The following is a 115,343-nucleotide window of genomic DNA, read 5'->3' on the forward strand; positions in this document are numbered from 1 at the left end:
CGTCTCGACATTCATGTTGCGTTGCTTTCCCTGGCTGCTGCCGTCATCTGCTCGCGCTTCGTTGATGACTTGTGTTAGCGACTCTAAGTCCGCGCTGACTTCCTGTTTTAAGCGCACGGTTAAGGCGCTCGGATATTCTAGGCCGACATTCTACGGTGCGTGCGCGTCTGACCCGCGACTGGCAGGAAACATTAGCGGACTCCCTCAATTTCGCAATTGCCGCTCATCGCGCGGCGCGGGCAGTATGGCTGTCACACAGATGGGCGCGTGCCGTTGCGCCGCAACATAACAGGAGACGCCATGTCGTACTTCGAACATGTCCCCGCGGTTCGCTACGAGGGCCCGCAGTCGGACAATCCTCTCGCTTTCCATCACTACGATCGCACGAAGAAGGTCCTCGGCAAGACGATCGAAGAACATTTGCGCGTTGCCGTGTGCTACTGGCACACCTTCGTGTGGCCCGGCATCGACATCTTCGGGCACGGGACGTTCCATCGTCCGTGGCAGCAGCCCGGTGACGCCATGGAGCGCGCGCGCCAGAAAGCCGATGCAGCATTCGAATTCTTCTCGAAGCTCGGCGCACCTTTCTATACCTTCCACGACACCGATGTCGCGCCCGAAGGCAAGGACCTGAAGGACTACACCGAGAATTTCGCGCGCATGGTCGACTATCTCGGCGAGCGCCAGCAGGCGAGCGGCGTGAAGTTGCTGTGGGGCACCGCGAATCTCTTCTCGAATCCGCGTTATGCGGCGGGCGCGGCGACGAACCCGAACCCCGAAGTGTTCGCCTATGCGGCGACCCAGGTGTGTCACGCGCTCGACGCGACGCACAAGCTCGGCGGCGAGAACTACGTGCTGTGGGGTGGCCGCGAAGGCTACGACACGCTGCTCAACACCGACCTCGTGCGCGAGCGCGAGCAGTTCGCGCGCTTTCTTTCGATGGTGGTGGAACACAAGCACCGCACCGGCTTCAAAGGCACGCTGCTGATCGAGCCGAAGCCGCAGGAGCCGACCAAGCACCAATACGACTACGATGTCGCGACGGTTTACGGTTTCCTCGCGCAATACGGACTGCAAAGCGAAATCCGCGTCAATATCGAGGCGAATCACGCGACGCTCGCGGGCCACTCGTTCCATCACGAGATTGCGACGGCGTTTGCGCTCGGCGTGTTCGGCAGCGTGGACGCGAATCGCGGCGATCAGCAAAACGGATGGGACACCGATCAGTTTCCGAATAGCGTCGAAGAACTCACGCTCGCGTTCTACGAGATCCTGCGTCACGGCGGATTCACGACGGGCGGCATGAACTTCGATGCGAAGGTGCGCCGCCAGAGCGTCGATGCCGAGGATCTCTTCTACGGCCACGTGGGGGCGATGGACGTGCTGGCGCTCGCGCTGGAGCGCGCTGCGGTGCTCGTCGAAAACGATCGCCTCGAACAACTGCGCAGCCAGCGTTACGCGGGCTGGGACACGGAGTTCGGCCGCAAGATCCTGGCGGGCGGTTATTCGCTCTCGTCGCTCGCGGCTGACGCCACCGCGCACGGCATGAATCCGCACCATGTGAGCGGCCAGCAAGAACGGCTCGAAAACATCGTCAATCAGGCGATTTACGGACTGCGATAAGCGCGTTGGCGGACGTGCAACCCCGCCAAAAATAAGGTGAACGCGCCGACGCCGATTCGGAATCGGCCCCGCGCGTTTCGATAAGGACGGAGACATGTTCATCGGGATCGACCTCGGGACGTCGGGCGTCAAGGCCGTGCTGCTGGATCGCGCGGGCGAGGTGCTCGGCAGCGCGAGCGCGGCGCTCACCGTGAGCCGTCCGCAGCCGCGCTGGTCCGAGCAGGCGCCGCAGGACTGGTGGCTCGCTACGCAGATGGTGCTGCGCGCACTGATCGCACAGGCTGCGGCGAGAGGCATCGACGCCGCTCGCATCGAGGCGCTTGGCCTGACCGGACAGATGCATGGCGCGACGCTTCTCGATGCAGGCGGCAACGTGTTGCGCCCCGCCATCCTGTGGAACGACGGTCGTTCCGATGTCGAATGTGTCGAACTCGAACACGCGGTGCCGCAACTGCATGACATCGCGGGCAATCTGGCGATGCCGGGATTTACGGCGCCCAAACTGCTCTGGGTGCGCAAACATGAGCCCGACGTGTTCGCACGCATCGCGCATGTTCTGTTGCCGAAAGATTACTTGCGTTATCTCCTGACCGGCGTATTCGCAACCGATGCGTCCGATGCCTCCGGCACGCTCTGGCTCGACATCGCGAAGCGCGACTACAACGATGCGTTGCTGGCCGCATGCGGACTCACGCGCGAACAGATGCCCGCGGTCTTCGAGGGCAATCAGATCACCGGTACGCTGCGCCCGGAACTGGCACGGGAATTCGGCCTGCGCGAGATTCCCGTGGTCGCGGGCGGTGGAGACAACGCGGCGGGCGCGGTCGGCGTGGGGATCGTGCGCCCCGGCGATGCGATGCTTTCGCTCGGGACGTCCGGCGTTTATTTCGCCGTATCGGACGGATTTCGCGCGAACCCGGATTCGGCGGTCCACAGTTTTTGCCACGCGCTGCCGCAGACCTGGCATTTGATGTCGGTGATGCTCAACGCTGCGGGCTGCATCGATTTCACGGCGCAACTCACGGGTTATGGGAGCGTGGCGGCCTTGCTCGCCGACGCCGAGGCGAATTCGAACGAACAAGTCGATGCGCGTCGCCCGTGGTTTCTCCCGTATCTGAGTGGCGAGCGCACGCCGCACAACGACGTCAATGCGAAGGGCGTCTTTTACGGCATGACTGGGCAGACCACGCGAGCCGATCTCGCGAACGCGACGCTGGAAGGGGTGGGCTTCGCGCTGCTGGACGGCATCGACGCCCTGCATGCAGCCGGTCTCATGCCCGATTCGATCACTGTGATCGGCGGCGGTTCGCGCAGCGCGTGGTGGACCCAGATGCTCGCCGATATCAGCGGCCGTGCGCTCACGTTGCGTGCGGGCGGCGAAGTGGGCCCGGCGCTCGGCGCCGCGCGTCTTGCACATCTCGCATCAGAGCCGGCCGCGACGCTGGACTCGGTGTGTCCGCAGCCACCCGTGCTGGCGGTCCGCGAGCCCGATGCGGCGCGCCACGCGTGGTATCGGGAGGCCCGCCGGCCAACGTTTCGCGCGCTCTATGGCGCGCTCAAACCGGTTTTTGCAACCGGCGCCTGAAGTGTGGCGTCGGTGAAGCAGAAAGCAGCACGGCCACGGTAGCCGTGCGGCAATAAAAGCAGTCCTGTGGTCACGTCGCCTCGCCCGTTCACGGGCGTGTGCGTCTCGCAACCATTGTCGCGTCGCTCCCGCGAATCAGCCGGGACGGCTATAGACCATCAAGAGGAGTTTGGAGACATGAAATTTGCTAAACGTCGTTCGGTTCTGAGTTCGCTCGTCTGCGGTGCGGTGCTCGCGAGCATCTCGCTTGCTGCGCCGCTTGCTCACGCAAGCAAGGACCATCCGGAAATCGGCTTCTGTATCGACGATCTGCGCGTTGAGCGCTGGTCGCGCGATCGCGACTACTTCGTCGCAGCCGCCCAGCAACTGGGTGCGAAGGTGTCGGTGCAGTCGGCCGATGCCAGCGAAGAGCGCCAGATTTCGCAGATCGAGAATCTCATCTCGCGCGGCGTGGATGTGATCGTGATCGTGCCGTTCAATTCGAAGACGCTCGGCAATGTGGTCGCCGAAGCGAAGAAGGCCGGCATCAAGGTCGTTTCGTATGACCGTCTGATCCTTGACGCCGACGTCGACGCGTACATCTCGTTCGACAACGAAAAGGTGGGTGAACTGCAGGCGCAGGGCGTCTTCAAGGCACAGCCGAAGGGCAACTACTTCCTGCTGGGCGGCGCGCCGACCGACAACAACGCCAAGATGCTGCGCGAAGGGCAGTTGAAGGTGCTCAAGCCCGCAATCGATCGTGGCGACATCAAGGTGGTCGGCCAGCAGTGGGTGCCGGAATGGAGCGCTTCGACGGCGCTGCGCATCATGGAAGACGCACTCACGGCGAACAACAACAAGATCGACGCGGTTGTCGCATCGAACGACGGCACGGCCGGCGGCGCGATCCAGGCGCTGGCCGCACAGCATCTCGCGGGCAAGGTGCCGGTGTCGGGCCAGGACGCCGATCTCGCGGCGGTCAAGCGCGTGATTTCGGGCACGCAGACCATGACGGTCTACAAGCCGCTCAAGCTGATCGCAAGCTCGGCGGCGAAGCTCGCCGTCGATCTCGCGAAGGGCGACAAGCCCGCGTATAACGCGCAGTACGACAACGGCAAGAAGAAGGTCGACACGGTCCTGCTGCAGCCGACGCTGCTCACGAAGAGCAATGTGGACGTCGTGGTCAAGGACGGCTTCTACACGCAAGCTCAACTGGCTAGCCAGTAACGGCGGGCGGCCCGCGAACGCGCCGCTTCCGGCGACGTCGTTCGCGGGCCTTTGCAGCGAGGCTGAACAAGTATGACCGAACCACTACTGACGATGCGCGGCATCGTCAAGTCCTTTGCGGGCGTGAAAGCGCTCGACGGCATCGACCTTACGGTGCAGCCCGGCGAATGCGTGGGCCTGTGCGGCGAAAACGGCGCCGGTAAATCGACGCTCATGAAGGTGCTCTCGGGCGTCTATCCGCACGGCACCTGGAGCGGCGAGATCCGCTGGGAAGGCGAGGTGCTGAAGGCCGCGAACGTGCGCGACACGGAGCGCGCGGGCATCGTCATCATCCATCAGGAATTGATGCTCGTGCCAGAGCTTTCGGTCGCCGAAAATATTTTCCTCGGCAACGAGATCACGTTGCCGGGCGGCCGCATGAACTACGCGGCCATGTATCAGCGCGCCGACGAATTGCTGCGCGAGCTGAACATCGACGCGATCAATGTCGCCGAGCCGGTGATGAACTACGGCGGCGGCCATCAGCAGCTCATCGAGATTGCCAAGGCGCTCAACAAGCGCGCGAAGCTGCTGATTCTCGACGAGCCGTCGTCGTCGCTCACCGCCGCCGAAACGAAGATTCTGCTCGACATCGTGCGCGATCTGAAACGGCGCGGCGTGGCATGTGTGTACATTTCGCACAAGCTCGAAGAAGTCGAGGCCGTGTGCGACACGGTGACGGTGATCCGCGACGGCAAGCACGTCGCGACTGAGCCGATGCAATCGCTCACCAAGGACCGCATCATTGCGATGATGGTGGGCCGCGAGATCCGCAACCTGTTTCCGCGCGAGCCGCACGAGATCGGAGACGTCGTCTTCGAGGCGCGCAACGTGACCTGCTACGACGTGGCGAATCCGCGCCGCAAGCGCGTCGACGACGTGTCGTTTTCGGTGCGGCGCGGCGAGATCGTCGGCGTGGCCGGACTCGTCGGAGCAGGGCGCACGGAAACGATGCAGGCGATCTTCGGCGCCTACCCGGGCGCGTGCACCGCAACCGTGTTGCTCGACGGCAAGCCGTTGAAGATCCGCGCACCGCTCGACGCGATTCGCGCCGGCATCGCGATGGTGCCCGAGGACCGCAAACGTCACGGCATCGTGCCGCAACTGGGCGTGGGCCACAACATCACGCTTTCGGTACTGCAGCGTTTCGCGAAACGCGGACGCATCGACGCAGCCGCCGAACTCGACACCATTCGCAACGAAATGCAGCGCCTCTCGGTGCGCGCGGCCAATCCGATGCTTTCGATCGCGAGTCTCTCGGGCGGAAACCAGCAAAAAGCAGTACTGACGAAGATGCTGCTCACCGACCCGGTCGTGCTGATCCTCGACGAACCCACGCGCGGCGTCGACGTCGGGGCGAAGTACGAAATCTACAAGCTCATGTTCCAGCTTGCCAAACGCGGCGTGGCGATCGTGATGGTGTCGTCCGAGTTGCCTGAGGTGCTGGGCGTCAGCGACCGCGTGCTCGTGATCGGCGAGGGCGAGTTGCGCGGCGATTTCGTCAACGAAGGCCTGACGCAGGAACACATTCTCAGTGCCGCGATCCACAGCGCGCGCCACCAACCCAACGTTGAAACTGAAAGAGCGAGTGCAGCATGACCCCCGACGTCACTTCACAACCCGCGCGCGATGACGCCGCAAATGGCGGCAGCAGCTTCGGCATGCGTGCTCAGCAGCTCTTTGCGCGCTACAAGATACTCGCGCTTCTGCTTGCCGTTGCCGCAATCTGGGTCTTTTTCTCGGCGCTGACGCACGGCGCGTTTGTCACGCCGCGCAACGTGTCGAATCTGCTGCGGCAGATGTCGATCACCGGCATGCTCGCGTGCGGCATGGTGTTCGTTATCATCGCGGGCGAAATCGATCTCTCGGTTGGCTCGCTGCTCGGTCTTCTCGGCGGCGTGGCTGCGATTCTCGACGTGAACCGCGGCTGGCCCATCGGCGTGACGGTGCCCGTCGTGCTTGCGCTTGGCGTGCTCGTTGGCGTCTTCAACGGGTGGTGGTCCACGTACCGGCGCGTGCCGTCGTTCATCGTCGGGCTTGGCGGCATGCTGGCCTATCGAGGCATCCTGCTCGGCATCACGGGCGGGTCCACGATAGCGCCCGTGTCGGACAACTTCGTGTTCATCGGCCAGGGTTATCTGCCGCGGCTCGCGGGCGACGCGCTCGCGGTCGTACTGTTCGCGCTGCTCGCGCTCCTCACCGTGCGCCAGCGCGCGAACCACCGGCGCTATCAGTTGCCGGTCGCGCCGATGTGGCAGGACGGTGTGAAGATCGTCGGTGCGGGCGTCATCGTGCTCGCGTTCGTGGTGATGCTGGACAGCTACGGCGGCATTCCCGTACCTGTGCTGCTCCTGCTCGCGCTGCTCGGAATCTTCACCTGGGTCGCGACGCAGACGGTGTTTGGCCGGCGCATCTATGCGGTCGGATCGAATCTCGAAGCGACGCGCCTTTCGGGCGTCAATACGAACCGCGTCAAGCTCGTGATTTTCGCGTTGATGGGGCTCATGTGCGCGTTCGGCGGCATCGTCAACACGGCGCGTCTCGCTGCGGGCTCGCCCTCGGCCGGCAACATGGGTGAACTCGATGCGATCGCGGCCTGCTTCATTGGCGGCACGTCGATGCGCGGCGGCTCGGGCACGGTGTACGGCGCGCTGATCGGCGCACTCGTGATGGCGAGCCTCGACAACGGAATGTCGATGCTCGACGTCGATGCGTACTGGCAGATGATCGTGAAGGGCGGCATTCTCGTGCTCGCCGTGTGGATCGACGTGGTGTCGGGATCGAATCGCCGTTGATGGGTGGCGGCTGAAAGCCTCGGCAACGACGGCACTGGTTGCTTCTCCAGGGTGCGCCTGAACGCGCATTTGGGCGAGACGGATGTCTCGCCCTTTTTTCTTTTTGATCGTGCGTTGGTCTTCCATTCCCTCCAGCATCGTTTTGGCCCGGGCGCCAACGCGAAGGTCATGCCGCGCGGAGCTTTCGCCGATACTGTCTGCGCTTTCCCAGGGATGCTTCGATTTCAGCGCTCGCACGTGTGACGAACGAAATCGAAGACTGCGTTCGGGCTTCGTGAATGCCCCGCGGGTTCGCACGTCAAGCGTGCCAACTGAGCGAGCCGCCGGGCGCGGAGCGCAAATCCGCCGCCGTCGCGCGAGGTCCCTCGGCCCTTGGGCTACAATTGCCGCAGCCTGGACACGGAACCGTAATGAATACACGGAAAGCATGCTTCGCCGGCCTCATGGCCGTTGCCGCTCTGCTTGCAGGATGCGCCGCGCAGTACCGCAATACCAGCGCGTGCGAGCAGGAAATGCGTCGCCGCCTCGTGGATGCGTCGCAGGGCGAGCTTTCTGTCACGAATCGCACGGCCGCTTATCGCGGCAGTCGCGTCGTTGTCGAAGGTCATCTCGACAAGACGCCCGATGCCGCCAAGGTCGCGGCTACGGCCACTGACACCGCAACGGCCACCGCAAAACCGAAGCCCGCTACGCCGGTCGATGCCGTTGCGCAGAAACTCGGCATCAAGAAGCCGGAGCGCACGCCCGCCGCCGCCGAATGCACGTTCGACGAGGCCGCTCTCAAGTCGTTCCGCTGGCTCGCACCGGCGGCGCTCGCGAAGACTACGCCCGAGCCGGGCGCGTCAACGAACTGACCGGACTGACGCTGCGCACGCCGCTCTATCGCAGCGGCGCGATGCTCACAGCGTCAATGCATAGCCACATCAATACGCGCGTGCCGCGTTCCCCAAAAACAGGCCGCCAAAACACGCCTCAAAACGCGAAGAACGGTCCGTTGCCGGCTGACGTCAGCTGTCCCTCGATCGCCGTGAACACGCTCTTTCCGAAGAAGAACGGCAAGCCCCATCCGAACGCGCTGCCGTTGTAGGCCGCGAGGTTGCTGTACGCCCAGTTGCCTGTGTTGAGGAGCGTCTGCGCGTTTGCGACAGTGAACGACGTGGAGGCTGCCACGCCGTCGGTGCCTTTGATTGTCGCCCCGAAGCTCAGCGGCGAACTCGGGCAGAACCACACGCCGCTGCATAGCGTGGTCGTCGAACTCGCGAAGAAGAAGGCGTTCGAGCCGCTGTCCAGATAGCTCCTCGCATAGACCGTGCCGTCCGAAGTGGTGGTGCTCACGTAGCCCGTCGACTTGTTCGCGTGCAGGACCGTCGCCGCGCCGAGCACGTTGTTGGCCTGTGTCCCGATGCCGAATGTCAGCGTGCCAGTGATGGAGGCCGCGCCGTTGTCTCCGACCGTGGGCAGGGTGATTTCGACGCCGTTGTTGTCCGTGGCGAATGCGGCGACGGGATTGGCGACCTGATGCGCCAGCGGCTGCGTACTCGGGTTGCAGGTGCCCGAGGCGCACGCGTAGTACCACGGCGTTATCGCCATGTTCGCGCAACTCGCCCCGCAATCGGCATTGAAGAGCCCCACGCCGATGATGCCGTTCACGTGCAGCGAGGACGCGTCGTTCATCGCTATGGCGCTGGCGTTCGAGCAGGAGCTGGGCGCGGTCGAGGGCACCGAAGGATCCGCGATCACCTGAATCGGCAGCGACGCCGCTGTTTCGCTCGCGAGCTTCACGTCCGCGAGACGCACGGCACCCCAGGTGTAGCCGGATCCGAACACGAGACATTCGCCGGCCACGTTCGTGCCCGAGCCCGCGTTCACCGCGGGCAGCGTGATGCTGGAAGGCAGCGCCGAAGCGAGCAGGCGAAGGCCTGCCGATCCCGTGTCGACCTGAACGTTGTCGATGGTCGCGCAGGTGGACGTGTTCGGCACGCAGACGGTGACGCTTGTCGTGAGCATGTTGGGTGTCCGCGTCGCCAGCGGTCCGACGCTCACCGTGACCTGGTTGGGCGTCGTGGATTGTACGACGGAGGACGTGGTCGGGTTGTTGGGCGACCCGCCGCCGCTCGTGGTGGCGGGGCCCGTCGAACTGTCGCCCGAGCCCCCGCCTCCGCAGGCGGCCAGCGTGACGCAGAGCAGAAGGGCGAGCCACAGCGCGCGCGCAGGGGAGCCACGGCGGCCGGTCATCGCAGGTCTCCTTCGTTCACGCCCGCGGGCAGCGCGGCCGGCAGCCACGCGCGGCCCACGTAGCTGCGCATCTGGCCACCCGTTTCGACGATGACGCCGGTCTGATTCACGCGAGCGTTGTGCAGATTGCCGGGCTGTGCCGCGAGCGCGGCGGCCGCGCCGCTGCGATACGACGCGTAGTGACGGCCGAGCAGCGTCTGCAGGTTCGGCATCGTCGGCCCTTCCCACGAATACGCGAAGATCTCGTCGTTCGTTGGGGCGATGTACTCGTTGATGGTCGTGCCGCCCGCGTCGACGTAACTGAGAACGCGTGCCGCACCGCTTGCGATCGTGCCCGTGGTCGCCCCGGTGATGGGCGTGGCGGTGTCGCCGAGCGCGGCGTGAGCGGGCGTCGCAAGCCACAGGCCCACCGACAGGCAGGCGCAGGCCGCCAGGTGGTCCGCCCGGCTGGATTTTCTGGTTGTCATGAAACGCTTCCGACTTGTTCTACTTGTTGGCTTATTTTTGAGATTTGCGCCGAACAATAGCATCGGAATGTTCCGCTCAAACGAGGATCACGGCTTGAGTCGCACCGCCGGGACGTTGGTCTGACGCGATATTTTTCTAATGCATTGATGTAAAAGGGTAAATCCGGTTTTCCCTCGTCGGCGCGCGCTGTCTCGAATTGTTGAATAACGTTAAATGGGCGCCTGCTGAGGCCTGTCAGACCGAGCCGCGGCCGCCGCGATGGCCCGCGGCGTCGTGGTTTTTGCACAGGGGCTTCCAGGACCGGTAGAATGTCTGGTTAATCCACGGAAACTGGCCGTGGCGTAGCCGAAGGTTCACCGCAAGGATTCCCCCAGGATCACCCCAAGGATTACCCGAACATGAGTGAGTTTCATCAACGTCTTGCCACCCGCGGTGTTGCGCTCCTGATGGCGGGCGGGCTGGTCGCCGGTTGCAGTTCGCCGTCGCCGACGAAGATCGATTACCGCAGCGACGCGAAGGCGAAGCAGTCGTCGCTGGCCGTTCCGCCGAACATGCTGGACGAAACGTCGGACCAGCGGTCGCTGCCGCCGCAGGGCGGCGAGACGTCGCTCTCGTCGCTCAAGCAGGTCCAGCAGGACGCGCCGCCGTCCGACGAGACGCAGGTGCTCCCGCAGGTGCCGGGCATGCATATCCAGCGTGAGGGCACGGAAAGCTGGCTCGTCGTCGACAACAAGACGCCGGACCAGGTCTGGCCGCAGGTGCGCCGCTTCTGGCAGGAGCAGGGTTTCCTGCTGGTGGTCGATCAGCGCGACAAGGGCGTCATGGAGACCGACTGGAACGAAACGCACCAGAAGATCAGCGACGGCCTCGTCCGCAACACGCTGTCGTGGGCCACGGGCAATTCGTATGTCTCGGCGGAGCGCAACAAGTACCGCACGCGTCTCGAAACTTCGCCGGCTGGCGGCACGTATATCTTCGTCAGCCAGAAGGGCCTGAGCGAGCAACTCAGCGGCACGAACAACGAAAACACCAAGTGGGTGCCGAAGCCCAACGATCCGGCGCTCGAGACCGAATATCTGAAGCGCCTCATGGTGACGCTCGCGCGTGCCAAGCCGGGCGTGCCCGATGCGCAGGTCGCGGCCGAAGAGGACGCAAAGGCCAACCCCACCGCCGCGAAGTCGAAGGGCACGGACGCGGCGGCTGCCGCCGTCGCGGCGCAGAACGTCGCCAACGCCGGTCAGCAGGCTGCGTCCGGCGACACGGGCGGCCAGTACTCGTCGACGGAACTCACGCTCAGCGAGCCGTATGACCGTGCGTGGCTGCGTGTGGGCGTCGCGCTCGACCGCGCGAACTTCACCGTGGACGACCGCGACCGCGCGAAGGGCATCTACTACGTGCGCTACGTCGACCCGAAGGACATGACCTCCGACGAGCAGGGCTTCTGGAACCAGATATTCCATGGCCGCAAGGAAAAGGCCGCGAAGCTGTACAAGGTGAACGTGCGCGCCGTGACCGAGAATCAGACGCGCGTGGCTGTCGTCGACGACAGCGGCCAGATCGACCAGTCGCGACCGGCTCGCGAGATCATGGGCCTCGTTGTCTCGGAACTGCACTAACGTTATTAGCGCCTGAAGCGTCTTAAACGCCTTCGGACCCCGAACAGTTTTTTTCGGGCCCGGCCTCAAAAGAAAAACCCGCCGGCGCATTGCGCCGGCGGGTTTTTTTACGCCTGCAGCGAGCCGCGATTAGTGCGGAGGAATCATCCAGGTGAACACGTTCTGCTGCAGCCACACGAGGATGCCGAGCAGCACGGTCAACAGGATCGAGTGCTTGAAGGTCTTTGCGAACACGTAACCTTCCTTGCCCTTGAGGTCCGTGGTGGCCACGCCCGTCGAGATGTTCTGCGGCGAGATCATCTTGCCCATCACGCCACCTGACGAATTGGTTGCCGCCATCAGGATCGGGTTCAGGTTCAACTGCTTGGCGGCCACCACCTGCAGGTTGCCGAAGAGCGCGTTGCCCGAGGTGTCGCTGCCCGAGAGGAACACGGCCACCCAGCCAAGGAACGCCGAGACGAGCGGGAAGAACGCCCCGACCGACGCGACCGCGAGACCGAGCGTATAGGTCAGCCCGGCGTAGTTCATCAGGAAGGCGAGGCCGACGATCGTTGCCACCGTGAGGATAGCGATGCGCGTCTGCACCCAGGTATCGCCGATCGCGGCGACGAATTCCGACGGCTTGATCCGCACGACGAACGCCGTAATGATCGCTGCGACGAGAATGGCCGTGCCGGTAGCGAGCGGCTGGAAGTCCCAGATCGCGCCGTAAGGTGCGTTGTAGAGCGTGATGAACACGGCCTTGTCGAGACCCGGCCACGGTATCTTCACTTCACCGATCGTGAACACCTTCAAGATGGTCCAGAGGATCACGACCACCGACACGATGATCCACGGATACCAGCCCTGGGCGTTCGTGACGTGATTGCGCACCTCCTTCGAGCGATCGACCTGGATCGCGAACTGCGGATCGTGGGCCGGTTTCCATGCGCGCAGGAACAGGATCGTGAGGATCAGCGAGACGAGCGACGAGAGCACGTCGGTGAGGCTGTAATTGATGAAGTTCGAGGTAACGAACTGCGTCAGCGCGAAGCTGCCGCCCGAGACGAGGAGCACCGGCCAGATGCGCAGCATGCCGCGCACGCCAGCGTAGACACCGATGACGTAGAACGGCAGCAGCAGTGCGAAGAACGGAAGCTGGCGGCCGACCATTTGTCCGAGAGCGTCGGAGGGCAGGTGCGTGACGGCGCCGAGCACGGTGATCGGCACGCCGAGCGCGCCGAACGCGACCGGTGCGGTGTTGAATATCAGCGTGAACGTAAGCGCTTCGAGTGCCGGGAAGCCGAGCATGATGAGCAGCGAGCTCGTGATCGCGATCGGCGTGCCGAAGCCCGAAATGCCTTCGAACAGCGCACCGAACGAGAAGCCGACCACGACGAGCACGATGCGCCGGTCATTGGGCAGGTTGTCGAGCAGCCACATGCGGAACGCCGCAAAGCGACTTGAACGTAGTGCGATGTTGTAGAGCAGGATCGCGGTGACGACGATCCACATGACGGGCCACAACGCGAACACGACGCCCGCGGCAACCGCGTTGAGCGCGAGTCCGACCGGGAACTGCCATGCGACGATGGCGACGATCAGGCCGACTACGAGGCCTGCGAGCGAGGCTTGCCACGCGGGTCGCCGCGCCCAGCCAAGCAGGGCGAGCACGGTGATGATCGGCAATGCGGCAACGACGAACGACAGAAATAGTGAATTGCCGACTGGTGTCAACAACTGGTGGAACATGGCCTCTCCTCTTTGTACTGGTTCGAATCAGCGTGCGAGATCCTGCCTGGCGCGCCGTAGGGGCTGTAAGTACGGAGGTGTAAGTAATATGGTGCTTCAATCCCCGATACCCCCTGGTAGCATATAAGGGGCGGCCCAGGCGTCAAGCAGGGAAAGTACGGTCGTACGCGAAACAGCACGCAGAACTGGCGGCTGCGCCAGCAAGGTGGCCGAGCGGAGGAAGCGTGCCGCTGTCAGTGATGCCAGTGTCCGCCGCCGCTTCGGTAACTAAAGCCGAAGGAGAAGGCCGGCGCACCCCAGCCCCAGCCCCAACCACCGCCCCAGCCCCATCCCCAACCCCAGGCGGGCCAGGGGTAGTACGCGGGCCAGGCAGACCAAACGGGGTACGCGGGCACGGCGATCGCGACGGGTGGTGACGAATAAAGCGGCCCCGGGTATTGGGCATCGGGCACTGCGCTGGGTGCAGTGTGCATCGTTCCGGCCGCGACGGGCATGCTGTCGGAATACGGTGGGGCGCTGAATCCAGCCGGGTAAAAATAGCAGCCCGATAGCGTCAGCCCGACACCGAGCGGGCAAGCCCATCCCACGCTTCGGACCAGCGTGAGCGCTGTGCTCAGGCGGTGCGCGAAAGCGGGGCGGGCGAAAACCACGAACGGGCCTGACATGGCGTACTCCGGGAACTGGCAGCGGTCGCCCCCAGTTGTGCGCGGGTTGAATGCCAGCAACGACGCTCGGTGCGAACGCTATCGAGCGAGCTTACGCTGTCCGTTCCGCCTTTGTGTTGCTCACCCGTTACTGCATGTTTCGTGCAATTGCATCGCCCAAAAGAAATGCGGCGCATCCCGTAATCCGGAAATGCGCCGCGAAGCCTCTCTGATGATGCTGTTATGGCCTGTCGTCGTGATGTTGCATCCGTCGTTGTGCGTAAGTCGTGCTTGCGATCACTTGCCGACCTGATTGCCGATGATGCCGCCCACCGCCGCGCCGCCGACCGTCGAGAGCGCACTGCCGCCGAGCAACGCGCCCGCCACGCCGCCTGCACCTGCACCGATGACCGTGTCGCGGTCGCGTCTCGACATGTTGTCGCAAGCGGACAAACTGGCGATCGCTGTAACGAGCACTGTGAGGGTAACGAGGGTGCGTGCGCGTGAGAGGGTTTTCATTTCCGGCTCCGGGATGGTTGCTAGTGGTACGCCCTGCGCAGAACGCAGGACGCACCTCCGATAGATCTATCGTATCGAGCGATCCCGTATCCGGATGTGCGCGTTTGTCAAAGAGCCGTTCGATTCGTAAAAGTGTGTTTCGCGCCTTGAAGAAGCAAAACGGCGGGTGCGACTTTCGTCGCGCCCGCCGTGAGTCTGTCACGCAAGTCGAGGGTTATTACTGACGATGGTAGATCTCGCCGCCCTGCTTGATGAACTCGACAGCCTTCACTTCCATGCCCTTTTTCAAGGCCTCGTCGTCGCTCACGCCCTGTTTTGCAGCGAAGTCGCGCACGTCCTGCGTGATTTTCATCGAGCAGAAATGCGGACCGCACATCGAGCAGAAGTGCGCGACCTTCGCCGAGTCCTTCGGCAGCGTCTCGTCGTGGAATTCGCGCGCCTTGTCCGGATCGAGGCCGAGGTTGAACTGATCTTCCCAGCGGAATTCGAAGCGCGCCTTCGAGAGCGCGTTGTCGCGCACCTGCGCACCCGGATGGCCCTTCGCGAGGTCGGCCGCGTGCGCAGCGAGCTTGTACGTGATGATGCCTTCCTTCACGTCGTTCTTGTTCGGCAAGCCGAGGTGCTCCTTCGGCGTGACGTAGCACAGCATTGCGGTGCCGAACCAGCCGATCATCGCGGCGCCGATGCCCGAGGTGATGTGGTCATAACCCGGCGCGATGTCGGTGGTGAGCGGCCCGAGCGTGTAGAAGGGCGCTTCCTTGCACCAGTCGAGCTGCAGATCCATGTTCTCCTTGATGAGCTGCATCGGCACATGGCCCGGGCCTTCGATCATCACCTGCACGTCGTGCTTCCACGCAATCTGCGTGAGTTCGCCGAGCGTCTTCAGTTCGCCGAGCTGGGCTTCGTCGTTGGCGTCGTAGATCGAGCCCGGACGCAGGCCGTCGCCGAGCGAGAAGCTCACGTCATACGCCTTCATGATCTCGCAGATGTCTTCGAAGTGCTCGTAAAGGAAGGACTCCTTGTGATGAGCAAGACACCACTTGGCCATGATCGAACCGCCGCGCGAGACGATACCCGTCATGCGGTTGGCCGTGAGCGGCACATATTGCAGACGCACGCCTGCGTGGATCGTGAAGTAATCGACGCCTTGCTCGGCCTGCTCAATCAGCGTGTCGCGGAAGATTTCCCACGTGAGGTCTTCGGCCTTGCCGTTGACCTTTTCGAGCGCCTGATAGATCGGCACCGTGCCGATCGGCACCGGCGAGTTGCGGATGATCCACTCGCGCGTTTCGTGGATGTGCTTGCCGGTCGACAGATCCATGACCGTATCGCCGCCCCAGCGGATCGCCCACGTCATCTTGTCGACTTCCTCGCCGATCGACGACGTCACCGCCGAGTTGCCGATATTCGCGTTGATCTTCACGAGGAAATTGCGGCCGATGATCATCGGCTCGCTTTCCGGGTGGTTGATGTTCGCGGGGATGATCGCGCGGCCGCATGCAATTTCATCGCGTACGAATTCGGGTGTGATCTCCTTGAGCGCGTTCGCGCCGAAGGCCGCTGCGCCGAACGCCTGGCCCGCGTGCTGGCGGCCCATCATCGCGGCGAGCTTTGCGCCGTTCGGGCCGCTCGATTTGAGGCTCTCCAGATACTCGGCACGGCGCTGGTTTTCGCGGATCGCGATAAATTCCATTTCCGGCGTGACGATGCCCTGACGCGCGTAGTGCATCTGCGTGACGTTCTTGCCGGACACTGCGCGGCGGGGCGTGCGATGCAGGCCCGGGAAGCGCATTTCGGCGGTGTCCGCATCGGCGGCGCGCTCGCGGCCGTATTGCGAAGTCAGACCCGGCAGCGCTTCGGTGTCGCCGCGCGACTCGATCCAGCGCTGGCGGAGGGCGGGCAAGCCCGCGCGAATGTCGATCTTCGCTTCGGGATCGGTGTACGGACCGGACGTGTCGTAGACGTAGATCGGCGGATTCTTTTCGCCGCCGAAGCTGTCGGGCGTGTCCGCCTGCGAGATTTCGCGCATCGGCACGCGGATATCGGGCTGCGAACCGGTCACGTAGATTTTGCGCGAATTGGGCAGCGGGGCCACCGCAGCTTCATCGACGTGCGCGTTGGCGGAAATGAATTTCGGGTTCGCGTTCATGCGACTTTCTCCTTAGTCGACCGGAGTAAGTGCTGTGAGATCTGAATCGATCCGGTCGCACTCGCTCGGGTCCCTTGCAAAGCTATGTGGGAACAGCGGCTTAGCAGGAGAAGAGACAGAACGTGGACGGAATTCGCAATGAAGAGGTGACGCCGGGGTGTTGCTGCGAAGTCCGGACGCATCCCTGCGCTGGCATTATCCAGATCAGGTTCAAAGGGTATTTCTCACCCGCGCGACGCGCAGCCCGGCTTTCGCTCGTAGCAGCGCATGACGCAGGACCCCCGCGTAAGCAGGCCAAACGATACACCGCACGGCGACGATCTGGCAAGGGCATCTTGATGTAGATCGTGTTCGCGGGGCGATGCCTTACAGCGTGAAATCGTCGGACGCTTCAGGCTGGAACAGGATCTGGTCGATCCGGAGCTTTTGCTGCGCACCGCTTGGTGGGATGAAGCGCACGGTGTCGCCGCGTTTTAGTCCGAGCAGTGCGAGACCTGCGGGCGAAAAAACGTTGAGGCGTCCGGCCTCGAAGTCGGCGTTGCGCGGGTAGACGACGGTCCACGTAATCGCTTCGCCGGTATCGTCGTTTCTGAGCGTGACTTGCGAATTCATCGTCACAATGTTCGCGGCGATTTCTCGCGACGTGACGATCTCCGAGCTTTCGAGCAACTCGTCGAGCATCGTTTGGCGCGTGTGCGGGGTGCCGGGCTCGGCGGCGCACTTTTCGAGACGGGCGACGTCGAGTTCGGTGAGGTAGCGGATTTTCCTGGTCATCGCGGTTCTCCTGTGTCGACCGGAGTTAGCGCTTTAGCGCTTACTCCGGTCCCATGCAAAGCGGTCGACCCGAGTCAGCGCTTTAGCGCTTACTCCGGTCCCATGCAAAGCGGTCGACCCGAGTTAGCGCTTTAGCGCTTACTCCGGTCCCATGCAAAGCGGTCGGCCCGAGTCAGCGCTTTAGCGCTTACTCCGGCCCCATGCAAAGCAGTCGACCCGAGTTAGCGCTTTAGCGCTTACTCTGATTCCATCGCGCATGGCGCTTTGGTCCTTGAGTGGGCGTGAGTGATCGGCCCGGAGCCTGACCAAACGGCTCCGCGTAGTGGGGAGCGTTTCAGGCCGGACGCCGGGCGGCGATGAGCGGGGTGGTGGTGCGGGGCGGGGACGCTCGCAACGCGACGGATGTGGCTTTCCGGACGTGCACGTTCGCGCCGCAGCGAGGGCGCGGCGGCAACGGCACAGCGGAGCACAATGTCGAGTAGGGCATGACCACTGAAAGCAAAAAGAAAGATTTGTGCATCGTAGCACGTATGCCACCTGTCCGGGAAAGTGGGCCGCCGGGATCGCTTTCGCTTCGCGGGAAGTACGAGCATCGACGGTGAGTGCAGTGGCGGAAACGGTGTTGTGGCGCGTTTGGCGGCGCCGTCGTTCCCCGGTTGGTCGCTATCGCGGCACCGATTTTTCATTGCGGCATCATGCCAACGAGATTCACACGTTCCGCTGCGCGCGTGCCGGGATGTCGTGAGTTTGCGTCGTCGCTCTGGGCCGTGCCATGATCCCGCCTCCCCATCCGGTTTTTGGTCTGGCCCAGTCCACGGCCCGCAAGCTGTGGACCTTCTGCCGCTCGCTCCGGCTGCCGCGCTCGCGCCGCGGCCGCGTTACGCTCTCGCTCGCGGTCGTCTATTTCGTCTGGGGTTCGACGTATCTGGGCGTGCACGTCGCGCTCGAGTCCTTTCCACCGCTGCTGCTTTCAGGCTCGCGCAACCTGCTTGCAGGCATCGGTCTCTTCGTATTCGCCATGCGCCGCAGGCCCGCGCGGCCGACCCTTCTCCAGGTGCGCAACGCAGGCGTGGTCGGGGCGGTGCTCGTCGGGTTTTCAGGCGGCATGCTCGCTTACGGCATGCGCACCGTCGGCACGGGCACAGCGGCGATAATCGTCGCGACCGTGCCGCTTTTCGCCATGGTGATTGCTGCCGCCACGGGGCATCACATCGCGCGGGCCGAATGGGGGGCGGTGGCGCTTGGGCTCGTCGGCATTGGCGTGCTGAGCCACGGTGGAACGACCGGAACGGCGGGCGGCTCACTCGCGGTCCTGTGCGGGGCGCTGTTCTGGGCGATCGGCGCGCATCTGGCCGGCAAGTTAGAACTGCCGTCCGATCTGTTCCTTGCCACTGCGGTGCAGATCGGTCTTGGCGGGGCGATCTCGACGCTTGTCGCCTGGGTCAGCGGCGAGCGCATGATGACGCTGCACTTCCTGCCCGTGCTCGCTTTTCTCTACCTCATGCTGGCGGGCACCATGGCTGGGTTCGTCGCGTATGGTTATCTGATCCGGCATACGAGTCCGCTCGTGGCGAGCAGTTGCATGTACGTGAATCCGGTCGTGGCCGTCGCGTTGGGGGCCCTGTTGTTGGGCGAGCCGGTGACGACGGGCACGATCATCGCGATGGTCCTGATTCTCGGCAGCGTCGCGCTTTCGTTCCTGTTCGACGATCGCCGTCGCGGGGTCTGACGCCTCGCGCCGGATGCGGCTCCTGCGGCTGAACTGTGCGGCCGCAACAATGCTTCGTGGGCAGCGCAGGCGCACGAGTGCGCCTGCACGCGCTGTCCGGTTAGCGAATGCGTTGGCCGATGGCGCTTAGGTTGCCTGCGCGCCTTGCCCGGCGCCGGGGCGCATGCCGAGGTGAACCCAGCCCGCGAGCGCGGTGAACGCAAGACCGGCTGCACAGACGCCGAGCCAGCCGAACGCATGCCACGTTGCCGCTCCGACCGCGGAGCCGATGGCGCCGCCGATGAAGTACGCGACCAGGTACACCGTATTGACGCGGCTGCGCGCCTCGGGGCGCAAGGCGTAGATGCGCGACTGGTTCGAAATCTGCGCGGCCTGCACGCCGACATCGAGCACGATCACGCCGATCGCGAGCCCGGCGAGGCTCTTGCCCGAAAACGAAAAGATGAGGAACGCGAGCACGACGAGCACGAGCGCGAACGTGATGATGGCGCGTGCGCCGCGCTTGTCGGCAGAGCGTCCCGCGAGCGGCGCGACGAGTGCGCCCGCCGCACCGACGATGCCAAAAAGCCCGGCCGCCTGCGGCCCCAGATGGAACGGCGCGCCGGCGAGCAGCAGTGTGAGCACGGTCCAGAACATGCTGAATGCGCCGAACAGGAAGGCGCCGGTGGCGGCGGCTTCGCGCAGGCCGCGCAATTCGACGGTGAGGTGCCACATTGAAACGAGCAGCTTGCCGTAGCTGAGCGTGGACGTGGGCCGGCTGCGCGGCAGCTTCAGAACGACGACCACCGCAAGCCCGAGCAGCACGACGATCGTCGAGCCGAACACGGCGCGCCAGCCGAAGTACTGACCGATGAAGCCGGCGGCCGTTCGCGCGAGCAGGATGCCGATCAGGAGGCCGCTCATGACGGTGCCCACGGCGTGGCCGCGCGCCTCGGGCGGCGCGAGTTCGGCGGCGAAGGGGACCGCCTGCTGCGCGATGGTCGAGAGGACGCCGATTGCGAGGCTCGCGCCGATCAGCACGGCGAGCGTCGGTGCCGTGGCCGCGACGAAGAGCGCGACGCAGACGCCTGCGATCTGCAGCAGGATCAGGCGGCGGCGGTCGAAGCGGTCGCCGAGCGGCGCGAGCAACAGCATCCCGGAGGCGTAGCCGAGCTGGGTCGCGGCGGGCACTGCGCCGATCCACGCGGCACCGGCGGGGAAGGTCTGGCGGAAGTCGTCGAGCAGCGGCTGGTTGTAGTAGATGCTCGCGACCGAAACGCCCGCGATGATCGCGAGCAGGATGAGGAGGCTGGAGAGCGACTGGCCGTCGCCGGCAGGTGCGGAATCGGGTACGGACATGGAGTCTGGATGGAGCGTGCGGCGCCCGGAGAGACGAAAGGCGGGAATCGAGGGAGCCGATCATACCGGAGCGAGCCCGATCGTGCTGGCGGGCTGCGGCGTTCGAGCTCGTCAGGGCTCCACTGGCGCTCGCCGCCCGCTCAGATGATCAGTTCGCCCGAAGGTTCGTGAAACGGGTACGGTCCATCGGATTCATCGACGTACGCATGGTGCGTGACGACACCGCTGCGCGAATCGTAGCGATGCAGCGCGAACGCGGGTGGTTCGAGTGTGAACGTGGACGGCGCGTCGGCCGAGAGATCGAGTGTCACCTGATGCGCGGGCGCCGGCACCGCCGAAGCGATCGTGCCGCCGAAGCGCACGAACATCGGCCGATGCACGTGGCCGCAGATCACGCGCTCGACGTTCGGGTGTCGCGCGATCAGCGCTTCCAGCGCCTTGGCGGCGTGCGCGTCGAGCCGGATCGCGTCCATGTGGCCAATGCCGCAGTCGAACGGCGGGTGATGCAGCGCGACGATCACGGGATGCGCGCGTGCGGCGTCGAGTTGTGTTTCGAGCCACGCGAGCCGCGCCTCGCATAGCGTGCCCGCGCTTTGCCCCGGCTGCATGGAATCGAGCGCAATCAGGCGCATGTCACCGATGTCGACGGTGTATTGCACGAACTCGCCGCCCGCACGCAATTCAGCGCGCTCCGGAAAAACTTCGCGCAACGCTTCACGGCCGTCGTGGTTTCCGATGAGAAACCAGTACGGAATTTCGAGCGTGGCGAGCAGCGTTTTGAGGTGACGGTATTCGTCGGCATTGCCGCAGTCGACGAGATCGCCGGTCATGACGACCGCGTCCGGGCGCGGCACGAGCGCGTTCAGCCGGGCGATCGTACGCGCGAGGCTCGCGGCGGTATCCACGCGCCGGTAGGCAAGCGCGCCGGGTTGCTTGATGTGCAGGTCGCTGATCTGGGCGAGCAGCATGGGCGTCCTCTCAAAGTAGCCGTCGATTACGGTGAAGATTCAGGCGAGGGCAATCAGCGCGTCGGCGGCGATCGACACTCCAACCGGCGTTCTGCGGGCCAGTTCGACACGGCCCGCCGCGTCGACGATGGGCGCATCGGGCGCGGCACCTAAGGCGTCACGGGAAATCGACGTCATCGCCATCGCGTGCCGTGTGCACGGCATGGACGAGCGGCGCGTTCGAGATCGCCGCGATCGTGCCGCCTTCGCGCAGCGTGTGCGGCAGCGTGAACCCGAGCGTCTCGCTCGCATGCTCGCCGCCGATGCGCGCCATCAGCCGCTGCCACGCGGACCGTCCGATCGCGCGGTTCGGCGTGCAGATGCTCGCGAGCGGCGGTGCGAGCAACTCGCCTACGGCAAGGCCGTCGAAGCCGAGGATCGACATGTCTTGCGGCACGCGCATGTGTACGCGGCGCAGGCCGCGCATCACCACCATCGCTAGCAGATCGTTGCTGCAGAAGAGGGCTGTGGGGCGCTGCGGACCGCTCGTCAGGTGCGCGAGCACCGAGGGCGCGAGTTCGTCTGCGTTGAAGTCGATTTCGAGCGCGGGTGCGGGAATGAGCCCAGACTGCCGCATCGCGTGCGAGTAACCCGCGTGGCGCTGGCGTGCCCGGTCGGATGCCGACAGGCTGCCGGCCAGCATCAGAATGCGGCGATGTCCGTGCGCGATCAGCATGCGCACGCCTTCGCTCGCGGCCTCATGGTTGTCGACCGATACCGACGGGCGCTGCTTCGTGTCGTTGTGCATCAGCACGTAGAGCGGGCCGTTGTCGTCGAGGTCGTCGAGCAGAGGATGCGTGTCGGCATCGGTGACGGTCAGGATCAGGCCTTCGACGCGTTGCGCGCGCAACGTTTCTATGGCGCGCCGTTCACGCTGCTCCTCATAGAGCGTGGTCATCAGCATGAGCCGGAAGCCTTGCGCGGCAGCGAGTTCGTCGATGCCCTGCAGGCACTCCGTGAACACGGGATTCGCCAGCGTGGGCAGCACCACGCCGATGAGCCGCGTGCGCTCACCTCGCAACTGGCGGCCGAAGGGGCTTGGGTGGAACTTGAGCGCGTCGATGGCCTCGCGCACCTTGGCGAGCGTGACAGGGTTGACGGTGTGAGGCGCGTTGATCGCCCGTGACACGGTGGCGATCGAAAATCCGGCGTGTGCAGCGACATCCTTGATGGTTGGTGTCATGCGTGCGTCCCCGGGTGTTGAAAACGTTTTCGATGGCCGGATTATGGAAACCGCATGTTACGGTTCGATGACGGCTCGAGTTTGGGGAGGGAGTGGGGCAATGGTAGAATCGCGTCCGCCCTTGCCGGGGTGATGAAATTGGTAAACATAGCGGACTTAAAAACGATTGAGTGCCCGACCGGAAACGGCCGGTGCAGAACCCCTCAAATTCGGCGAACCCCCTGGGTCCATGTGCGTGAGCGCATGCGGCACCGAGGCAACGCCGAGCCAAGCCGGCTGCTGCGCGTGCGCAGCGGCGCGGAAGGTGTAGAGACTAGACGGGGGGCGCCTAAGGCTGTACGTGGCGTGAAAGACGCGGCGTGCAGCTACGGCGAAGGCATAGTCCAGCGCACGAACGCGCGCGAAATGACGCGCGTGGCGTCGAAAGACGTAGTGTGACGAAAATCCGCCGCCTCACGGCTTGCCGGTTCGAGTCCGGTCCCCGGCACCATCATGCAATGTAGCGCGTACTGGCCAGGCGGTAGCAGGTCAAAGCCAGCTAGGGCTTTCGTCGCATCTCGGGCCCTTTAACGAAAGGAAGCCGGAGCGTAGCCAAAACCAGCGGCTTTTGCGCCTTACTGCGCCAAGGTTTGCACCGACTGGCTGACGATGAAGCCGCGGAACCCGGCACAGTCAGCGCGGCAAGCGTTCTGCGCGAAATCAATCTTCACTCGCACGTATTCGGAAATCCGTCTCGCCGGACGATGCGTTTCCACGCGTGCTGCTCGCTGCGACGCAGTTATGCCGTGAGTTCGGTCATTCGCCCCGTGAGTTCGGTGTAGTTCGGGGCAGTGTCAGCGGGGCGTACAGGTCGGCTAGCGTCGCGCCGGAATTCCAGTTGCGCGCATCCGGAACATTCTGTCCAGTTGCCTTAACGGCGCCGCGATGTTTGTCGTCCGCCCTCAGCCACGCGAAATTGCTGTGGACGATGCACGCGGCGTAGCGATAACGATTTTCAATCTCCTGCAAACCATTCGCATCCACGAGTTATGCGCCGTGATGGTCAGGATGACGAAATGGGAGGATGTTCCGTCATACGGTGGCGAGCGGTGTCGGTATCACCGTGCCGTCGCGCATGTCGTGACAGGGATGAAGTCGCACACAGGCGGCGTCGATTGCGGGCTGTTTCCCAACGTGCCGTTCGACGAACCTGTACCCGATCGCCTCGTGGTGCTCGTGTGGCGCAAGAGCATTCATGCGAATGTCGGTTGTCGAGGTGCCTGCCGAGGTGGCTTGACCGAGGGCGCGGCGTAATATGAATGCAAAGGCCGGACTTTTGTCTGGCCTTTGCGGTTAAGGGATTACTGGGCGTAGCCGGTCAGCGTGTAGTTGCTGTAACTGCCACCCGTAGCTGATGCCATCGGGAAGAAGTAGTACGTTTTTCCAGCGACCACCGTTCTTGTAATGGTATTAGCTGGCTCGGCGTACATGCCGCTGAAATCAGTCAGGGACTCGTTCACCACCAACTGGCCGCCACCATTACCTTCACTGAGCGTTGCGTTGAGCTGCGATGCGCCAGCTGGTACGTTGAACGTAAAGAACACATCAGTGGCGACCGGTCCGCTGAGTCCGGACATCGGTTCGCCGGTATTGAGCGGGATGACCTTGTTGGGCTGCGGACCGACATAGGTGTTCAGCGTGACGTTGCTATACGACGATCTTGTACCGACCTGGATGTAGACGGCTTTCGGCTGGGTGAGAGCGGGGAAAGCCCATTGGCAGGTCCGGGCGCTTACGCATTTGAACTCCAACGTCGAAGTCGAGAAATCGGCGTCCGGGCTCAACGTCAAAACCGGGCTGCCCGTGCCGCCTGCCGCTTCGATCTTTACGGCCGTTGATCCTACTGGAAGCGTGAGCGCGAAGCGTGGTTCCGTTTCGCCCGCGTTGAGCGTCAGGCTCGCTGCGGATTGCCCAGGCTGTATCGTTACATTGAAGGGGCTGTAGCTGGCCTTCGCTACCGATTGCGCCACTGAATCTACTGGATTTGAGCCGCCACAGGCAGTGACGGCTAAACACCCGCAAATCGCTGCCGTAAGCGCCGTCGCGCGGGTGCTGGCTAAAAACCTTTCTTTAGCGTACATCATTAATAATCCTTATTAATGTTTATTGACTCTCAGGTTCGTTTTCGCCTGCGAGGCGAGCACGTGGCCAAAGGAGTTGTAGAAAAAAATTTTACAAACCCATAAGGCTGGTTTTGAACTTACTGAGGTTTCCGAAGTGTGTCAATCGGAGTGCGAAGTTAAGAGGACGCAAGATAAAGAGAGGAAAAGAAGGTGTCAGATAAAGTGCGGTATGGATCGAAAAAATGTGTTGGCTTCAGGAAAAGCGGAATGCTACGTTATTCTTTCTGCATTCGAAATATGCATGCCGCATGCGCCTGATCCATTGTGTTGATTGGTCTTGAAGTGCAATGGGCGCTTTTGGGTACGTAATTGTGGGCTGCAAAATTGCATCGTTTCCGAAAGGCGTGCTGGCAATGCCAGTAATCCAGGAAAAATTCAATTTCGAGCTGGACGACGAATGCGCAAGGCGGACGGGTATGCAATGTTCAATTCAAGTGGGATTGTTAAATATTCGATAGATCAGCATGCCTAAGCTATGAAAATCCGTGAATGAGTTCGCGTCTAGCGGCGTTCGCGCGTGAAGTCGGATCCTTTTTGACATCTTGAACGGAGCGCAACCTCAGTCGAAAAGACCCGCGATGTTTCAACCGCCGTGCCACTTCGGGCGTGTAGCGCGACATGCCAGGTGAGGGAACGGGGCTGCCCGACGCGCTAGCATGAGGTTCATGTTCGAGACGGACGCGTTCGTGTGCCTGTTGCACGTACCACGAACGGGTAAATCTCGCGAAAGCGTCGATGCTAAGGCGCGCAGGCGGAATCAGTCACGCGAACGATTCACCTGCAATGCAGCGAGAGGGAATGATGATGGCGGATTGGCTGGCCGGGCCAGCCGAAGGTTCGGACTGCCAGTGTCCAATCGGCGAAACGGCAGGACTCAGCGGTCGCCGATCCGCCCGGTATGTGAATTGATGAGCCTTGCGAAACAGAAGAGTCCCACGATGCCAAACGGGCAAGCAATGAAAAACGCTGTCAGCATGATGGGAATGTGACGAAACGTAACGAAATGTATCGTCAGTTTAACTGCGTCTTGTTAATTGAGTACTGGGGGAAAACGACAACCAACTGGTAGGCAAACGCAATATTTGCGATTCTGAAATGGGTGCAGATCAACTGGAGCGCCCGGTTGGCGGGCCGGGCTGGTCCACAGGTCTGGTTCGTGCGGCGCCTGGAATCAGAAGCAGTCGAATACCACATCTACTGACTGCGTCGTCACGCCGCGAATGCCTTCGCTGTGCACCTCGACGGTGTGCATTTCCTGTTTATGTTTAAGGCAGTAGGTCCGTGCTTCGTCGATACCGGCGTTCTTCACGTGATTCCATGACACGATTTCCCAGCGCGCCCGGCTCGTCACCATCAGATGCCCATCCTGTCGCGAATTTACTTCGGTGACGGATGTGCATGCCGCCAACACGCCGACACCAGCCAACAGGATACGTCCCTTCATAGATTCCCCTGAATGCCGGACCATTGTCGCCGCGCGACTGCTGCGTTGGCAACCCGAAAACCCGGTGAACTGCCAAACGCACGGGCGGATGGTATCTGGTAGTCAAAAGGCATTTACGGGTGGGGAATTGGGGTGGCCGTGAAGATTGTGTTCGCCGATTGCGCGGGAGCCTCTGACAGCAGCCGTCGGCGGATATTGCGGGTTCGATACCGGCCATTCGGGAGCGGCGTCTGCGGCAGGGTGAGTGTCAGTACACCACTGCACGGGGCGGGCAAGTGCATCAGTCTGCTGCCCGCAGGAGGTCGGAAGTCCTTGTGCGCCTCGGTCCCGCGGGCGCGTAGCGGACGTTAGTCGTGGGCGACGAGGTTGCCGACCCGGCCCTGACCGGAAACGAGGCAGGACGAGAGGAAGTTCTCACCCTGGCTACGCGCGCCGATTTCTGCGAAGCCGCGTGCGATCGCCTCGGCTTTCACCAGTGTGGCCCCCTGTGCGCACGTGAGCGAGCCACCTTCATGCGCCTGTACGCGCGTAACGGCCCGGTTCGCCAGCAGGAGTGCAAGGACGACGACAACGCCAACATTGAATACTTGCCTCATGATTCGGTCTCCTTTCACAGTCAGACTATCTCAGCCATTCGAAGCACGAATCCAGGAGTTTCCCGGCGATGCAGTGCAGCACATGCGGCGCGAAAACGCGCCGTCAATCGGTGACCGCGTGGGCTTCGGCGGCCTGAGATTGCGACGTTCTGATCGCCGGGCCTTGCGCCGCGTGGTGCGTTAGCTCGGCGGCGTTACGCGCAGCAGGGACATTGCGCTGCAGCAATGTCGCGCCGCGTCACGTTGAACGTCTGCGAACGACTGTAGTCCTGTCGCACGCGAAAGAGGAGGGGAGAGCGCGCGACAGAACGACACGTCGGCTGGATGGCACAACTGTCGCCGTTTCCTCCAGTGGCCCGAACGCTTATACGCAGGTCGGGCCACGCAGCCGGGCATCACCGCCGCGCTCGCGTGGCGGTATCCGTGATTAGTTTTCAGTCGCCGCGAGCGTAAGCGTCTACCCGGTTTGTCGCGCCCCCCTCGTTCAGACGTGTGACTCGCCGCGTGCCCTGCGCGAGCTATCTCGCCGATAGTCCACGCTGCTGCACGGCACCACTGGCTTTGGGCCCTGCGTCGATTGTTCGCACCGCGTGACAAGTGACTTCGTATCCGGGGCATTTATCGGCGAATGCGCTGTTCCTAGAATGACACTCATTGAATTGCCATGGCGTTCCGCAGGAAGCGATGGCGAGCAGCAGGAGCCATCATGAAATCCTTCCTCGAAAGACAGCTCTATCAGCCCGCAGTGGTACTGCCCATGGTTGATCTGATACAGATGATGGTTTTGGCCGACTTCAGTCTCAGTCAGGTCGGAATGATGGTGGCGACACGCGGTGCGCGCGCTGCGCTCCAGCGTTCGCGTGAACTGATGTGCGCCGTACATGGCGAATGCGTCGGTTGAGCCACCGGTTTCCGATTCGAAACCTCGAGTCCCCAGACGCGCATCGGCATCGCCCGTTTGCCGTTGTGACGTCGACCTGTGAGCCGTCCCGTGTTCCGGGGCGGCTTCTTTTTCCCGTTTTCCTGTGCGACAAAATCGTTTCTCGATGCTGCCGGATGGTGCGGACACACCAGCGCAGCGCGTTCCCGGTGTAGGCGTAAGATGGCACGACGCGCGAAGGCGGCGCACGTTCTCACGGCGTCAGGACGGAGAGACGGCATGGCTCAGCGTTTCGATGCGATCGTGATCGGCACCGGGCAAAGCGGACCGTCGCTTGCCGTGCGGCTCGCCAAAAGCGGCCGCAAAACCGCCGTGATCGAGCGTGCTGCATTCGGCGGGACCTGCGTGAACGTGGGATGTACGCCAACCAAGGCCTACGTCGCTTGCGCGCGCGCCGCACACGTTGTGCGGCATGCGGCGGACTTTGGCGTGCAGGCCGGTGGTGAGGTGCGCGTCGATCTCGCTTTCGTGAAAGCGAGAAAGGACCGCATCATCGGCGCGTCGCGAGAGGGCGTCGAGCGCTGGCTGCGCGCGAAGCCCAACGTCACCGTGTTTCAGGGGCACGCGCGGTTTTCCGCGCCGCATGCTGTGAGCGTCGCCGCAGCAGGCGGCGAGGTGCTCGCGCTTGAGGCGCCGAAAATTTTCCTCAACACCGGCACGCGCGCGCTGGTCCCTGCGATTCCCGGTATCGAACGTGTCCGATACGAAACCAACACCACGATCCTTGCGCTAGAGACGTTGCCATCGCATCTTGCGATCGTCGGCGGCAGCTATGTGGCGCTCGAATTCGCCCAGATGTTCCGGCGCTTCGGTAGCCGCGATACGGTGCTTGTGCGCAGCACGCGCGTGCTGGCGCGCGAAGATGAGGACGTCGCGCGTGCGATGCAGGATGTGCTGGCGCGCGAGGGCATCGAGTTTCGTTTCGGAACGTCTCCACGTGCCGTCGAGCCAGCGGGCGAAGGCGGTGTGGGGGTCGCGCTCGAAGACGGGAGCTTCGACGCTTCGCACCTGCTGCGCGCGACGGGGCGGATCCCGAACACAGACGATCTGGGGCTCGACGCTGCGGGCATCACGCGCGACCGGCGCGAACTTATTCCAGTTGACGGACAGTTGCGCACGAACGTCGAGGGTGTGTGGGCGCTCGGCGACGTGAACGGGCGCGGCGCGTTCACGCATACCTCGTACGACGACGTTCAGATCGTCGCCGCCAATCTGCTGGACGGTGCGAGTCGCAGTGCCGACACGCGCATTCCGGCCTATGCGGTCTTCGTGGATCCACCGCTTGCGCGCGTGGGCTTGAGCGAGCGTGAGGTGCGCGAGAGCGGGCGGCCTGCGCTCATTTCGACCATGCCGATGTCACGCGTCGGCCGCGCCCGCGAGCGCGGTGAGACGGACGGTTTCATGAAGGCCCTGGTGGATGCGCAGACGCAGCGCATCCTGGGTGCGTCGATCTTCGGCATCGAGGGCGACGAAGCGATCCACACATTCATCGACACCATGGCCGCCGGCGCGCCGTACACGACGCTGCAGTTCGCGATGCACATTCACCCGACGGTGAGCGAACTGGTGCCGACGCTGCTCGACGGACTGAGGCCACTTCAATGAGCACACTACCTGAACGCGCATTCGGCAACCTGTTCGTGGGGATCGACCACGAAGCAAAAGAAGAGCGGTTCGACCGGCTGGTTGAGCGGCGCGGTGTTGTTATTGAGCGGATCGTGTCCACGGGGCAGGTGAGCCCCGAGGGGTTCTGGTACGACGATCCTCGCGACGAATGGGTGCTGCTGCTGTCGGGCGGCGCAGCTCTGCAATTCGAAGAGGACGGTCCCGCCAGGCGGCAGTTGTTGCCGGGCGATTTCGTGCATATTCCTGCGCGTTGCCGGCATCGCGTGGCATGGACTGACGATACGGTGCCGACGGTGTGGCTTACCGTATATTTCCCGGCGGACGCGGGTACGGCCTGAAATCGGGCTGACGCGTTTCCGGTCGGCAAACGGGCCCGCATAAGGTTGCCGATCGTCCCCAATTGTCGAACGCTATCAACGATAATCGCGTTTGACCCCTGTCAGCCGCGGTTTCGTCCGTTCGCCCGCGCCTCGCCTCGCCTCACCTCACCTGCACATGCCCGCACGACGCACTTTCCGTGTTGGACTGGTTTCCGATACGCACAATCTGGTGCGGCCGGAACTGCTGCATTTTCTTGCCGGCTGCGACGCGATCGTTCACGCGGGCGACATCTGCGACCGATCCGTGCTAGACGTGCTGGCTGCCATCGCCCCGCTGACCGCCGTGCGCGGCAACAACGATTACGGCGCATGGGCCGAAGCACTACCGGTGCAAACGACGCTCGAGGTCGGTGGCGTGAAGATCGCGATCGTGCATGAACTGCGTGACCTGACTGGCGATCCTGCGGTGGGCGATATCGCGGTGGTGGTGAGCGGGCATTCGCACAAGCCGTCCTTGGAGACGCGCGACGGCGTACTCTACGTGAATCCGGGCAGTGCGGGGCCGCGTCGTTTCAGATTGCCGGTCGCAGCGGCGATGTTGACGATCGGAAAATCTGGCGAACTGAGCGTAGAGCATTCACGTCTGGTCGGTTAGGGGCCAACCGGTGAATGACGATGACGCCAAACGCCAGTGCGCAACGGCGGCCTTTGCCGTCTGCAGTGCGAACGACAGAATCGCGTGCGTCCCGGCCGCACCTGTCGGTGGAACTGCTGCGAGTCGTCCGTCGAGGACACCCGAGAAAGGCTTAGGGACTGCGATAAAAGCAAAAATCCGCGCCTTGGAGCGCGGATTGCGTGATGTCGTCGTCGGCTGCGTCGTGGCCGCTAGAGGACGCCGATCAGCCCTGCGTGGGGGGCACGTAGCCCGACGCCTGGTCGGCGCCTTCACCGAAGAAGAACTTCTCCGTCTGCTTCATCAGATACTGGCGCGCACGCGGGTCGGCCATGTTCAGGCGATTCTCGTTGATCAGCATGGTTTGATGCTTTAGCCACATCTGCCACGCCTCCTTCGAGACGCTTTCATAGATGCGCTTGCCGAGTTCGCCCGGCAGCGGCGGAAAGTCGAGACCCTCGGCTTCCTTGCCGAGCTTCGAGCATTGAATCATACGGGCCATGCTGTGCTTCTCCTTGAGTCGTATGTGTGGGTGGCGTCACGTTCATCCGTAGATGGGGACGCTCAAAGCTGTTTCATCAGCACGAGCGACTTGCGCTGCCAGTTATAGAGCCGGCGGCGGTCTTCAGGCAGGTCGTCGACCGTTACCTTGACGAAGCCGCGCTTGAGGAACCAGTGTTCGGTGCGCGTCGTCAGCACGAAGATGCGCGTTAGGCCGCGCGCTCGCGCGCGTTGTTCGACGCGGCGCAGGAGCCGTTCGCCGTCGCCGGCGCCTTGTGCCTCGGGCGACACGGTCAGGCATGCCATTTCGCCGATGCGTTCCTGCGGGTACGCGTAGAGTGCCACGCAGCCGAACAGCACGCCATCGTGCTCGATCACGGAGAAGTGATCGATGTCGCGTTCGATCTGATGGCGGCCCCGGCGCACGAGCGTGCCGTCGGTTTCGAGCGGTTCGATCAGCGTGAGGATGCCGCCGACGTCGTCAGGCGTTGCCTCGCGCAGGCTCTCCAGGTTCTCGTAAGAGATCATGGTGCCCACGCCGTCGTGCAGGAACAGTTCGAGCAGCACGCTGCCGTCGAGCGCGTACGGAATGATGTGCGCGCGGCCGACGCCGCCGCGGCACGCGCGGATCGAGTGTTTCAGATAGAACCCCGCGTCGCCGAGCATCGTGCCGCTTTCGTGCAGCTTGTAGGCTTCGTCGAGCGATAGTTCGCGGATCAGTTCGCCGTCTTCGTCGATGAGGCCCTGTGTTTCCGTCAGGAAAATGATCTTGTCGGCGCGCAGCGCGATGGCCGCCGCCGAAGCGACGTCTTCCATCGACAGGTTGAATGCTTCACCCGTCGGCGAGAAGCCGAGCGGCGAGAGCAGCACGAGCTTGCGGCTCGCGAGCGAATGCCGGATCGAGTCGGCGTCGATCTTGCGCACGACGCCGGTGTGCTGGAAGTCGACGCCGTCGAGAATTCCCACGGGCCGCGCCGTCACGAAGTTGCCCGAAACGACGCTGATGTGCGCGTGCGCCATCGGCGTGTTCGGCAGACCCTGGCTGATTGCGGCCTCAATGTCGAGGCGCACTTCGCCGGCGGCTTCCTTCGCCGATTCGAGCGCCCGCGCATTCGTGATGCGCATGCCGTGCGAGAACTCGGATTGGACGCCATGCAGGCTCATCTGTTCCTCGACCTGCGGGCGCGAGCCGTGCACGAGCACGATCTGGATACCCATCGCCTGCAGCAGCGCGATGTCGGCGACGAGCGCGTTGAGCAGGTTCTGGTGCACCACCTCGCCGCCGAAACCGACGACGAACGTCTTGCCCTGGAACGCGTGAATGTAGGGCGCGACCGATCGCATCCAGTCGACGAACTGTGCGTGTTGTTCGGTGAACTGCGAAGCGGAATCCGCGGCGCCGGAGGGAGCCGGCGCGCCTGCGGGCGCGGGGACGAGGTCGGTTTGGGAATTCATGCCGGGGATTATAATGCGCCCCCATGTCGAATGTACCCAAAAGACCTGCTCACGGGCAGGGCAGCAACACCCGCGACGATGGCGGCGCGGCGCGCGACGGTGCGCACGAAAAACGCGGCGCGCAGCGCTATGCGGAGGCACCGAAGCCGGCATCGGCGGAACGGCTCGCGGCGCTCGTGCGCGGCGGGACGCCGGGCAGTGCGCGCAGCGGGCAAAAACGCGAGGAAGAATCGGCCGCGCAGTCGCAGCAACAGGGCGGCGAGCGTACAGGAGCGGAGCGCGAAAAGCGGCCCGACGAGCGCTCCGAAGTCATGCGCGAAGCCGAGGGCAAAGCAGAGCGCACGCAACGTACCGAAGCACATCCCGGACAACCCGCCCACGCACGCGAGCCGCAACCGGCACCGCACGCGCCGCGGGAATCCCAGTCGCAACTGCGCCGCGAACCGGCTCGCGAGCCACGCGGTGAATCGCGCCGCGAGCAGCCGCAGCAGCCGCGCAGCGCGCACGCCAGCCAGCCCGAATCACAGCAGCCGAAACGATCGGGTGATCGGCCGGGCGCGCCTCAAAACGATCAGCAGGTGCGGCGCGAGGCGAGACCCGGCCAGCCGCCGGCCAAACCCGGGAAAACGTCAAAGCCACCTCAGGCGCGGGAAGCACAGCTGCGGCAGGCGGGCAAGGGAGCGCCCGAGTCCGGGCCGCGCGGCGAAGAACGCAAGGAACGCGCAGAGCGCTCCGCACGCCGCATCGTCGAGCCGAATCCGATTCCGCCCATCACATTCCCCGAAGCGCTGCCGGTCTCCGGTCGCCGCGAGGAAATCGCGCGTGCGATTGCGGAGAACCAGGTCGTGATCGTGAGTGGCGAGACCGGCTCGGGCAAGACCACGCAATTGCCGAAGATCGCGCTCGCGCTCGGGCGCGGCCTCGGCGCGGGCGGCACGGGGCTCATCGGCCACACGCAACCGCGCCGGATCGCGGCGTCGGCCACGGGGCGCCGTATCGCGGACGAACTCGGCACGCCGTTCGGCGAGGTAGTGGGCTACAAGGTGCGTTTTACGGACAACCTGTCGCCAGGTGCATCGGTCAAGCTGATGACGGACGGTATCCTGCTCGCCGAAACGCAGACCGATCCGCTTCTCAAGGCTTACGACACGATCATCATCGACGAGGCGCACGAACGCAGCCTCAATATCGACTTCCTGCTCGGCTATCTGAAAGAGATCCTGCCACGCAGGCCGGAGCTGAAACTCATCGTCACCTCGGCGACGATCGACGCCGACCGCTTCGCACGCCACTTCGGTAGCGAGGACAAGCCCGCGCCCGTGATCGAGGTGAGCGGGCGGCTGTATCCCGTCGAGGTGCGTTATCGGCCGGTGGCCGAGGACAGTCCGGCCGTGAAGGCGGCGCAGGGCACGACGGGGCGCGAGAGAGGCGATAAAGGCAAATCGGCGCGCGACCGCGATCTGATGGACGCGATTGTCGATGCCGTCGACGAACTCTGCCGCGAAGGCTCAGGCGACGTGCTCGTGTTCCTGCCGGGTGAGCGCGAAATCCGCGACGCCGCCGAGGCACTGCGCAAGCATCACCCTCCGCACACGGAAATCCTGCCGCTCTTCGCGCGTCTTTCGGCGCAGGAACAGGAGCGCGTTTTCAAGCCGTCGAACGCGCGCCGCATCGTGCTCGCGACCAACGTTGCGGAAACGTCGCTCACCGTGCCGGGTATCCGCTACGTCGTCGATACGGGCCTCGCGCGCGTGAAGCGGTACTCGTACCGGAACAAGGTCGAGCAGTTGCAGATCGAATCGATTGCACAGGCGCCAGCGAACCAGCGCGCGGGCCGCTGCGGCCGTGTCGCCGACGGTATCTGTATTCGCCTGTACGAAGAACAGGATTTCCTGTCGCGCCCAAAATTTTCCGATCCGGAAATCCTGCGCTCTTCGCTCGCGGCCGTGATTCTGCGCATGAAGTCGCTGCATCTCACCGCGATCGAGACGTTTCCGTTTATCGAGCCGCCGCCGGGCCGAGCGATCGCCGATGGCTATCAACTGCTTGGCGAACTCGGCGCTGTCGACGACGACAACGCGCTTACACCGCTCGGCCGCGAACTGGCACGTCTGCCGCTCGATCCGCGTGTCGGCCGCATGATTCTCGGCGCGCGCGACGAGCAGTCGCTGCGCGAAGTGCTCATCATCGCGAGCGCGCTTTCGGTGCAGGATCCGCGCGACCGGCCGATCGAAGCGCAAGAGCAGGCCGACCAGGCGCACCGCCGTTTTGCCGATGAGCGCTCCGAATTCCTCCAGTGGCTCAAGATCTGGGCATGGTTCGAGGAGGCCGTTGCGCACAAGAAGTCGAACCGGCAACTCGTCGACGCCTGTCGTGCGAACTTCCTCTCGCATCTGCGGCTGCGCGAATGGCGCGACGTCCACTCGCAACTGCTGACGGTCGTGCGCGAGCACGGCTGGCGGATCAACGAGTCGGAGGCCACGTACGAGCAGATCCACCACGCGCTGCTCACGGGCCTGCTCGGCAACATCGGTCTGAAGGCCGACGACGAGCCGCACTATCTCGGCGCGCGTGGCATCAAGTTTCATCTGTGGCCGGGCTCGGCGCTCGTGAAGAAAGCGGGGCGCTGGGTCGTGGCCGCCGAACTCGTCGAAACGACGCGGCTCTACGCGCGCTGCATCGCGAAGATCGAGCCCGAGTGGCTCGAAAGGGTCGGCGCGCATCTGCTGAAGAAGTCGCTGTCCGAGCCGCATTGGGAAAAGCGTGCCGCTCAGGTGAGCGCCTACGAGCGTGGCGTGCTTTACGGCCTGCCCGTGTACCAGCGCCGCCGCGTAGCGTTCGGCAGGCAGGACCCGGCACGTGCGCGCGAACTCTTCATCCGCGGCGCGCTTGTAGAAGGCGAATTCGACACGAAGCTCGCGTTCTTCGCGCACAACCGCAAGCTGCTCGCCGACATCGAGCAACTCGAGCACAAGTCGCGCCGCCAGGACGTCCTTGTGGACGACGAACTGATCTACGGTTTCTACGATCAGGCGATTCCCGAGGGCATTTATTCGGGCGCGTCGTTCGAGCGCTGGTATCGCGACGAGGTGAGGAAGGGCGGCCAACCTGAAGACAAGCAGCGCCTGTTGTACCTCTCGCGCGACGATCTCATGCGTCACGAGGCGGCGGGCGTGACGACCGACCTCTTTCCGAAGCGCATGACGATGTCGGGCGTTGCGATGGCGCTCACGTACCACTTCGAACCGGGCTCGCCGCGCGACGGCGTGACGCTCGCGGTACCGCTTTACGCGCTCAATCAGGTCGACGCGCGGCGCTGCGAATGGCTGGTGCCGGGCATGCTCAAGGAAAAGGCGCAATTGCTGCTGAAGTCGCTGCCGCAGAAGTTACGGCGCCATTGCGTACCGCTGCCGGAATACGCTGCGGGTTTCGCCGAGCGCGCAAGTGGCGAGCGTTTCGGTGCGGGCGGTCTGCTCGAAGCACTGATTGCGGATGTGCGCGAGCAAAAGCAGATTGCGCTGAAATCGGCGGACTTCAAGCTGGAAACGTTGCCCGCGCACCTGTTCATGAATTTCAAGGTGATCGACGAGCACGGGCGCCAGCTCGCGATGGGCCGCAATCTCGCGCAACTGCGCGCTGAACTGGGCGCGCAGGCGCAACAGCAGTTCCAGAAACTGGCGGCGAGCGCAACGGCGCAAATCACGCAGACCGGCGGGGCTGTGCAGGGCGCGGAGCCTCAACCGGGCGCAGCGGTGCAGGCGGGCGCGGGATCGTCGAAGAGGAACACCGTGCCGCTCACGGCGGCGCCCTCCGACGCAATGGCGCCGGCCACTGCGCTCTACGAGAACCTCACCACCTGGAATTTCGGCAAGCTCCCCGAGCTGCTCGAAATCCGCCGCGGGGGGCAGACGCTGTTCGGCTACCCGGCGCTCGTGGATCGCGGTACGCATTGCGACGTCGAAGTGTTCGATTCACCCGAGGAGGCCGCGCGGATCCATCGCGCGGGGTTGCGGCGTTTGTTCGCGCTGCAGTTGCGCGAGCCGATCCGATATCTGGAAAAGAACCTGCCGGGTCTGCGCGAGATGGCGATGCATTTCATGGCGCGCGCGACGCAGGAGGAACTGCGCGACCAGCTTGTCGAACTGGCGTTAGACCGTGCCTGCCTGCAGGACCCGCTCCCCGACGACGATGCGGCCTTCCACGCACGCCGCGACGAGGGCCGCGGACGGCTCTCGCTGCTCGCACAGGAGATCGCGCGGCTTGCGGGCGTGATCCTCGCCGAGTACGCGACGGTGTCGAAGAAGCTCGTGCCGGCGAAGGCGTTTGGCGTTGCCGCCGTCGACATGCAGTCGCAGCTCGACGCACTGATCGGAAAGCGCTTCATCGTCGATACGCCGTATGCGCAGCTCGTGCACTTTCCGCGCTACCTGAAGGGTATCGCGTTGCGCATCGACAAGCTGCGCGCCGACGCCACCCGTGACGCCCGCCAGTTCGGGGAATTCCAGCCGCTATTGCAGCAGTATCAGCGAGCGCTCTCGCAGCGCGGCGGCGTCTTCGATCCGCGTCTCGCGGAGTTCCGCTGGCTGCTGGAGGAGTTGCGCATTTCGCTATTCGCGCAGGAATTGCGCACGCCGATGCCGGTGTCGGTCAAGCGGCTGTACAAGGTCTGGGAATCGATGCAGCGGTGACAAAAAACCGGTTACCGCCTGCGCGGTAACCGGTTTGCGTGCACGCCACGCCACTACGCGTCGTTCAAATAAGGCCTTGCGCGAACATCGCGTCGGCAACTTTCACGAAGCCGGCGATGTTGGCGCCGTTGACGTAGTCGATGCGCCCGTTAGCACTACCGTGCTGCACACAGTTGGCGTGGATATCGAGCATGATGTGTTTGAGGCGCGCATCGACTTCATCGCGCGACCATGGCAGACGTTGAGCGTTTTGCGTCATTTCGAGGCCTGAAGTCGCAACGCCTCCCGCATTGCTGGCCTTGCCTGGCGCGTAGAGCACACCGGCTTCCCGAAATACGTTGACCGCACCTGGCGTCGACGGCATGTTCGCGCCTTCCGCCACGCATTTGACACCGTTCTTGACGAGGTTCCGCGCGTCGTCCTCGTCGAGCTCGTTTTGTGTTGCGTTCGGCAGCGCGACATCAACGGGGATGTGCCACGGACGTTTGCCCGCCAGGTACTCAAGGCCGAATTGACGGGCATATTCCTCGATGCGGCCATAGCGATGATTTTTCAGCTCCATCAGTGCATCGAGCTTGACCGGCGTGAAGCCCTCGGGGTCATAGACCGTGCCGCCCGAGTCCGACGCTGTGACGACTTTGGCACCCATCGGCAAAAGGCGCTCGATCGTGTATTGCGCAACATTGCCCGAGCCCGATACCGCGACGGTTTTGCCTTCGAAGCTTGTGCCAGCCGTCTTGAGCATCTGTTCCGCGAAATAGACGAGGCCGTAACCGGTAGCCTCGGGTCGGATCAGACTGCCGCCGAACGTTAGACCCTTGCCGGTGAACACACAGGCAGCGTTGTTCGTGAGTTTCTTGTGCATCCCGGCCATGAAGCCGACTTCGCGTCCGCCGACGCCAATGTCACCGGCCGGCACGTCGGTGTCCGGGCCCAGGTGCCGATGCAATTCGAGCATCAGCGCCTGGCAGAAACGCATGACTTCGGCCGGGCTCTTGCCTTTCGGATTGAAGTCGGCGCCGCCTTTGCCGCCACCCATCGGCAACGTCGTGAGCGCGTTCTTGAAAGTCTGTTCGAAGGCGAGAAATTTCAGGACCGAGAGATTTACCGACGGATGGAAGCGCATGCCGCCCTTATAAGGGCCGATGGCCGAGCTGTGCTGAACCCGGAACGCCCGATTGACGTGCGTAGTGCCGCGGTCGTCGCTCCACGAGACGCGGAACTGGATTGCGCGCTCGGGTTCGACCATGCGTTCGAGCAAGCCAGCGTCCGCATAACGCGGATTGGCAAGGATGAATGGCCAGATGCTTTCCATGACTTCATGGACGGCCTGGTGGAATTCGGGCTGGTGCGGGTCACGCGCGATGACGTGGCCGATGAAATCTTCGAGCTTCTGGTATTTCATGTCTGGTGCTTCCGAAAACGCGAGGCCGCTCTACGTGATACCCCTTTTCTGCGACAAGCTGTCGCGACGGAGGTAATTCAGCGCATCGAGCCAATTCGAAAAGGGCATATGCAGCGTTTGGCCGCATACAATGTGAGACGCAGATGATCAATGTTGGGCGGCAGCTGAGGCTGGCGAAATGGGACGGGTCTCAAATACCGATGTGTTTGACGTAAATCAAGTCGTATTTGGGGCTGCAAAAGCGAAGATGTTCTTTCATGGCTAGGCACGAAGTCCGCAGATCGGCGCGGGCCATAACTATTCCGCGCTCGCACGCAAACCTCTGTTGCCGCCGCAAAGAAAGAGATGCACTGCCGATGAAAAGCAGATCGCGCCTTCTTGCCGGGGAAGTCGCCGGTGCGTAGAGACACCCTGAGATCGTTGAATGTAACGGCAACGCCCAGGCAGACTGGACGTTCTACAATTACAAGCCTTCCCGAAAGTGATCCTTCATGAGTAAAACCGAATTTCGCCGTGCGGCTGGCCGCGCAGTTGGTCATATCGCCGCCGCCGGCGCGCTGGCGTGCGCTTCGCTCTTCTCGCTCAGCGCGCACGCGGACAACATCATCGTGCTCAATTCCGGCGAAGCGACGCTCAGCCTGATCGATCCCCAGACGCTGCAGGTCGTCGGCACCGTGCCCACGGGCAAGGAGCCACATCACCTCTTCCCGACGCCGGACAACCAGTCGCTGATCGTTGCGAATTCGGTCTCGAACAACCTGATGTTCGTCGATCCGAAAACCGGCAAGGTGCAGCGCTGGGTGGAGAACATCGAAGACCCGTATCAGCTCGGTTTTTCGCCGGACCAGAAGTGGTTCGTCACGACGGGCCTGCGCCTCGACCGGCTCGATATCTATCACTACGCCGGCGGCAGCAACATGACGCTCGCGAAGCGTCTGCCGCTCTCGGCCATGCCGAGTCACATGGCGTTCACGAAAGACAACCGCACGGTGTTCGTGTCGCTCCAGGTGTCGGGCGAGATCGCCGCGGTCGATCTGCCTACGCAGAAAGTGCTGTGGAAAATGCCGGTTGGCTCGGCACCGGCGGGCCTGTGGCTCACGCCGGGCGACAAGTATCTGCTCGTCGGCATGACGGGCGCGGACTACGTCGCCGTGGTCGACTGGCGTAACCAGAAGGTCATCAAGCAGATCCCGGCGGGTCAGGCGGCACACAACTTCCGCTCGCTGACGGACGGCCGCCACGTGCTGGTGTCGAGCCGCGTCTCGAACACCATCAGCATCATCGACGAGGAAACGCTCGAGAAAACCGGCGAAATCAATGGCCTGCCGCCGGGGCCGGACGACATGGAACTGACCGCCGACAAGCGCTATCTGTGGGTGACGTTCCGCTTTGCGAAGAAAGTCGGCATCGTCGACATGCAGACGAAGAAGCTAATCAAGACGATTCCTGTCGGTCGCTCGCCGCACGGCATCTACTTCTACGACCGTGCTCCGGTGACCGCGCCGAACGGCGCTTAACGGCACTTGGCCGTACGACAGCCAGATCAGATGCCAGGAGGAGTAGGGGGAATGCTCGAGTTGTTTTCGTCGACCATGCATGGCGTCGCGGGCGGCGCTGACGATTTCGTTTCGTGGCTGCAGACGTTTGTCTTTGCTAACGCCCTGCAGCCGCTGCTCTATCGCATCGGCATGATGGACGTTGCCGAGGACACCTACGATGCGCTTTATTGGGTGATCGTCGGCGTGCTCGAGGTCGGTGTGATGTACGCGATCCTGCGCCCGCTCGAGGTGCTCGTGCCCGCGGAGAAGTGGCGCGACCGCAAGGGCGTGGGCGTCGACGCGATCTACACCTGGATCACGCGGCTCGGCATCCTGAATCTGTTGTTCTTCTTTACGCTCCAGCCGTTGTTCGACCGCCTGCAGGGCTGGCTGCACCTGCATGGCATGAGGACCGTCGACATCGACGGTCTCTGGCCCGGCGTCACCACGCAGCCGCTCGTGACGTTCGCGATCTATCTGCTCATACTCGACTTCGCGAACTACTGGTATCACCGGCTCGAACATCGCTTCGGCATCTGGTGGGAACTGCACGCGGTCCATCATAGCCAGCGCAAGATGTCGCTCTGGTGCGACGACCGCAATCACCTGCTCGACGCCCTGCTACAGGCGAGTGTGTTCGCGCTCATCGCGATCGTCATTGGTGTGCCGCCCGCGCAGTATGTCGTGCTCGTCGCGATCACGAATTTCGTGCAGAGCTTCCAGCACGCCAATATCCGCGTGCGTTTCGGCTGGCTTGGTGAGCGTCTTCTCGTGAGTCCGCGGTTTCATCGCCGCCATCACGCCGTAGGCTACGGCCATGAAGGGACCACGTATGGCTGTAACTTCGGCGTCCTGTTTCCGTGGTGGGACATGATGTTCGGCAGCGCATCGTTCAACCCCGCGATCGAACCCACCGGCATTCGCGATCAGCTCGAAGGCGTGGATTACGGCGAGGGCTACTGGGCGCAGCAATGGTTCGCCTTCGTCCGGATCGCTGGGCGCCTCACCGCACGCGGGCGCACGGCCGAGATCGAGACGCACGACGACGCAACCGTCGTCTGAGCTTCCCTGCGTTTGTCCTTTTCCCGCCTGGCCAGTGCCGCAGCAGCGGCACCGGTTCTTCCCGTTTTACCCGCCTGCGCGTGCGCTGGTTTATGCTTGCGGCTATAGTCGTTAGCATTCGCGGTTTTCGTGTTCTTCACCCGACCTGTCTCCGTTCCCAGCCCGCATGAATGATCTGCTGCGCTCGTTCGGACGCGCGCTTGCCAGCGCGTTCCATCCCGTCATGCTGTTCCTCACGTTCGTGCCGTTCCTCGTGGCGGCGATCGTATGGGGCGGCCTGCTTTATGTCTTCTGGCAACCGCTGATCGACACCGCCCGCGTCTGGCTCGAAAGCTGGGCGTTCACGTCGACGCTCTATCATCTGTTCGATTGGCTCGGCTTCGGCCCGATGCGCGCCGTCGTTGCACCGCTCGTCGTGATCGCGGTTGCGATTCCGCTGATCGTCGTGTCCGTGTTGCTGCTAATCGTTGCGCTTGCCATGCCGCGCGTGATGCGCTACCTGGCGAGCCGGCAGTACCCGTCTCTCGAAATGCGGCGCGGTGGAAGCTGGTACGGCAGCCTCGCGTATTCGCTCTGGACCACGCTCGTTTGCATCGTGCTCATGATCGTCACGCTTCCGCTGTGGCTCGTGCCGCCGTTCTTCGCGCTGATACCGCCGCTCCTGTGGGGCTGGCTCACGTACCGCGTGATGACCTACGACGCGCTCGCGCTGCACGCGAGCGCTGAGGAGCGCCGCGCGCTGATGCGGCGCTACCGGCTGCCGCTACTCACGATTGGCATCGTGTGCGGGCTTTTTGGCTCCCTGCCCACGGCGATCTGGGTTTCGTCGGCGTGGCTCGTAGTGCTGTTTCCGGTGATTGCCGCGCTGACTATCTGGATCTACGCGTTCATATTTGTGTTCACGGCGCTCTGGTTCGGCAACTACTGCCTGCGAGCGCTTGCGCGCATGCGCGCCGAGGCGTCGCACAATGTGCCGGCCACGCCCTGATCCTTCATCTAGCTACTGCAACGAGGTCCCACATGGCATTTGGCGTCATCATCATCGGCGATGAGATCCTCTCGGGTCGCCGCAGCGACAAGCATCTGCCGAAGATCATCGAGCTGCTCGGTGCGCGCGGGCTCGCACTCGAATGGGCCGAATACGTTGGCGATGATCCGAAGCGGATCACCGACACGCTGCGGCGCAGCTTTGCGACCGGCGACATCGTATTCTCGACCGGCGGCATTGGCGCGACGCCGGACGACCATACGCGCCAGTGTGCGGCGGCGGCGCTCGGTGTGCCGCTCGCGCTGCATCCGGACGCGGAAGCGGCCATCCGCGAACGTATCCGCGACATGCATACAGGCAGCGATCCTGTGAATTTCGGCTCACCTGAGAACCAGCATCGCTTTCAGATGGGCACGTTCCCGGCGGGCTCGGAGATCATCCCGAACGGCTACAACAAGATCCCCGGCTTTTCGATTCGAGATCACCACTTCGTACCTGGGTTTCCCGTCATGGCCTGGCCGATGATCGAATGGGTGCTCGATACGAAATACGCGCATCTGCATCATCAGACGCCGCACGCGGAGAAGTCGCTGCTGGTGTTTGAGCTTCCGGAATCGACGCTGACGCCGCTGATGCAGCGCATCGAGCAGGATTTTCCTGGCGTGCGCGTGTTCAGCCTGCCGAGCGTTGGCGACGCCGAGCGCGGCGGCATTTACGCGCGGCGGCATATCGATCTGGGCGTGAAGGGCGAGCCCGAGGCGGTGGCGTCGGCGTTCGTGAAGCTGCGCGAGGGGGTGCATCTGCTGGGCGGTGACATCGTGGAGCCGCCGCAGGGCGCGTGATGCACGTCGGGCGTGCGCGAGCGCCGCAACGTGGCGTGTGCAGGGGTTCAGGCGGCACGTCCTGCGCGTCCGGTGCGTGCTTGCGCTGCGTGCCGGACGTGCCTGTCCGCTTCATTGCGGCCCGGGTGATGCGCCGTGGCCCGGCCACATCATCGGGCTGTCATACACGCCGCTCAGCGCGAGCCCGTCGAGCGGCGCACGATCCCGGTGCCGTATTCAGGCGCCCATCCACGGCAGGCCGCGGAAGCACCAGCCCGTCACTGTCTTGCGATGGCCCTGGCTGTCCTTGTCGCCTTCGAAACCTTCAAGCAGGTCATAGGCCTTCGTGAAGCCGATTTTCGCGGCTTCGAAGGCGGCCAGCTTCGACCGTGCCGCGCTGCGGCACAGGAACAGGACGGGGGCGTCGGGGTCGACGGCGGCGCGTAGTTGAGCGAGAAACTCGGCGTTGGGCACGCCGCCCGGGTAGCGGGTCCATTCGACATGGGCGTACTGCCCGTCGCCGATGACAGGACGGCCCACCCAGTCGAGTTCAGCGCGCGTACGCACGTCGACGAGACGTGCTCGCGGGTCGAGCTGAAGAAGCTCGAACGCCTCGGCTGGCGACACTGCACCCGCGTAGGGCAGTTGATTTTCGACGCGGCGCTTGTCGGCCTGGGCGTACAACTGTTCGAGCGTACTCATGACAACGGACTCCTGTTTCGCGTTGGACCAAAAGATGATTCTAGCGCGTCGCCCGGGTTGGGCAACCTGGTGCGGATGGGCTGGAGTCAATCATCGGTCTGGTCCTGGCGGCGGTGCTAGCGGTGCGGAGGATCGTGCCTTCCTGGGTGACCGACCGGTGTAACGCGTGCAAGAGGAGGAGCTAACCGTGCCATTCGGATACTGGGCATCAGGCAGATAAGCCCATCGTCCATCTGGTTGGACGGAGGACACCGGGGCGGATACGCGCCGCGCAGAGCCACGGGCTGCTTCGCACGTGTTTCGTTACCGTCGTCCGGCTTCGGTGGATAATGACCTCCCCGCGGCCGGAGTGACTGCATTGAAAGTACGCACATCGTCGGTTGAGGATGGCGCAAAGGCGTTGCTCGCATCCAAATGGTGCAGAAGTGGCGTCTTGCACCATAATTGAGCTTGTTTCGCGCGCCAACATCGGGATTGCCCAAAAGTGGTGCTTTCGACCGACGAGCGTATCGGATTCATCACATTCGTGCGTGCGGACTTTTTGCTCCAGGTCCGCGTCGGTAAAGGGATTTGTTCCGTCGTAGCGCGCGGCTGGCACGGAAGCTGCTATATCCGTCGCCATCGAACCGCGGCCGGTGTTAAGTAACTGCAAAGCGTACTGGCCGGTGCGGATCAGCAGAATCGGGAAGGCGGCAAGGTTCGCCGAAATTGTTAATCAGGAGAATAGGTTATGAGCAAATCCGTGGCCGACGTCATGCAACTCGTCAAGGACGAAGACGTCAAGTTTGTCGACTTCCGTTTCACCGACACGCGCGGTAAAGAGCAGCACGTTTCGGTGCCGGTCTCGCACTTCGACGAAGACAAGTTCGAAAGCGGCCATGCGTTTGACGGTTCGTCGATTGCCGGCTGGAAGGGCATCGAAGCGTCGGACATGCTGCTCGTGCCGGATGCGAACACCGCTTTCATCGACCCGTTCTACGAAGAGTCGACGCTCGTGCTGACCTGCGACGTGGTCGAACCGGCGGACGGCAAGGGCTACGAACGCGACCCGCGTTCGCTCGCCAAGCGCGCTGAAGCCTACCTGAAGAGCACCGGCCTTGGCGATACGGCCTTCTTCGGTCCGGAACCCGAATTCTTCATTTTCGACTCGGTCCAGTGGAACACGGACATGTCGGGCTGCTTCGTGAAGATCGGCTCGGATGAAGCACCGTGGTCGTCGGGCAAGGAAATGGAAGGCGGCAACACGGGTCACCGTCCGGGCGTGAAGGGCGGCTACTTCCCGGTCGCACCGGTCGACACGTTCCAGGACATCCGTTCGGAAATGTGCCTGCTGCTCGAGCAGATCGGCATTCCGGTCGAAGTGCACCACCACGAAGTGGCGGGCCAGGGCCAGAACGAAATCGGCACGAAGTTCTCGACGCTCGTAGAGCGCGCCGACTGGACGCAGCAGATGAAGTACATCATCCACAACGTTGCGCACACGTACGGCAAGACGGCGACGTTCATGCCGAAGCCGATCGTCGGCGACAACGGTTCGGGCATGCACGTTCACCAGTCGATCTGGAAGGACGGCCAGAACCTGTTCGCGGGTAACGGCTACGCAGGTCTGTCGGAATTCGCGCTGTTCTACATCGGCGGCATCATCAAGCACGCCCGTGCCCTGAACGCGATCACGAACCCGTCGACGAACTCGTACAAGCGTCTCGTGCCGCACTTCGAAGCTCCGGTCAAGCTGGCCTACTCGGCACGCAACCGCTCGGCGTCGATCCGCATTCCGCACGTGAGCAACCCGAAGGGCCGCCGTATCGAAACGCGCTTCCCGGACCCGATGGCCAACCCGTACCTGTGCTTCTCGGCGCTGATGATGGCGGGTCTCGACGGCGTGCAGAACAAGATCCACCCGGGCGAAGCCGCCGACAAGAACCTGTACGACCTGCCGCCGGAAGAGGATGCAAAGATCCCGACCGTCTGCGCGGGCCTCGACCAGGCGCTGGAAGCGCTCGACAAGGATCGCGAGTTCCTGACGCGCGGTGGCGTGTTCACCGACAGCATGATCGATGCTTACCTCGATCTGAAGGAAACGGAACTGCAACGCGTGCGCATGACCACCCACCCGGTCGAGTTCGAACTGTACTACTCGCTGTAATTCGACGATGGCGCTTCGCTTGCTACGAATGCGGCGAAGCGCTCGTTCGATGCGCGCGAGGGTCGCGATCGGTCACGAAGGGACGGCGGCGCCGTCCCTTTTTCGTTCCGCCGTTCGTCGTGCCTGTACCTCGCTCGCGCGAGGTGCTTGAACGACATCGACATTGCCGGTGTGCGTAACGGTGTAGGGGTCCACGGACAGCCACATGGTGCTCAAGAATCTGATCAAGGCCAGGAAGGGTCACGCGGAACCGCTTTCGGACGACGCGCAACTCGTCGGCTCGGCGCTCTTGCCCGGCTTCGAGTCGCTGCCGACGGTCGTGCTAGTGCTCGACAAACGCACGCTGCGTGTCGCGTTTGCGAATCCCTCGGCCGAGGCGATGCTCGATCTCTCGCGTCGCCAGTTGACGCAGATGGCGTGGCCCGATCTGTTCGCGAATGGCGACGAGCTGGTCTCGACGATCGCCTCGATTGCCGAACACCGTTTTCACGCGACGCACCTCGACGCGACGCTCGAACGCCCGGGCCGCGAGCCGCTGCACGTGCATGTGATCGTCGGCTTTCTGGAGAGCGCGCCTGACTACGTGCTGCTCGAACTGTTCGAGATCGAGCGGCACCTGAAGAGCGACCGTGAGGAGCGCATCCACGACCTCACGACCGTCAACAAGCATCTGATCCGCAACCTCGCGCACGAGATCAAGAATCCGCTCGGCGGGATTCGCGGCGCCGCGCAGTTGCTCGAATTCGAACTGGGCACGCTCAATCGCGATGACCTGCGCGAGTACACGCAGGTCATCATCAAGGAGTCGGACCGGCTGCAGACGCTCGTCGACCGGTTGCTTGAGCCGCACCGGCATCCGCATATCGTCGGTGACGTGAATATTCACGAGGTGTGCGAACGCGTGCGCGCGCTGATCCTCGCGGAATTCCCGCGCGGCCTCACGATCGAGCGCGACTACGACGTGAGCGTGCCCGACCTGCGCGGCGACAAGGAGCAACTGATCCAGGCGCTGCTCAACATCATGCGCAACGCGGCGCAGGCGCTGCGCGAACGCATTTCGCAGGGCGATGCGCGCATCGAAATCCGCACGCGCGTCGCGCGCAAGGTCACGATCGCGAAACGCCTGTGCAAGCTGGCACTGGATTTGCATATCACCGACAACGGGCCCGGCATTCCCGAGGACATCCGTGACCGCATCTTCTATCCGCTCGTGTCGGGGCGCGAAGACGGTACGGGTCTGGGTCTCACGCTCGCCCAGAACTTCGTGCAACAGCACGACGGGCTGATCGAAGTGGACAGCCGTCCGGGCCATACGGAGTTTCAGATCCTGCTTCCGCTCGACTATTGATCTACTGATACCGCTTGCACGTCAACAGGATTTCTGACCGATCTTATGAAGCCGATCTGGATAGTAGACGACGACCAGTCGATTCGCTGGGTGCTGGAAAAGGCACTTGCCCGCGAGAATTTCGCTACCCGCAGCTTCTCGACGGTGCGCGAGGCCGCGAGCGCGCTCGACCACGACAGTCCGCAGGTCCTCGTGTCCGATATCCGGATGCCGGGCGGCTCGGGGCTCGAATTGCTGCAGACGGTGCGCGAGCGCCAGCCGGGGCTGCCCGTCATCATCATGACCGCGTTCTCCGATCTCGACAGCGCGGTGGCGGCGTTCCAGGGCGGTGCGTTCGAATATCTCGCCAAGCCCTTCGACGTCGACCGCGCGGTCGAGCTGATCCGCCGCGCCGTGGACGAAAGCGTGCGCGGCGAGCATCCGCTGGATGAGCGTCCCGCCGAAGCGCCCGAGATGCTCGGCCAGGCGCCAGCCATGCAGGACATGTTCCGGGCAATCGGGCGGCTCTCGCATTCGGCGGCGACCGTACTCATCACGGGCGAGTCCGGCACCGGAAAAGAGCTTGTGGCGCGTGCGCTGCACCGCCATAGCCCACGCGCGAACGGTCCATTCATTGCGCTCAACACCGCGGCCATCCCGAAGGATCTTCTGGAATCTGAACTGTTCGGCCACGAGCGCGGCGCGTTCACGGGTGCGCAGGCGATGCGCCAGGGGCGCTTCGAGCAGGCCGAGAACGGCACGCTGTTTCTCGACGAAATCGGCGACATGCCGTTCGATCTGCAGACGCGTCTGCTACGCGTCCTGTCCGACGGGCAGTTCTATCGTGTGGGCGGACACAACCCGCTGCGCGCGAACGTGCGTGTGATCGCGGCGACGCACCAGAATCTCGAAACGCGCGTGCGACAGGGCCTGTTCCGCGAGGACCTGTATCACCGCCTCAACGTGATCCGTCTGCGTTTACCGGCCTTGCGCGAGCGCAGCGAAGACATTCCGCTGCTCACGCGCCACTTCCTGCAGAAGAGTGCGCGCGAACTGGGCGTCGAACCCAAGCGCGTGTCCGAGGAAGCGCTCGCTTTTATGTCGTCGCTGCCGTTTCCGGGCAACGTGCGGCAACTGGAGAATCTGGCGAACTGGCTGACCGTGATGGCGCCCGCGCAGACCATCGAGGTCAAGGATCTGCCGCCGGATCTCGTGCCCGCGCACAGCGCGTCGGACGAAGCGGGCGCGATGGTGCTGCACAGTGACGCTGTCGGCCTTGCGGTGTCCGGCGGTGCATTGCCGGCCGGCAACGGTGCAAACGGGACCACGTCGTTCGCGCATGCGGCGTCGGGCGCGGCCCCCCATGCGGCCGCTGTGGTCGCCGTGTGGGAGGCGGGTCTGCGTACCGAAGTCGCCAGGTTGTTGCGTGAAAACAGCGCGGACGTCATGGACGAACTCTCGCGCCGCTTCGAGGCCGCCGTAATCCGCGAGGCACTCGACTTCACTCGTGGCCGCAAGGTCGAGGCGGCAGAGCGCCTCGGCATCGGGCGCAACACCATCACGCGCAAGATCCAGGAACTGAATCTGGAGTGACTGGCGTGAAGCTGGCGCATCGGTCCGGGTCGACGACCGGATCGGCGCGCCGATTCATGTGCCGATTGATGTACGATCGCGCGCTCAGGGCATAATCGACGCTGTTTCCCTGCTCGCAATCGATCATGTCCGTGAATTCCGTCTGGCCCGCCGAGGCCGATCCCTTTCTTTCACTCGAATCGCTCGACGACCCCGACGCAAGCGCATGGGTCGATCAACAGAACGCGCGCACGCGTTCCGCATGGCAGGGCGGTGCTCGCTTTGACGCGCTGCAGAAGCGTCTTGGCGAGGCGTATCTTCCGCGCGTGCGTCCTGTGATCCCGAGCCGCTGGCAACAGTGGGCCTACGATCTCTGGGAAGACGAAGACAACCCCAAGGGTCTGTGGCGCCGTGCGCCGTGGGCCGACTGGCGCGCGGGCAAGGCGCAGTGGCAGACGCTGATCGATTTCGACGCGCTCGGCGATGCCGAGGACGTGCCGTGGGTCTGCGCGGGCATCGACATCCTCTATCCGGACGGCGACCGCGCGCTGATCCAGCTCTCGGACGGCGGCGCAGATGCCGTGATCGTCCGCGAGTTTGACATCGAGCGGCGCGTGTTCGTGGATGGTGGTTTCGCGATTCCGAAAGAGGGCAAGCACACGATCTCGTGGATCGACCGCGATACCGTCTATGTCGGCTGGGACAACGGGCGCAGGACGCTCACGCGTTCGGGTTATCCGCGTGAGGTGCGTCGCTGGACGCGCGGTGCGCGGCTCGCCGATGCGCCCGTCGTGTTCCGCGGCGAGTTTGGCGATATCAGCGTTGAAGCCGACTACGATCCCGTCGAGCGGCGTCACGACATCGTGCGCAGCGTCGACTTCTTCGATGCGTACAACTACTGGCTCGACGACAAGGGCGAATGGCGGCAGTACGACCTGCCGTCGCATGTCGCGGTCGGTGCGTGGCACGGCTGGCTGCTGCTCGAGCCGCGTCTCGACTGGACGTGTGCGGGGCTCACGCATCCGGGCGGTGCGCTGCTCGCGATCCGCGAGAGTGCGTTCCTTGCCGGCGATCGCACCATGACAGCGCTCTTCACGCCGACGCGCGTCACGTCCGCGTGTGACTGGACCAATACGAAGAACTATCTCGTGGTCTCGTGGCTCGACGATGTGCAAAGCCGCACGATGTTGTGGGAACCGCCGTCCGACGATGGTGTTCGATCCTGGAGTTCGCGCACATTTCCGGCGCGCGCGACATCGCAGGTGGACGTGTCGCCGGTTGAAGACACACTCGACGACGAAGTGTTCGTCGACGTCGACGATTATCTCCAACCGCCCGAATACTGGTTCGCCGATATCGCGAAGACGAATCTTCAGGACTGGGAACTAATCGATCGCTGGCCTACCCAGTTCGACGCCGCGCCGCTCGCCGTGATCCGCTCGCACGCGCAGTCGGCGGATGGCACGCGTGTGCCGTTCACGGTGATCGGCCCGCGCGATGTGATCGAGGAGGACGCTCGCAAGCGCGCACCGTGCCTCTTGACCGGTTACGGCGGCTTCGCAATCGCACTTACGCCGCAGTATCTCGTGAGCTCGGGGATCGGCTGGCTGGAGCAGGGCGGGATCGTCGTGGTCGCGCATATTCGCGGTGGCGGCGAGTATGGCACGGCCTGGCACGTCGAGGCGCAGCGCGAGCGCCGGCAGCGTTCGTTCGATGATTTCATCGCCGTCGCAGAGCAACTCGTCGCGCAAGGATTCACGAGCGCTGAGCAACTCGGCATCAAGGGTGGCAGCAACGGCGGGCTGCTGGTCGCCGCTTGTATGGTGCAGCGGCCCGAACTGTTCGGCGCGGTGGTGTGCGAGGTGCCGCTGCTCGACATGCAGCGCTATCCGCTGTTGCACGCGGGTGCATCGTGGCTCGACGAATACGGCGATCCCGAGGACGAGGCGCAAGCGCGTGCGCTGGCCGCGTACTCGCCGTATCAGCGCGTGAAGGACGGCGTGGCGTATCCGCCGTCACTTTTCACGACTTCGACGAGCGATGACCGGGTGCATCCCGGCCACGCACGCAAGATGGTCGCACGCATGCAGGAGCAGGGGCATGCGAACGTCTGGTATCTGGAGAATACGGAAGGCGGTCACGGGCCAGGCAGCGATGCGCTGGAACGCGCCGAATACGACGCGCTCGTGTTCCGTTTCCTGTGGACCACGCTCGCCGGAACGTGGTGAGGACTCAGGACGCGACGTCGAGCTGGGCGATGACCGGCGTGTGATCCGAAGGCTGCTCCCACTTGCGCGGCGTCTTGTCGACCTCAACCGATTTGCACAGCGGCGCGAGCGCGGGCGAGAGCAGGATGTGATCGATCCGCAGGCCGGCGTTGCGACGGAACGCGAACATGCGGTAATCCCACCACGTGAAGGTTTTTTCGGGCTGCTCGAACTGGCGGAAAGCATCGACGAAACCCAGTTCGATCAGCCGTGCGAACTGTGCGCGCTCCTCCGGCGAGACGAGGTTCTGGCCTTCCCAGGCTTTGGGATCGTGCACGTCGCGATCTTCGGGGGCGATGTTGTAGTCGCCTAGCAGCGCGAGTTTCGGATAGCGCTGCATTTCCTGCGCGAGCCAGTCGTGCATCGCGTTCAGCCAGTCCAGCTTGTAGGCGAATTTCTCGGTGCCGGGCGCCTGGCCGTTGGGAAAGTACGCGCTCACGACGCGCACGTCGCCGATCGTCGTGGCGATCATGCGCTGCTGCGGATCCTCGAAACCGGGGATGTTGCGCACGACCGTCGCTTCGTCGACGACGAGGCCATCGCGCACGAGAATCCCGACGCCGTTATAGGTCTTTTGACCGGCGAACCAGCTGCGGTAGCCCGCTGCTTCGAGTTCCGCGCCCGGGAATTTTTCGTTAGGGAGCTTCAGTTCCTGAAGGCACAGCACGTCGGTCTGGCTCTCCTTGAGCCAGTCGATGACGTGCTGCAGGCGGACCTTCAGCGAATTGACGTTCCAGGTGGCGATTTTCATATGAGGCTCGATCGGCTTGCGACAAAGAGGACGCGCGCCGCGACGACGGGCGCGCACGACGCGTCATTATGAACCGCATCGTGCAGCCGGAGCGAGCCTCGTTCAGGCCTCAGCCGTAGCGGCGGCGACGCCGAGGCGCGCACGCGCCGCGTCGTACTCGCGTTTCAGGCGGGCGATCAACTCGGCCGCCGGCACGACGCCTTTGACCGCGCCGATACCCTGACCCGAGCCCCAGATGTCCTTCCACGGCTTCACGCGATTCGAGCCGAAGCTCATCGTGGAGGGATCGGACACAGGCAGCGCGTCCGGGTCGAGCCCGCTCGCGACGATGCTCTGACGCAGATAGTTGCCGTGCACGCCGGTGAAGAGATTCGAGTAGACGATATCGCCCGCATTGCTGTCGACGATCATCTGCTTGTACGCGTCGACGGCATTCGCTTCATTCGTTGCGATGAACGCCGAACCGACGTACGCGAGATCCGCGCCGGCGGCCTGTGCGGCGAGAATCGCGTTGCCGTTGCCGATCGCGCCCGAGAGCAGCAGCGGACCATCGAACCATTCGCGGATCTCGTGAATCAGCGCGAACGGCGAGAGTGTGCCAGCGTGGCCGCCTGCGCCCGCAGCGACGGCGATGAGGCCGTCGGCCCCCTTTTCAATGGCCTTCTTCGCGAACCTGTTGTTGATGACGTCGTGCAGCACGATGCCGCCCCACGCATGCACGGCGTGATTGACTTCCTCGCGCGCACCGAGCGACGTGATGACGATCGGCACCTTGTACTCGGCGCAGACGCCCAGATCGTGCTCGAGACGGTCGTTCGACTTGTGGACAATCTGGTTCACCGCGAACGGTGCGGCGGGGTTGTCGGGGTGCCTGGCGTTGTATTGCGCGAGTTCGGTCGTGATGCGGTCAAGCCATTCGCCGAGGACATGCTCGGACCGCGCGTTGAGCGCGGGGAACGAACCGACCACACCGGCCTTGCACTGCGCGATGACGAGATCGGGATTCGAAATGATGAAGAGCGGCGAGCCGACGACCGGAATCGACAGACCGCGGCGCAGCACGGCGGGCAGGGACATTCCTGACTCCTGATTCGACCAGAGTGGGTGCTTCAGCACGTGCTCTGGTCACATGTTAAGTGTTAAGTAAGCGGGACGGCGGCCGGATCCGGGCGCTGTCGTGTTTGGGGTTGCATCTGCTGGAAAGGAAACCCGGGCCACGGTGCGGCGCACGGCGGCTCGGCAGTGCAAAACATAGCAAACCGGCTGACACTATGCAACTGGTTGCATAGTGTCAGCGTTCAGGTGATTCCTGAGGGGGACGGGGTGCAGGCGTGGTTTAGAATCGCCGCATGTCGACGCCCCATGCCATCCTGATTGCCCTGCTGGAGAAACCGTCCAGCGGTTACGACCTCGCGCGGCGCTTCGATCGCGCAATTGGCTACTTCTGGCACGCCACGCATCAGCAGATCTACCGTGAACTCGGCCGTATGGTGGAGGCGGGGTGGGTCGCTGTCGCTGAAGAGGAGGCTGCAGCTGCGCCGCGCAAGAAGGTTTATTGCGTGCTGCCGGTCGGGCGGGAAGAGGTGAGGCGTTGGGCTCGCGAGACGCCGCTCGGACGCGACGACCGCAATGCGTTCTTGCTGAAGCTGCGCGCCGATGCGGTAGTCGGTCCGCTGGGGCTCGGCGACGAACTGCTGCGCCTGATCGAGGAGAACCGGGCACGGCTCGTTCTGTATCGCGAGATCGAGATGCGCGACTTCGGCGCGGCATCGCTTACGCGTGGGCAGCAATTGCAGTACGCGATCCTGAAGGCGGGGATACGCGCGCATGAGACGTGGCTCGAATGGGCCGAGGACGTGGCGCCGCTGCTCAATCTGTAGTGCTGATTAAAGCTCGCCCGCGATGGATGAGATTTGATCGGTCACTTGTTTGACGCGCGGGTTCGCAGCATGTTGGCGCTTTTGCTCGGTATCGAGAAATATGTTTGACGTAAGCGCTGCAATACCCTATACTTCTTTCTCTAACGGACGCGGGGTGGAGCAGTCTGGCAGCTCGTCGGGCTCATAACCCGAAGGTCGTAGGTTCAAATCCTACCCCCGCAACCAGCGAATCAAATCAAAGGGTTACAGTGCATTTGCCTGTAGCCCTTTGTGCTTTCTGGCGCTCGAGTACCGTCTGAGGCACGTCAAACGTTGGTCGCCGAGCCGTCGTTGTCGTAAGTCCGCAGATCACCCCGGCATCGCAAACCTCAAAGAGCCAGCGATGCGATTCCACGCATTGATCGTCGCAACGGCGGTTGTCAGCGCGGCTAGTTCGGTTTCCGAGAACTGTTGTCGCGCATGCTCAAATGCCTCGTCGCCCACGTGCTGCGACATCATGCAAGTGAGGCTCTCGGCCCAGGCAAGCGCCGCGCGCTCCCGCGAATCGAAACACCCCACGTCACGCCATGCTGCGACGAGATCGAGCTGCATCTCAGGCACGCCCGCTTGACGAGCCCAGTCCAGATGCAATTTGAGGCAATACGCGCAGCCGTTGATTTGCGACACGCGGATCTTGACCAGCTCGATCAGCCGTTTATCCAGCCCTGTATCGTTGACTGCCTGCCCCAGGCTGCGCAATGCCGCGACGGCACCTGGAACAGACTGCTCGAAGGTCGTCCAGGTCATGCGGGGCGAAACCGCGTCGATGGACAGATTGCTTGAAGTGGACATGATGCCCTCGCATGTCATTAACGAAACGGTGGCGCTTTAATCCGCTTAACCCATCGCTGTGCGCCTTCCCGGGATGAGCACGTTTCGCTCAAGCGTCACCGCAGCACCAGTTACGGACGTACGCAGGCGCATTCGCCGTCTCCCCATCGGGTTCGGGCGCTTGTGGCGTCATCGCGAGCGGCAATACCCCGGCCCAGACCGGACGATCCAGATCTTTGGGATCATCTTCCGGACCACCAGTGCGGACCTTGCACGCGAATTCGTCGAGTGCGATACGCAGCACAGTGGTTGCCGCCAGTTCTTTCTCGTTGCCTCCACGTACTTCGGCAGAACGCCCCGGCGCGATCGATTCCATGAATGCATCGAGCGCAGATGCCTTTTCATGCTCAGGAACGCGTTCGAATTCGCCGTAGATCACCGCACTTCGATAGTTCATTGAATGATTAAACGCCGACCGGGCTAGTACCAGGCCATCCAGATGGGTCACACCGATGCAGACCTGCGCGCCTGCTGACGCCACTTTCAGCAGCCGGCTGCCGTTCGAGCCATGCACATAGAGATAATCACCCGTTCGCCAGCAGGCCATGGGAATGCAGTGCGCGCCTCGCTCATCGGCGAATGAAAGATGGCAGAGATGCGTTGCGTCGAGAATGGTATCGAGCATTTCCCTGTCGTACTGGCCACGTTCGGCAATACGGCGGATACGCGTTCGGTCACTGGCTGGCGTGGTTGCTTGCATGGTCTGATCCGGCGATGAATTGACTGGCAGCATAGAACGAGCGTGGCCCCATGAGTAGGTCCACATGGTCGTCAAAGGATAGGGCCACGAATCGGGACAAATTCGTACCGATCTAGTCGCAATCCGAATACATTGCTGAGATACATCGCCAGTGTCGTTAGCCGCCTACCCACGGTGGCCCGACCTGGCTGTTGTCAATATCGAACCACATTATTCCCTCAGAATATGAACGCTGACTGGTTGAGTAGTCACGTTAGCCACGCTTCGCGATGAATTCGGAGGAGTCCTATACCTCTTGGTGCCAGTGTAGCTGGAATATATCTCGAATGAGCTAAATATAGCGTAATCGTTGTCGAGCAAGCTGTCGGGTTGGTCGTGTTTTCTGCGCGGTGGAGTCCGCAGGCAAGCGGAGCGCAATTTCAATTCTGTATCGAACAGCGTTCGAGTGGTGTTTGTTTATAAACAATAAATCGGACTGCGAATTACTAAATCGATTAAAAAATGAAGGAATGGACGTGATATCAATAAAAGTACCAACACTCCTGCGTTGCGTCGTGTCGGTTATTCTGCCGCTAACCATTGCGGCTTGCGGAGGAAGTGGCCAAAACGGCGAAACTTCCGGTGCAGATGCGATTGGCGCTAGCGCTGAAGCTGATTCCGCGGAAGTAGTAGCGGCAACGAATGCCGCGGCATCGGAAAACGTCTCGCCGGAAATCGCCATGAAAATGCGCGCGATCACGGTGCAAGACCAGTCGACAACCGACCGCTTTATCGTCAAGTACAAGGCAAGCAGCCCTGAAGGCAAGGATACTTCCGCGGTTGGATCGAAACTGGCCAGACTGAGGTCGGCCTTTCCCGCCAAAGCAAATCACCATCGTCGCCTGGGCATCGGTTCCGATGTCGTCACAACCGAACGAAAGTTGAACGCCAGCGATGCCAACGCGTTCATGCGCGCCATCGCGTCGGATCCGGATGTTGAATATGTTGAACCGGATGTTGAGATGACGATCCAGTCGGCACCCAATGATCCCTACTATTTCAGGCAGTGGTTTTTGAAGTCCAACCTGACCGATAAGACATCCCCGGGCATTCGTGCGGAGGGAGCATGGGATATAACGAAAGGCCGCGGATCGATCATCGGAATTGTTGACACGGGTGTCACGAATCACAGCGATTTGAGTGCGAATCTGGTGCCGGGATACATGATCATGGGTGTTGCACCGTCACCGGGCGGTTTCGATCCCGGGCTATCAAGCGGATCGTGTGGAATTCCGTGGCACGGCACGCACGTTGCAGGTATTGCCGCGGCGCAGACGAATAACGGCGTTGGCGTCGCAGGGGTAGCACCCGAGGCAAAAATTCTGCCAGTGAGGTCGTTAGGTACATGCGGAACCGGTTCGTTGGCGGACGTGGCCGACGGCATCACCTGGGCCGTCGGCGGCACACTGCCTGGCGTTCCAGTCAACGCTAATCCCGCGACCGTGATCAATCTCAGCCTGGCTCAGAGAAGTACGTGCTCGCAGACGATGCAGAACGTGATTGACTTCGCCACGAGTAAAGGTGCCATCGTGGTGGCCGCGGCGGGCAACAGCAAGGAGGATGTCGCACAGTGGCAGCCGGCCAATTGTCGAAACGTCATTGCCGTCAGTGGCAGCGATGCCACCTATGGAAGCTGGGTCTCCTCGAATTATGGAGCCGGCGTTGATATCGCGGCTCCGGCAGGCGACATCTGGTCGACTTTCAACAGTGGAACCGGGTTGCCGGCCGCCGAAAGCTATTCATATATGTCGGGTACGTCAATGTCGGTCCCGATGGTGAGCGGCGTCGTCGCACTGGCACAGGCGGTGCTGCCAAAGTCGCTGAGCGTTGCGGAGTTCCGCGCGCTCCTGCAGCAGAGTGCGCAGCCGTTCGCCGCGCCTCCCGACCGCGTCCTGGGCCCAGGAATCCTGGATGCGGAAAAGACGGTTGCGGTGGCCAAAAGTGGTGTCATTCCGGTCGCGGCGGACTTCACCTGCGTAGAGGCGGAGAACCTGATGCAAGTTACATGCACGGATCGATCGACAGCGCGAGGCGGTGTGCCGATTAAAACCTGGTCGTGGAATTTTGGAGAACCGGCGTACCCAGCGGATCTTGTGAGGTCTGTTTCCGTTACCCCTTATAACAATTACGAATACGCCGGGTTATACACTGTCAGGCTTACCGTGACCGACGCGAATGGCAAAACAAGTACCTACGCCCGCCCAGTTAATGTTCCGCTACCGCCTGTCGTGGACCTGTCGGCAGGTGTGCCGAAAACGTTCGATAAATTCCCGAACGATATGACTTATTTGAGAATCAAGCTCCCGTCTGGCGTAAAGAGCGTGACGATTAAAACGACCTTTGCAGCACCTGATCAGACGGCCTTCATGTATTTGAAGGACTCCCCGACAAGTACAAATCCTGCTTGCAGGACATATGGTGCCGGACCACTGACTTGCACGGTCAACAATCCTCCAGCAGGCGATTACTATGGAATACTGACCGGAGTATCGAGAAACTCCGGAACGGTGACCATGAGCTATTCATCTTGACGTTTGCCAAAACGTCAGCATGCCCCTTGACACGTACATGCGTATCGGGGGACTGCCCTTCAAAGTCGCTTTCGTTGCGAAGTCGTCGATTCAACCGTTGAGTTCATAACACATTACGCGCCTCTGTGAATATGGCGGAACCAGATCACCTACACGTTTTGGACTACGAGGCCTGCAAGGTCATCGAGAAGTCGGGTCGGTATCGCGAGGCGCTATCTCGCGTGACGAATCTTCTTGTTTCGGAACCGCTGCACGTTGAGGCGCTGGAGCTTGCCGCCATCTGCCTGCATAACGTTCAGGAACAGGCAGAGATGGAGAGTGAGCGGACAGGAGGTGACGCCGGAATCGATCTTGCCGTGGCCTTCAACAACCTGGGTTGCTGGTTCTACGCCGGCAGTCAGGTTGTGCTGGCCGAGCAGGCTTACCGGCGGGCCCTGAACTTGAGACCAGACTCGCCGGACGTCATGACGAATCTCGGAATCGTCTTGAAAGCTCAACATCGCGAACCGGAGGCCGAATCGATCTTGCTGGCGGCGCTGGAAATTGCGCCAGCCGATGCGCGTGCGCATAACAGCTACGGGCTCGTACTCTGGAAGCTCAAGCGCCTTGCCCAGGCGGAAAAGGAATACCGCGAGGCGATTAGACTCAAACCAGATTTCCGGGACGCCTATAACAACCTGGGTCTGCTATTGCTGGAACTGAACAGGCCAGATGAGGCCGAGGTTGCGATCCGGCGCGCACTATCCCTCGACGATACGACCCCCGAGGCTTACAACAACCTGGGAAACTCACTGCGGCAACAAGGCCGGACGTCGGAGTCTATCGCCGCATACCGTCAGGCGTTGGCATTACGGCCCGGATATGTGGCCGCAAAGGCGAATCTGGCGCACTCACTGTTAAGTATCGGGGAATACAAGGAAGGCTGGGCGTTGTATGAATCACGTCACGACGCGGCTATGGGCACGCATTTTACTGAGGCTCCTCGCGTACCCTGGCCGAGATGGCGCGGTGAGCCGCTTGCCGGGAAATCGCTGCTAGTCTGGCCGGAGCAGGGCTACGGGGACGTCCTTCAATTCTGCCGTTATCTGCCGCTGCTAAAAGCGAGCGGTGCAGATCAGTTAGGGATCGTTTGTCCACCCGTGCTGCAGCGCTTGTTCGGCAGTCTCGAAGGCGTTGATGCTGTTTATCCGATGGACGGAAAGTCGCATATTCCGCGGCACGACCATTGGTGTTTCGTCATGAGTTTGCCGTACTTCTTCGGCACGACCGTTGAGACCATTCCGGCAACGATGCCTTATCTTCGTCCTCCTGAGGGTCTGGCGACAGAGTGGAAGCGCAGATTGCCCTCCGGAGGCTTCAAGGTCGGTCTGGTCTGGGCAGGAAATCCGCGCCTGCACACGCCTGCGTCAAATGCAGTTGACCAGCGCCGCTCCATGTCGTCGCGAATGTTCGTGCCCATCCTGCAGACGCCGGGCGTGACCTTCGTCAGCCTGCAAAAGGGCGAAACGGCACAGCGGCAGATTCACGAGCTTCCGCGAGATGTACGGCCGCTTGACCTGATGGACGATGTTCAGGATTTCGCGGACACCGCAGCGATCGTCGAATGCCTCGATCTGGTGATTACCGTCGATACATCGATCGCACACCTTGCAGGTGCGCTGAACAAGCCTGTCTGGATCCTGTCGCGCTATGACTCGTGCTGGCGCTGGCTATGCGACCGGGACGACTCTCCGTGGTATCCGCGCGCACGTCTGTTCCGTCAAATCGAGCCGGGTAACTGGGATGAAGTGGTAGGGCGCGTTGCCAATGCGCTTGCGTGTCTTCCCAAACCCACGGTGTGAATTTGAACGTGCGTGGCCGCGCAGCGCGACGCGCGGTGAAAAACCAGATGGGCCCGTGTTTTATCCGGCGAGCGCCCAATCGACTGCCGCCTGCGCATGCAGCGCGGTGGTATCGAACACCGGCAACGCCGAATCGTCGGGGCCGATTAGCAGCGTGATTTCCGTGCAACCGAGGATTACGGCTTGCGCCCCGCGCGCCTTCAGGTCTTCGATTACGCGCTGATAGACGTTCCGCGACTGCGCTGTCACGACGCCGTGACATAGCTCTTCGTAGATGATGCGATGCACGTCCGCGCGATCGCGCTCGCCGGGCGCCACCGCTTCGATGCCGTGGTGGCCGCGCAGGCGTCCCACGTAGAAGTCCTGCTCCATCGTGTAGCGTGTGCCGAGCAGGCCCGCACGCGTCACGCCGGCCGCCTTGAGTGCCGCTCCGGTCGGATCGGCGATATGCAAAAACGGAATCGAAATCGCGGCTTCGATCGATGCGCACACGCGATGCATCGTATTCGTCGCGAGCAGCACGATTTCCGCGCCACCGCGTTCGAGTTGCGTGGCGGCCTCGGCCATCTGTACGCCGAGCGCGTCCCACGTTCCCGCACGCTGGTGTTCCTCAATGTCGGCGAAATCGACGGTCAACATCAGGCTTCGCGCGTTATGGTGCCCGCCAAGACGCGTCTTGGCGTAGCGGTTCAGTAGCCGGTAATACTCGGCGGACGATTCCCAGCTCATCCCGCCAATCACGCCGATCGTCTTCATGATCGCTCCCCGTTTCGCAACTATCATCGACCGGCCCAGTATAGGCGCGCATCCGACCCTGAACAGGTACGGAATGCCGTCACCTTGGCGGTACGGATCAGGGGCAGATCATGGACAGTTCTCTTGATAAAAACACTGTATTTTTGTACAGTATTGTCACTTTGAACGCGCCATCTTCCGCCTCGTCGAAGTCAGACGCAAACAGCGCCACTCGCAAGATCATTCACTGCGACTGCGACTGTTTCTACGCATCGGTCGAAATGCGCGACGATCCGTCGTTGCGCGGGCGTCCGCTTGCGGTCGGCGGTCGGCCCGACCAGCGCGGAGTCATCGCGACGTGCAATTACGAGGCACGGCGCTTTGGCATTCATTCGGCGATGTCGTCGGCGATGGCGATGCGCAAGTGTCCGGATTTGCTGATCTTGCCCACGGCGATGGAAAAGTATCGCGTCGCATCGCGGCAGATCATGGCGATCTATCGCGACTACACGCCTCACGTGGAGCCGCTCTCGCTCGACGAGGCCTATCTCGACGTCACGCACACCACGCGCTGCAAGGGCAGTGCGACGCTGATCGCGCAGGAGATCCGCGAACGCGTGCGAGCGACGGTGGGCGTGACGGTCTCGGCGGGCGTCGCGCCGAACAAGTTCATCGCGAAGATCGCCTCCGACTGGAACAAGCCGGACGGCCTTTTCGTCGTGCGTCCGCACGAGGTCGATGCGTTCGTGGCCGCGCTGCCGGTGCGCAAGATTCATGGTGTCGGCAAGGTCACTGCTGCGAAACTCGAAAAACTCGGGCTTTCGACGTGCGCGCAGTTGCGCACCTGGTCGCTGATCGATCTGCACCGCCAGTTCGGTGTGTTCGGCAAGCGCCTCTACGAACTGTCGCGCGGTCAGGACGAGCGTCCCGTACTGGCGGACCAGGAGCGCAAATCGGTTAGCGTCGAGACGACCTACGTGAACGATCTGCTCACGCTCGAAGCGTGCAGCGATGCGCTCAAGCTGCTCGCCATGCAGCTCGACGCGCGCATCGAACGGGCAGGCTGCGCACACGCGGTGCGCAAGCTTTTTGTGAAGGTCCGCTTCGCGAATTTCGAGCGCACGACGGTCGAGTGTGTCGGCGATGCGACCGATCTGCCGACGTTCCTGGCGCTGCTCGAAAAGGGCCTCGCGCGGCGCAAGCAGGCGGTGCGTCTGCTCGGTGTGGGCGTGCGGCTCGAGGAGGACAAGCCGGCCTTGCGTGGCCAGTTTGCGCTGTTCGACAAGGATCCCGACGAGGACGCTCTCGAACCCGATGCATAGGCGGCGTCGCGCTGGCGTTGCTTTTCCGGCGCCGATAGAATCGGCGCAACGAGGAGGAGCCGTTCATGGACCTGATCATCCGCCGCGCCGTGCTCGCGCATGGACATCCCGATAGCCATCCCACGGTCGACATCGGTATCGACGCGGGCCGTATCGCCGCCGTCGAGCCGCAACTGGTGGCGCAGGCGCGCGAGGAGATCGACGCTGCGGGCGCGCTTGTCATGGCGCCATTCGTGGACGCGCACTTTCACATGGACGCCACGCTCTCGTATGGCCTGCCGCGCGTGAACGCGTCGGGGACGCTGCTCGAGGGCATCGCGCTGTGGGGCGAACTTAAACCGCATCTCACGCAGGAGGCGCTGGTCGATCGCGCGCTGGAGTACTGCGACTGGGCCGTCGCGCGCGGGCTGCTCGCGATCCGCAGTCATGTGGATGTCTGCGACGAACGGCTCCTGGCCGTCGAGGCGCTGCTGGAGGTCAAACGCCGCGTCGCGCCGTATCTCGACCTGCAACTGGTGGCGTTTCCGCAAGACGGTTTGCTACGCAGCGCCGGCGCGTTCGATAACCTTAAACGCGCGATCGCGATGGGCGTCGACGTCGTGGGCGGGATTCCGCACTTCGAACGCACGATGGCCGACGGCGCCGAATCCGTGCGGCTGCTTTGCGAATTCGCGGCCCAAAAGGGCCTGCGCGTGGACATGCATTGTGACGAGTCCGACGATCCGCTCTCGCGCCACATCGAAACGCTCGCCGCGCAAACGTACCGGCTCGGTCTGGCTGGCCGCGTCGCGGGCTCGCATCTCACGTCGATGCATTCGATGGACAACTACTACGTGAGCAAGCTACTGCCGCTGATGCGTGAGGCCGGCGTTGCGGCAATCGCGAATCCGCTTATCAACATCACGCTGCAAGGTCGTTCGGACACCTATCCGAAGCGGCGGGGCATGACGCGCGTCCCCGAGCTGATGGCCGCGGGCATCGACGTTGCATTCGGCCACGACTGCGTGATGGACCCGTGGTACAGCTTCGGTTCGGGCGACATGCTGGAGGTCGCACAGATGGGGTTGCACGTCGCGCAGATGACCGGCGTGGCTGCATCCCGTGCGTGCTTTGATGCGGTCACCGTGAATCCGGCGAAGATTCTCGGCCTTGAAGGATATGGCATCGCGCCCGGCTGCGCGGCGAATTGCGTCGTGCTCGATGCGCGCGATCCTGTCGAGGCGATCCGTCTGCGTGCGACGCGACTCGCCGTGGTGAGCCGGGGCAGGGTGGTGAGCCGTCAGCCCGCGCAGCGCTCGGCGCTCGCGCTTGAGGGGCGGCCCGCAAGCGTCGATTTCAGGCTGCATCGCTAGCCCGGCACACAGAAAAAACCGCGCAGGGGGCAAGCCCGTGCGCGGTTCGTTTTCAGGTCGAGCTACACCCGATCAGTGCTGCGCCGGCGGCTCTTCCATACCGTTGTGACGCAGCAGTGCGTCGATGCTTGGCTCGCGTCCGCGGAACGCCTTGAACGATTCCATCGCCGGGCGGCTGCCGCCCACTTCCAGAATCTCCTTGCGATAGCGCGTGCCGGTAGCCGCGTCGAGCACGCTCGACTTTGCCGCCTGCGCCGCTTCCTCGAATGCGGCATAGGCATCGGCGGAAAGCACTTCGGCCCACTTGTAGCTGTAGTAACCCGCCGCGTAGCCACCCGCGAAAATATGGCTGAACGTGTTCGGCCAGCGCGAGAACGCAGCCTGCGGGATGACGTGATAGCGCGCGTTGATTTCGCGCGCGAGGTCGTTCACGCTCTTGCCCGCCGATGCTTCGAAGTCGACGTGCAGCGCCATGTCGAACATCGAGAACACGATCTGGCGCAGCGTGCCAAGGCCGCTCTGGAAGTTCTTCGCTGCGAGCATCTTGTCGAACAGTTCGCGCGGCAGCGGTTTAGCCGTGTCGACATGCGAACTCATTTCGCGCAGCACGTCCCACTCCCAGCAGAAGTTTTCCATGAACTGCGAGGGCAGTTCGACGGCATCCCACTCGACACCGTTGATGCCCGACACGGCAAGTTCGTCCACTCGCGTGAGCATGTGATGCAGGCCGTGGCCGAATTCATGGAACAGCGTGATGACTTCGTCGTGCGTGAAGCACGCGGGCTTGCCACCGACTGGCGCGGAGAAATTGCAGGTGAGATACGCGACCGGCGTCTGCACCCCGTTGCCTTCGAGTTTGCGGCGCGAGCGCGCGTCGTCCATCCACGCGCCGCCGCGCTTGCCTTCGCGTGCGTAAAGGTCGAGATAGAACTGCGCGACGAGCGTGCCGTCGGTGTTTTCCACGCGGAAAAAACGCACGTCCGGATGCCACACGGGCGCGCTGTCGTCGCGGATGCGAACGCCGAAGAGCGCCTCCGTGACCTTGAAGAGTCCCCGCAGCACGAAGTCTTCGGGGAAGTACTGCTTCACTTCGTTTTCGGAGAACGAGTAGCGCTTCTGCCGAAGGCGCTCGGCGGCGAAGGCCATGTCCCACGGCTCTATCTGCGCGAGACCCAGCTCGTTCGCTGCGAATTCGCGCAGCTCTTCCCAGTCCTTTTCGGCGTGCGGGCGCGCGCGCGTCGCGAGGTCTTCGAGGAAGCTCATCACCTGTTGCGGCGACTCCGCCATCTTCGGCGTGAGCGAGACTTCGGCGAAGTTGCTGTAGCCGAGCATCTTCGCTTCTTCGGCGCGCAGCTTCAACTGCTCGGCGACGATTTCGGTGTTGTCCCACTCAGCGTTGCCGCCGCCATAAACCGGGCCGAGTTCCGATGCGCGCGTGACATACGCGCGGTACATCGTTTCGCGCATCGCGCGGTATTCCGAATACTGCAGCACCGGAAAATACGACGGGAAATGCAGCGTGAACTTCCAGCCTTCCTTGTCGTCGCGTTCGGCGGCTTCACGCGCGGCCGCGATCACGTCTTCGGGCAGGCCGGCCAGTTCCGCGTCGCTCGTGGCGTAGAACGCGTAGCCGTTGGTCGCGTCGAGCACGTGATCGGAGAACGCCTTCGCGAGCGCTGCCTGGCGTTCCTGCAACTCGGCGAAACGCGGCTTCTGGTCTTCGGGAAGCTCGGCGCCGGACAGGCGGAAGTCGCGCAACGAATTGTCGAGGATCTTCTTGCGCTCGCCCGAAAGCAGTTCGAACGAGTTGTGCGTGGTGATGCCCTTGTACTTCTCATAGAGCGCGAGATTCTGACCGACGCTCGACCAGAACTCGGTCACGCGCGGCAGGTTCTCACCGTAGACGGCGCGCAGTTCCGGCGTATCGGCTACGGCGTTCAGATGGCCGACTACGCCCCAGGCGCGCGAGAGCGGCTCGCTGGCGCGCTCGACGGGTTCGACCACGTCGTTCCATTGCGCGGGCGTCATCGGCTGGGCGGCGCGGTCAACGGCAGCACGTGCATCGGCGAGCAGCACGTCGAGCGCAGGCGTCACGTGTTCGGGGCGAATTTCGCCGAAGCGCGGCAGGCCGGTGAAGTCGAGCAGCGGATTATCGGAGGGAGTAGTAGCCATGATGCGTCCTGTGTCCTGTCTGTCGCGATTCGAGATGAAGGAGTCCGGCGAGTGTGCATCGATGCGTCGATGCGGCGCGCGGACCCCGATTGTTCGTTTATTGGGGCGCGGTGCGCGCTTTCCAACCGGGCAATGCCTGCAAAATTAACAGATGTCGGGGTGCGACGGCGATTTGCTGTCTCTGGCGATCCTACTGCAACGCGTAGCATTGAGTGCCAGACGTGGGCGCAAAAAAGCGGCCTTCAAAAGGCCGCTTCTTCTGTGCCGCTGGCCGCGCGCGAGCGGCGCGGCGCGAGTCATGAAAGTGAAAGCGCGTCAGGCGTTCGCCGCGGCGCGCTCGGCGGCCTCGATCGTATTGACGAGCAGCATCGTGATGGTCATCGGGCCGACGCCGCCCGGCACCGGCGTGATATGCCCGGCCACTTCCTTCACGCCCGCGAAGTCGACGTCGCCGCAGAGCTTGCCGTTGTCGTCGCGGTTCATGCCCACGTCGATCACGGTCGCGCCGGGCTTCACCATGTCGGCGGTGAGGATGTTGCGCTTGCCCACGGCCGCCACGACGACGTCTGCCTCGCGCGTGTGCGCCGCGAGATCGCGCGTCTTGCTGTGGCAGACCGTGACGGTCGCGCCGGCTTCGAGCAGGAGCATGGCCATCGGCTTGCCGACGATATTCGAGCGGCCGATCACTACCGCATTCGCGCCCGTGAGCGCGATCTTGTGCGCCTCGAACATCTTCATCACGCCGTAGGGCGTGCAAGGGCGAAAGAGCGGCTGGCCCGTCATCAACGCGCCTGCGTTGGCGACGTGAAAGCCATCCACGTCCTTTTCGGGCGCGATGGCTTCGATGACCTTATGGCTGTCGATGTGCTTCGGCAGCGGCAGTTGCACGAGGATGCCGTGGATCTTCGGGTCGTTGTTCAGTTCGTCGATGCGCTTGAGCAGGCCGGCCTCGGAAAGCGTGGCCGGATAGCGGTCGAGCGACGAATAGAGGCCGTTGTCCTCGCAGGCCTTCACCTTGTTGCGCACGTAGACTTCGCTAGCCGGATTGTCGCCGACCAGCACGACGGCGAGGCCCGGTCGATGCCCGCGGGCGGTGAGGGCGGCGGCGCGCGTGGCGACGTCGGCGCGCAGTTGCTTTGAGAGGGCGTTGCCGTCGATGAGGGTGGCTGTCATGGTCGGTCGAGGTCGAGAATGGGCAATGCGGGAGCAACGGAAGCTGCGCGGCGTGATCCGGGCGGGGCCGTTGCGAAGGCCGATATTATACCGTCGCCTGGGGGGGCGTTTCGGCGTGCGGGGATGGCGCGGGGGAGTGCGGCTGGTGCGCCAATGCAAAGCGTCCCGCGAACCGGCCCGGCCACTAAGGCCGGTGGTTGCGCGGGACGTGAGACCGCTGCGGTGGCGCCGCCGCTTACTGCTGCGGCTGCTGCGGCTTGTTGGAGAGCGCGAGACGCAACAGATCGGCGACCGTGTTGACGTTCAGCTTCTCCATGATGTTCGCGCGGTGCGCTTCGACGGTCTTGATGCTGATGCCGAGATCGTCGGCGATCTGCTTGTTCAGACGGCCTGCGATGATGCGCTCGAGCACCTGGTGCTCGCGCGCAGTCAGTTTGCCGAGGCGCTCGGCGGCAGCGCGCTGCTGCTGAACGTTGCTGCTCTCGCTGCGGGCCTTGTCGAGCATGCGCTCGACCAGCTTGCGCAGCTCTGCTTCGTCGAACGGCTTTTCGATGAAGTCCATCGCGCCTTTCTTCATCGTCGAGACGGCCATCGGCACGTCGCCGTGACCCGTCACGAAGATGATCGGCAGCGCGGCGTTCTCGGCGATCAGGCGCTCTTGCAGTTCGAGCCCGCTCATGCCCGACATCCGTACATCCAGAATGAGGCAAGCGATCTGCCCGGCTTGTTGCGCCGGCTGGTACGTCTCGATGAACTCTTCCGCGCTGTTGAAGCACTGCACACGGTAGCCGTTCGCTTCGAGCAGCCAGCGCAGGGAGTCTCGTACTGCCTCATCGTCGTCGACAACAAAGACAGTTTCCTGAGTGGTGACTGGGCTGTTCATGGCTCTCCCGTAACGGTTGTTGGAGTCGGTTCTTCGGTGCCGTCGCGTGACGGTGTATCCGCTTCGCCGATCGGCAGACTGCAATGGAACGTGGCACCGCTGATGTGGCCGTCGGCTTCGACGTTGTTCACCACCCACAGGCGCCCGCGGTGCGATTCGATGATCGAACGGCAAATGTTCAGCCCCATGCCCATGCCATCGGACTTGGTGCTGTAGAACGGTTCGAAGAGGCGTTCGGCCGTGGCTTCGTCCACGCCGGGGCCCTGGTCCACGACGCTGATGCACACATTGCCGCCATCGCGTTTCACGACGACGCGGATCACCGGATCCATCGCGTTCGGACGCGCTTCGGCCATGGCTTCGGCGGCGTTCTTCAAAAGATTGACGAGCACCTGCTCGATCAGCACCGGATCGACATAGATCACAGGCATGCGCGAGCGCATGTCGGTCACGATGCGGATGCGGCGCTTGCGCGCTTCGATTTCGGCGAGGCCCACGGCGTCGGCGACGATATCGGCGACGCGCGTGGCCTGGCGCTTCGGTTCGGAGCGCTTCACGAACTCGCGGATGCGCTTGATGATCATGCCCGCGCGCACGGCCTGCTGGGCCGTTTTCTCGAGTACCGGCAGCAGGTTCTCGGGTGCGGCGCGGCCAGACTTCACGAGCGCTACAGTGCCTGACGCATAGTTGTTGATCGCGGCGAGCGGCTGGTTCAGCTCGTGCGCGAGCGACGACGCCATTTCGCCCATCGTCATCAGGCGGCTCGTGAACTGCAGCTTTTCATCCTGCTGGCGGGCGAGTTCCTGGGCCTGCTTGCGCGTGGTGATGTCGGTTGCGATCTGCATCTGCGCGAGGTGGCCGTCCACCCACTGGATGTACTGGCGCCGCACTTCGAACCACTTCTGGATGCTCTCTACGTACACTTCCTGCGCGTCGGCGGTGCTCTCGGTGAGCGCCGCGGCGGGCAGGCCCGCGAAGGCGTCGACCATGTCGATCGAGTCCGACGACGCGTTCGCCGAATCGAATCCGCCACCGCCCGCCAGTTCCAGATGGCCGTCCGGACGGATGCCGAACAGGTGGCGGTAGTAGCGGTTCGCGAACAGCAGTTCGGCTTCGTCGGCGGCGAGCACGGACACGGCGGCGTCGAGGCTCTCCAGCACCGTGGTGAAGCGCTCGTGCGCGGCGGCGAGTTCCTCGCGGGCGCGCTTCGGTTCGGTGATGTCCGTCATCGACGACATCCAGCCGGTTTGACGGCCCGAACTGTCGATGAGCGGAGAGACATAAAGTCGCGCATGGAACTGCGAGCCGTCCTTGCGTCGCACGCGCAATTCGAACCCGGAGGAGGGCGCCTTGCCGCGCAATGTCATATCGAGCTGACGCTGCATTTCCGGGTACGCGTCGCGCGGCCAGTACGGGAACGGCGGGTTCTTGCCGACGAGGTCGCTTTCGTCCCACCCGGTCATGCGACAAAACGCGGGGTTCACGTGCGTGATGCGGCCGTGCATGTCGAGCACGCGCATGCCGATCAGCACCGAGTTTTCCATCGCGCGGCGGAAGAACGCTTCCGCATAGAGCGCCTGCTGCGCCTCGAAACGCTGGCGCGTGTGTTTCCACAGGCTCCAGAGGCTCCACAGCACGAAGCACGACAGACCCGCAACCAGCCACACGAGCGTGTTGTTCGTGAAGTTGGTCATCTGCGGGTACGAATACACGCGCACGGAGAGGCCCTGGCCCGGCGGGTCGAGCGGCAGGTCGTAGTACACGTCACGCGGCAAACGCGGACGCGTCGAGGTGGTGGCGAGTTCGCGATTATTCGCGTCGATGATCGAGATCTTGTACTTGGCCGACAGCTCGGGCGGGATGTCGTGCTTCAGGATGCCTTCGATCGAGAACACGGCCGCGATCGAGCCAAGAAATTCGCGGTCGCGGTATACAGGTGTCTGCAGCGTGATGTACCCGTTGCCGAGATCGTCGTAAATGATCGGCGAATAGACCTGGCGACGCGTCGCCCGTGCCTCGGCGAAAGCGGCCTTGACCGCTTCATCCATCTGCTGGTCGCTTGGCTTCGCGAGCCGCTGGCCGAACATTGGCATGGCCGTGCTCGGCCAGCGCGGTTGTTCGTCGCTCGTATACCAGTTCAGGTAGAGGATCTCGGGATGCCCTTGCATGATGTCCGTGGTGGACACCTGGAACGACTTCGGGTCGGCGTGGCCGGCGGCGATGTCTCGCGCGAGCGCCTGCAGCTGTTCTTGCGCGCCCGTCATCGAAAGGCGGATCTGCTGCTGGGCCCACGCGACATTGCGGTACAGCGTGTCTTCCTGCTGCTGCTGCTCGCGGCGGTTGAGGCTCCACAGGATCAGGCTCATGACGACCAGGAACACCAGGATCGACAGGAGCGGCGTGAGCAAATAGGAATTGGACCACCAGGGTCCGTGGTGCCAGCGAGACGGCGACGAGTCGCCGGGCGAACCGGGCGGCCGCGCCGAGCGTGCGAAAAGCCGTTCGGTCAACATGGCAAGGATTGTAGCTCAGCGTAAGACACGGAATTGCCGGTAAAAAAACGATAAATGGGCGATAAACGGGCGCAAACTGGCCGTTATCGCGGCAGGTTCGCGAACTATTCAGCGTGCACTGCAACATTTTTTCATATTATAAAATTACATCTCGCCATTCGAAAATTTTGTTGCGCAAGGCCGCAGGGGGTCATTACAATCGCCCGAAAGTTACTGCGGTTGGCCCTGGCTCGTGTCGGGCAAGTCGCCCGCATGGTCCGATCAACAGCGTTCCCTAGATCAGGAGACGAGCATGTCCGCTGTACCCGACGAAGTCCTGAAGTACGTAGCCGCCGACAAGGACGAAGATCCCCAGGAAACCGCCGAATGGCTTGAAGCACTGGACGGCGTCATCTCGACGGTCGGTCCCGACCGCGCCCACTATTTGATCGAAAAGCAGATCGAGTTCGCCCGCGTGCATGGCGAGCATCTGCCGTTCTCGGCGAACACGCCGTACATCAACACCATCCCGGTCGCCAATCAGGTACAGAATCCCGGCGACCAGGACATCGAACACCGCATCCGCTCGTACACGCGCTGGAACGCCATGGCGATGGTGCTGCGCGCCGGCAAGCACACGAACGTCGGCGGCCACATCGCTTCGTTCGCCTCGGCCGCGACGCTCTATGACGTCGGCTACAACCACTTCTGGCGTGCGCCGTCCGCGGAACACGGCGGCGATCTCATTTTCGTGCAAGGCCACTCGTCGCCGGGCGTCTACTCGCGCGCGTTCCTGCTCGGCCGCCTGACGGTCAAGCAGCTCGACAACTTCCGTCAGGAAGTGGGCGGCGAGGGCATCCCGTCGTATCCGCACCCGTGGCTGATGCCGGACTTCTGGCAATTCCCGACCGTCTCGATGGGCCTCGGCCCGATCATGGCGATCTACCAGGCGCGCTTCATGAAGTACCTGCATGCGCGCGGCATCGCCAAGACCGAAGGCCGCAAGGTCTGGGCCTTCCTCGGCGACGGCGAGACCGACGAGCCGGAATCGCTCGGCGCGATCGGCATGGCCGGCCGCGAGCGTCTCGACAACCTCGTGTTTGTCATCAACTGTAACCTGCAGCGTCTTGACGGCCCGGTGCGCGGCAACGGCAAGATCATCCAGGAACTGGAAGGCGAATTCCGCGGCGCGGGCTGGAACGTCATCAAGGTCATCTGGGGCAGCCGCTGGGACGCGCTGTTCGCACGCGACAAATCGGGCGCGCTGATGCGCCGCATGATGGACGTCGTCGACGGCGAGTACCAGACGTACAAGTCGGAGTCGGGCGCCTACGTGCGCGAGCACTTCTTCAACTCGCCGGAACTGAAGGCGCTCGTCGCCGACTGGTCCGACGACGACATCTGGAACCTGAACCGCGGCGGCCATGATCCGCACAAGATCTACGCGGCCTTCCAGCAAGCCAGCAACGCCAAGGGCCAACCGACCGTCATCCTCGCGAAGACGATCAAGGGCTACGGCATGGGCGAAGCCGGCCAGGCGATGAATATCACCCACCAGCAGAAGAAGATGCAGGTGGATCAGCTCAAGAAGTTCCGCGACCAGTTCCGTCTGCCGATTACCGACGAACAGATCGTCGACGTGCCTTACCTCACGTTCGAGGAAGGGTCGAAGGAACTCGAGTACATGCGCCAGCGCCGCATGGACCTCGGCGGCTACCTGCCTGCGCGCCGCCAGAAGGCGGAGTCGCTGCCGGTGCCGGCGCTCGACGCATTCGAGCCGCTGCTCAAGGGCTCGGGCGAAGGCCGCGAGATCTCGACGACGATGGCGTTCGTGCGGATCCTGAACATCCTGCTGAAGGACAAGGCGCTCGGCAAGCGCGTCGTGCCGATCGTGCCGGACGAGTCGCGTACCTTCGGCATGGAAGGTCTCTTCCGCCAGATCGGTATCTGGAACCAGGACGGCCAGAAGTACGTGCCGGAAGACTCCGACCAGCTGATGTTCTACAAGGAATCGCAGACCGGCCAGATCCTGCAGGAAGGCATCAACGAAGCCGGCGGCATGGCCGACTGGATCGCCGCCGCGACGTCGTACTCGACGCACGGCGAGATCATGGTGCCGTTCTACATCTTCTACTCGATGTTCGGCATGCAGCGCATCGGCGACCTCGTGTGGGCGGCCGGTGACATGCGTTCGCGCGGCTTCCTGCTGGGCGGCACGGCGGGCCGTACGACGCTGAACGGCGAAGGCCTGCAGCACGAAGACGGCCACTCGCTGATGTGGGCCGCTTCCGTGCCGAACTGCGTGAGCTACGATCCGACGTTCGGCTATGAACTCGCCGTGATCATGCAGGATGGTCTGCGCCGCATGGTGCAGGACCAGGAAGACGTGTTCTATTACGTCACGGTGATGAACGAGAACTACGAGCACCCGGCGATTCCGCAGGGCGAGCAGGTAGCGGCGGACATCATCAAGGGCATGTACGCGTTCCGCAAGGCCGACGCGAACTCGAAGAATCCGCGCGTGCAACTGATGGGCGCGGGCACGATCCTGAACGAAGTGATCGCCGCCGCCGACATGCTCAAGAACGAGTGGGGCGTCGAAGCCGATATCTGGAGCGTGCCGAGCTTCACGGAACTCGCGCGCGAAGGCCACGAAATCGAGCGCTGGAACCTGCTGCATCCGGGCGAGCCGCGTCGCGAATCGCACGTCGAGAAGCTGCTCAAGGACACGCAAGGTCCGGTCATTGCGTCGACCGACTATGTGCGTGCGCTCGTCGACCAGATCCGCGGCCTCGTTCCGCGCAAGTTCGTGGTGCTCGGCACCGACGGTTTCGGCCGTTCGGATACACGTGAAAAGCTGCGTCACTTCTTCGAAGTCGATCGTTACTGGACGACGGTTGCGGCGCTTAACGCGCTCGCGGACGAAGGCAAGATCGAGCGCAAGGTCGTAGCCGACGCCATTGCGAAGTACAACCTCGATCCGTCCAAACCCAACCCGATGACCGTCTAACGCATCACCCCTCGCGCATCGCATGTGCGGCCTCCCCGAAGCGGGGAGGCCTCTCGCATGCGGCCCCGGAGACACAACAATGAGTCAAGCGATCGAAGTGAAGGTGCCGGACATCGGCGATTACAAGGACATTCCTGTGATCGAGGTGCTGGTCAAGGCGGGTGATACCGTCGAAAAAGAGCAGTCGCTCATCACGCTGGAGTCCGACAAGGCGACCATGGACGTGCCGAGCCCCGCATCGGGCACGGTCAAGGAAGTGCGAGTCAAGGTAGGCGATAACGTGTCGGAAGGCGTGCTCGTCCTCGTGCTGGATGGTGCAGGCGATGCCGCCGCGCCTGCACCGGCTGCGGCGCCCGCTGCAGCACCCGCACCCGCTGCACCTGCAGCAGCCGCTACCGGCGGCGGTGTACAAACGGTCAAGGTGCCGGACATCGGCGATTACAAGGGCGTGCCGGTCATCGAAATCGCCGTGAAGGTGGGCGACCGCGTCGAGAAGGAGCAGTCGCTCGTCACGCTGGAGTCCGACAAGGCGACCATGGACGTGCCGAGCCCGCTGGCCGGCGTCGTCAAGGAAATCCTCGTCAAGGTCGGCGATGAAGTTTCCGAAGGCACGGGCATCCTCGTGATCGAGGCCGAAGCGGCAGGCGCTCCCGCCGCCGCACCCGCGCCGAAGCACCCGGTCGAAGTGCCGGCGGACGCACCTGTGCCCCCAGCGGCCAGTCCCGCGGTTGCCGCACCATCGGCACTGGCGCAGGCGCCGATCATTCCGGCAGGTGAAGGCGGTACGCGCCGTCCGAGCCATGCGTCGCCGTCGGTGCGCAAGTTCGCTCGTGTACTGGGCGTCGACGTGTCGCGCGTGCAAGGTACGGGTCCGAAGGGCCGCATTACCCAGGACGACGTCACCACGTTCGTGAAGGGCGTCATGACGGGCGCGCTGGCCGCGCCGGCTGCCGCGGGCGCACCGGCTGGCGGCGCGGGCGGCGAGCTGAACCTGCTGCCCTGGCCGAAGGTCGATTTCACGAAGTTCGGTCCGATCGATCCGAAGCCGCTCTCGCGCATCAAGAAGATCTCGGGCGCGAACCTGCACCGCAACTGGGTCATGATCCCGCACGTCACGAACAACGACGAAGCGGACATCACCGACCTCGAAGCGCTGCGCGTGCAGCTGAACAAGGAAAACGAGAAGTCGGGCGTGAAGTTCACGATGCTCGCGTTCGTCATCAAGGCCTGCGTCGGGGCGCTGAAGAAATTCCCGACTTTCAATGCGAGCCTCGACGGCGACAATCTCGTCTTCAAGCAGTACTACCACGTCGGTTTCGCCGCCGACACGCCGAACGGTCTCGTCGTCCCGGTGATCCGCGATGCGGACAAGAAGGGTCTCGTCGATATCGCGAAGGAAATGGCCGAACTCTCGAAGCTCGCGCGTGAAGGCAAGCTCAAGCCCGACCAGATGCAGGGCGGCTGCTTCTCGATCTCGTCGCTTGGCGGCATCGGTGGCACGAACTTCACGCCGATCATCAACGCGCCGGAAGTGGCCATTCTCGGCCTGTCGCGTAGCGCGATGAAGCCGGTGTGGGACGGCAAGCAGTTCGTGCCGCGCCTCACGCTGCCCCTGTCGCTGTCGTATGACCATCGTGTGATCGACGGCGCGGAAGCCGCACGCTTTAACGCGTACCTCGTCTCGATCCTCGGCGATTTCCGCCGCGTGATCCTGTAAAGCCGCTTCGCTGACCGGCTGGCCGCCCACTGCGCGGGGCGGCCAGCCGGTCGCTTCCGTCGATCTAGCAAAGTAATGGGACCGCAGTAAGCGCTAAAGCTGACTGCGGTCGACACAAGGGGACACCATGAGTCTCGTCGAAGTGAAAGTGCCGGACATCGGCGACTTCAAGGACATCGATGTCATCGAGGTCAATATCAAGGCCGGCGACGTCATCGAAAAAGAACAGACGCTGCTCGCGCTCGAGTCGGACAAGGCCACGATGGAAGTGCCGAGCGACGTCGCGGGCACCGTCAAGGAAGTGAAGATCAAGCAGGGCGACAAGGTCTCGCAAGGCACCGTGATCGCGCTGGTTGAGGTTTCCGCTGGTGCCGCTGCGGGCGCAGCTGCACCGGCTCCCAAGGCCGAAGCGCCGAAGCAGGAAGCACCGAAGGCCGCGGCACCTGCACCTGCGGCGGGCAGCTACAGCGGTGGGGCCGACATCGAATGCGACATGCTCGTGCTGGGCGCCGGCCCCGGCGGTTACTCGGCTGCATTCCGCGCGGCCGATCTCGGCATGAAGACCGTGCTGGTCGAGCGGTATTCGACACTCGGTGGCGTGTGCCTGAACGTGGGTTGCATTCCGTCGAAGGCGCTTCTGCATACAGCGCTCGTTGTTGAGGAAGCCGAAGCACTGGCCGCGCACGGCATCACGTTCGGCAAGCCGCAAGTCGATCTCGACAAACTCCGCGACTTCAAGTCCGGCGTCGTCAAGAAACTGACGAGCGGTCTCGCGGGCATGGCGAAGGCGCGCAAGGTCGAGGTCGTGACCGGCCTCGGTTCGTTCGTCGATCCGCACCACATGGAAGTCGTGGGCGAGGGCGGCAAGAAGGTCGTGAAGTTCGCGCAGGCGATCATCGCGGCCGGGTCGCAGGCGGTGAAGCTGCCGTTCATGCCCGAAGACCCGCGCGTGGTCGATTCGACCGGCGCGCTCGAACTGCGCCAGATCCCGCAGAAGATGCTCGTGATCGGCGGCGGCATCATCGGCCTCGAAATGGCGACGGTCTATTCGACGCTCGGCGCGCAGATCGACGTCGTGGAAATGCTCGACGGCCTGATGTACGGTGCGGACCGCGATCTAGTGAAGGTCTGGGAGAAGTACAACGCGAATCGCTTCGCGAACGTCATGCTCAAAACGAGGACGACGAAGGCCGAGGCGAAAGCCGACGGCATCTACGTCACGTTCGAAGGCGAGAAGGCGCCCGCCGAGCCGCAGCGCTATGACCTCGTGCTGGTCGCCGTCGGACGCTCGCCCAACGGCAAGAAAATCGGCGCTGACAAGGCCGGCGTCGCGGTAACCGATCGCGGTTTCATCGACGTCGACAAGCAGATGCGCACTAACGTGCCGCACATCTTCGCGATCGGCGACGTCGTCGGGCAGCCGATGCTCGCGCACAAGGCCGTGCATGAAGGCCACGTGGCGGCGGAAGCGGCGCATGGCGAGAAGGCGTACTTCGACGCGCTGCAGATTCCGTCGGTGGCCTACACCGATCCGGAAGTCGCCTGGGCCGGCAAGACCGAAGACCAGTGCAAGGCCGAAGGCATCAAGTACGGCAAGGCGGTGTTCCCGTGGGCCGCATCGGGCCGTGCGATCGCCAACGGCCGCGACGAAGGCTTCACGAAGCTGCTCTTCGACGAAGAGACGCATCGCGTGATCGGTGGGGGCATTGTCGGCCTGAACGCAGGCGATCTCATCAGCGAAGTCTGTCTCGCCGTCGAGATGGGCGCGGACGCGGAGGACATCGGCAAGACGATCCATCCGCACCCGACGCTGGGCGAATCGATCGGCATGGCCGCCGAACTGTACGAAGGCGTCTGCACGGACCTGCCGCCGCAAAAGAAGAAGTAAGCGCGCTTTGCTGTGAGCAAATGGAAACGGCGCACCCCGCGAGGGGTGCGCCGTTTTGTCATGGGTTCCGCAGGTGTGCTGCGAGAGGGCGCCCGCGTGCAAAAAATTCCCGGCCACTTGAGACCGGGCAAGCGGCATGCCGTTCGCCGGCATGCCGGAGCGTCAGGTCCAGCGCGTCGGCGCGCGCCACCTTACTCGCGCGCACCCGCCCTCGGCACAACCAGACGTTAAACGGTCTTCTTGGCCGTAGCGGCAGCCGAGCGCGATGCTTGCGCGGCGGCCTTGCTGGCGGCAGCGGTGGCTGCGTTGAAATTGCTTTCGGCCATTTCCACGGCTTGCTTCGTGGCCTTTTGAACCGTTTCGTACGTCGTGTTGGCCGCGTTGATCGCGGACTTGATCACAGCGACAGCCGTCTCGGAACCTGCCGGGGCGTTTTTCGCGACGTTGTCGACGAGCGACTGCACCTTGCGGTTCTGCTCTTCATAGTGCGCTTCGGCGACCTTCGCGAATTCGGCTTGCGTGGCCGAGGCGATTTCGTAGACGTGACGGCCATACGAGAGCACCTTTTCAGCCAGCGGCTGGGCATAGCCCGCTTGCAGGGCCAGCAATTCCTGCGCGTCCTTCGCGGACAGCGCGCGCTGTGCGTGCTCTTGCGTTTCCGCCAGATTCGAGCGAACGGCCTGAAGGTTCAATTCGACGAGTTTTTCCACACCCTCGAACGCCTTGCTGGTCAGACCAAAGAGGGTTTCGAGATTGGCTTTCTGGGCAGCGGCGAATTGCTCAGGGGTCAGCAGACTCATATTTACGCTCCTGGATTGATGACGGGCCGTCTGATGCGGTCCGTGTAAGTAAGAGGCAAGACTCAGGTGGTCTGATGCGAGCTTTGTGCGTCGCAACATTGGTACCGATTGTAGGATGGTGTCAAAGAAAGTCAAGCGCTATTTGTGCGTCGCACAATGTCAATAATTTGTTATTAAACAGATGCTTATGCCCGCTGATTGGGGCTCGATCGCTGCGCTTCGACGGGCGTAACAGGTGACATCATGGATCGCAATCGGCAAAATCCCGCTGCATCTGGCAAGATGTGTTTGCTCTCCAACTGATAGACCTGTGTAGGAATTGCGGTGTACTAGTGAGGGATTATCCTTAATGCGTGCACCAAATTACGGGATAGCGCGTTAAGGACCCATCGCAGTCGAAAAAGAATCCTCGAGGCGATCGTTCCCCGGTATTTTTTCCCGAAGTCAAGTTTGACCCCGCCGGTGCCGTTAACTCCGTGCAAACGAAGACGGTGCCGTGCCGGAAGGGTGGTCCGGTATTGCGATTGCAGTTTTGCATCGGGTATTTGAAGGCTATCGGTTGCTTAAATCGGAGGTCAGACTTCGGTTTAATGAGCACAGATAAGTGCTTCAATTTGCGTAATTTTCGTTGTTTTACTACACTTGGCGAACGTTCCTGTCGCTCCATCCAGAACACCAATGAAATCGGACAAGCTCCTGTCGTTCAAACTGATGCACGGTGCGATTGCCAGCACCGTGCTGTCGGTGGCTGTCTCCCTGGCGATCAGTGCAACGATTGCTGCGCCCATGAGCGCCTTCGCTGCAACGCAAGATGGCACGGCAGCCAAAACCACGAAGGCGAAAAAAGCCACCAAAAAGGTGGCGCCCGCTTCGGCGCCCGCCGCGGCAACGGCGCCGGCCAAGGTCTCTCAGAAGTCTGCTAAAGCGCCGGGCGCTGTCGCGTCCGGTGAGGACGCAGCGCGTCCGGTCACGAAGAAAAAGCGCGTGGCCTACACGATGACCGGCCACCACCACACGGCGATGCGCCGTGTCACGTTCGAGCCGCGTCAGCCCAGCGTCGGCCAGGCGTTCGGCCTGCACGAATCGCCGGACGCGCTGGCGCTGCGCTCGGGCGTTGCCTACGTCGTCGACCAGAACACGCTCGAACCGCTTTTCGACAAGAACTCGCACGCCGTCGTGCCGATCGCCTCGATCTCGAAGCTGATGACCGCAATGGTCGTGCTCGATTCGAAGGAACCGCTCACGGATCAGATCGAAGTCTCGGACGAAGACCGCGACTACGAGAAGAACACCGGTTCGCGTCTCGCTGTGGGGTCGGTGCTGACGCGCGAGGACATGCTGCACATCGCGCTGATGGCGTCGGAGAACCGCGCCGCGGCGGCGCTTTCCCGTTTCTATCCGGGTGGCCGTCCGGCGTTCATCGCCGCGATGAACGCCAAGGCGAAGCAACTCGGCATGACGGATACGCACTTCGAGAACTCGACGGGCCTTTCCAGCCAGAACGTCTCGAGCGCACGCGATCTCGTGAAGATGGCCAATGCCGCGTACCAGTACCCGATGATCCGCAAGTTCTCGACGGACCACAGCTACGACGTGTACACGGGCAAGCGCACGATTGCCTACAACAGCACGAATGCGCTGGTTCGCAATCCGTCGTGGGACATCGGTCTGCAAAAGACTGGCTTCATCAACGAAGCGGGTGAATGCCTCGTGATGCAGGCGACCATTCGCAACCGTCCGGTGATCATGGTGCTGCTCGATTCGAGCGGCAAATACTCGCGCTTTGCGGACGCGTCGCGCGTGCGCGCGTGGCTCGACGCCGGCGGCGCCGACCAGCAGCCGCGTATCACGAGTGCAGACGCGGGCGGCCCGGGAACCTGATCGTCCTGAGCTTGTCTCCAATGCGAAACGCCCCGTTATTGCGGGGCGTTTGCTTTTTTGCAGTCGATGCGCGACGCAGCGCTTACGCAGTCTGCGAGGCGCCCTCGGCGGGCTCAGGGTGGTAGCCGAGCGATTCAGAGATGACCAGCGCGGTTTTGCTGAGCTGGCCGAGCCACGAATCCTGCAGGCGGTCGGCGGGCGCCGACAGCGAGAGTCCTGCGACCAGCTTGCCGGTGTCGTCGTAGATGCCGGCCGCGATGCAGCGCACACCCAATTCCAGTTCCTCGTTATCGCGCGCACACGACTGCTGGCGCACGTGAGCCAGTTCGCGCTCGAGGCGGCTAAGGTCGGTAATGCTGTTGCGCGTGTGACCCGAGAGGCCAGTGCGCGTGGCGTAAGCGCGTACGCGGTTGGCTTCGTCGGCGGCGAGAAAGAGCTTGCCGACCGATGTCAGATGCAGCGGCGCACGTCCGCCGATCGCCCGCACGACCTGCATACCCGAACGCTCCGAGTAGGCCCGCTCGATGTAGACGATCTCGTCGCCCTGGCGCACCGACAGATTCACGGTCTGGCCGGTGAGGCGGTGCAGCTCGCGCATCGGAGTGAGCGCGGCGTCACGTACCGAGAGGCGCGCTTTCACAAGATTGCCGAGTTCCAGCAGACGCATGCCGAGCCGGTAGGTGCCCGGATCTGAGCGATCGACGAGCCGACAGCTCACCATGTCGTTGAGGATTCGGTGTGCAGTGGAGGGATGGAGTTCGGTGCGCTGCGCCAGTTCCTTGAGGCTGACTGGATCGGTGTGCGCGGCGAGTGCGTCCAGCAGGCGCATCATCCGCTCGATCACCTGAATGGACGTCTTCTGATCGGGCGTGTTGCCACTTTCGCTCATGGGTTCGTATTCGGTTGACGCGTGAAGCGGAAGCCCATTGTATCTCGTATCGTGAAAAAGGGAAGCGCCAGGCGGCCCTTTATGCTGCTGCGCGTCATCACGGACGGCCTGCAACGATGCGTTGGTAACGTGCGCGAAACGTCGGATAATCGGGGACGGTTTAAGAGAGGAGCCGCCATGCGAGTGGGTTTGTTCGTCACCTGTCTGATCGACACAATGCGTCCCGAGATCGGTTTTTCGACGATCAAGCTGCTGGAGCAGGCCGGCTACGAAGTGGAGGTGCCGTCTGCCCAGACCTGTTGCGGGCAGCCCGCCTACAACTCCGGCGAGCGCCCGCTCGCCCGCGATCTCGCCGAGAAAACGCTGCGCGAATTCGAGCAGTTCGACTACGTTGTGGTGCCGTCGGGTTCGTGTGGCGGCATGATCCGCGTGCACTACGGCGATCTGTTCCGCGACGACCCCGAACTCATGAGCCGCTACGGCAAGCTGCGCGAGCGCGTCTACGAACTGACCGACTTCCTCGTCAACGTCGCGAAGGTGTCGTTGCCGCCCGGTGAATTCCATGGGCCGGTCACCTATCACGATTCCTGCTCGGGCTTGCGCGAGCTTGGTGTGAAGGCCCAGCCGCGCGCGCTGCTCGCGCAGCGCGGCGTCGAAGTCCGCGAGATGAAGGACTGCGAGCATTGTTGTGGCTTCGGCGGGACCTTCGCGGTGAAGTACGGGGCGATTTCGACCGCCATCGCGGACGAGAAATGCGCGAATGTGCGGGCGAGCGGCACGGGCGCGGTCGTGCTCGGCGATCTCGGCTGCATGCTGAATATCGAAGGGCGCTTGCGCAGGACCGGCGATACCGCGACGCGCGTGCTCCATATCGCCCAGGTGCTGGCGGGCGACGTCTGACGCGCCACCGCTGCATAAGTCTGCCATTGAGCGTGCCATTTTCGCCGCGGTCTAACGCCCAGGATCCCAAGCCATGCAAGTCCAGTCGATGCACTTCAAGGCGCGCGCCGGCCAGAAGCTGGCGGACCAGCGCCTCCAGCAGAACCTCACAAAGCTATCGACGAAGTTCGTCTCCGCGCGCGCCGAGGCGATCACGGCGATCGACTTCTCCGCGACGCGTGCCGCGCTAAAGGCGCGGCGCAATCGTGCGCTGGAGAACCTCGACGTCTGGCTGGAGCAGTTCGAAGCCGAGGCGACGCGGCGCGGCGTCACGGTGCTCTACGCCGAGACAGCGCGCGATGCGGCGCGGCTCGTTGCCGATATCGCTCGCAAGCACGACGTGCGCAAGGTCATCAAGACTAAGTCGATGGTGTCCGAGGAGATGCGGCTGAACACGGTGCTCGAAGAGATGGGCGTCCAGTCGATCGAGACCGACCTCGGCGAATACATTCTGCAGATCAACAACAACGAACCGCCGAGCCACATCATTGCGCCCGTCGTCCACAAGGACAAGGACGAGATCGCCGATCTCTTCGCGAAGACGCACCATAAGCCGCGCCTGACCGAGATCCCCGACATGACCCGCGAGGCGCGCGAGATGCTGCGGCCGCATTTCCTGTCGGCGGACATGGGCGTGACAGGCGGCAACTTCGTCATCGCGGAAACGGGCTCCGTCGTGCTGGTCACGAACGAGGGCAACGAGGGCATGTGCACGGTGATGCCGCGTGTGCATGTTGCGGTGACCGGGATCGAGAAGGTGCTGCCGACGCTGGAGGATCTCGCGACGGCCATGCGCCTGTTGCCACGCTCGGCGACGGGGCAGGCAACCTCCAACTATTTTTCCGTGCTGACCGGGCCGCGTGGCAAGGACGATCGGGATGGCCCGGAGCATATGTATGTGGTGCTCGTCGACGGCGGCCGCACGGGGCTGATCGGCGGGGAGTTCCAGGAGATGCTGCGATGCATTCGCTGCGGCGCCTGCATGAACCACTGTCCCGTCTACCAGAAGGTCGGCGGGCACACTTACGGATGGGTCTATCCGGGGCCGATGGGGTCCGTGCTGACGCCCAGCTACGTCGGTCTCGACAAGGCGCTCGATCTGCCGCAGGCCGCCACGCTTTGCGGCGAGTGCAACAGCGTCTGTCCGGTCGGAATCCCGCTCTCCGATCTGCTGCGCAAGCTGCGCGAGAAACAGACGGAGCGGCACCTGCGACCATGGCGCGAGCGCGCGGCGCTGGCCGTCTGGGGCTGGCTCGCGCTCAATCCGGGCGTGTATGCGCTGATGACGAAGCTCGGTGTGCGCGTGCTGGAACGTATGGGCGGGCAGGCGCGGCTGATCCACAGGCTGCCGTTCGCACGCGGCTGGACCGACGGACGCGACATGCCCGCGCCGGTCGGCCGGACGTTTCGCGAGTTGTACGCCGCGCGGCACACGCACCTCGACACGACGGGGCGTCGGTCGCAAGCAGGCTGAGCAAGATTTTTCAAGCCTTCCAGGCGCACTGTTTAATCTGGAGCAACAGTGTGTTTGGCGTGACCGGGTTTTTCCTGATTGTGGATGTCTATATCATTTCGACTGGCGATAGTGTGTCCCGCGCGATCGCACCCCAGTCGAGAGATCCGCATCATGAAAAGGAAAATATTGGTGTACTGGCCCCTGGCCCTGATCGTGCCGTTGGCGACGATTGCATGGATACACGCGTGGCAATCCGCCCAGCAGACGATGCCGCTCGCCGCTGGCGAGCTGACCGCCGAACTGGCTCGCGCCGTGTCATATGGCCTCGTCGGCAGCGAAGGGAAGGTGTCCGTCGGGGCGACTCGCGCTGACGTGCCACGTTCGATCTGACGGATGGGCTTTGTATAATCGCGCCCGGAATCGATCTGCGCGACGCTTCGCGCGCCATCCCTCGACACGATGAAAAACGTTTCAGTTTGTTTCGTCTGCCTCGGCAACATCTGCCGCTCACCCACGGCTGAGGCCGTGATGTTGCGTCTGGTCGAGGAGGCGGGGCTTGCTGAACACATCGGCGTCGATTCGGCGGGCACCGGGGACTGGCACATCGGCGAGGCGCCCGATGCGCGTGCCCAGCGCGCCGGCGGTCGGCGCGGGTACGATCTGACGCCCCTGCGTGCGCGTCAGATCCGCGCAGACGACTTTCAGCGCTTCGATTTCGTCGTCGCGATGGACGATGCGAACGTGAGCGCGCTGCAGGATGTGTGTCCTGCGTCGATGCGTCACAAGATCCGTCTCCTGATGGAATTCGCTCCGCAGCTGGACACGCTCGTGGTCGCGGACCCTTATTTCGGCGGCGAGGCTGGCTTCGAGACAGTGCTCGATCAGTGCGAGGCTGCCTGCGCCGGACTTCTCGCGGCGATGCGCGGCCACCTGGCTGACTAGCGCGAGCGGGGAATGGCGCACGCACACCCCATTTCACGTTTTGCGGCGTTTTTGGGTATTCGTAGCCCACTTATTAACCCAAATAACGTCCCGGGTACTTGACTAAAATACTCATGTATTTATACTTGACGAAAATTGTCGAGAATTGTTGTCCCCAAACATCATGAGACTCACCACGAAAGGCCGTTTCGCCGTCACGGCGATGATTGACCTGGCACTGCGCCAGGAGCAGGGCCCGGTGACGCTTGCGGGTATCAGCCAGCGCCAGCACATTTCGTTGTCTTACCTCGAACAGCTGTTCGGTAAGCTGCGCCGTCATGAAATCGTCGAATCGGTCCGCGGACCGGGCGGCGGCTACAACCTCGCGCGCCGCGCCGAGGATGTGACGGTGGCGGACATCATCATTGCCGTCGACGAGCCGCTCGACGCCACGCAGTGCGGTGGCAAGGGCTCCTGCGAAGGCACCAAGCAGAACGACGGCCACTGCATGACGCACGAACTCTGGTCCACGCTGAACCAGAAGATGGTCGAGTACCTCGATTCCGTGTCGCTCAAGGATCTGGTGGAGAAGCAGCGCGAGCGCGACGGCGCCGCGCCCTCCGTGCTGCGCGACCGCCGCGCGGATACGCCCGCCCACGATCCGGTGCGCCCCGTCCCGCTGGGCCCGAACTCGATATTCAACATGGCCGGTTCATGATCGCGGATCACGGCCAGCGCAATACACAAAGCAGCACACAGAATTTCCGGAGCGATAGATGAAAAACGACATTCCCCACCTGCCCATTTATATGGACTACAGCGCGACGACGCCCGTCGACCCGCGCGTGGTGGACAAGATGATTCCGTATCTGCGCGAGCAATTCGGCAATCCGGCGTCGCGCAGCCACGCTTACGGCTGGGATGCGGAGCGTGCCGTCGAAGAGGCGCGCGAGCAGGTCGCCGCGCTCGTGAACGCCGATCCGCGCGAAATCATCTGGACTTCCGGCGCGACCGAATCGGACAACCTCGCGATCAAGGGTGCCGCGCACTTCTACAAGAGCAAGGGCAAGCACATCGTCACGGTGAAGACCGAGCACAAGGCCGTGCTCGACACCTGCCGCGAACTCGAGCGCGAAGGCTATGACGTGACGTATCTCGACGTGCTCGACAACGGCCTGATCGACCTCGACGTGTTCAAGGCCGCGCTGCGTCCCGACACGATTCTCGTTTCCGTCATGCACGTGAACAACGAGATCGGCGTGATTCAGGACATCGACGCGATTGGTGAGATCTGCCGCGAGAAGGGCATCATTTTCCACGTCGACGCAGCGCAATCGACGGGCAAGGCGCCCATCGACCTGCAAAAGCTCAAGGTCGACCTGATGTCGTTCTCGGCGCACAAGACCTATGGCCCGAAGGGTATCGGCGCGCTCTACGTGCGACGCAAGCCGCGCGTGCGCATCGAGGCTCAGATGCACGGTGGCGGTCACGAGCGCGGGATGCGCTCGGGCACGCTGGCCACGCACCAGATCGTCGGCATGGGCGAGGCGTTCCGCATCGCGCACGAAGAAATGGCGACGGAAAACGAGCGTATCCGCATGTTGCGCGACAAGCTGCTGAACGGCCTGAAGGAAATCGAAGAAACCTACGTGAACGGCGACATGGAACAGCGTGTCCCGCACAACCTGAACATCAGCTTCAACTTCGTCGAAGGCGAGTCGATGATCATGGCGGTGAAGGACGTGGCGGTGTCGTCGGGTTCGGCGTGCACGTCGGCTTCGCTTGAGCCGTCGTATGTGCTGCGCGCGCTCGGCCGCAACGACGAACTGGCTCACAGCTCGATCCGTTTCACGGTGGGCCGCTTCACGACCGAAGAAGAAGTCGACTTTGTGATCAACCTGCTGAAGACGAAGATCGCCAAGCTGCGCGAACTCTCGCCGCTGTGGGAGATGCACCAGGACGGCATCGACCTGTCGACCATCCACTGGGCCGCGCACTGAGCGCGCGAGACTGAAAGCCGATACGGCCGCAGCGCAATCGCGACTAGACGCATGCAGCGCGGCCAACGAATAGAAGGAGTGTGATCATGGCATATAGCGAAAAGGTTCTGGACCACTACGAAAACCCGCGTAACGTTGGCTCGTTCGCGAAGGACGACGACGCGGTCGGTACTGGCATGGTCGGCGCGCCGGCCTGCGGCGACGTGATGAAGCTGCAGATTCGCGTGGGCACGGACGGCGTCATCGAAGACGCGAAGTTCAAGACTTACGGTTGCGGTTCGGCGATCGCATCGAGTTCGCTCGTGACCGAGTGGGTCAAGGGCAAGACGCTTGATCAGGCACTCGCGATCAAGAACACGCATATCGCGGAAGAGCTCGCGTTGCCGCCGGTGAAGATTCACTGCTCGATTCTCGCGGAAGACGCGATCAAGGCGGCGGTGGCCGATTATCGCCAGCGTCATACGGATCAAGTGGACGCGGCGTAAGCGAGACGCGTGCTCGCGCATGGCAGGGGCGCAGCGGACGGAACACCGTCCGCTGCGGGGTTACGACTTTGAATGCAGGCAAGGGTTGCGCAGCGGCGCGAAGGGACGGCGGGTCCGGACCTTACGGCGCGATGGCGCGGCGATGACGCTATGGCAATTACGTTGACGGAAAAAGCAGCACAGCACGTGCAGAAATACCTGGTGCGGCGTGGCAAGGGCGTGGGCCTGCGTCTCGGCGTGCGCACGACGGGCTGTTCGGGGCTTGCATACAAGCTCGAGTACGTGGATGAACTCGCGCCCGAGGACAACGTGTTCGAGAGTCATGGCGTGAAGGTCATCGTCGATCCGAAGAGTCTTTCGTACATCGACGGCACGCAACTCGACTTCGTGCGCGAAGGGCTCAACGAAGGCTTCAGATTCAATAATCCGAACGTAAAGGACGAGTGCGGCTGCGGCGAGTCCTTTCGCGTTTGAGCCCGCGCGATGCGGTGAAAAGGCGGCCTGTGCCGCCTTTTTGACTTTTGATGGGATGCGCGCGGCGCGCCCGATGGAGCCCCGCCGGGGCAGCATAATTCGATGACTTCGCTTTCCTCGCTCTCCGATAGCCACTTCGTCCTGTTCGGTCTGCCCGAGCAGTTCGCGACCGACGCCAGCGCGCTCGATCACGCGTATCGCACGGTGCAGTCGCAGGTACATCCCGACCGCTTCGCTGCGGCCGGTGACGCGCAAAAGCGCATTGCGATGCAGTGGGCCACGCGCGCGAACGAGGCGTATCAGACGCTGCGCGATCCGCTCAAGCGTGCGAAGTACCTGCTGCATCTGCGCGGTATCGACGTCGGTGCCGAGAACAACACGGCGATGGAGCCTGCGTTCCTGATGCAGCAGATGGAGTGGCGCGAAGCGATCGAGGATGCAGTCGACGCGAAGAACATCGATGCGCTCGACGCGCTTGCAGTGGAACTGCGCGACGATGAGCGCGCCCGCTTCGTGAAGCTTGCGGCGCTGCTCGATAGCGGCTCGAACCAGCCGGCGGCCGAGGCGGTGCGCCAGTTGATGTTCATCGAGCGCGTGGCGGGCGAGATCGACGCGAAGATCGAGCGGCTCGAAGGCTGAACACGGGACTGAATGCAGCGCTTGCCGGCCAGTGTGGCGGGCAGGGCGTCAACACGGATTAGAAGGGCCGCGAGGCCCGTACAAGATTACTCAGATGGCTTTACTGCAAATCTCTGAACCCGGCATGGCGCCGGCGCCGCATCAGCGGCGGCTGGCGGTCGGCATCGACCTCGGCACGACGAACTCGCTGGTTGCCGCCGTGCGCAGCGGCGTGCCCGACGTGTTGCCCGACGAGGCCGGCCACGTACTGCTGCCGTCCGTTGTCCGCTATCTCGCGAACGGCGGCCGCCGCATCGGCCGCACGGCGAAGGCGGAAGCGGCCACCGATCCACGCAACACGATCGTCTCGGTCAAGCGCTTCATGGGCCGCGGTAAAACCGACGTCGAAGGTGCGGCGAACGCGCCGTACGAATTCGTCGACGCGCCGGGCATGGTGCAGATCCAGACCGTCGACGGTGTGAAGAGCCCTGTCGAAGTATCGGCGGAAATTCTCGCGACACTGCGTCAGCGCGCCGAAGACACGCTCGGCGACGAACTCGTGGGCGCTGTCATCACAGTGCCTGCGTATTTCGACGAGCCGCAGCGTCAGGCGACGAAGGACGCCGCGCGCCTCGCCGGTCTCAACGTCCTGCGCCTCCTGAACGAACCGACTGCGGCGGCGATCGCCTACGGCCTCGACAACGGCTCGGAAGGTCTCTACGCGGTCTATGACCTCGGCGGTGGCACATTCGACCTGTCGATCCTCAAGCTCACGAAGGGTGTGTTCGAAGTGCTCGCGGCGGGCGGCGATTCGGCACTCGGCGGCGACGACTTCGATCACGCGCTCTACGCGTGGGTGCTGGAGCAGGCCGGTATCGAACCGGCGACGCTCGCGCCCGAAGACGTGCGTCTCATGCTCGATCGCGTGCGCGACGCCAAGGAAGCGCTCTCGTCGGCGGCCGAGGCGCGTGTTGAGGTCACGCTCTCGAACGGCACGCAGATCGCGCTGACGATCGATGAGCCGCGTTTCGAAGCCCTCACGCAAACGCTCGTGCAACGCACGCTCATGCCGACGAAGAAGGCGCTGCGCGACGCAAAGGTCCCGGTTGCGGACGTGAAAGGCGTGGTGCTGGTGGGCGGCGCGACGCGCATGCCGGTGATTCGCCGCGCGGTCGAGCAGTTCTTCGGCAAGACGCCGCTTACGAATCTGGACCCCGATCAGGTCGTCGCGCTTGGCGCTGCGATCCAGGCCGATCTGCTCGCGGGCAATCGTGGCGGGGAGGACGACTGGCTGCTGCTCGACGTGATCCCGCTGTCGCTCGGCGTGGAAACGATGGGCGGCCTCGTCGAGAAGATCATCCCGCGCAATTCGACGATTCCCGTCGCACGCGCGCAGGACTTCACGACGTTCAAGGACGGCCAGACCGCGATGGCGATCCACGTCGTGCAGGGCGAGCGCGAACTCGTCTCCGACTGCCGCTCGCTCGCACGCTTCGAGCTGCGCGGGATTCCGCCGATGGCGGCGGGCGCGGCGCGCATCCGCGTGACCTACCAGGTCGACGCCGACGGTCTGCTTTCCGTGTTCGCGCGCGAGCAGCATTCGGGCGTCGAGGCGTCGGTGGTGGTGAAGCCGTCCTACGGCCTCGCCGACGACGACATCGCGAAGATGCTCGAAGACAGCTTCAAGACCGCCGACATCGACATGCGCGCCCGGGCGCTGCGCGAAGCGCAGGTGGAGGCCGAGCGCATCATCGAGGCGACCGGAGCGGCACTTGCCGCCGACGGCGAATTGCTCGACGCCGACGAGCGCAAAGAGGTGGACGCCCTGATCGACGCGCTGCGCGCGATTGCGCAAGGCGAGGACACGGACGCGATCGAAACGGCGACGAAAGCGCTCTCCGAGGGCACCGACGAGTTCGCCGCGCGCCGCATGAATAAGGGCATCAAACGGGCGCTGGCGGGCAAGCGGCTCGACGAAATCGGCTGAACGCAACGCGACAGCAGGGATATAAGCGCCGGGCGAGGAAGTTTTGCACACCGCGGCGTGTGCGTGCTTTCCCGATTCAGGAAAGCACGCGGCGAAAGTAGAATGGGCGCAGGCCTCCGTCTGGGACGGCGGCACAGCGCCCGGTAAGAACGTTATTGGTTACGGAATTCACAATGACTCAAATCGTGGTGCTGCCCCATGTCGAACTGTGCCCGGAGGGCGCGGTGATCGAAGCAAAGCCGGGCGAGAGTGTGTGCGACGCGCTGCTGGAACACGGCATCGAGATCGAGCATGCATGCGAAAAATCGTGCGCCTGCACGACCTGTCACGTGATCGTGCGGGAAGGCTTCAACGGACTCGAACCGTCCGAGGAAGACGAGGACGACCTGCTCGACAAGGCGTGGGGTCTGGAGCCGACTTCGCGTCTGTCGTGTCAGGCGCTCGTGCCGGACGAGGGCGACCTGGTGATCGAGATTCCGCGTTACTCGATCAATCACGCGAAGGAAAACCACTAAGCGCAAAGAGGAGCGTGCCGAAATGAAATGGACCGATGTGCAGGACATCGCGATAGCGTTGACGGATACCCATCCGGAAGTCGATCCGCAGTACGTGCGCTTCACCGACCTGCATCGCTGGATCACGGAGCTGGACGGTTTCGACGACAACCCCGAACACTCGAACGAGAAGATCCTGGAGGCGATCCAGGCCGCGTGGATCGAGGACGCGAGTTACTGAGTCCCTGGTCGGGCTTCAGGCTGTAAAAAAGGCGATTTACCCAACGGGCAAATCGCCTTTTTCATTGCGGCGGATTGCGCTCGCTCCGCGCTCAGGCTGCGACCAGCGTGCCGTTTTCGATACGTACGCGCTGACCTTGCTGGAACGGTGGCGCCTGATGGTAGGTGAAGTGGCGCGTCTTGCCGTCTTCCATGCGCACGCGCACCGAATAGTCCGTCGTGCTGCGGAGGTGCTTTTCGAGCGCATTGCCGCCGACGCCGCCACCGAGCGCGCCGAGCAGCGTCATCGCGACACGGCCGCCACCGGCGCCGAACTGATTGCCGACCAGGCCGCCTGCGACTGCACCGCCGACCGCGCCGATACCGGTGCCATGGCCTTCGTGCTTGACTGCGGAGATCGACACGACGGTGCCGCACGTAGCGCACGCGGCCCCGGCGGGCGGCACTTCCTGGCTCTCCTGGCTCTCCTGGCTCTCCTGGCTACCCTGGCCTTCCTGGCCCTGCTGCGCGTAAGGCTGCGGCTGCTGGCCGTATTGAGGCGGTGGCGCACCGGTCCCGGCGGCTTGCTGCTGCGCGCGTGGGTTGGCAGGCGCGTTGTTCGGCGCCATTTGCACGCTCTGGACGGCTGGCGCCGGTTGCGTCGAATCGACGACCTGCTGCGATGCCATCGTGGTCGTCTGGCCAGTCTGCGTCTGGTCGTTCTGCGACGAGGAACTGAACGCCGTTGGGAGGACGCCGGTAATGGCGGCGGTGGCCCCAAGGCTTGCGACGATGACTGCGGCAGCAGCGGTGGCGATCAGCGGATGGAGCCGACGCCGTGGTGCGATGTTCGGATCGGGCTGGTTCATGAAAGGCTCCGTCTTTGGAGGCGTGGATTTTTATAAGACAGAGTGTGAGGCAGATCGATACCCACGGCGTTTCAATTTGTAACCCACGCCGCAACCGACGCTATGGGCTCAAATAGTGCGCGATCACGCAGGATTCGGAATCGGCGCATGGAGGCTAGTTTTTATCGTCGATGCGCAGCATAGGGCAGGGGACGGATCCGCAAGGCTTTTACCGACGGTTACAAACAAACGGGGCGCAGGCGGCGTTAACCGCGTGCGCCCCGATGGCGTGCTTGCAGACCCAAATACGTCGCTTAGTCTTCGCGGCGCAGGTGCGGGAAGAGGATGACGTCGCGGATGCTCGGGCTATCGGTCAGCAGCATCACCAGACGGTCGATGCCGATGCCACAGCCGCCCGTCGGAGGCATACCGTACTCCAGCGCACGAATGTAGTCGGCGTCGTAGAACATCGCTTCTTCGTCGCCGGCGTCTTTCTGCTCGACCTGCTTCTTGAAGCGCGCGGCCTGGTCTTCCGGATCGTTCAGTTCCGAGAAGCCATTCGCGATTTCGCGGCCCGTGATGAAGAGTTCGAAGCGCTCGGTGATGCCCGGCTGCGTGTCCGAGGCGCGCGCGAGCGGTGACACTTCCACGGGGTAATCGATGATGTAGGTCGGCTCCCACAGTTGCGACTCGGCCGTCTCTTCGAACAGCGCCAGTTGCAGTGAACCGACGCCGGCATTCAGGAACGCGGGCTGGTTCGTATCGACACCGAACTTCTTCAGTTCGGTGCGCAGGAACGCGGCGTCGGCGAGTTGCGCGTCCGTGTACTGCGGTGCGTACTTCTGGATCGCCTGCGTGATCGTCAGGCGGTGGAACGGCTTCGACAGGTCGAGTTCGCGGCCCTGGTAGGTCACGACGGCGCTGCCGAGCGCGTCGATCGCGGCCTGGCGGATCAGCGCTTCGGTGAAGTCCATGAGCCACGTGTAGTCCGTATACGCGGCGTAGAACTCCATCATCGTGAATTCCGGATTGTGACGCGGCGACACGCCCTCGTTACGGAAATTCCGGTTGATCTCGAACACGCGCTCGAAGCCGCCGACCACGAGGCGCTTCAGATACAGCTCAGGCGCGATGCGCATGAACATCTGCATGTCGAGCGCATTGTGGTGCGTGACGAACGGCTTGGCTGCCGCGCCGCCCGGGATCGGGTGCAGCATCGGCGTTTCGACTTCCATGAAGTTGGCGTCGGCCATGAAGCGGCGCACCGACGAGATCGCCTTCGTGCGCGCAACAAACGTCTTGCGCGATTCGGGCGTGACGATCAGGTCGACGTAGCGTTGGCGATAACGCATTTCCTGGTCGGCGAGGCCGTGGAACTTGTCCGGCAGCGGACGCAGCGCCTTCGAGAGCAGGCGCAGCTCCGTGCAGCGCACCGACAGTTCGCCCTTGTTCGTGCGGAACAGCACGCCGCGCGCAGCGACGATGTCGCCGAGATCCCACTTCTTGAATGCGTCGTAAGTCGCTTCGCCGACATCGGCGGGCGTGATGAAAAACTGGATCTGGCCCGAGCCGTCACGCACCGTCGCGAAGCTGGCCTTGCCCATCACGCGCTTGAGCATCATCCGGCCGGCGACCGAGACCTCCAGCGCCTGCGCTTCGAGCGCGTCCTTGTCGGTGTCGGCGTGGTCGCGCTGCAGGTCGGCAGCCTGATGGGTCGGGCGGAAGTCGTTCGGATAGGCGACACCGGCCTCGCGCAGCGCGCGCAGTTTCTCGCGGCGCTCGGCGATGATCTGGTTGTCGTCCAGTTCGGGCGCGGCGCTTGCCGCAGTCGGCTGGGTCGGTTCGGTCATGATGGCTTGGGTTCGGTAATTCGGATTTTCTGGGCCACGGGGCGCGCCGTGCTGCACGGTTCGCGACTGGCGGAAATGCTTTCGGGACTCTAGCGCTTCTGCTACCTACTGCGGTTACGCGCCGTAGTTTTCGCGCTGTGCTGCAGCGACCGCGGCACGTTTGTCGCCGGGTGCCGCAGCGGGCCGAAACTGCACCTCGCCAGGCACCACGGCAGCGCCTGCGCGGCTTAAACGCCCTGTTTCAGGCTCGCGCTGATGAAATCGTCGAGATCGCCGTCGAGCACGGCCTTCGTGTTGCTGATTTCGACGTTGGTGCGCAGGTCCTTGATACGGCTGTTGTCGAGCACATAGGAGCGGATCTGGTGACCCCAGCCCACGTCCGACTTGCCCGCTTCGAGCTTGTCCTGTTCCGACTGGCGCTTGCGCATTTCGGCCTCGTAGAGGCGCGACTTCAGCATCGCCATTGCCTCGGCGCGGTTGCGGTGCTGCGAGCGGTCGTTCTGGCACTGCACGACGATACCCGATGGCATGTGCGTGATACGCACGGCGGAGTCGGTCTTGTTGATGTGCTGGCCGCCCGCGCCCGAAGCGCGGTACGTGTCGATGCGCAGATCGGCCGGATTGACTTCGATCTCGAACGAATCGTCGATTTCCGGATACACGAACACCGACGAGAACGACGTATGGCGACCGCCCGACGAATCGAACGGCGACTTGCGCACGAGGCGGTGAATGCCGGTTTCGGTGCGCAGGAAGCCGTAGGCGTATTCGCCTTCGACCTTGATCGTCGCGCTCTTGATGCCGGCGACGTCGCCTTCGGACTCTTCGAGCACTTCCGTCTTGAAGCCCTTGCGCTCGCAGTAACGTACGTACTGGCGCAGCAGCATCGACGCCCAGTCGCACGCTTCGGTGCCGCCGGCGCCGGCCTGGATGTCGATGAATGCGTTGTTGGGGTCGGCCGGATTCGAGAACATGCGGCGGAATTCGACGTCTGCGACGCGCTTCTCGATTTCGGCGGCGTCGGCTTCGCAGGCGACGAGCGTGTCTTCGTCGCTTTCTTCGCGCGCCATCTCGAAGAGATCCTGCGTGTCGCGCACGTCGTTTTCGATGCTGCCGAGCACGTTGACGACGCCTTCAAGCAGCTTCTTTTCCTTGCCGAGCCCCTGAGCGTGCTTCGAGTCGTTCCAGACGTTGGGGTCTTCGAGTTCGCGGTTGACTTCGATCAGTCGCGTGGACTTGGCATCGTAGTCAAAGATACCCCCGTAGCTCGCCCGCGCGCGTGCGCAGGTTCGCCAAAGAGGCTTCGATCGCGTTAAGACGTTCCGCTTCCATTTGTTTCGTGATCCGGGGCGTAAAACATTGAATTATAGCCGATTAGCCCCTCAACAAGGACGCGGCGGGCGCCGGGCGTGCCGCGACTTTCGCGGCGTCCTTCACAGCGTCAGTCGGCCGCGTGCTCCACGACGAGCTGCACGCGCGAGACGCCGTTCCACGTGTCGCGCACGAGCCGATAGGCGAGCGTCGTGCGCTGCGGCAACGTTTCGGTGCGATTGAACCAGATCGCGTTGAAGCGCTGGCGGCCGCGCAGCAACTGGAGCTTCAGGTGCTTGTCCTTCACGAGCGCCTGCGATGCGACCTCGAATTCCCCTGCGAATACGGGCGCCGGAAAGCCCTGGCCCCAGACCGCGGCATCGAGCATCTCGACGAAAGCCGGCGTGAAGTACGCCTCTTCGAGATCGCCGTCGGTTTCGATGGTGCGCGCGAGCGCTTCCGCCGAAAGCCACTCGCGGCCCACGCGCTCGAACGCCGAAGCGAAGCGCGGCACGTCGGCGGCGGCGATCGTGAGGCCCGCCGCCATCGCATGGCCGCCGAACTTGAGGATGAGGCCCGGCTCGCGCTTGCTGATGAGATCCACCGCGTCGCGCAGATGGAAACCAGGGATCGAGCGGCCCGAGCCTTTCACGAGTTCACCGCCGTCGTCGGCGGGGGCGAACGTGAACGACGGACGATTGAACTTCTCCTTGAGCCGTCCCGCGACGATCCCGATCACGCCCTGATGCCAGCCTGGATTGAACAGCGTGATCGTGGCGTTGCCTTCAGGGTCGACGTCGGCGAGATCGGCGAGTGCCTGCTGCTGCATGCCGGCCTCGATTTCGCGGCGCTCGCGGTTCATCGCGTCGAGCTGCTGCGCGAGCGCCCATGCGCGGCCCACGTCGTCGGTGGTCAGGCACTCGATGCCGAGCGACATGTCCGAGAGCCGTCCTGCCGCATTCAGGCGCGGCCCGAGCGCAAAGCCGAGGTCGAAGCCCGATGCGCTTTTCGCGTCGCGTCCCGCCGCGCGAAAGAGTGCGGCGATGCCCGGCTGCATGCGGCCGTTGCGGATGCGCTGGAGTCCTTGCGCGACGAGCACGCGGTTGTTGCAGTCGAGGCGCACGACGTCGGCAACCGTGCCGAGCGCCACGAGATCGAGCAGGCCGTCGAGGCGCGGCTCGGGGCGTGCTTCGGTGAACGCGTTGCGGCGGCGCAGTTCCGCGCGCAGTGCGAGCAGCACGTAGAACATCACGCCCACGCCCGCGATGTGCTTGCTTTCGAACGTGCAGCCCGGCTGGTTCGGATTCACGATCGCGCGCGCGGCGGGAAGCGTATCGCCGGGGAGGTGGTGATCGGTGACGAGCACGTCGATGCCAAGCGCGTTGGCCGCTTCCACGCCCTCGACGCTCGCGATGCCGTTATCGACGGTGATCAGCAAGTCGGGCTTGCCGCCGGGACGCTGCGCCGCGAGCGCGACGATTTCCGGCGTGAGGCCGTAGCCGTACTCGAAGCGGTTCGGCACGAGGTAATCGATCTGCGCGCCGAGCATGCGCAGCCCGCGCACGGCCACCGCGCAGGCGGTGGCGCCATCGCAGTCGTAGTCGGCGACGACCAGCATGCGACGGTTCGCGGCGAGGGCGTCGGCGAGGAGCGTGACGGCGGCTTCGAGGCCCTTCAGGCCGGCGGGCGGCAAGAGGCGCGCGAGGCCGGTCTCGATTTCGTCGGGCTGGCACACGCCGCGCGACGCATAGAGGCGCGCCAGGACCGGATGCAGGCCGTGGCGGACGAGCGCTTCGGCGTCGGCGGGAGAGCAGGCGCGGGTGACGATTCGGGTCATGCGGGACGGCTTTTCGTTGAGTTATTCGATGAACAGCGACGCAAACACGCGACGCCGCCAGAATTTGCGCAGGTCGCCGCGCGTGATCGTGAGATCGACCGAGCCGGTGTCACCGCACAGTGTGAGATCGAGCGCGCCGAGTTCGCCTGCCGCGAGCGCCGCGAGGGCGGGCGCGAACCAGTCGCGCTCCATGGCGGCGAAGGCGGCGTTCCAGCGGCTCCAGTCCTGCTGGATGAACGGGGCCGAAAACGGATCGAGTTCGATGAGCGTCGTACCGGTGTGCGGCCCATTCTGCGGTGCCGGGCGCGCGGCTGTGTAGGCAGCGAACGTGGCCGGGGCGCTGTCCACATCGACGCCCGCCGCGAGCGCGAGGCCGCGCGTGGCGGCCGCATCCGAGCGCACGCGCGAAAACGGGCTCTTGACCGGACGCAGCTTGCCCTGCGCGTGAAACCAGATCGAATTGACGGAGGGCAGGCCGTGCGCTTCGCGAGCCTCGTTGACCGGGTGCTCGAACCAGGCCATCTGCACTTCGTTCTGCAGCTTCATCCACGCACGCGAGCGCTGGCCGGAGCCTGCTTCGTGCGGTAGCCAGATCTCGATGTTGCGGCCGCTCGCGCGCAGCGGCGATGCGCCCGCGAGCGTGCCGAAGCTGTCGCTCGAGAGGTACCAGCGATACGGCGTCGGCGCGATGACCTGCACGCCCAGCTCTTCGATCAGCGGCTTCGCGACGGTGTAGAGCGTGGCGGCGTCGGTGTCGGCAAGGTCGAGCGATGCCGGGTCGATCAGCACAAGATGGTCGTGCGCGATCCGCACATGCACGGGCTGGACGCATGCCCAGGTAGCGTCGCCGGGCGAGCCGCCGTCGGCGAGCAGCATGTAGGGGGCGAGCGGCGCTTCGTCGTCGGCGGGGGACGTGTTCGCCGGGCCGCCTGCACCCATGGTGGCGGCTCCGAACTGTCTCGCCACCCAGCGCTCGTGCGGCAGCGTGCGCTGGAAATCCTCGCCAATGACGGTTTCCCCGGCACTCGCCCGGGCGACAAGTTTGTCGAGTGCCGGGGTGTCGAGGCCCGCGAGGGCGGTTGAGGCCGCTGCGGCAGAAGGTAACGCGAAGGGGACGAGGAGATGGAGTCGGTCGGCGGGCATGATGGGGCGAATTGTACTTCGCCACCTCGACAGCCGGGCGCGTCGCGCGGCCTCTGCTGTGTCGTGCTGCTCGTTGCCGTGCGCGTGCTGCCATAGGAATCAGGCACTTGTGCGCGAAATTGCGCTCGAAGGAAGATGGATCCGGCCGGGCTGGCGGGTCCCCGTTGACGCGCATGCCGATCGCGGCTGGGGTGCAAAGGGCATTTCGCTGCGCCAATGTGGCAAACTTCGCGCTTGATCGCCGCGGCGAAAGAGGCCCGGACCCCGCTGCCCGTACCCATGGCCCGGGCCTGGATGCGTGGTGCCGGCGAGCGACGATCCGTGACGCCGGCGGCGAGGCCGTCGGCAGCGCACAATGAAGACGCAGATAAGGATTCGCTTGAAACTTCCCTATGAATGGCAGATAGGCTGGCGCTACACCCGCGCCGGCAAGCGCACGACCGGCAATGGGTTCATCTCGTTCATCGCGCTCGTTTCGATGTCGGGCATCGCACTCGGCGTCGCGGCGCTCATCGTCGTGCTTTCGGTGATGAACGGCTTTCAGCGCGACGTGCGCGACCGCATGCTGTCGGTGCTCGCACACGTCGAAATTTTTTCGCCGACGGGCTCGATGCCCGACTGGCAACTGACCGCGAAGGAAGCGAGGACCAACCCCTCGGTGATCGGTGCGGCGCCTTACGTCGAAGCCCAGGCACTCCTCACGCGCGGTGACAGCGTGAGCGGTGTCGCGCTACGCGGCATCGAGCCGTCCGAAGAACCGCAGGTCTCCGATATCGGCAAGGAAATGAAGGCGGGCAGCCTGAACGACCTCGTGCCGGGCAGCTTCGGCATCGTGCTCGGCGCCGATCTCGCGGGGAGTCTCGGCGTGCAGATCGGCGACAAGATCACGCTCGTCGCCCCTGAAGGGACGATCACGCCCGCCGGCATGCTGCCGCGCCTGAAGCAGTTCACGGTGGTCGGCGTGTTCGAGTCGGGGCATTACGAGTACGACAGCACGCTCGCGCTCGTGCACATCCGCGATGCCGAAATCCTTTACCGCCTGCCCGCGCCGACCGGCGTGCGCCTGCGCGTCAAGGACATGCAGCGCGCGCCTGACGTTGCGCGCCAGCTCGTGCACACGCTTTCGGGCGACCTCTATATCCGCGACTGGACGCAGCAGAACAAAACGTGGTTCTCGGCCGTGCAGATCGAAAAGCGCATGATGTTCATCATTCTCACGCTCATCATCGCGGTCGCGGCGTTCAATCTCGTTTCGTCGCTCGTGATGACCGTCACCAACAAGCAGGCCGACATCGCCATCCTGCGCACGCTCGGTGCGCAGCCTTCGTCGATCATGAAAATCTTCGTCGTGCAGGGCGTGACGATCGGCTTTGCCGGGACCGCGATTGGCGTCGCGCTCGGCTGCCTGATCGCGTGGAGCATTCCGTGGCTCGTGCCGATGATCGAGCACCTGCTCGGCGTGCAGTTCCTGCCGCCGTCCGTCTATTTCATCAGCGAGCTGCCTTCCGAACTCGTCGCCTCCGACGTGATCCGCATCGGCTTGATTGCGTTCGTGCTGTCCGCGCTCGCGACGCTCTATCCGAGCTGGCGCGCGGCCAAGGTTCGTCCCGCGGAGGCACTGCGTTATGAATGACCGTCAATCGATGCTCGCCGCCGCGGGCGACTATCCCTGGGTGATCGAAGCCGTCGGCATCTCGAAGACGTTCGCCCAGGGCGGTCTCGAAGTGCAGGTGCTCAAGCACACCGAACTCAAGGTCCGGCGCGGCGAAAAGCTCGCGGTAGTGGGCGCGTCCGGCTCCGGCAAGAGCACGCTGCTGCACGTGCTGGGCGGTCTCGACGAGCCCGGCACGGGCAAGGTCTCGGTGCTCGGCAAGCCGTTTACCGAACTCTCCGAGCGCGAGCGCAACGATCTGCGTAACCGCGCGCTCGGCTTCGTCTATCAGTTCCATCATCTGCTGCCCGAATTCACGGCGCTCGACAACGTGGCGATGCCGCTGCGCATCCGTCGCATGACGCAGGACGACGCGCGTCACGAGGCCTTGGAGATGCTGGACCGCGTGGGCCTCGCGCATCGCGCGAAGCACCGGCCCGGGCAGCTCTCGGGCGGCGAGCGGCAGCGCGTGGCGATCGCGCGCGCGCTCGTGACGAAGCCCGCGTGCGTACTCGCCGACGAACCGACCGGCAACCTCGACGGCAGCACCGCCGACACGGTGTTCAACCTGATGCTGGAACTCTCCGACACGTTCGACACGAGTTTCGTGATCGTGACGCACGACCCGGACCTGGCTGCGCGGTGCGATCGCATCGTGCGGCTGCGCGACGGCGTATTGCACGAGGAGCCGGTCGTGCCGGTGTAAAGGGGGTAGGAAGCGCCATGTGGATCGACACGCACTGCCATCTCGACGCCGCAGAATTCGACGCAGACCGCGACGCGGTCATCGCGGCGGCGTGCGCGGCGGGCGTGTCGCGCATCTTGATTCCGGCGGTCGCGCGCGAGAACTTTGCGACGGTGCGCGCCCTGGCGCATCGCGTGGAGGGCGCGGTGTACGCGCTTGGCATTCATCCGCTCTATACGCCCCACGCGCGCGATGAGGATCTCGACACGCTGCGCCGGGAGATAGAGTCGAGTCTCGACGATCCGCGTTTCGTGGGCATCGGCGAGATCGGCCTCGACTATTTCGTACCGGGCCTCGACGACGCCCGGCAGCAACACTTCTACGACGCCCAGCTGAAACTTGCGCGCGAATTCGGCCTGCCTGCGATCTGCCACGTGCGCAAGTCGCAGGACCAGGTGCTGAAGGGCCTGCGCCGTAACGGGGTGCATCAAGGCATCGCCCACGCGTTCAACGGCAGCTTCCAGCAGGCGCAAGCCTTCATTGATCACGGGATGCATCTGGGCTTCGGCGGCAACGTCACGTTCGAGCGGGCGCTGCAGATCAGGCGGCTCGCACAGCAACTTCCGCTTGAAGCGATCGTCATGGAAACCGACGCGCCGGACATCTCGCCCGCCTGGCTCTATCGCGAGCGCAATACGCCGGATCAGGTGCCGCGCATCGGTGCCGTGCTCGCAGGCTTGCGCGGACTGACGCCCGACGAAGTCGCCCTTGGCACAACGGCTAACGTTGCAGCTGCGCTGCCACGGCTCGCGCTTTCGTCCGCATAATCGATTCGATGGCGGCGTGCGGCGCTTAGGCGCTGCACGGCTTGCGTTCGTGCTGTTCGCACCGCCTCGATTCGAGGAGTTCGGATGCGGGCGGTGTGGGGCGGATTTGCACTTGGCGTGTGGTGGCTTCAGCAGCAGGCGGCTTTGCCGGGGCGGGGCGGCTGGTTTGCGCTCGTCGTCGCGGCGGTAGCGGCGGGCGCGTGGAGTGTGTGGGCGCTGGCGGGTGCGGCGGTCACCGAGCGTGTTCGATGCGACGCTTGCGATGATCGCGTTCGTCCGGCCCCGGCAGCCGCGAGCGGGCGGTGGCCAAGGCGATACCTCGTTCGTTTCATACGCCCGAGCGGCTGGCTGGCGCTCTGGGTTGCCGCTGCTTGTGCGGGATTTGGCTACGCGAGTTTCCGCGCGCAACTGCGCCTCGCCGATGCATTGCCTGTCGCCTGGCAGACACGCGATATCGAAATCACGGGTTATGTGGCCGGGTTGCCGTCATGGTCCGAAGATGGCGCGCGCTTTCCCTTCACTGTGGAATCATGGGGTGCACCTACTGCGGCGGATGGTCTTCCGCACACGATCCAGCTCACGTGGGTTGCGCGCGACGCGCCGCTTCCTCCGCTCGTGCCCGGCGCACGCTGGCGTTTTGCGGTGCGCCTGAAACGGCCGCACGGCGAGCGCAATTTCGGCCTGCGCGATGCCGAAGCGGCGATGCTTGCGCGAGGCGTCCGCGCGACCGGCTATGTGAGCGATTCGCTGCGCGCGCAGCGACTCGCCGACGATGCGAGCGGCATCGGCATTCGTATCGAACGATGGCGTGCGGCGGTGCGCGCACGCATCGATACCGTGCTCGCCGACGCGCCACATCGCGGCATCGTCGTGGCGCTCGCGACCGGCGCCCAGGACGCCGTGAGCGATGCCGACTGGCGACTGATGCGCAACACCGGCACATCCCATCTTGTAGCGATTTCCGGCCTGCATCTCGCATTCGTCGCGGGGCTCGGCGGCTGGGCGGCGGGGGCGTTCTGGCGGCGCGCACGTTGGCGCGGTGTGGAGGCGCCGTTGATCGTGCCCGCCCAGAAAATCGCCGTGGCCGGCGCGGTGTGTGCGGCGGGTCTTCACGCCGCGCTCGCGGGTTTTAACGTGCCGGTCCAGCGTGCGCTCTGGATGCTCGCGGTGGCGGCGGTCGCGGTCCTGAGCGGGCGCAATGTGGCGCGCTCGCAAGTGCTTGCATGGGCGCTCGCGCTCGTGCTGATCCGCGATCCGTGGGCGGTGACGGCGGCGGGATTCTGGCTTTCGTTCGGCGCAGTGGCGGCGATACTCTTCGCTGCTGCGGGCGTGCCGCGAGTGCGGCGCGAGAGACGCGAGGGCGATGCGCCCGACAACGTCGATCCGATGAGTGACGCGGCCCCCGTGGTCTCACGTGCCAACACAATGCGACGCCTGCTCATGCACGCACGCAATGCCGCGCGCGGAATGGCAGTCCGACTGACGGACGCCGCGCGAGTGCAATGGGCGGTGACGATTGCCCTCGCGCCGCTTACGGCTTACTGGTTTGCGCAGATCCCGCTGATCGGCCCGTTTGCGAATGCATTGGCGATTCCCTTCGTCAGCGCGCTCGTGACGCCCGCGGTGCTCGCAAGCGTGGCGATTCCGGCGCCGTTCGACGCCTTTATATTGCGAGCGGCTCACGCGATGCTCGATCTGCTCGCGGCTGTCCTCGGCTGGTTCGATGGCGTGTCGTGGGCCGTGTTGCGCCTGTCGCAACCCAGCGCCTGGGCGCTGGCGTGTGCAGCGTTGGGTGTGGCGTGGTGTCTCGCGCCGCGCGGCTGGCCGCTGCGCTGGATCGCACCGTTCATGTGGCTGCCGCTCCTCGTTCCAGCCCCGACGGGGCCGCCCGCCGGGGCGTTCCGGCTCACCGCGCTCGACGTCGGGCAGGGCACTTCGGTGCTCGTGGAAACGGCGCGCCATACGCTGCTCTTCGACGCGGGAACGGGGCCGGAATCGACGCACGCGGGCGAGCGGATCGTCGTGCCGTATCTGCAGGCGCACGGCGTCCAGAGCCTCGACATGCTCATGGTGAGCCACGACGACTCCGATCACTCCGGCGGCGCGCCGGCCGTGCTCGATCAGGTCGCGGTGAAGCAGTTCGCTGCGGGCATCCAGCCGGATCATCCGCTCTGGGCGAGTGCGCGCCGAAGCGGCGCACAGGTGATCCAGTGCGCGGCGGGTCAGCGCTGGCACTGGGATGGCATCGACTTCGAGGTACTTTGGCCCGACGCCGGCCCACTCGCGGGCAAGCCGAACGCGCGTTGCTGCGTGCTGCGCGTCTCAACGACGGGGCAGGGCGATGCCACCGCGGCGCTCCTCGCGGCGGATATCGAAGCCGCCACCGAACGCACACTCCTCGCGCGCGCGGCCGATCGCCTGCGCGCCCAGGTGCTGGTGGTGCCCCATCACGGCAGCCGCACGTCGTCCACCGAGCCGTTCCTCGACTCTGTCTGGCCGCTCGTCGCCATTTTTCAGGTAGGCTACCTGAACCGTTTTCACCACCCGCATCCCGGCGTGTACGCACGCTACGCGGCGCGTCACATCGTTCTCACTCGCAGCGACTCGGATGGGGCCGTGCGCGTCGAGGCCCGGAACGGCGCTCTTGCGGTCGAACGCTACGTCGACACGCAGCGTCGCTACTGGATGGACGTACCGGACGATTGACGCGGCGGTGGCCGCCCATTAACACAACAACGGAGACAACCGGCCTTTGAAGAACGTCATCCACTTTTCGCACGCTAACGGCTTTCCTGCCTCGACGTATCGAACGTTTTTCGCCGAACTCGGCGACAGCTACGAGTTGCGCCACATCGAGCGCGTCGGTCACGACGCGCGTTTTCCGGTCACGCGCGACTGGCCGCATCTCGTCGATGAGCTGATCGAGGACATCGAGCGCAGCTACGAGCAGCCCGTGTGGCTCGTCGGCCATTCGCTCGGCGGCTATCTGTCGCTGATGGCGGCACTCAGGAAGCCGCAGTGGGTGCGAGGGGTGGTGATGCTCGATTCGCCCGTGATCGCGGGATGGCGCAGCGGCATGCTGCGCGTGTCGCAGTGGACGGGCCTCGACGAGCGTCTTTCGCCCGCCGCGGCTACGCGCAATCGGCGCACCACCTGGGCGAGCCGCGACGAGGCATGGCGGCACTTCCATTCGAAGCCCGCATTTGCGCGCTGGGACGAGCGCGTCTTGTCCGACTACGTCGACTTCGGCATTCCTCAGACATCGGCCGAAGGCACGCGCACGCTGGCGTTCGACCGGCGCGTCGAATATTTGATCTACCGCACACTGCCGCACACGCTCGGCGCGCGTCTCGCTCACGGCTCGCCTGTGCCGGTCGGCTTCATCGCTGGCACGCATTCGAAGGAAGTGCGTCAGGTCGGGCTCGCGGCGACGCAACGCATCGCAGGCGAGCGCTTCGAATGGATCGAAGGCTCGCACCTTTACCCGATGGAGCGTCCGATCGAAACGGCACGTGCCGTGCAGCGCCTGCTCTTCTCGATGGACAACGTTTGACGCGGCACGACGAGCGCACGGCCGTTGACGCAAACGGCTGCGCCTTCGCTGGCGGGGCCTCCATCCGCGACTCTGTCGTGCCCTCGTCGTACCTCCAGGCGCAGCACGAACCGCGCACCGGCCAAAGCTGTGCCACGCTCGCGAACGCTCGTGCGCAGCTCTCGCCATGAACGCACCATGATCGCGTGGTGATCGTGTCATACCGGGCTCGCGCAAAAAGCAGGGTTAGCCCTTGCTTTACGGTATAATCCGTTTTTCCCGCGAGCATCCAGCGATGACCAAATATGTTTTCGTCACCGGCGGCGTAGTTTCATCCCTCGGCAAGGGCATTGCCGCCGCCTCCCTCGCCGCGATCCTCGAATCGCGCGGTCTGAAAGTCACCCTCCTCAAGCTCGATCCCTACATCAACGTCGACCCCGGCACGATGAGCCCGTTTCAGCACGGCGAAGTGTTCGTGACGGAAGACGGAGCGGAAACCGACCTCGACCTCGGCCACTATGAGCGCTTCATCAGCACGAAGATGCGCAAGGCCAACAACTTCACCACGGGCCAGATCTACGAATCGGTGATCCGCAAGGAACGCCGCGGCGACTATCTCGGCAAGACGGTGCAGGTCATTCCGCACATCACGAACGAGATCCAGGCATTCGTCGAGCGCGGCGCGGCATCCGCGACGTGCGGCGAGCCAGACGTCGCGATCGTCGAGATCGGCGGCACGGTCGGCGATATCGAATCGTTGCCGTTCCTCGAGGCCGCGCGCCAGATGAGCCTGCGCCTCGGTCGCAATAGCTGCTGCTTCGTGCATCTGACGCTCGTGCCGTTCATCGCGACGGCCGGCGAGCTGAAGACGAAGCCCACGCAGCACAGCGTGCAGAAGCTGCGCGAAATCGGTATCTATCCGAACGTGCTGCTGTGCCGCGCCGACCGTCCGATTCCGGACGACGAGCGCTCGAAGATCTCTATGTTCTCCAACGTGCCTGAAGACGCCGTTATTTCGGTGTGGGACGCGGACAGCATCTACAAGATTCCGCAGATGCTGCACGACCAGGGCCTCGACTCGATCGTCTGCGACGAGCTGAAGATATCCGCGAAACCCGCCGATCTCTCGGTGTGGGCGGAAATGGTCGAGAAACTCGAAAATCCGAAGCATGAAGTCACGATCGGCATGGTCGGCAAGTACGTCGATCTGACCGAGTCGTACAAGTCGCTGATCGAAGCGCTGCGTCACGCGTCGATCAAGACGTCGACGAAGGTGAATATCGAGTACATCGACTCCGAGCAGATCGACGAAGAAGGTGTGGCGAGCCTCCAGCACCTCGACGCGATCCTCGTGCCGGGCGGTTTCGGCCGTCGCGGCACCGAAGGCAAGATCAAGGCGATCCGGTTCGCCCGCGAAGCGAAGGTGCCGTACCTCGGCATCTGCCTCGGCATGCAGCTCGCCGTGATCGAGTTCGCGCGCGACGTGGTGGGTCTCAAGCATGCGAACAGCACGGAGTTCAACCCGGACACGCCGGACCGCGTGGTCGCCCTCATCACCGAATGGGCCGATCGCGAAGGCCGTGTCGAGAAGCGTAGCGAAGACTCGGACCTCGGCGGCACGATGCGCCTCGGTTCGCAGCGCTGCCCGATCAAGCCCGGCACGCTTGCGTCGGAAATCTACGGCAAGGATGTGAACGAGCGCCACCGTCACCGTTATGAGGTCAACAACGGCTACGTGCCCAAGCTCGAAGCGGGCGGTCTCATCATCAGCGCCCGTACGCCGACCGAAGATCTGCCGGAGATGATGGAGTTGCCGCGCGAGATGCACCCGTGGTTCGTCGGCGTTCAGTTCCACCCGGAATTCACGTCCACGCCGCGTGACGGCCATCCTCTCTTCAAATCGTTTGTCGAAGCGGCGCTCGCCCATCAGCAATCGTGCGCCGAGGAGAAAGCATGAATCTGTGTGGTTTCGAGATTGGCCTCGACAAGCCGTTCTTTCTGATCGCGGGTACCTGCGTCGTCGAATCGGAGCAGATGACGATCGACACGGCCGGCCGCCTGAAGGAAATCACCGCGAAGCTCGGCATTCCGTTCATCTACAAGTCCTCGTACGACAAGGCCAACCGCTCGAGCGGCAAGTCGTTTCGTGGCCTCGGGATGGACGAGGGCCTGCGCATCCTTTCCGAAGTGAAGCGCCAGCTCGGTGTGCCCGTGCTGACCGACGTGCACTCGGAAGAGGAGATCGGGCCCGTGGCATCGGTCGTGGACGTGCTGCAGACGCCCGCGTTCCTGTGCCGTCAGACCGACTTCATTCACGCCTGTGCGCGCTCGGGTAAGCCGGTCAACATCAAGAAAGGCCAGTTCCTCGCGCCGCACGACATGAAGAACGTGATCGACAAGGCGCGCGATGCGGCGCGTGAAGCGGGTCTCTCCGAAGACCGTTTCATGGCGTGCGAACGTGGCGTCTCGTTCGGCTATAACAACCTCGTGTCGGACATGCGCTCGCTCGCGATCATGCGCGAGACGCGCGCGCCGGTCGTGATGGACGTGACCCACTCGGTGCAGCTTCCGGGCGGGCAGGGCACGAGTTCCGGCGGCCAGCGCGAGTTCGTGCCGGTGCTCGCACGCGCTGCCGTGGCGACGGGCGTCGCGGGTCTCTTCATGGAGACGCACCCGAAGCCCGCCGAGGCGAAATCCGACGGTCCGAATGCCGTGCCGCTGAACCGTATGGCGGACCTCCTCGAAACGCTCGTGACGCTCGACCAGGCGGTCAAGCGCACGCCGTTCCTCGAAAGCGACTTCAACTGATCGCGATAATGTGCAGCGGCGCGCGGCAAGGCCATGCGCGCCGCGCCTGACAAGAATCACCTTCATTTCCTGAGGAAACCATGAGTGCAATCGTAGACATCATCGGTCGTGAGATTCTGGATTCGCGCGGTAACCCCACCGTCGAATGCGACGTGCTGCTCGAATCGGGCACGATGGGCCGCGCGGCTGTGCCGTCGGGCGCGTCGACGGGCTCGCGTGAAGCGATCGAGCTGCGCGACGGCGAAGCCGGCCGCTACAACGGCAAGGGCGTGCTGAAGGCCGTCGAGCACATCAACACCGAAATTTCCGAGGCGATCATGGGCCTCGACGCGTCGGAACAGGCTTTCCTCGACAAGACCCTGCTCGAACTCGACGGCACCGACAACAAGTCGCGTCTCGGCGCGAACGCGATGCTGGCTGTCTCGATGGCCGTCGCGAAGGCCGCCGCTGAAGAAGCCGGCCTGCCGCTGTACCGCTACTTCGGCGGCTCGGGCGCGATGCAACTGCCGGTCCCGATGATGAACATCGTCAACGGCGGCGCGCACGCGAACAACAGCCTCGACATCCAGGAATTCATGATCGTGCCGGTGAGCCAGCCGACCTTCCGCGAAGCGCTGCGTTGCGGCGCGGAAGTGTTCCACGCGCTCAAGAAGATCCTGTCCGATCGCGGCATGAGCACGGCAGTGGGCGACGAAGGCGGCTTCGCACCGAACTTCGGCAGCAACGACGAGTGTCTCTCGACGATCCTGCAAGCCATCGAGAAGGCCGGCTATCGCGCCGGTGAAGACGTGCTGCTCGCGCTCGACTGCGCGGCGAGCGAGTTCTACCACGACGGCAAGTACCAGCTCGCGGGCGAAGGTCTGCAACTGTCGTCGGCGGAATTCACCGACTACCTCGCCGCACTGTGCGACAAGTTCCCGATCGTCTCGATCGAGGACGGCATGCACGAAGGCGACTGGGCCGGCTGGAAGCTGCTGACCGAAAAGCTCGGCAAGAAGATCCAGCTCGTCGGCGACGACCTGTTCGTCACGAACACGCGCATCCTGAAGGAAGGCATCGAGAAGGGCATCGCAAACTCGATCCTCATCAAGATCAACCAGATCGGCACGCTGACGGAAACTTTCGCAGCGATCGAAATGGCCAAGCGCGCGGGCTATACGGCTGTGATTTCGCACCGTTCGGGCGAAACCGAAGACTCGACGATCGCGGACATCGCCGTCGGCCTGAACGCCGGCCAGATCAAGACCGGTTCGCTCTCGCGCAGCGATCGCATCTCGAAGTACAACCAGCTGCTGCGTATCGAGGAAGATCTCGGCGATATCGCCAGCTACCCGGGCAAGTCGGCGTTCTACAATCTGCGTTGATCTTGCGTTAACTGGTACGCAGCGAATGTCGGCAGCCGCCAAGCTGTCACGCTTCGATTCCTTTGTCCGCCGCCCTGCGTCTGTCGCAGGGCGGCGTTTGATTATCTGGCACCTTTCATGCGGCTTGTTACTGTCGTTTTGATCATTCTGCTGGCGCTGATCCAGTACCCGCTCTGGTGGGGCCGCGGCGGGTGGCTGCGCGTGCACGAGCTGCAGGGGCAACTGGACCAGCAGCTCAAGCAGAACGATGACGAGAAAACGCGCAACGATCGCATTGCGGGCGAAGTGCAGGATCTGCAGAGCGGGACTTCAGCGGTCGAGGAGCGTGCGCGTTACGAGATGGGGATGGTGAAGGACGGCGAGGTGTTCGTTCAGTTCGTGTCGCCGAACCAGCCGCTGCCAACGCCCAGCGTTTCTTCGAACACCTCGACGCGCGGTGTGGTGTCGGCTGCGCCTGTGACGGTCGTGCCGAACCCCGTGTCGCGCGTGCCGGAGAAAAAGCGTGCTCGAGAGAAGGGCGCGAAGACCGAGAAGGACGTGAAGAAAAAGAAGGCGGGCTGAGCCGGATTGCGGCCGAGTCACCGCCAGCTCCGCGGGCGCGTGCAGCCTGAATGAAAAAGCGCGGCGACTAGCCGCGCTTTTTTGCTTTCGGCGATCGGGCGTGCAACGGTGCGCGCCCGCGCTGGACTCACCAGCCCCACCCCCAGCCAGGGGCCCCGTAGCCGACGCCCCAACCACTTCCCCAGCCACCGCTGTAGTAACTGCCGTAGACCGTGACGGGGCGCGCGTAATAGCGCGCCCATGCCTGCTCAGCCGCCTGGGCGGCCATGGCACGGTCCTGGTCGGCGAGCGCCTGACGGTCGATCGCATCGTAGCGCGCGCGCTCCTCACGTGAAAGCGGCTTCGCAACCGTTGGGACACCCGATTGGTCTGCGGGCAGGCGGCTATAGATCGGCGACGGCCCCGGCGGGTCCATCACACAGCCGCTTGTCATCGCGGTGAGTGCGCCGAGCGCGACCAGCGCCGCGATTGTCCCGACGCGCGGCCCCGCAGCGCGCGATCGGCTGGCGCAAAGGTTCACTTTTTTCATGCTTCTTCTCCCTTCTGTCGGACGCCTAAGCAAATCGAGCTGGCAAGAGGCGCCCAGGATCCAGCTTGAGTTCAATCCGCGCGCACGCGCTGCAGCTGGTGCAGCACGTGCGCGGCGACATGCATGGCCGCCTGCGCGAAATTCAATGGCGCCGTTGCGCCGCGGGGGCGACTGCTTCTGAGAGCCCCGGCGTTGCGAAAAGTTGCGCGACGTCCACAGGGTCGAACTCGTAGCGCTGATTGCAGTAGTCGCAGTGAATTTCGACGTGACCGCGCTCTACGATCACACCGTCGATTTCCTCGCGGCCGAGCATCTTCAACATGGCGCCGACTTTTTCGCGCGAGCAGCTGCACAGGAAGCGCGTGGGGGCGGGTTCGAAGTGGCGCACGTTCTCCTGCCAGAAGAGCCGGCGGAACAGCACCTCCGGTTCCTGCTCGAGCAGTTCGTCGCGCGAAAGCGTGCCGCCGAGTGTGCACACACGCGCCCAGGTATCGCCGTCGAGTTCGTTTGGATGCGGCACGATGCCACCGTCGCCCGGCAGCTTTTGCAGCAGCATGCCGACGGCGCGATCGCCATTGGCCGCGAGCCACAGGCGCGTGTCGAGCTGCTCCGAGTGATGCATGTAGTGCTCGAGCACCTCGGAGATCGACTTGAGCGGGCCGTCATCGCCGTTGAGCGGCACGATGCCCTGGTAGGGCTGCTGGCCGGGCTGCTTGTTGGCCGGATCGAGCGTAATCACACAGCGGCCATGGCCGCTCGGATTGATGAGATCGGCGAGCGTCATGTCCTCGGGCAGCGCCGCCGCGGCGTCAGCCGTGACATCGTCGGCGAGCCGCGCGGTCGCACGCATCGACAGATCCGAGCCGCATTGAACGACCAGCATGCGCACGGGACCATCGCCGAAAATCTGCATGATCAGCGTGCCGTCGAACTTCAGGTTGGCCGAGAGCAGGGCGCACGCGGCCATCATTTCGCCGAGCACGGTCTGAACCGGCATCGGGTACTGACGGCGCGTGAGCACCTCCTGCCAGGTGTTGCGCAGCGAGACGATCTCACCGCGCACCGGGGCAGCGCTGAACAAGAATTTCTGCAACTGGTCGTTCACAATCTTTTCCTTCGTTTCGATCCATGCGGCGCGGCTTGCGCCGGCTGGCGGGCATGGATGCCGCCTAGCCGATGCGCACGAGCTGCGCCTTGAAATATTCGCGACGCTTCGCATAGACATCCGCGTTACGCTTGAGGCCGACGATGTCGGCCTCGCTGAGTTCGCGCACCACTTTCGCGGGTGCGCCGAGAATCAGCGAGTTGTCGGGGAACACCTTGCCTTCCGTGACCACCGCGCCCGCGCCGACCAGACAGTTGCGGCCGATCACCGCGCCATTCAAGACCACGGCCTGAATGCCGATCAGCGCGCCTTCCTTCACGGTGCAGCCGTGCAGCATCGCCTGATGGCCGATCGTCACGTTCGCTTCGAGCGTGAGCGGGTAGCCCGGGTCCGTGTGCAGCACGGCGCCTTCCTGGACGTTGCTGCGCTCCCCGACGGTGATCGGCTCGTTGTCGCCGCGCAGCGTCGCCCCGAACCAGACGCTCGATTCCTCGGCGAGCGTCACGTTGCCGACGACGGTTGCGTTGTCCGCGACGAACACGCTTTCGTGAATGGTGGGTGCGGCTTCGCCAAGCTTGTAGATGGCCACGGTGTTGCGTCTCCTGAGTCTCGGGGTGCGACTGCGGCGCTGTTGCGACCGGGCGCAGGGCGCACTGCAGGTGAATCGCGTATTGTAAACGGTTGCGCGCGGACCGCCCGGCATGTCGCGCGGCACGTCCGGCCACGGCAGGTCACGCCAGGCCACGGCGGATCCATACACGCCAGATTTTTCACCGCTTTTCTGTACGTTCTCGATGAATTCCGTTGCTTCAACCGATTCCACACCGAATGCCGACGACTTCAATGCGCCCGGGAACTGGCGTCTTGCTGCGCTCGACGCGCTGCGCGAGTGCAATCCCGCGGCGAAAGCCGAAGCGGTATGCGCGCTTCAGGCGCTCGCACAGGCAGGCATGTCGTGTGGGGCGCCGAACTGGGAGCCGAAGCGCGAACTCGACGCCCCCGCCGGCCTGCCGGGTCGTCCCGACAGGCCCGAGCTTGTCGATCCGCGCCAGCTCAGGCGGCGCAGCATGAGCACGCCGCAGGGCCGCGCGGTGCTGCTGCACGCGCTGGCCCACATCGAATTCAACGCCATCAACCTTGCACTCGACGCCGTCTGGCGCTTCGCGGGGATGCCCGAGACGTTCTACGCCGACTGGCTGACGGTTGCCGCCGAGGAGGCGTATCACTTTTCGCTGCTGAATGCGCGCCTCGCGGACTACGGCCACGCCTATGGCGATTTCCCGGCCCACAACGGCCTGTGGGAGATGTGCGAGCGCACGCGCGATGATGTCCTCGCGCGCATGGCGCTCGTGCCGCGTGTGCTGGAGGCGCGCGGGCTCGACGTCGCGCCACCCATCCGTGCGCGACTGAAGCAGGCGGGCGACGACGAGTCGGCGGCGGTTCTCGACGTGATCCTGCGCGACGAGGTTGGGCATGTGCGCATCGGCAACCGCTGGTTCCGGCATCTGTGCGACGTGCGTGGACTCGACCCGCATGCGGCATGGCTCGCGCTTGCCGAACAGTACCGGGCGCCCCGGATGCGCGGACCCTTCAACTTCGAGGCGCGCCGTTCCGCAGGCTTTGACGACACCGAACTGGAAACGCTCGCCGCCCAGGACGCGTCAGGAGACGCGGCCGACGAGGGTAGCCGAACTGGCGATGGCAGCGAAAAATGAGGGTGTAGGCGTCGATTCGTCGCCGTGTACCGATATAATCGAACGATCATTCTTTTTTCTTGTGCGCCCGTATGAACGTTTCCCGATCCGAGTTCGTTGAAGTCAACGGCATACGCCAGCACGTGCGGCGCTGGGGCTCCAACGACGCGCCCATCCTCTTCATGCTGCACGGCTGGATGGATGTGGCGGCGTCATTCCAGTTTGTCGTCGACGCACTCGGCGGCAACTGGCAGGTCATCGCGCCCGACATGCGCGGTTTCGGCCTCTCGGACTGGCCGGTTGCCGGGCAGGGCGGCGGCAGCTACTGGTTCTACGACTATCTCGCCGATCTGGATGCGCTCCTCGATTGCTATGCGCCCGAAGGCGAAGTGAACCTCGTCGGCCACAGCATGGGCGCGAACATCGCTTGCCTCTATGCGGGCGTGCGGCCCGGGCGCGTGCGTCGCGTGGTCGATCTCGAAGGCTTCGGCATGCCTGCAACCGTGGCCGCGCAGGCGCCGAAGCGCGTGCGCGCGTGGCTCGACGAAATGCGCGCGCGGCCCACGTTGCGAAACTACGCGACGCTCGACGCGGTGGCCGCGCGCCTCACGAAGACGAATCCGCGGCTTGCCGCGGCGCGCGCGAGCTTTCTCGCGCAGCACTGGTCGAAGCCGGACGGTGAGGGCGGCTACATGCTGCTCGCCGATGCGGCGCACAAGATGCGCAGTCCACTTCTATACCGCATCGACGAGGTCATGGCGATCTGGTCGCAGGTGAGCGCGAAGGTGCTGCACGTCGAGGCGGCCGATTCCGAAACGCTCGCGTGGCTCGCGGGCGCTGTTCCTATCGACGAATTCAAGGCGCGTTTCGCCGCGTTTCCCGATTGGCGCGAACGCATCATCGACGATGCCGGTCACATGCTCCACCACGACCAGCCTGAGGAAATTGCGCGGCTGATCGAGGCTTTCTGCGCTTAGCCGCACGATCGGGCCCGACTTTTTGCGCATAACGTCGCCGATGCCGCCAGCCGCTGGCGGCCCTCGGACACCATCGATGCATTGCAGTAAAATGGCGTCAGACTTTTCTCAAGATAGCGATGAACGCCGACCTGCATTGCCACTCCACCGTCTCGGACGGCCAACTCGCTCCCGCCGCCGTCGCGCGGCTGGCGCAGTCGGGCGGGGTCACGCTATGGTCGCTCACCGATCACGACGAGATCGGCGGCCAGCGCGAGGCGCGCGAAACCGCCGAGGCGCTCGGCATGCGCTATCTGTGCGGCGTCGAGATTTCGGTGACGTGGGCGTCGCGCACCGTGCATATCGTCGGCCTGCACGTCGATCCTGATTGTTCGGCACTCGTCGAAGGGCTCGCGCGTACGCGCGACGGCCGCGCCGCACGCGCGGTCGCGATCGGCGAGCGGCTCGGCGAGCTCGGCATCCCCGATGCCTATGAGGGTGCACTGCGCTACGTCTCCAATCCCGACCTGATCTCGCGTACGCACTTCGCGCGCTTCCTCGTCGAGTCGGGCCGCGCGCAGAACACCCAGGATGCGTTTTCGCGCTGGCTCGGCGAAGGCAAGCCGGGCTACGTCGCGCACCGCTGGGCGAAGCTGGCCGATGCGGTCGCGTGGATCAAGGCCGCGGGCGGCGAGGCCGTTATCGCGCATCCGGGCCGCTATCACTACACGCCGCTCCAGTTCGACACGTTTTTCGGCGAATTCATCGATCTCGGCGGCAAGGCCATCGAGGTCGTCACCGGCAGTCACACGCCGGATCAATACGCCGAGTACGCTGCCGTTGCACGCCGCTTCGGCTTCGAGGCGTCGCGCGGCTCAGATTTTCACGCGCCGGGGCCCGATTTCACCGCGCCCGGCAGCCTGCCGCCGCTTCCCGCGAATCTCAAGCCGGTCTGGGAACGATGGCTGTAGGCCGCGCTCGCGCGGCCCACAACCCCTGCACACCGTCGCGCTGTCAGTATCGTTGTGACGTACGATACGTCGGCGTTTCGTTCCCTGTTAGCTGATCACCGCCATGGCCCAGTACTTTCGGCTTCATCCCGACAATCCGCAGCCGCGCCTCGTGAAGCAGGCCGTGCAGATCATCCGCGACGGCGGCGTGATCGCGCTGCCTACCGACTCGAGCTACGCGCTCGCGGCGCGCATCGACGACAAGCAGGCCGCCGAGCGCCTGCGCCGCATCCGCGGACAAGATGAGCGAGCGCTGCTTTCGCTGATGGTGCGGGACCTGTCCGAGCTGGCGAACTTCGCGATGGTGGACAACCAGCAGTACCGGCTCATCAAGTCGGTGACGCCGGGGCCTTATGTATTCGTGCTGCAGGCGACGAAGGAAGTGCCTCGGCGGCTTTCGCATCCGTCGCGCAAGACCATCGGGCTGCGCGTGCCGGGCCACCCGATTCCGCTTGCGATTCTCGAAGAACTCGGCGAGCCGCTGCTCGCCACGACGCTGATCCTGCCGCCGGACACGGAACCGCTCAACGACCCCGAAACGATCCGCGAACGGCTCGAAGCGCCACTTGATCTAGTGATCGACGGCGGCGCGTGTCCGTGCGAACCTTCGACGATCGTCGATCTCACGGGCGGCGAGCCGGTGCTCGTGCGTGCCGGACGCGGGAGCCTCGCGCCGTTCGGTCTCGAGGAGCCGGCCTGATGCTCCGCTTCAACGTCCCCGGCGGCGCGCCGGGGCATTGATACAATACCCCGCCATGGATGCTTCCCTGATACAGACGATCGCGGTCTACGCGCTTCCGGTCATCTTCGCCATTACGTTGCACGAGGCCGCGCACGGCTATGTCGCGCGCGCGCTCGGCGACAACACCGCGTACGTGCTCGGCCGCGTGTCGCTCAATCCGATGCGCCACATCGATCCGATCGGCACGATCGCGATGCCGCTGATCCTTTATTTCCTCACGAGCGGGGCGTTCGTGTTCGGCTACGCGAAGCCGGTGCCGATTTCGTTCGGGAACCTGCGTAATCCGCGCTGGGGTACGCTCTGGGTGGCGGCGGCGGGGCCGGCCTGCAACTTCATTCAGGCGCTCGTCTGGGGCGTGTTCGGCGTCGCGCTCGACGTATTCGGCGTCAGTGAGCCGTTCTTCACGCGCATGGCCGCGGCGGGTATCGGCGTGAATCTCGTGCTCGGCGTGCTCAACCTCTTTCCGCTTCCGCCGCTCGACGGCGGACGCGTTCTCGCGGCGCTCCTGCCGACGCGGGCGAGCATTGCGCTCTCGCGCCTCGAGCCCTATGGTTTCATCATCGTGATGGCGCTGCTTGTCACGGGCGTCTTTACCCGATTCTGGCTGCGCCCGCTCGTGAACCTGGGCTATGACGTAATCACGGCCGTCCTTACTCCACTTCTGTCGCTTCTTTCATAACATCATGTTCCCAGACCGTATCTTCTCCGGCATGCGGCCCACCGGGTCGCTGCACCTCGGCCACTATCACGGTGTGCTGAAAAACTGGGTGCGACTCCAGTCCGAGTACCCGTGCTTCTTCTGTGTGGTCGACTGGCACGCGCTCACGACGCACTACGAAACGCCCGAGATCATCGAGAAAAACGTCTGGGAAGTGCTGATCGACTGGCTGGCGGCCGGCATCGATCCGAACCAGGCGACGCTGTTCATCCAGAGCCGCGTGCCCGAGCACGCCGAGCTGTCGCTGTTGCTCGGCATGAGCACGCCGCTCTCGTGGCTCGAGCGCGTGCCGACCTACAAGGAGCAGATCGAGAAGCTGCGCGACAAGGATCTTGGGACCTACGGCTTCCTCGGCTACCCCGTGCTGATGGCCGCCGACATCCTGCTGTACCGCGCGTCGCTCGTGCCGGTGGGCGAGGATCAGGTGCCGCACGTCGAGATGGCGCGCGAAATGGCGCGGCGCTTCAACCACATGTACGGCCGCGAGCCGGACTTCGAGGAGAAGGCCAACGAAGCGGCGAAGAAGCTCGGCGGCAAGCGCTCGAAGCTCTATCACGAGCTGCGCAGCGCCTACCAGCAGGAAGGCAATGAAGAGGCGCTCGAACAGGCGCGCGCGATGTTGTCCGAATCGCAGAGCCTTTCGATGAGCGACCGCGAACGCCTCTTCGGTTACCTCGAAGGCTCGCGCAAGATCATCCTGCCGGAGCCGCAGGTGCTGCTCACGGAGGCGTCGCGCATGCCGGGCCTCGACGGCCAGAAAATGTCGAAATCGTACGGCA

93 protein-coding genes, 1 tRNA gene, 2 pseudogenes and 1 riboswitch (1 of these 97 running past the window's edge) are annotated in these 115,343 nt (G+C 63.7%); of the genes and pseudogenes, 59 read left to right on the forward strand and 37 right to left on the reverse strand.

Annotated features, from left to right (window positions below; translation table 11 throughout):
* Positions 1-300: 300 nt before the first annotated feature.
* The 6 genes from xylA to D1Y85_RS06440 all read left to right on the forward strand — a co-directional run bounded on the left by xylA (position 301) and on the right by D1Y85_RS06440 (position 8,102).
* Positions 301-1,623 carry a xylose isomerase gene (xylA, locus tag D1Y85_RS06415; RefSeq protein WP_124150223.1) on the forward strand — a complete coding sequence of 441 codons (1,323 nt, stop codon included), beginning with the start codon at positions 301-303 and terminating at the stop codon, positions 1,621-1,623.
* A 94-nt stretch (positions 1,624-1,717) separates the two neighbouring features.
* Complete coding sequence (gene xylB / locus D1Y85_RS06420; protein WP_124150224.1) at positions 1,718-3,208, forward strand: xylulokinase; 1,491 nt, start codon at positions 1,718-1,720, stop codon at positions 3,206-3,208.
* Between the two features lie 177 nt (positions 3,209-3,385).
* Positions 3,386-4,414 (forward strand): D-xylose ABC transporter substrate-binding protein, encoded by a 1,029-nt coding sequence (gene xylF / locus D1Y85_RS06425; RefSeq protein WP_124150225.1) that lies wholly within the window; start codon positions 3,386-3,388, stop codon positions 4,412-4,414.
* Between the two features lie 72 nt (positions 4,415-4,486).
* Complete coding sequence (xylG, locus tag D1Y85_RS06430) at positions 4,487-6,052, forward strand: D-xylose ABC transporter ATP-binding protein (RefSeq protein WP_124150226.1); 1,566 nt, start codon at positions 4,487-4,489, stop codon at positions 6,050-6,052.
* Positions 6,049-7,248 (forward strand): sugar ABC transporter permease, encoded by a 1,200-nt coding sequence (locus D1Y85_RS06435; protein ID WP_124150227.1) that lies wholly within the window; start codon positions 6,049-6,051, stop codon positions 7,246-7,248. The genes xylG and D1Y85_RS06435 overlap by 4 nt, the downstream gene beginning before the upstream one ends.
* A 410-nt stretch (positions 7,249-7,658) precedes the next feature.
* Positions 7,659-8,102: a hypothetical protein gene (locus D1Y85_RS06440; protein ID WP_124150228.1), complete on the forward strand. Its 444-nt coding sequence runs from the start codon at positions 7,659-7,661 to the stop codon at positions 8,100-8,102.
* 118 nt (positions 8,103-8,220) lie between these two features.
* On the opposite strand, the gene D1Y85_RS06445 is transcribed toward D1Y85_RS06440, so the two are convergent.
* Positions 8,221-9,483: a DUF3443 domain-containing protein gene (locus D1Y85_RS06445; RefSeq protein WP_124150229.1), complete on the reverse strand. Its 1,263-nt coding sequence runs from the start codon at positions 9,481-9,483 to the stop codon at positions 8,221-8,223.
* Positions 9,480-9,950: a DUF2844 domain-containing protein gene (locus tag D1Y85_RS06450; protein WP_124150230.1), complete on the reverse strand. Its 471-nt coding sequence runs from the start codon at positions 9,948-9,950 to the stop codon at positions 9,480-9,482. The genes D1Y85_RS06445 and D1Y85_RS06450 overlap by 4 nt, the downstream gene beginning before the upstream one ends.
* A gap of 399 nt (positions 9,951-10,349) precedes the next feature.
* On the opposite strand from D1Y85_RS06450, the gene bamC reads away from it, so the two are divergent.
* Positions 10,350-11,567, forward strand: coding sequence for an outer membrane protein assembly factor BamC (bamC, locus tag D1Y85_RS06455; RefSeq protein ID WP_124150231.1), 1,218 nt, complete (start codon positions 10,350-10,352; stop codon positions 11,565-11,567).
* A 129-nt stretch (positions 11,568-11,696) separates the two neighbouring features.
* On the opposite strand, the gene D1Y85_RS06460 is transcribed toward bamC, so the two are convergent.
* From D1Y85_RS06460 to D1Y85_RS06480, 5 genes are all read right to left on the reverse strand, one after another.
* On the reverse strand, positions 11,697-13,298 hold the full coding sequence (locus tag D1Y85_RS06460) for an L-lactate permease (protein WP_124150232.1): 1,602 nt from the start codon (positions 13,296-13,298) through the stop codon (positions 11,697-11,699).
* Between the two features lie 233 nt (positions 13,299-13,531).
* Positions 13,532-13,963, reverse strand: coding sequence for a hypothetical protein (locus D1Y85_RS06465; RefSeq protein ID WP_124150233.1), 432 nt, complete (start codon positions 13,961-13,963; stop codon positions 13,532-13,534).
* 276 nt (positions 13,964-14,239) lie between these two features.
* A complete protein-coding gene (locus D1Y85_RS06470) occupies positions 14,240-14,461 on the reverse strand; it encodes a glycine zipper 2TM domain-containing protein (RefSeq protein WP_124150234.1) in 222 nt (73 codons plus the stop codon).
* Positions 14,462-14,678: 217 nt separating this feature from the next.
* Positions 14,679-16,610, reverse strand: coding sequence for a phosphomethylpyrimidine synthase ThiC (gene thiC, locus D1Y85_RS06475; protein ID WP_124150235.1), 1,932 nt, complete (start codon positions 16,608-16,610; stop codon positions 14,679-14,681).
* A gap of 163 nt (positions 16,611-16,773) precedes the next feature.
* Positions 16,774-16,903, reverse strand: a riboswitch (TPP riboswitch).
* A 73-nt stretch (positions 16,904-16,976) separates the two neighbouring features.
* Positions 16,977-17,384: a GreA/GreB family elongation factor gene (locus tag D1Y85_RS06480; protein WP_124150236.1), complete on the reverse strand. Its 408-nt coding sequence runs from the start codon at positions 17,382-17,384 to the stop codon at positions 16,977-16,979.
* Between the two features lie 772 nt (positions 17,385-18,156).
* Here D1Y85_RS06480 and D1Y85_RS06485 point away from each other — a divergent pair.
* Complete coding sequence (locus D1Y85_RS06485; RefSeq protein ID WP_124150237.1) at positions 18,157-19,113, forward strand: EamA family transporter; 957 nt, start codon at positions 18,157-18,159, stop codon at positions 19,111-19,113.
* Positions 19,114-19,239: 126 nt separating this feature from the next.
* Here the strand turns inward: D1Y85_RS06485 and D1Y85_RS06490 are convergent, their stop codons facing one another.
* From D1Y85_RS06490 to D1Y85_RS06505, 4 genes and pseudogenes are all read right to left on the reverse strand, one after another.
* The gene (locus D1Y85_RS06490; protein ID WP_124150238.1) at positions 19,240-20,451 is read right to left on the reverse strand and encodes an MFS transporter; all 1,212 of its coding nucleotides are present in this window, start codon (positions 20,449-20,451) and stop codon (positions 19,240-19,242) included.
* Between the two features lie 140 nt (positions 20,452-20,591).
* On the reverse strand, positions 20,592-21,419 hold the full coding sequence (locus D1Y85_RS06495; protein WP_124150239.1) for a phosphodiesterase: 828 nt from the start codon (positions 21,417-21,419) through the stop codon (positions 20,592-20,594).
* 39 nt (positions 21,420-21,458) lie between these two features.
* Positions 21,459-21,569: pseudogene (locus D1Y85_RS06500) on the reverse strand (ABC transporter ATP-binding protein); the annotation flags it as partial.
* Positions 21,570-21,576: 7 nt separating this feature from the next.
* Positions 21,577-22,641, reverse strand: coding sequence for a substrate-binding domain-containing protein (locus tag D1Y85_RS06505; protein ID WP_124150240.1), 1,065 nt, complete (start codon positions 22,639-22,641; stop codon positions 21,577-21,579).
* 1,069 nt (positions 22,642-23,710) lie between these two features.
* On the opposite strand from D1Y85_RS06505, the pseudogene D1Y85_RS27460 reads away from it, so the two are divergent.
* Positions 23,711-23,871, forward strand: a pseudogene (locus D1Y85_RS27460) (hydrogen peroxide-inducible genes activator); the annotation flags it as partial.
* A gap of 110 nt (positions 23,872-23,981) precedes the next feature.
* On the opposite strand, the gene D1Y85_RS06520 reads toward D1Y85_RS27460, so the two are convergent.
* The 3 genes from D1Y85_RS06520 to D1Y85_RS06530 form a co-directional block, all read right to left on the reverse strand.
* The gene (locus tag D1Y85_RS06520; RefSeq protein ID WP_124150241.1) at positions 23,982-24,764 is read right to left on the reverse strand and encodes a hypothetical protein; all 783 of its coding nucleotides are present in this window, start codon (positions 24,762-24,764) and stop codon (positions 23,982-23,984) included.
* A gap of 1,210 nt (positions 24,765-25,974) precedes the next feature.
* Positions 25,975-26,247 carry a hypothetical protein gene (locus D1Y85_RS06525; RefSeq protein WP_124150242.1) on the reverse strand — a complete coding sequence of 91 codons (273 nt, stop codon included), beginning with the start codon at positions 26,245-26,247 and terminating at the stop codon, positions 25,975-25,977.
* A gap of 347 nt (positions 26,248-26,594) precedes the next feature.
* On the reverse strand, positions 26,595-26,843 hold the full coding sequence (locus D1Y85_RS06530) for a hypothetical protein (RefSeq protein WP_124150243.1): 249 nt from the start codon (positions 26,841-26,843) through the stop codon (positions 26,595-26,597).
* Positions 26,844-27,549: 706 nt separating this feature from the next.
* On the opposite strand from D1Y85_RS06530, the gene D1Y85_RS06535 reads away from it, so the two are divergent.
* From D1Y85_RS06535 to D1Y85_RS06550, 4 genes are all read left to right on the forward strand, one after another.
* Positions 27,550-27,744, forward strand: a complete 195-nt coding sequence (locus D1Y85_RS06535; protein ID WP_124150244.1) for a hypothetical protein — start codon at positions 27,550-27,552, stop codon at positions 27,742-27,744.
* Positions 27,745-28,002: 258 nt separating this feature from the next.
* Positions 28,003-29,388, forward strand: coding sequence for an FAD-containing oxidoreductase (locus D1Y85_RS06540; protein WP_124150245.1), 1,386 nt, complete (start codon positions 28,003-28,005; stop codon positions 29,386-29,388).
* The gene (locus D1Y85_RS06545) at positions 29,385-29,747 is read left to right on the forward strand and encodes a cupin domain-containing protein (protein ID WP_124150246.1); all 363 of its coding nucleotides are present in this window, start codon (positions 29,385-29,387) and stop codon (positions 29,745-29,747) included. The genes D1Y85_RS06540 and D1Y85_RS06545 overlap by 4 nt, the downstream gene beginning before the upstream one ends.
* A gap of 157 nt (positions 29,748-29,904) precedes the next feature.
* Entirely contained in the window at positions 29,905-30,384 is a 480-nt protein-coding gene (locus D1Y85_RS06550; protein WP_124150498.1) for a metallophosphoesterase family protein, read from the forward strand.
* Positions 30,385-30,628: 244 nt separating this feature from the next.
* Here D1Y85_RS06550 and D1Y85_RS06555 read toward each other — a convergent pair whose 3' ends face one another.
* Together D1Y85_RS06555 and argA are read right to left on the reverse strand one after the other, a co-directional pair.
* On the reverse strand, positions 30,629-30,904 hold the full coding sequence (locus tag D1Y85_RS06555) for an oxidative damage protection protein (RefSeq protein WP_124150247.1): 276 nt from the start codon (positions 30,902-30,904) through the stop codon (positions 30,629-30,631).
* A gap of 62 nt (positions 30,905-30,966) precedes the next feature.
* Positions 30,967-32,358: an amino-acid N-acetyltransferase gene (gene argA, locus D1Y85_RS06560; protein WP_124150248.1), complete on the reverse strand. Its 1,392-nt coding sequence runs from the start codon at positions 32,356-32,358 to the stop codon at positions 30,967-30,969.
* Between the two features lie 23 nt (positions 32,359-32,381).
* Here argA and hrpA point away from each other — a divergent pair, with 23 nt between their 5' ends.
* Positions 32,382-37,046 carry an ATP-dependent RNA helicase HrpA gene (hrpA, locus tag D1Y85_RS06565; protein WP_246024806.1) on the forward strand — a complete coding sequence of 1,555 codons (4,665 nt, stop codon included), beginning with the start codon at positions 32,382-32,384 and terminating at the stop codon, positions 37,044-37,046.
* A 64-nt stretch (positions 37,047-37,110) separates the two neighbouring features.
* On the opposite strand, the gene gdhA is transcribed toward hrpA, so the two are convergent.
* The gene (gene gdhA, locus D1Y85_RS06570) at positions 37,111-38,451 is read right to left on the reverse strand and encodes an NADP-specific glutamate dehydrogenase (RefSeq protein WP_124150249.1); all 1,341 of its coding nucleotides are present in this window, start codon (positions 38,449-38,451) and stop codon (positions 37,111-37,113) included.
* 491 nt (positions 38,452-38,942) lie between these two features.
* Between gdhA and D1Y85_RS06575 the strand changes: the two genes are divergently transcribed.
* The 4 genes from D1Y85_RS06575 to D1Y85_RS06590 all read left to right on the forward strand — a co-directional run bounded on the left by D1Y85_RS06575 (position 38,943) and on the right by D1Y85_RS06590 (position 42,881).
* Positions 38,943-39,968: a YVTN family beta-propeller repeat protein gene (locus D1Y85_RS06575; RefSeq protein ID WP_124150250.1), complete on the forward strand. Its 1,026-nt coding sequence runs from the start codon at positions 38,943-38,945 to the stop codon at positions 39,966-39,968.
* Between the two features lie 51 nt (positions 39,969-40,019).
* The gene (locus D1Y85_RS06580) at positions 40,020-41,051 is read left to right on the forward strand and encodes a sterol desaturase family protein (protein ID WP_246024807.1); all 1,032 of its coding nucleotides are present in this window, start codon (positions 40,020-40,022) and stop codon (positions 41,049-41,051) included.
* Positions 41,052-41,217: 166 nt separating this feature from the next.
* On the forward strand, positions 41,218-42,039 hold the full coding sequence (locus D1Y85_RS06585) for an EI24 domain-containing protein (protein WP_124150251.1): 822 nt from the start codon (positions 41,218-41,220) through the stop codon (positions 42,037-42,039).
* Between the two features lie 32 nt (positions 42,040-42,071).
* A complete protein-coding gene (locus D1Y85_RS06590; protein WP_124150252.1) occupies positions 42,072-42,881 on the forward strand; it encodes a competence/damage-inducible protein A in 810 nt (269 codons plus the stop codon).
* 216 nt (positions 42,882-43,097) lie between these two features.
* Here the strand turns inward: D1Y85_RS06590 and D1Y85_RS06595 are convergent, their stop codons facing one another.
* Entirely contained in the window at positions 43,098-43,562 is a 465-nt protein-coding gene (locus D1Y85_RS06595; RefSeq protein ID WP_124150253.1) for a rhodanese-like domain-containing protein, read from the reverse strand.
* A gap of 730 nt (positions 43,563-44,292) precedes the next feature.
* Here D1Y85_RS06595 and glnA point away from each other — a divergent pair.
* The 4 genes from glnA to D1Y85_RS06615 all read left to right on the forward strand — a co-directional run bounded on the left by glnA (position 44,293) and on the right by D1Y85_RS06615 (position 50,835).
* Complete coding sequence (glnA, locus tag D1Y85_RS06600; RefSeq protein WP_124150254.1) at positions 44,293-45,708, forward strand: type I glutamate--ammonia ligase; 1,416 nt, start codon at positions 44,293-44,295, stop codon at positions 45,706-45,708.
* A 205-nt stretch (positions 45,709-45,913) separates the two neighbouring features.
* Positions 45,914-47,056 carry a nitrogen regulation protein NR(II) gene (glnL, locus tag D1Y85_RS06605; RefSeq protein WP_124150255.1) on the forward strand — a complete coding sequence of 381 codons (1,143 nt, stop codon included), beginning with the start codon at positions 45,914-45,916 and terminating at the stop codon, positions 47,054-47,056.
* 45 nt (positions 47,057-47,101) lie between these two features.
* Entirely contained in the window at positions 47,102-48,628 is a 1,527-nt protein-coding gene (gene ntrC / locus D1Y85_RS06610) for a nitrogen regulation protein NR(I) (RefSeq protein WP_124150256.1), read from the forward strand.
* A 125-nt stretch (positions 48,629-48,753) separates the two neighbouring features.
* On the forward strand, positions 48,754-50,835 hold the full coding sequence (locus tag D1Y85_RS06615; protein WP_124150257.1) for a prolyl oligopeptidase family serine peptidase: 2,082 nt from the start codon (positions 48,754-48,756) through the stop codon (positions 50,833-50,835).
* Positions 50,836-50,839: 4 nt separating this feature from the next.
* On the opposite strand, the gene xth is transcribed toward D1Y85_RS06615, so the two are convergent.
* The gene (xth, locus tag D1Y85_RS06620; RefSeq protein WP_124150258.1) at positions 50,840-51,625 is read right to left on the reverse strand and encodes an exodeoxyribonuclease III; all 786 of its coding nucleotides are present in this window, start codon (positions 51,623-51,625) and stop codon (positions 50,840-50,842) included.
* Between the two features lie 102 nt (positions 51,626-51,727).
* Positions 51,728-52,702, reverse strand: a complete 975-nt coding sequence (locus D1Y85_RS06625; protein ID WP_124150259.1) for an NAD(P)H-dependent flavin oxidoreductase — start codon at positions 52,700-52,702, stop codon at positions 51,728-51,730.
* Between the two features lie 272 nt (positions 52,703-52,974).
* Between D1Y85_RS06625 and D1Y85_RS06630 the strand changes: the two genes are divergently transcribed.
* Together D1Y85_RS06630 and D1Y85_RS06635 are read left to right on the forward strand one after the other, a co-directional pair.
* Positions 52,975-53,505, forward strand: a complete 531-nt coding sequence (locus D1Y85_RS06630) for a PadR family transcriptional regulator (protein WP_124150260.1) — start codon at positions 52,975-52,977, stop codon at positions 53,503-53,505.
* Positions 53,506-53,653: 148 nt separating this feature from the next.
* A tRNA-Met gene (locus D1Y85_RS06635) sits at positions 53,654-53,730 on the forward strand.
* 123 nt (positions 53,731-53,853) lie between these two features.
* Here D1Y85_RS06635 and D1Y85_RS06640 read toward each other — a convergent pair.
* Both D1Y85_RS06640 and D1Y85_RS06645 read right to left on the reverse strand, forming a co-directional pair.
* Entirely contained in the window at positions 53,854-54,336 is a 483-nt protein-coding gene (locus D1Y85_RS06640; protein ID WP_246024808.1) for a carboxymuconolactone decarboxylase family protein, read from the reverse strand.
* Between the two features lie 88 nt (positions 54,337-54,424).
* Complete coding sequence (locus D1Y85_RS06645; protein WP_124150261.1) at positions 54,425-55,075, reverse strand: pyridoxamine 5'-phosphate oxidase family protein; 651 nt, start codon at positions 55,073-55,075, stop codon at positions 54,425-54,427.
* Positions 55,076-55,527: 452 nt separating this feature from the next.
* Between D1Y85_RS06645 and D1Y85_RS06650 the strand changes: the two genes are divergently transcribed.
* On the forward strand, positions 55,528-57,645 hold the full coding sequence (locus D1Y85_RS06650; protein WP_124150262.1) for a S8 family serine peptidase: 2,118 nt from the start codon (positions 55,528-55,530) through the stop codon (positions 57,643-57,645).
* A 221-nt stretch (positions 57,646-57,866) separates the two neighbouring features.
* The gene (locus tag D1Y85_RS06655; protein ID WP_246024809.1) at positions 57,867-59,486 is read left to right on the forward strand and encodes a tetratricopeptide repeat protein; all 1,620 of its coding nucleotides are present in this window, start codon (positions 57,867-57,869) and stop codon (positions 59,484-59,486) included.
* A 60-nt stretch (positions 59,487-59,546) separates the two neighbouring features.
* Here the strand turns inward: D1Y85_RS06655 and D1Y85_RS06660 are convergent, their stop codons facing one another.
* A complete protein-coding gene (locus D1Y85_RS06660) occupies positions 59,547-60,242 on the reverse strand; it encodes an aspartate/glutamate racemase family protein (RefSeq protein ID WP_124150263.1) in 696 nt (231 codons plus the stop codon).
* 110 nt (positions 60,243-60,352) lie between these two features.
* Between D1Y85_RS06660 and dinB the strand changes: the two genes are divergently transcribed.
* Positions 60,353-61,543 carry a DNA polymerase IV gene (gene dinB, locus D1Y85_RS06665; RefSeq protein WP_124150264.1) on the forward strand — a complete coding sequence of 397 codons (1,191 nt, stop codon included), beginning with the start codon at positions 60,353-60,355 and terminating at the stop codon, positions 61,541-61,543.
* Positions 61,544-61,608: 65 nt separating this feature from the next.
* Positions 61,609-62,895, forward strand: a complete 1,287-nt coding sequence (locus D1Y85_RS06670; RefSeq protein ID WP_124150265.1) for an amidohydrolase family protein — start codon at positions 61,609-61,611, stop codon at positions 62,893-62,895.
* A gap of 72 nt (positions 62,896-62,967) precedes the next feature.
* On the opposite strand, the gene D1Y85_RS06675 is transcribed toward D1Y85_RS06670, so the two are convergent.
* The 4 genes from D1Y85_RS06675 to fixL form a co-directional block, all read right to left on the reverse strand.
* Entirely contained in the window at positions 62,968-65,067 is a 2,100-nt protein-coding gene (locus tag D1Y85_RS06675) for a M3 family metallopeptidase (RefSeq protein ID WP_124150266.1), read from the reverse strand.
* 315 nt (positions 65,068-65,382) lie between these two features.
* Positions 65,383-66,240 carry a bifunctional methylenetetrahydrofolate dehydrogenase/methenyltetrahydrofolate cyclohydrolase FolD gene (gene folD, locus D1Y85_RS06680; protein WP_124150267.1) on the reverse strand — a complete coding sequence of 286 codons (858 nt, stop codon included), beginning with the start codon at positions 66,238-66,240 and terminating at the stop codon, positions 65,383-65,385.
* A 235-nt stretch (positions 66,241-66,475) separates the two neighbouring features.
* Positions 66,476-67,123, reverse strand: a complete 648-nt coding sequence (gene fixJ, locus D1Y85_RS06685) for an oxygen response regulator transcription factor FixJ (RefSeq protein WP_124150268.1) — start codon at positions 67,121-67,123, stop codon at positions 66,476-66,478.
* Positions 67,120-69,636 (reverse strand): oxygen sensor histidine kinase FixL, encoded by a 2,517-nt coding sequence (fixL, locus tag D1Y85_RS06690; RefSeq protein ID WP_124150269.1) that lies wholly within the window; start codon positions 69,634-69,636, stop codon positions 67,120-67,122. The genes fixJ and fixL overlap by 4 nt, the downstream gene beginning before the upstream one ends.
* Positions 69,637-69,928: 292 nt before the next feature.
* Here fixL and aceE point away from each other — a divergent pair, with 292 nt between their 5' ends.
* The 3 genes from aceE to lpdA all read left to right on the forward strand — a co-directional run bounded on the left by aceE (position 69,929) and on the right by lpdA (position 76,230).
* Positions 69,929-72,625 (forward strand): pyruvate dehydrogenase (acetyl-transferring), homodimeric type, encoded by a 2,697-nt coding sequence (gene aceE, locus D1Y85_RS06695; RefSeq protein ID WP_124150270.1) that lies wholly within the window; start codon positions 69,929-69,931, stop codon positions 72,623-72,625.
* Positions 72,626-72,704: 79 nt separating this feature from the next.
* Entirely contained in the window at positions 72,705-74,342 is a 1,638-nt protein-coding gene (aceF, locus tag D1Y85_RS06700) for a dihydrolipoyllysine-residue acetyltransferase (protein WP_124150271.1), read from the forward strand.
* Positions 74,343-74,469: 127 nt separating this feature from the next.
* A complete protein-coding gene (lpdA, locus tag D1Y85_RS06705; protein ID WP_124150272.1) occupies positions 74,470-76,230 on the forward strand; it encodes a dihydrolipoyl dehydrogenase in 1,761 nt (586 codons plus the stop codon).
* Between the two features lie 227 nt (positions 76,231-76,457).
* Here the strand turns inward: lpdA and D1Y85_RS06710 are convergent, their stop codons facing one another.
* The gene (locus D1Y85_RS06710) at positions 76,458-77,030 is read right to left on the reverse strand and encodes a phasin family protein (protein WP_124150273.1); all 573 of its coding nucleotides are present in this window, start codon (positions 77,028-77,030) and stop codon (positions 76,458-76,460) included.
* 678 nt (positions 77,031-77,708) lie between these two features.
* Between D1Y85_RS06710 and pbpG the strand changes: the two genes are divergently transcribed.
* Positions 77,709-78,911: a D-alanyl-D-alanine endopeptidase gene (gene pbpG, locus D1Y85_RS06715; protein WP_124150274.1), complete on the forward strand. Its 1,203-nt coding sequence runs from the start codon at positions 77,709-77,711 to the stop codon at positions 78,909-78,911.
* Positions 78,912-78,993: 82 nt separating this feature from the next.
* Here the strand turns inward: pbpG and D1Y85_RS06720 are convergent, their stop codons facing one another.
* Entirely contained in the window at positions 78,994-79,800 is an 807-nt protein-coding gene (locus D1Y85_RS06720) for an IclR family transcriptional regulator (protein ID WP_124150275.1), read from the reverse strand.
* A 177-nt stretch (positions 79,801-79,977) separates the two neighbouring features.
* On the opposite strand from D1Y85_RS06720, the gene D1Y85_RS06725 reads away from it, so the two are divergent.
* From D1Y85_RS06725 to iscX, 12 genes are all read left to right on the forward strand, one after another.
* On the forward strand, positions 79,978-80,700 hold the full coding sequence (locus tag D1Y85_RS06725; protein ID WP_124150276.1) for a (Fe-S)-binding protein: 723 nt from the start codon (positions 79,978-79,980) through the stop codon (positions 80,698-80,700).
* 73 nt (positions 80,701-80,773) lie between these two features.
* Entirely contained in the window at positions 80,774-82,213 is a 1,440-nt protein-coding gene (locus D1Y85_RS06730; RefSeq protein ID WP_124150277.1) for a lactate utilization protein B, read from the forward strand.
* A gap of 171 nt (positions 82,214-82,384) precedes the next feature.
* On the forward strand, positions 82,385-82,585 hold the full coding sequence (locus D1Y85_RS06735) for a hypothetical protein (RefSeq protein WP_246024810.1): 201 nt from the start codon (positions 82,385-82,387) through the stop codon (positions 82,583-82,585).
* A 69-nt stretch (positions 82,586-82,654) separates the two neighbouring features.
* On the forward strand, positions 82,655-83,137 hold the full coding sequence (locus D1Y85_RS06740; RefSeq protein ID WP_124150279.1) for a low molecular weight protein-tyrosine-phosphatase: 483 nt from the start codon (positions 82,655-82,657) through the stop codon (positions 83,135-83,137).
* Between the two features lie 163 nt (positions 83,138-83,300).
* Entirely contained in the window at positions 83,301-83,834 is a 534-nt protein-coding gene (gene iscR, locus D1Y85_RS06745; RefSeq protein ID WP_124150280.1) for a Fe-S cluster assembly transcriptional regulator IscR, read from the forward strand.
* Between the two features lie 58 nt (positions 83,835-83,892).
* Positions 83,893-85,116 carry an IscS subfamily cysteine desulfurase gene (locus tag D1Y85_RS06750; RefSeq protein WP_124150281.1) on the forward strand — a complete coding sequence of 408 codons (1,224 nt, stop codon included), beginning with the start codon at positions 83,893-83,895 and terminating at the stop codon, positions 85,114-85,116.
* Between the two features lie 86 nt (positions 85,117-85,202).
* The gene (iscU, locus tag D1Y85_RS06755; protein WP_124150282.1) at positions 85,203-85,601 is read left to right on the forward strand and encodes a Fe-S cluster assembly scaffold IscU; all 399 of its coding nucleotides are present in this window, start codon (positions 85,203-85,205) and stop codon (positions 85,599-85,601) included.
* Between the two features lie 150 nt (positions 85,602-85,751).
* Entirely contained in the window at positions 85,752-86,075 is a 324-nt protein-coding gene (gene iscA, locus D1Y85_RS06760) for an iron-sulfur cluster assembly protein IscA (RefSeq protein WP_124150283.1), read from the forward strand.
* Between the two features lie 102 nt (positions 86,076-86,177).
* Complete coding sequence (gene hscB, locus D1Y85_RS06765) at positions 86,178-86,714, forward strand: Fe-S protein assembly co-chaperone HscB (protein WP_124150284.1); 537 nt, start codon at positions 86,178-86,180, stop codon at positions 86,712-86,714.
* A 94-nt stretch (positions 86,715-86,808) separates the two neighbouring features.
* Positions 86,809-88,680: a Fe-S protein assembly chaperone HscA gene (gene hscA / locus D1Y85_RS06770; RefSeq protein ID WP_124150285.1), complete on the forward strand. Its 1,872-nt coding sequence runs from the start codon at positions 86,809-86,811 to the stop codon at positions 88,678-88,680.
* Positions 88,681-88,853: 173 nt separating this feature from the next.
* A complete protein-coding gene (gene fdx, locus D1Y85_RS06775) occupies positions 88,854-89,195 on the forward strand; it encodes an ISC system 2Fe-2S type ferredoxin (RefSeq protein WP_124150286.1) in 342 nt (113 codons plus the stop codon).
* 22 nt (positions 89,196-89,217) lie between these two features.
* The gene (gene iscX, locus D1Y85_RS06780) at positions 89,218-89,415 is read left to right on the forward strand and encodes a Fe-S cluster assembly protein IscX (RefSeq protein WP_124150287.1); all 198 of its coding nucleotides are present in this window, start codon (positions 89,218-89,220) and stop codon (positions 89,413-89,415) included.
* A 91-nt stretch (positions 89,416-89,506) separates the two neighbouring features.
* Here iscX and D1Y85_RS06785 read toward each other — a convergent pair whose 3' ends face one another.
* The 5 genes from D1Y85_RS06785 to D1Y85_RS06805 all read right to left on the reverse strand — a co-directional run bounded on the left by D1Y85_RS06785 (position 89,507) and on the right by D1Y85_RS06805 (position 96,394).
* A complete protein-coding gene (locus D1Y85_RS06785) occupies positions 89,507-90,262 on the reverse strand; it encodes a glycine zipper 2TM domain-containing protein (protein ID WP_124150288.1) in 756 nt (251 codons plus the stop codon).
* A 293-nt stretch (positions 90,263-90,555) separates the two neighbouring features.
* On the reverse strand, positions 90,556-92,091 hold the full coding sequence (gene lysS, locus D1Y85_RS06790; RefSeq protein WP_124150289.1) for a lysine--tRNA ligase: 1,536 nt from the start codon (positions 92,089-92,091) through the stop codon (positions 90,556-90,558).
* A 227-nt stretch (positions 92,092-92,318) separates the two neighbouring features.
* Positions 92,319-93,423, reverse strand: a protein-coding gene (gene prfB / locus D1Y85_RS06795; protein ID WP_124150290.1) for a peptide chain release factor 2 whose coding sequence is annotated in 2 segments (ribosomal slippage) — positions 92,319-93,341 and positions 93,343-93,423 — 1,104 coding nt in all. Because the reading frame shifts where the segments join, the coding sequence is not laid out codon by codon here.
* Between the two features lie 109 nt (positions 93,424-93,532).
* Entirely contained in the window at positions 93,533-95,239 is a 1,707-nt protein-coding gene (recJ, locus tag D1Y85_RS06800; RefSeq protein WP_124150291.1) for a single-stranded-DNA-specific exonuclease RecJ, read from the reverse strand.
* Positions 95,240-95,260: 21 nt separating this feature from the next.
* Positions 95,261-96,394: a regulator gene (locus D1Y85_RS06805; RefSeq protein WP_124150292.1), complete on the reverse strand. Its 1,134-nt coding sequence runs from the start codon at positions 96,392-96,394 to the stop codon at positions 95,261-95,263.
* Between the two features lie 367 nt (positions 96,395-96,761).
* Between D1Y85_RS06805 and D1Y85_RS06810 the strand changes: the two genes are divergently transcribed.
* The 9 genes from D1Y85_RS06810 to ftsB all read left to right on the forward strand — a co-directional run bounded on the left by D1Y85_RS06810 (position 96,762) and on the right by ftsB (position 107,810).
* A complete protein-coding gene (locus D1Y85_RS06810) occupies positions 96,762-98,015 on the forward strand; it encodes a lipoprotein-releasing ABC transporter permease subunit (RefSeq protein WP_124150293.1) in 1,254 nt (417 codons plus the stop codon).
* Positions 98,008-98,739, forward strand: a complete 732-nt coding sequence (lolD, locus tag D1Y85_RS06815; RefSeq protein WP_124150294.1) for a lipoprotein-releasing ABC transporter ATP-binding protein LolD — start codon at positions 98,008-98,010, stop codon at positions 98,737-98,739. Before D1Y85_RS06810 ends, lolD begins: the two co-directional genes overlap by 8 nt.
* 17 nt (positions 98,740-98,756) lie before the next feature.
* Positions 98,757-99,545 (forward strand): TatD family hydrolase, encoded by a 789-nt coding sequence (locus D1Y85_RS06820; RefSeq protein WP_124150295.1) that lies wholly within the window; start codon positions 98,757-98,759, stop codon positions 99,543-99,545.
* A gap of 84 nt (positions 99,546-99,629) precedes the next feature.
* A complete protein-coding gene (locus D1Y85_RS06825) occupies positions 99,630-102,251 on the forward strand; it encodes a DNA internalization-related competence protein ComEC/Rec2 (protein ID WP_124150296.1) in 2,622 nt (873 codons plus the stop codon).
* Positions 102,252-102,297: 46 nt separating this feature from the next.
* Positions 102,298-103,098 carry an alpha/beta fold hydrolase gene (locus tag D1Y85_RS06830; RefSeq protein ID WP_124150297.1) on the forward strand — a complete coding sequence of 267 codons (801 nt, stop codon included), beginning with the start codon at positions 102,298-102,300 and terminating at the stop codon, positions 103,096-103,098.
* A 274-nt stretch (positions 103,099-103,372) separates the two neighbouring features.
* A complete protein-coding gene (locus D1Y85_RS06835) occupies positions 103,373-105,034 on the forward strand; it encodes a CTP synthase (RefSeq protein WP_124150298.1) in 1,662 nt (553 codons plus the stop codon).
* Complete coding sequence (kdsA, locus tag D1Y85_RS06840; RefSeq protein ID WP_124150299.1) at positions 105,031-105,885, forward strand: 3-deoxy-8-phosphooctulonate synthase; 855 nt, start codon at positions 105,031-105,033, stop codon at positions 105,883-105,885. The genes D1Y85_RS06835 and kdsA overlap by 4 nt, the downstream gene beginning before the upstream one ends.
* Positions 105,886-105,965: 80 nt before the next feature.
* Positions 105,966-107,249 carry a phosphopyruvate hydratase gene (gene eno / locus D1Y85_RS06845; RefSeq protein WP_124150300.1) on the forward strand — a complete coding sequence of 428 codons (1,284 nt, stop codon included), beginning with the start codon at positions 105,966-105,968 and terminating at the stop codon, positions 107,247-107,249.
* Between the two features lie 117 nt (positions 107,250-107,366).
* Positions 107,367-107,810 (forward strand): cell division protein FtsB, encoded by a 444-nt coding sequence (ftsB, locus tag D1Y85_RS06850; RefSeq protein ID WP_124150301.1) that lies wholly within the window; start codon positions 107,367-107,369, stop codon positions 107,808-107,810.
* 127 nt (positions 107,811-107,937) lie between these two features.
* On the opposite strand, the gene D1Y85_RS06855 is transcribed toward ftsB, so the two are convergent.
* The 3 genes from D1Y85_RS06855 to D1Y85_RS06865 all read right to left on the reverse strand — a co-directional run bounded on the left by D1Y85_RS06855 (position 107,938) and on the right by D1Y85_RS06865 (position 110,033).
* Entirely contained in the window at positions 107,938-108,339 is a 402-nt protein-coding gene (locus D1Y85_RS06855; protein ID WP_124150302.1) for a hypothetical protein, read from the reverse strand.
* A gap of 142 nt (positions 108,340-108,481) precedes the next feature.
* Positions 108,482-109,444, reverse strand: a complete 963-nt coding sequence (gene hslO, locus D1Y85_RS06860; RefSeq protein ID WP_124150303.1) for an Hsp33 family molecular chaperone HslO — start codon at positions 109,442-109,444, stop codon at positions 108,482-108,484.
* A 64-nt stretch (positions 109,445-109,508) separates the two neighbouring features.
* On the reverse strand, positions 109,509-110,033 hold the full coding sequence (locus D1Y85_RS06865) for a gamma carbonic anhydrase family protein (RefSeq protein WP_124150304.1): 525 nt from the start codon (positions 110,031-110,033) through the stop codon (positions 109,509-109,511).
* 205 nt (positions 110,034-110,238) lie between these two features.
* Between D1Y85_RS06865 and D1Y85_RS06870 the strand changes: the two genes are divergently transcribed.
* The 6 genes from D1Y85_RS06870 to D1Y85_RS06895 form a co-directional block, all read left to right on the forward strand.
* Complete coding sequence (locus D1Y85_RS06870; protein ID WP_124150305.1) at positions 110,239-111,159, forward strand: ferritin-like domain-containing protein; 921 nt, start codon at positions 110,239-110,241, stop codon at positions 111,157-111,159.
* A 71-nt stretch (positions 111,160-111,230) separates the two neighbouring features.
* Complete coding sequence (locus tag D1Y85_RS06875; protein WP_124150306.1) at positions 111,231-112,115, forward strand: alpha/beta fold hydrolase; 885 nt, start codon at positions 111,231-111,233, stop codon at positions 112,113-112,115.
* Positions 112,116-112,234: 119 nt separating this feature from the next.
* Positions 112,235-113,065 carry a 3',5'-nucleoside bisphosphate phosphatase gene (locus D1Y85_RS06880; RefSeq protein ID WP_124150307.1) on the forward strand — a complete coding sequence of 277 codons (831 nt, stop codon included), beginning with the start codon at positions 112,235-112,237 and terminating at the stop codon, positions 113,063-113,065.
* Positions 113,066-113,168: 103 nt separating this feature from the next.
* Entirely contained in the window at positions 113,169-113,804 is a 636-nt protein-coding gene (locus D1Y85_RS06885) for an L-threonylcarbamoyladenylate synthase (RefSeq protein ID WP_124150308.1), read from the forward strand.
* A gap of 55 nt (positions 113,805-113,859) precedes the next feature.
* Complete coding sequence (locus D1Y85_RS06890; protein ID WP_124150309.1) at positions 113,860-114,525, forward strand: site-2 protease family protein; 666 nt, start codon at positions 113,860-113,862, stop codon at positions 114,523-114,525.
* 4 nt (positions 114,526-114,529) lie between these two features.
* A protein-coding gene (locus tag D1Y85_RS06895; RefSeq protein WP_124150310.1) for a tryptophan--tRNA ligase crosses the window boundary here: on the forward strand, positions 114,530-115,343 show its 5' portion. It continues 389 nt past the right edge of the window; 814 of the gene's 1,203 nt are visible here — the first part of the coding sequence; the start codon lies at positions 114,530-114,532; its stop codon lies off the right edge, out of view.

The organism is Paraburkholderia dinghuensis, assembly GCF_003837865.1.
Taxonomy (GTDB): domain Bacteria; phylum Pseudomonadota; class Gammaproteobacteria; order Burkholderiales; family Burkholderiaceae; genus Paraburkholderia; species Paraburkholderia dinghuensis.

Excerpts from the sequence above, each read along its gene's own strand:
- thiC (WP_124150235.1), bottom strand. The coding sequence starts at position 16,610 with ATGAACGCGAACCCGAAATTCATTTCCGCCAACGCGCACGTCGATGAA.
- aceE (WP_124150270.1), top strand. The coding sequence starts at position 69,929 with ATGTCCGCTGTACCCGACGAAGTCCTGAAGTACGTAGCCGCCGACAAG.
- fixJ (WP_124150268.1), bottom strand. The coding sequence starts at position 67,123 with ATGAACAGCCCAGTCACCACTCAGGAAACTGTCTTTGTTGTCGACGAC.
- D1Y85_RS06750 (WP_124150281.1), top strand. The coding sequence starts at position 83,893 with ATGAAAAACGACATTCCCCACCTGCCCATTTATATGGACTACAGCGCG.
- ftsB (WP_124150301.1), top strand. The coding sequence starts at position 107,367 with ATGCGGCTTGTTACTGTCGTTTTGATCATTCTGCTGGCGCTGATCCAG.
- D1Y85_RS06870 (WP_124150305.1), top strand. The coding sequence starts at position 110,239 with ATGAATTCCGTTGCTTCAACCGATTCCACACCGAATGCCGACGACTTC.
- D1Y85_RS06820 (WP_124150295.1), top strand. The coding sequence starts at position 98,757 with ATGTGGATCGACACGCACTGCCATCTCGACGCCGCAGAATTCGACGCA.
- D1Y85_RS06640 (WP_246024808.1), bottom strand. The coding sequence starts at position 54,336 with ATGTCCACTTCAAGCAATCTGTCCATCGACGCGGTTTCGCCCCGCATG.
- D1Y85_RS06440 (WP_124150228.1), top strand. The coding sequence starts at position 7,659 with ATGAATACACGGAAAGCATGCTTCGCCGGCCTCATGGCCGTTGCCGCT.
- D1Y85_RS06450 (WP_124150230.1), bottom strand. The coding sequence starts at position 9,950 with ATGACAACCAGAAAATCCAGCCGGGCGGACCACCTGGCGGCCTGCGCC.
- D1Y85_RS06740 (WP_124150279.1), top strand. The coding sequence starts at position 82,655 with ATGAAAAACGTTTCAGTTTGTTTCGTCTGCCTCGGCAACATCTGCCGC.
- D1Y85_RS06855 (WP_124150302.1), bottom strand. The coding sequence starts at position 108,339 with ATGAAAAAAGTGAACCTTTGCGCCAGCCGATCGCGCGCTGCGGGGCCG.
- ntrC (WP_124150256.1), top strand. The coding sequence starts at position 47,102 with ATGAAGCCGATCTGGATAGTAGACGACGACCAGTCGATTCGCTGGGTG.
- lysS (WP_124150289.1), bottom strand. The coding sequence starts at position 92,091 with ATGACCGAACCGACCCAGCCGACTGCGGCAAGCGCCGCGCCCGAACTG.
- D1Y85_RS06615 (WP_124150257.1), top strand. The coding sequence starts at position 48,754 with ATGTCCGTGAATTCCGTCTGGCCCGCCGAGGCCGATCCCTTTCTTTCA.
- D1Y85_RS06490 (WP_124150238.1), bottom strand. The coding sequence starts at position 20,451 with ATGTCCGTACCCGATTCCGCACCTGCCGGCGACGGCCAGTCGCTCTCC.
- D1Y85_RS06470 (WP_124150234.1), bottom strand. The coding sequence starts at position 14,461 with ATGAAAACCCTCTCACGCGCACGCACCCTCGTTACCCTCACAGTGCTC.
- eno (WP_124150300.1), top strand. The coding sequence starts at position 105,966 with ATGAGTGCAATCGTAGACATCATCGGTCGTGAGATTCTGGATTCGCGC.
- pbpG (WP_124150274.1), top strand. The coding sequence starts at position 77,709 with ATGAAATCGGACAAGCTCCTGTCGTTCAAACTGATGCACGGTGCGATT.
- bamC (WP_124150231.1), top strand. The coding sequence starts at position 10,350 with ATGAGTGAGTTTCATCAACGTCTTGCCACCCGCGGTGTTGCGCTCCTG.
- iscX (WP_124150287.1), top strand. The coding sequence starts at position 89,218 with ATGAAATGGACCGATGTGCAGGACATCGCGATAGCGTTGACGGATACC.
- D1Y85_RS06495 (WP_124150239.1), bottom strand. The coding sequence starts at position 21,419 with ATGCTGCTCGCCCAGATCAGCGACCTGCACATCAAGCAACCCGGCGCG.
- D1Y85_RS06435 (WP_124150227.1), top strand. The coding sequence starts at position 6,049 with ATGACCCCCGACGTCACTTCACAACCCGCGCGCGATGACGCCGCAAAT.
- xylB (WP_124150224.1), top strand. The coding sequence starts at position 1,718 with ATGTTCATCGGGATCGACCTCGGGACGTCGGGCGTCAAGGCCGTGCTG.
- D1Y85_RS06625 (WP_124150259.1), bottom strand. The coding sequence starts at position 52,702 with ATGTCCCTGCCCGCCGTGCTGCGCCGCGGTCTGTCGATTCCGGTCGTC.
- D1Y85_RS06585 (WP_124150251.1), top strand. The coding sequence starts at position 41,218 with ATGAATGATCTGCTGCGCTCGTTCGGACGCGCGCTTGCCAGCGCGTTC.
- D1Y85_RS06535 (WP_124150244.1), top strand. The coding sequence starts at position 27,550 with ATGAAATCCTTCCTCGAAAGACAGCTCTATCAGCCCGCAGTGGTACTG.
- D1Y85_RS06530 (WP_124150243.1), bottom strand. The coding sequence starts at position 26,843 with ATGAGGCAAGTATTCAATGTTGGCGTTGTCGTCGTCCTTGCACTCCTG.
- D1Y85_RS06890 (WP_124150309.1), top strand. The coding sequence starts at position 113,860 with ATGGATGCTTCCCTGATACAGACGATCGCGGTCTACGCGCTTCCGGTC.
- D1Y85_RS06480 (WP_124150236.1), bottom strand. The coding sequence starts at position 17,384 with ATGACCAGGAAAATCCGCTACCTCACCGAACTCGACGTCGCCCGTCTC.
- D1Y85_RS06825 (WP_124150296.1), top strand. The coding sequence starts at position 99,630 with ATGCGGGCGGTGTGGGGCGGATTTGCACTTGGCGTGTGGTGGCTTCAG.
- fixL (WP_124150269.1), bottom strand. The coding sequence starts at position 69,636 with ATGTTGACCGAACGGCTTTTCGCACGCTCGGCGCGGCCGCCCGGTTCG.
- D1Y85_RS06785 (WP_124150288.1), bottom strand. The coding sequence starts at position 90,262 with ATGAACCAGCCCGATCCGAACATCGCACCACGGCGTCGGCTCCATCCG.
- D1Y85_RS06460 (WP_124150232.1), bottom strand. The coding sequence starts at position 13,298 with ATGTTCCACCAGTTGTTGACACCAGTCGGCAATTCACTATTTCTGTCG.
- D1Y85_RS06445 (WP_124150229.1), bottom strand. The coding sequence starts at position 9,483 with ATGACCGGCCGCCGTGGCTCCCCTGCGCGCGCGCTGTGGCTCGCCCTT.
- D1Y85_RS06590 (WP_124150252.1), top strand. The coding sequence starts at position 42,072 with ATGGCATTTGGCGTCATCATCATCGGCGATGAGATCCTCTCGGGTCGC.
- D1Y85_RS06645 (WP_124150261.1), bottom strand. The coding sequence starts at position 55,075 with ATGCAAGCAACCACGCCAGCCAGTGACCGAACGCGTATCCGCCGTATT.
- D1Y85_RS06485 (WP_124150237.1), top strand. The coding sequence starts at position 18,157 with ATGATCCCGCCTCCCCATCCGGTTTTTGGTCTGGCCCAGTCCACGGCC.
- D1Y85_RS06575 (WP_124150250.1), top strand. The coding sequence starts at position 38,943 with ATGAGTAAAACCGAATTTCGCCGTGCGGCTGGCCGCGCAGTTGGTCAT.
- D1Y85_RS06520 (WP_124150241.1), bottom strand. The coding sequence starts at position 24,764 with ATGATGTACGCTAAAGAAAGGTTTTTAGCCAGCACCCGCGCGACGGCG.
- D1Y85_RS06555 (WP_124150247.1), bottom strand. The coding sequence starts at position 30,904 with ATGGCCCGTATGATTCAATGCTCGAAGCTCGGCAAGGAAGCCGAGGGT.
- glnL (WP_124150255.1), top strand. The coding sequence starts at position 45,914 with ATGGTGCTCAAGAATCTGATCAAGGCCAGGAAGGGTCACGCGGAACCG.
- D1Y85_RS06465 (WP_124150233.1), bottom strand. The coding sequence starts at position 13,963 with ATGTCAGGCCCGTTCGTGGTTTTCGCCCGCCCCGCTTTCGCGCACCGC.
- fdx (WP_124150286.1), top strand. The coding sequence starts at position 88,854 with ATGACTCAAATCGTGGTGCTGCCCCATGTCGAACTGTGCCCGGAGGGC.
- D1Y85_RS06670 (WP_124150265.1), top strand. The coding sequence starts at position 61,609 with ATGGACCTGATCATCCGCCGCGCCGTGCTCGCGCATGGACATCCCGAT.
- xylA (WP_124150223.1), top strand. The coding sequence starts at position 301 with ATGTCGTACTTCGAACATGTCCCCGCGGTTCGCTACGAGGGCCCGCAG.
- D1Y85_RS06505 (WP_124150240.1), bottom strand. The coding sequence starts at position 22,641 with ATGACACCAACCATCAAGGATGTCGCTGCACACGCCGGATTTTCGATC.
- D1Y85_RS06880 (WP_124150307.1), top strand. The coding sequence starts at position 112,235 with ATGAACGCCGACCTGCATTGCCACTCCACCGTCTCGGACGGCCAACTC.
- recJ (WP_124150291.1), bottom strand. The coding sequence starts at position 95,239 with ATGACCCGAATCGTCACCCGCGCCTGCTCTCCCGCCGACGCCGAAGCG.
- D1Y85_RS06725 (WP_124150276.1), top strand. The coding sequence starts at position 79,978 with ATGCGAGTGGGTTTGTTCGTCACCTGTCTGATCGACACAATGCGTCCC.
- hrpA (WP_246024806.1), top strand. The coding sequence starts at position 32,382 with ATGTCGAATGTACCCAAAAGACCTGCTCACGGGCAGGGCAGCAACACC.
- aceF (WP_124150271.1), top strand. The coding sequence starts at position 72,705 with ATGAGTCAAGCGATCGAAGTGAAGGTGCCGGACATCGGCGATTACAAG.
- lolD (WP_124150294.1), top strand. The coding sequence starts at position 98,008 with ATGAATGACCGTCAATCGATGCTCGCCGCCGCGGGCGACTATCCCTGG.
- D1Y85_RS06875 (WP_124150306.1), top strand. The coding sequence starts at position 111,231 with ATGAACGTTTCCCGATCCGAGTTCGTTGAAGTCAACGGCATACGCCAG.
- D1Y85_RS06730 (WP_124150277.1), top strand. The coding sequence starts at position 80,774 with ATGCAAGTCCAGTCGATGCACTTCAAGGCGCGCGCCGGCCAGAAGCTG.
- D1Y85_RS06545 (WP_124150246.1), top strand. The coding sequence starts at position 29,385 with ATGAGCACACTACCTGAACGCGCATTCGGCAACCTGTTCGTGGGGATC.
- D1Y85_RS06660 (WP_124150263.1), bottom strand. The coding sequence starts at position 60,242 with ATGAAGACGATCGGCGTGATTGGCGGGATGAGCTGGGAATCGTCCGCC.
- D1Y85_RS06525 (WP_124150242.1), bottom strand. The coding sequence starts at position 26,247 with ATGAAGGGACGTATCCTGTTGGCTGGTGTCGGCGTGTTGGCGGCATGC.
- D1Y85_RS06885 (WP_124150308.1), top strand. The coding sequence starts at position 113,169 with ATGGCCCAGTACTTTCGGCTTCATCCCGACAATCCGCAGCCGCGCCTC.
- D1Y85_RS06550 (WP_124150498.1), top strand. The coding sequence starts at position 29,905 with ATGCCCGCACGACGCACTTTCCGTGTTGGACTGGTTTCCGATACGCAC.
- xylF (WP_124150225.1), top strand. The coding sequence starts at position 3,386 with ATGAAATTTGCTAAACGTCGTTCGGTTCTGAGTTCGCTCGTCTGCGGT.
- kdsA (WP_124150299.1), top strand. The coding sequence starts at position 105,031 with ATGAATCTGTGTGGTTTCGAGATTGGCCTCGACAAGCCGTTCTTTCTG.
- xylG (WP_124150226.1), top strand. The coding sequence starts at position 4,487 with ATGACCGAACCACTACTGACGATGCGCGGCATCGTCAAGTCCTTTGCG.
- folD (WP_124150267.1), bottom strand. The coding sequence starts at position 66,240 with ATGACAGCCACCCTCATCGACGGCAACGCCCTCTCAAAGCAACTGCGC.
- D1Y85_RS06720 (WP_124150275.1), bottom strand. The coding sequence starts at position 79,800 with ATGAGCGAAAGTGGCAACACGCCCGATCAGAAGACGTCCATTCAGGTG.
- iscU (WP_124150282.1), top strand. The coding sequence starts at position 85,203 with ATGGCATATAGCGAAAAGGTTCTGGACCACTACGAAAACCCGCGTAAC.
- D1Y85_RS06630 (WP_124150260.1), top strand. The coding sequence starts at position 52,975 with ATGTCGACGCCCCATGCCATCCTGATTGCCCTGCTGGAGAAACCGTCC.
- argA (WP_124150248.1), bottom strand. The coding sequence starts at position 32,358 with ATGAATTCCCAAACCGACCTCGTCCCCGCGCCCGCAGGCGCGCCGGCT.
- D1Y85_RS06710 (WP_124150273.1), bottom strand. The coding sequence starts at position 77,030 with ATGAGTCTGCTGACCCCTGAGCAATTCGCCGCTGCCCAGAAAGCCAAT.
- D1Y85_RS06675 (WP_124150266.1), bottom strand. The coding sequence starts at position 65,067 with ATGGCTACTACTCCCTCCGATAATCCGCTGCTCGACTTCACCGGCCTG.
- hscA (WP_124150285.1), top strand. The coding sequence starts at position 86,809 with ATGGCTTTACTGCAAATCTCTGAACCCGGCATGGCGCCGGCGCCGCAT.
- D1Y85_RS06835 (WP_124150298.1), top strand. The coding sequence starts at position 103,373 with ATGACCAAATATGTTTTCGTCACCGGCGGCGTAGTTTCATCCCTCGGC.
- lpdA (WP_124150272.1), top strand. The coding sequence starts at position 74,470 with ATGAGTCTCGTCGAAGTGAAAGTGCCGGACATCGGCGACTTCAAGGAC.
- iscR (WP_124150280.1), top strand. The coding sequence starts at position 83,301 with ATGAGACTCACCACGAAAGGCCGTTTCGCCGTCACGGCGATGATTGAC.
- hscB (WP_124150284.1), top strand. The coding sequence starts at position 86,178 with ATGACTTCGCTTTCCTCGCTCTCCGATAGCCACTTCGTCCTGTTCGGT.
- iscA (WP_124150283.1), top strand. The coding sequence starts at position 85,752 with ATGGCAATTACGTTGACGGAAAAAGCAGCACAGCACGTGCAGAAATAC.
- D1Y85_RS06540 (WP_124150245.1), top strand. The coding sequence starts at position 28,003 with ATGGCTCAGCGTTTCGATGCGATCGTGATCGGCACCGGGCAAAGCGGA.
- dinB (WP_124150264.1), top strand. The coding sequence starts at position 60,353 with ATGGACAGTTCTCTTGATAAAAACACTGTATTTTTGTACAGTATTGTC.
- D1Y85_RS06595 (WP_124150253.1), bottom strand. The coding sequence starts at position 43,562 with ATGAGTACGCTCGAACAGTTGTACGCCCAGGCCGACAAGCGCCGCGTC.
- xth (WP_124150258.1), bottom strand. The coding sequence starts at position 51,625 with ATGAAAATCGCCACCTGGAACGTCAATTCGCTGAAGGTCCGCCTGCAG.
- D1Y85_RS06580 (WP_246024807.1), top strand. The coding sequence starts at position 40,020 with ATGCTCGAGTTGTTTTCGTCGACCATGCATGGCGTCGCGGGCGGCGCT.
- glnA (WP_124150254.1), top strand. The coding sequence starts at position 44,293 with ATGAGCAAATCCGTGGCCGACGTCATGCAACTCGTCAAGGACGAAGAC.
- gdhA (WP_124150249.1), bottom strand. The coding sequence starts at position 38,451 with ATGAAATACCAGAAGCTCGAAGATTTCATCGGCCACGTCATCGCGCGT.